Annotated in this window: 121 protein-coding genes and 1 tRNA gene (2 of these 122 running past the window's edge); 33 read left to right on the top strand and 89 right to left on the bottom strand. The window is 56.7% G+C overall.

Going from position 1 to position 111264, the window contains the following annotated elements; all coding sequences use genetic code 11:
* From boxC to B9Z42_RS01710, 6 genes are all read right to left on the bottom strand, one after another.
* Positions 1 to 1396: the 5' portion of a 2,3-epoxybenzoyl-CoA dihydrolase gene (gene boxC / locus B9Z42_RS01685; RefSeq protein ID WP_100131815.1), read on the bottom strand. Its footprint begins 272 nt before the window's first position; only the first 1396 of its 1668 coding nucleotides appear in the window; it begins with the start codon at positions 1394 to 1396; its stop codon lies off the left edge, out of view.
* A gap of 194 nt (positions 1397 to 1590) precedes the next feature.
* Positions 1591 to 2481 (bottom strand): helix-turn-helix transcriptional regulator, encoded by an 891-nt coding sequence (locus B9Z42_RS01690; RefSeq protein WP_100131592.1) that lies wholly within the window; start codon positions 2479 to 2481, stop codon positions 1591 to 1593.
* Positions 2482 to 2563: 82 nt separating this feature from the next.
* Complete coding sequence (locus tag B9Z42_RS01695; RefSeq protein ID WP_100131593.1) at positions 2564 to 2872, bottom strand: BrnA antitoxin family protein; 309 nt, start codon at positions 2870 to 2872, stop codon at positions 2564 to 2566.
* Positions 2856 to 3116 carry a BrnT family toxin gene (locus tag B9Z42_RS01700; RefSeq protein WP_369806816.1) on the bottom strand — a complete coding sequence of 87 codons (261 nt, stop codon included), beginning with the start codon at positions 3114 to 3116 and terminating at the stop codon, positions 2856 to 2858. Before B9Z42_RS01700 ends, B9Z42_RS01695 begins: the two co-directional genes overlap by 17 nt.
* A gap of 167 nt (positions 3117 to 3283) precedes the next feature.
* Positions 3284 to 4375, bottom strand: coding sequence for an iron-sulfur cluster carrier protein ApbC (gene apbC, locus B9Z42_RS01705; RefSeq protein ID WP_100131595.1), 1092 nt, complete (start codon positions 4373 to 4375; stop codon positions 3284 to 3286).
* Between the two features lie 100 nt (positions 4376 to 4475).
* Positions 4476 to 4757: a cupin domain-containing protein gene (locus B9Z42_RS01710; protein ID WP_100131596.1), complete on the bottom strand. Its 282-nt coding sequence runs from the start codon at positions 4755 to 4757 to the stop codon at positions 4476 to 4478.
* Positions 4758 to 4812: 55 nt separating this feature from the next.
* Between B9Z42_RS01710 and metG the strand changes: the two genes are divergently transcribed.
* The 6 genes from metG (at position 4813) to panC (ending at position 11613) form a co-directional block, all read left to right on the top strand.
* A complete protein-coding gene (gene metG / locus B9Z42_RS01715; protein ID WP_100131597.1) occupies positions 4813 to 6885 on the top strand; it encodes a methionine--tRNA ligase in 2073 nt (690 codons plus the stop codon).
* An 88-nt stretch (positions 6886 to 6973) separates the two neighbouring features.
* Positions 6974 to 8632: a SulP family inorganic anion transporter gene (locus B9Z42_RS01720; protein ID WP_233203480.1), complete on the top strand. Its 1659-nt coding sequence runs from the start codon at positions 6974 to 6976 to the stop codon at positions 8630 to 8632.
* A 55-nt stretch (positions 8633 to 8687) separates the two neighbouring features.
* Complete coding sequence (locus B9Z42_RS01725) at positions 8688 to 8891, top strand: DUF3460 family protein (protein WP_100131599.1); 204 nt, start codon at positions 8688 to 8690, stop codon at positions 8889 to 8891.
* 121 nt (positions 8892 to 9012) lie between these two features.
* On the top strand, positions 9013 to 9810 hold the full coding sequence (locus B9Z42_RS01730; protein ID WP_100131816.1) for a ScpA family protein: 798 nt from the start codon (positions 9013 to 9015) through the stop codon (positions 9808 to 9810).
* Positions 9811 to 9850: 40 nt separating this feature from the next.
* Complete coding sequence (gene panB / locus B9Z42_RS01735; RefSeq protein WP_100131600.1) at positions 9851 to 10741, top strand: 3-methyl-2-oxobutanoate hydroxymethyltransferase; 891 nt, start codon at positions 9851 to 9853, stop codon at positions 10739 to 10741.
* Positions 10742 to 10749: 8 nt separating this feature from the next.
* Positions 10750 to 11613 carry a pantoate--beta-alanine ligase gene (panC, locus tag B9Z42_RS01740; protein WP_100131601.1) on the top strand — a complete coding sequence of 288 codons (864 nt, stop codon included), beginning with the start codon at positions 10750 to 10752 and terminating at the stop codon, positions 11611 to 11613.
* Between the two features lie 93 nt (positions 11614 to 11706).
* Here panC and B9Z42_RS01745 read toward each other — a convergent pair whose 3' ends face one another.
* The 11 genes from B9Z42_RS01745 to B9Z42_RS01790 form a co-directional block, all read right to left on the bottom strand.
* The gene (locus tag B9Z42_RS01745) at positions 11707 to 12687 is read right to left on the bottom strand and encodes a tripartite tricarboxylate transporter substrate binding protein (protein ID WP_100131602.1); all 981 of its coding nucleotides are present in this window, start codon (positions 12685 to 12687) and stop codon (positions 11707 to 11709) included.
* A gap of 65 nt (positions 12688 to 12752) precedes the next feature.
* Positions 12753 to 13460 (bottom strand): alpha/beta fold hydrolase, encoded by a 708-nt coding sequence (locus B9Z42_RS01750; RefSeq protein ID WP_143474018.1) that lies wholly within the window; start codon positions 13458 to 13460, stop codon positions 12753 to 12755.
* A 47-nt stretch (positions 13461 to 13507) separates the two neighbouring features.
* Positions 13508 to 13900: a VOC family protein gene (locus tag B9Z42_RS01755; RefSeq protein WP_100131604.1), complete on the bottom strand. Its 393-nt coding sequence runs from the start codon at positions 13898 to 13900 to the stop codon at positions 13508 to 13510.
* Positions 13897 to 14838 carry a hydroxymethylglutaryl-CoA lyase gene (locus B9Z42_RS01760; protein WP_100131605.1) on the bottom strand — a complete coding sequence of 314 codons (942 nt, stop codon included), beginning with the start codon at positions 14836 to 14838 and terminating at the stop codon, positions 13897 to 13899. The genes B9Z42_RS01755 and B9Z42_RS01760 overlap by 4 nt, the downstream gene beginning before the upstream one ends.
* Positions 14835 to 16058, bottom strand: a complete 1224-nt coding sequence (locus tag B9Z42_RS01765; protein WP_100131606.1) for a CaiB/BaiF CoA-transferase family protein — start codon at positions 16056 to 16058, stop codon at positions 14835 to 14837. The genes B9Z42_RS01760 and B9Z42_RS01765 overlap by 4 nt, the downstream gene beginning before the upstream one ends.
* Before the next feature lie 33 nt (positions 16059 to 16091).
* The gene (locus tag B9Z42_RS01770) at positions 16092 to 17039 is read right to left on the bottom strand and encodes a LysR family transcriptional regulator (protein WP_100131607.1); all 948 of its coding nucleotides are present in this window, start codon (positions 17037 to 17039) and stop codon (positions 16092 to 16094) included.
* A 156-nt stretch (positions 17040 to 17195) separates the two neighbouring features.
* Complete coding sequence (locus B9Z42_RS16085) at positions 17196 to 17381, bottom strand: hypothetical protein (RefSeq protein WP_143474019.1); 186 nt, start codon at positions 17379 to 17381, stop codon at positions 17196 to 17198.
* Positions 17382 to 17396: 15 nt separating this feature from the next.
* Positions 17397 to 18452 (bottom strand): NAD(P)H-dependent glycerol-3-phosphate dehydrogenase, encoded by a 1056-nt coding sequence (locus tag B9Z42_RS01775; RefSeq protein WP_100131608.1) that lies wholly within the window; start codon positions 18450 to 18452, stop codon positions 17397 to 17399.
* Positions 18453 to 18472: 20 nt separating this feature from the next.
* Positions 18473 to 18922 (bottom strand): protein-export chaperone SecB, encoded by a 450-nt coding sequence (secB, locus tag B9Z42_RS01780; protein WP_100131609.1) that lies wholly within the window; start codon positions 18920 to 18922, stop codon positions 18473 to 18475.
* A gap of 84 nt (positions 18923 to 19006) precedes the next feature.
* A complete protein-coding gene (gene grxC, locus B9Z42_RS01785; RefSeq protein ID WP_100131610.1) occupies positions 19007 to 19264 on the bottom strand; it encodes a glutaredoxin 3 in 258 nt (85 codons plus the stop codon).
* Between the two features lie 21 nt (positions 19265 to 19285).
* Positions 19286 to 19693 carry a rhodanese-like domain-containing protein gene (locus B9Z42_RS01790; RefSeq protein ID WP_100131611.1) on the bottom strand — a complete coding sequence of 136 codons (408 nt, stop codon included), beginning with the start codon at positions 19691 to 19693 and terminating at the stop codon, positions 19286 to 19288.
* A gap of 91 nt (positions 19694 to 19784) precedes the next feature.
* Here B9Z42_RS01790 and gpmA point away from each other — a divergent pair, with 91 nt between their 5' ends.
* The 3 genes from gpmA to B9Z42_RS01805 all read left to right on the top strand — a co-directional run bounded on the left by gpmA (position 19785) and on the right by B9Z42_RS01805 (position 22839).
* Complete coding sequence (gpmA, locus tag B9Z42_RS01795) at positions 19785 to 20528, top strand: 2,3-diphosphoglycerate-dependent phosphoglycerate mutase (RefSeq protein WP_100131612.1); 744 nt, start codon at positions 19785 to 19787, stop codon at positions 20526 to 20528.
* 79 nt (positions 20529 to 20607) lie between these two features.
* Positions 20608 to 22068, top strand: coding sequence for a S41 family peptidase (locus B9Z42_RS01800; protein WP_100131613.1), 1461 nt, complete (start codon positions 20608 to 20610; stop codon positions 22066 to 22068).
* Positions 22069 to 22086: 18 nt separating this feature from the next.
* Positions 22087 to 22839, top strand: coding sequence for a molybdopterin-synthase adenylyltransferase MoeB (locus B9Z42_RS01805; protein ID WP_100131614.1), 753 nt, complete (start codon positions 22087 to 22089; stop codon positions 22837 to 22839).
* 57 nt (positions 22840 to 22896) lie between these two features.
* Here the strand turns inward: B9Z42_RS01805 and B9Z42_RS01810 are convergent, their stop codons facing one another.
* Complete coding sequence (locus B9Z42_RS01810) at positions 22897 to 23418, bottom strand: thermonuclease family protein (RefSeq protein WP_100131615.1); 522 nt, start codon at positions 23416 to 23418, stop codon at positions 22897 to 22899.
* 87 nt (positions 23419 to 23505) lie between these two features.
* Here B9Z42_RS01810 and B9Z42_RS01815 point away from each other — a divergent pair, with 87 nt between their 5' ends.
* Genes B9Z42_RS01815 through B9Z42_RS01830 form a run of 4 tightly spaced genes read left to right on the top strand, consistent with a single transcriptional unit; the run spans position 23506 to position 28478 of the window.
* Positions 23506 to 24468, top strand: a complete 963-nt coding sequence (locus tag B9Z42_RS01815) for a tripartite tricarboxylate transporter substrate-binding protein (RefSeq protein WP_100131616.1) — start codon at positions 23506 to 23508, stop codon at positions 24466 to 24468.
* Positions 24469 to 24483: 15 nt separating this feature from the next.
* A complete protein-coding gene (locus B9Z42_RS01820; protein WP_100131617.1) occupies positions 24484 to 25461 on the top strand; it encodes a tripartite tricarboxylate transporter substrate binding protein in 978 nt (325 codons plus the stop codon).
* Positions 25458 to 26774, top strand: a complete 1317-nt coding sequence (locus B9Z42_RS01825; RefSeq protein ID WP_100131618.1) for a sulfatase — start codon at positions 25458 to 25460, stop codon at positions 26772 to 26774. The genes B9Z42_RS01820 and B9Z42_RS01825 overlap by 4 nt, the downstream gene beginning before the upstream one ends.
* Positions 26775 to 26795: 21 nt before the next feature.
* Complete coding sequence (locus tag B9Z42_RS01830; RefSeq protein ID WP_100131619.1) at positions 26796 to 28478, top strand: SulP family inorganic anion transporter; 1683 nt, start codon at positions 26796 to 26798, stop codon at positions 28476 to 28478.
* A 35-nt stretch (positions 28479 to 28513) separates the two neighbouring features.
* Here the strand turns inward: B9Z42_RS01830 and B9Z42_RS01835 are convergent, their stop codons facing one another.
* The 5 genes from B9Z42_RS01835 to B9Z42_RS01855 are packed head-to-tail and all read right to left on the bottom strand — an operon-like array spanning position 28514 to position 32493.
* A complete protein-coding gene (locus B9Z42_RS01835) occupies positions 28514 to 29371 on the bottom strand; it encodes a DUF429 domain-containing protein (protein WP_100131620.1) in 858 nt (285 codons plus the stop codon).
* Positions 29372 to 29398: 27 nt separating this feature from the next.
* The gene (locus B9Z42_RS01840; RefSeq protein ID WP_100131621.1) at positions 29399 to 29824 is read right to left on the bottom strand and encodes a BLUF domain-containing protein; all 426 of its coding nucleotides are present in this window, start codon (positions 29822 to 29824) and stop codon (positions 29399 to 29401) included.
* A gap of 11 nt (positions 29825 to 29835) precedes the next feature.
* A complete protein-coding gene (folE, locus tag B9Z42_RS01845; RefSeq protein WP_100131817.1) occupies positions 29836 to 30531 on the bottom strand; it encodes a GTP cyclohydrolase I in 696 nt (231 codons plus the stop codon).
* A gap of 34 nt (positions 30532 to 30565) precedes the next feature.
* The gene (clsB, locus tag B9Z42_RS01850) at positions 30566 to 31759 is read right to left on the bottom strand and encodes a cardiolipin synthase ClsB (protein WP_233203482.1); all 1194 of its coding nucleotides are present in this window, start codon (positions 31757 to 31759) and stop codon (positions 30566 to 30568) included.
* Positions 31756 to 32493 (bottom strand): endonuclease/exonuclease/phosphatase family protein, encoded by a 738-nt coding sequence (locus B9Z42_RS01855; RefSeq protein WP_100131623.1) that lies wholly within the window; start codon positions 32491 to 32493, stop codon positions 31756 to 31758. Before B9Z42_RS01855 ends, clsB begins: the two co-directional genes overlap by 4 nt.
* A 72-nt stretch (positions 32494 to 32565) precedes the next feature.
* Between B9Z42_RS01855 and B9Z42_RS01860 the strand changes: the two genes are divergently transcribed.
* Positions 32566 to 33318, top strand: a complete 753-nt coding sequence (locus B9Z42_RS01860) for a hypothetical protein (protein ID WP_233203483.1) — start codon at positions 32566 to 32568, stop codon at positions 33316 to 33318.
* Positions 33319 to 33379: 61 nt separating this feature from the next.
* On the top strand, positions 33380 to 34564 hold the full coding sequence (locus B9Z42_RS01865; protein WP_100131818.1) for a class I SAM-dependent methyltransferase: 1185 nt from the start codon (positions 33380 to 33382) through the stop codon (positions 34562 to 34564).
* On the opposite strand, the gene B9Z42_RS01870 is transcribed toward B9Z42_RS01865, so the two are convergent.
* The 3 genes from B9Z42_RS01870 to B9Z42_RS01880 all read right to left on the bottom strand — a co-directional run bounded on the left by B9Z42_RS01870 (position 34530) and on the right by B9Z42_RS01880 (position 37172).
* Positions 34530 to 35435 (bottom strand): alpha/beta fold hydrolase, encoded by a 906-nt coding sequence (locus tag B9Z42_RS01870; RefSeq protein WP_158235885.1) that lies wholly within the window; start codon positions 35433 to 35435, stop codon positions 34530 to 34532. The two genes, B9Z42_RS01865 and B9Z42_RS01870, sit on opposite strands and share 35 nt — an antisense overlap.
* 63 nt (positions 35436 to 35498) lie before the next feature.
* Positions 35499 to 35813 carry a cytochrome c gene (locus B9Z42_RS01875; RefSeq protein WP_100131626.1) on the bottom strand — a complete coding sequence of 105 codons (315 nt, stop codon included), beginning with the start codon at positions 35811 to 35813 and terminating at the stop codon, positions 35499 to 35501.
* 81 nt (positions 35814 to 35894) lie between these two features.
* Complete coding sequence (locus tag B9Z42_RS01880; RefSeq protein WP_369806817.1) at positions 35895 to 37172, bottom strand: sorbosone dehydrogenase family protein; 1278 nt, start codon at positions 37170 to 37172, stop codon at positions 35895 to 35897.
* 154 nt (positions 37173 to 37326) lie between these two features.
* Between B9Z42_RS01880 and B9Z42_RS01885 the strand changes: the two genes are divergently transcribed.
* On the top strand, positions 37327 to 37851 hold the full coding sequence (locus tag B9Z42_RS01885) for an ABC transporter ATP-binding protein (protein WP_100131627.1): 525 nt from the start codon (positions 37327 to 37329) through the stop codon (positions 37849 to 37851).
* 38 nt (positions 37852 to 37889) lie between these two features.
* Here the strand turns inward: B9Z42_RS01885 and katG are convergent, their stop codons facing one another.
* From katG to B9Z42_RS01945, 12 genes are all read right to left on the bottom strand, one after another.
* A complete protein-coding gene (katG, locus tag B9Z42_RS01890; RefSeq protein ID WP_100131628.1) occupies positions 37890 to 40064 on the bottom strand; it encodes a catalase/peroxidase HPI in 2175 nt (724 codons plus the stop codon).
* Positions 40065 to 40229: 165 nt separating this feature from the next.
* Positions 40230 to 42041 carry an aspartate--tRNA ligase gene (gene aspS, locus B9Z42_RS01895; RefSeq protein WP_100131629.1) on the bottom strand — a complete coding sequence of 604 codons (1812 nt, stop codon included), beginning with the start codon at positions 42039 to 42041 and terminating at the stop codon, positions 40230 to 40232.
* Positions 42042 to 42043: 2 nt separating this feature from the next.
* Positions 42044 to 42679 (bottom strand): DUF502 domain-containing protein, encoded by a 636-nt coding sequence (locus tag B9Z42_RS01900; RefSeq protein WP_100131630.1) that lies wholly within the window; start codon positions 42677 to 42679, stop codon positions 42044 to 42046.
* 24 nt (positions 42680 to 42703) lie between these two features.
* Positions 42704 to 43063 carry an FmdB family zinc ribbon protein gene (locus B9Z42_RS01905; protein ID WP_100131631.1) on the bottom strand — a complete coding sequence of 120 codons (360 nt, stop codon included), beginning with the start codon at positions 43061 to 43063 and terminating at the stop codon, positions 42704 to 42706.
* A gap of 103 nt (positions 43064 to 43166) precedes the next feature.
* Complete coding sequence (locus B9Z42_RS01910) at positions 43167 to 44612, bottom strand: sodium:solute symporter family protein (RefSeq protein ID WP_100131632.1); 1446 nt, start codon at positions 44610 to 44612, stop codon at positions 43167 to 43169.
* Positions 44613 to 44630: 18 nt separating this feature from the next.
* Positions 44631 to 46199: a ubiquinone biosynthesis regulatory protein kinase UbiB gene (gene ubiB, locus B9Z42_RS01915; RefSeq protein WP_100131633.1), complete on the bottom strand. Its 1569-nt coding sequence runs from the start codon at positions 46197 to 46199 to the stop codon at positions 44631 to 44633.
* Complete coding sequence (locus tag B9Z42_RS01920; RefSeq protein ID WP_100131634.1) at positions 46196 to 46768, bottom strand: hypothetical protein; 573 nt, start codon at positions 46766 to 46768, stop codon at positions 46196 to 46198. Before B9Z42_RS01920 ends, ubiB begins: the two co-directional genes overlap by 4 nt.
* Before the next feature lie 59 nt (positions 46769 to 46827).
* Positions 46828 to 47778 (bottom strand): Tim44 domain-containing protein, encoded by a 951-nt coding sequence (locus B9Z42_RS01925; RefSeq protein ID WP_100131635.1) that lies wholly within the window; start codon positions 47776 to 47778, stop codon positions 46828 to 46830.
* Positions 47779 to 47805: 27 nt separating this feature from the next.
* The gene (gene ubiE / locus B9Z42_RS01930; protein ID WP_100131636.1) at positions 47806 to 48537 is read right to left on the bottom strand and encodes a bifunctional demethylmenaquinone methyltransferase/2-methoxy-6-polyprenyl-1,4-benzoquinol methylase UbiE; all 732 of its coding nucleotides are present in this window, start codon (positions 48535 to 48537) and stop codon (positions 47806 to 47808) included.
* A 16-nt stretch (positions 48538 to 48553) separates the two neighbouring features.
* Positions 48554 to 48973: a gamma-butyrobetaine hydroxylase-like domain-containing protein gene (locus B9Z42_RS01935; protein WP_100131637.1), complete on the bottom strand. Its 420-nt coding sequence runs from the start codon at positions 48971 to 48973 to the stop codon at positions 48554 to 48556.
* 14 nt (positions 48974 to 48987) lie between these two features.
* Positions 48988 to 52860, bottom strand: coding sequence for an FAD/FMN-binding oxidoreductase (locus B9Z42_RS01940; RefSeq protein ID WP_100131638.1), 3873 nt, complete (start codon positions 52858 to 52860; stop codon positions 48988 to 48990).
* A 117-nt stretch (positions 52861 to 52977) separates the two neighbouring features.
* The gene (locus tag B9Z42_RS01945) at positions 52978 to 53223 is read right to left on the bottom strand and encodes a hypothetical protein (RefSeq protein WP_233203484.1); all 246 of its coding nucleotides are present in this window, start codon (positions 53221 to 53223) and stop codon (positions 52978 to 52980) included.
* Between the two features lie 63 nt (positions 53224 to 53286).
* Between B9Z42_RS01945 and hemA the strand changes: the two genes are divergently transcribed.
* The 4 genes from hemA to grxD are packed head-to-tail and all read left to right on the top strand — an operon-like array spanning position 53287 to position 56869.
* Positions 53287 to 54546 (top strand): glutamyl-tRNA reductase, encoded by a 1260-nt coding sequence (gene hemA / locus B9Z42_RS01950; RefSeq protein ID WP_100131640.1) that lies wholly within the window; start codon positions 53287 to 53289, stop codon positions 54544 to 54546.
* Between the two features lie 8 nt (positions 54547 to 54554).
* Entirely contained in the window at positions 54555 to 55661 is a 1107-nt protein-coding gene (gene prfA / locus B9Z42_RS01955) for a peptide chain release factor 1 (RefSeq protein ID WP_100131641.1), read from the top strand.
* Positions 55661 to 56524 (top strand): peptide chain release factor N(5)-glutamine methyltransferase, encoded by an 864-nt coding sequence (gene prmC, locus B9Z42_RS01960; protein ID WP_100131642.1) that lies wholly within the window; start codon positions 55661 to 55663, stop codon positions 56522 to 56524. Before prfA ends, prmC begins: the two co-directional genes overlap by 1 nt.
* Before the next feature lie 27 nt (positions 56525 to 56551).
* Positions 56552 to 56869 carry a Grx4 family monothiol glutaredoxin gene (grxD, locus tag B9Z42_RS01965; protein WP_100131643.1) on the top strand — a complete coding sequence of 106 codons (318 nt, stop codon included), beginning with the start codon at positions 56552 to 56554 and terminating at the stop codon, positions 56867 to 56869.
* A gap of 44 nt (positions 56870 to 56913) precedes the next feature.
* Here the strand turns inward: grxD and B9Z42_RS01970 are convergent, their stop codons facing one another.
* From B9Z42_RS01970 to B9Z42_RS01980, 3 genes are all read right to left on the bottom strand, one after another.
* Positions 56914 to 57345: a hypothetical protein gene (locus B9Z42_RS01970; RefSeq protein ID WP_100131644.1), complete on the bottom strand. Its 432-nt coding sequence runs from the start codon at positions 57343 to 57345 to the stop codon at positions 56914 to 56916.
* Positions 57342 to 58031 carry a lytic transglycosylase domain-containing protein gene (locus B9Z42_RS01975; RefSeq protein WP_233203485.1) on the bottom strand — a complete coding sequence of 230 codons (690 nt, stop codon included), beginning with the start codon at positions 58029 to 58031 and terminating at the stop codon, positions 57342 to 57344. The genes B9Z42_RS01970 and B9Z42_RS01975 overlap by 4 nt, the downstream gene beginning before the upstream one ends.
* Positions 58032 to 58120: 89 nt before the next feature.
* The gene (locus B9Z42_RS01980; protein WP_100131646.1) at positions 58121 to 59866 is read right to left on the bottom strand and encodes a proline--tRNA ligase; all 1746 of its coding nucleotides are present in this window, start codon (positions 59864 to 59866) and stop codon (positions 58121 to 58123) included.
* Positions 59867 to 59971: 105 nt separating this feature from the next.
* Here B9Z42_RS01980 and B9Z42_RS01985 point away from each other — a divergent pair, with 105 nt between their 5' ends.
* A complete protein-coding gene (locus B9Z42_RS01985; protein WP_100131647.1) occupies positions 59972 to 60601 on the top strand; it encodes an RNA pyrophosphohydrolase in 630 nt (209 codons plus the stop codon).
* A 41-nt stretch (positions 60602 to 60642) separates the two neighbouring features.
* On the opposite strand, the gene proB is transcribed toward B9Z42_RS01985, so the two are convergent.
* From proB to rplU, 4 genes are all read right to left on the bottom strand, one after another.
* The gene (gene proB / locus B9Z42_RS01990; protein WP_100131648.1) at positions 60643 to 61782 is read right to left on the bottom strand and encodes a glutamate 5-kinase; all 1140 of its coding nucleotides are present in this window, start codon (positions 61780 to 61782) and stop codon (positions 60643 to 60645) included.
* 23 nt (positions 61783 to 61805) lie between these two features.
* Positions 61806 to 62873, bottom strand: a complete 1068-nt coding sequence (gene cgtA, locus B9Z42_RS01995; RefSeq protein WP_100131649.1) for an Obg family GTPase CgtA — start codon at positions 62871 to 62873, stop codon at positions 61806 to 61808.
* 65 nt (positions 62874 to 62938) lie between these two features.
* A complete protein-coding gene (gene rpmA, locus B9Z42_RS02000) occupies positions 62939 to 63196 on the bottom strand; it encodes a 50S ribosomal protein L27 (RefSeq protein WP_100131650.1) in 258 nt (85 codons plus the stop codon).
* Between the two features lie 12 nt (positions 63197 to 63208).
* Positions 63209 to 63520 carry a 50S ribosomal protein L21 gene (gene rplU / locus B9Z42_RS02005; protein WP_100131651.1) on the bottom strand — a complete coding sequence of 104 codons (312 nt, stop codon included), beginning with the start codon at positions 63518 to 63520 and terminating at the stop codon, positions 63209 to 63211.
* 181 nt (positions 63521 to 63701) lie between these two features.
* Here rplU and B9Z42_RS02010 point away from each other — a divergent pair, with 181 nt between their 5' ends.
* The gene (locus B9Z42_RS02010; RefSeq protein ID WP_100131820.1) at positions 63702 to 64631 is read left to right on the top strand and encodes a polyprenyl synthetase family protein; all 930 of its coding nucleotides are present in this window, start codon (positions 63702 to 63704) and stop codon (positions 64629 to 64631) included.
* Positions 64632 to 64654: 23 nt separating this feature from the next.
* Here B9Z42_RS02010 and B9Z42_RS02015 read toward each other — a convergent pair whose 3' ends face one another.
* Positions 64655 to 65059, bottom strand: coding sequence for a hypothetical protein (locus B9Z42_RS02015; RefSeq protein WP_158235886.1), 405 nt, complete (start codon positions 65057 to 65059; stop codon positions 64655 to 64657).
* 33 nt (positions 65060 to 65092) lie between these two features.
* Positions 65093 to 65485, bottom strand: coding sequence for an H-NS histone family protein (locus B9Z42_RS02020; RefSeq protein WP_100131653.1), 393 nt, complete (start codon positions 65483 to 65485; stop codon positions 65093 to 65095).
* A 229-nt stretch (positions 65486 to 65714) separates the two neighbouring features.
* Here B9Z42_RS02020 and B9Z42_RS02025 point away from each other — a divergent pair, with 229 nt between their 5' ends.
* The 6 genes from B9Z42_RS02025 (at position 65715) to B9Z42_RS02050 (ending at position 70613) form a co-directional block, all read left to right on the top strand.
* Positions 65715 to 66935, top strand: a complete 1221-nt coding sequence (locus B9Z42_RS02025) for a GspE/PulE family protein (protein ID WP_100131654.1) — start codon at positions 65715 to 65717, stop codon at positions 66933 to 66935.
* Entirely contained in the window at positions 66928 to 68136 is a 1209-nt protein-coding gene (locus B9Z42_RS02030; protein ID WP_100131655.1) for a type II secretion system F family protein, read from the top strand. The genes B9Z42_RS02025 and B9Z42_RS02030 overlap by 8 nt, the downstream gene beginning before the upstream one ends.
* Complete coding sequence (locus B9Z42_RS02035) at positions 68133 to 68948, top strand: A24 family peptidase (RefSeq protein ID WP_100131656.1); 816 nt, start codon at positions 68133 to 68135, stop codon at positions 68946 to 68948. The genes B9Z42_RS02030 and B9Z42_RS02035 overlap by 4 nt, the downstream gene beginning before the upstream one ends.
* A gap of 14 nt (positions 68949 to 68962) precedes the next feature.
* Positions 68963 to 69586 (top strand): dephospho-CoA kinase, encoded by a 624-nt coding sequence (coaE, locus tag B9Z42_RS02040; protein ID WP_100131657.1) that lies wholly within the window; start codon positions 68963 to 68965, stop codon positions 69584 to 69586.
* Positions 69587 to 69656: 70 nt separating this feature from the next.
* A complete protein-coding gene (gene zapD / locus B9Z42_RS02045) occupies positions 69657 to 70409 on the top strand; it encodes a cell division protein ZapD (protein WP_100131658.1) in 753 nt (250 codons plus the stop codon).
* A 3-nt stretch (positions 70410 to 70412) separates the two neighbouring features.
* Positions 70413 to 70613, top strand: coding sequence for a DNA gyrase inhibitor YacG (locus B9Z42_RS02050; RefSeq protein WP_100131659.1), 201 nt, complete (start codon positions 70413 to 70415; stop codon positions 70611 to 70613).
* 45 nt (positions 70614 to 70658) lie between these two features.
* Here the strand turns inward: B9Z42_RS02050 and B9Z42_RS02055 are convergent, their stop codons facing one another.
* From B9Z42_RS02055 to secA, 4 genes are read right to left on the bottom strand one after another with little or no spacing between them, the layout of a single operon-like run.
* Positions 70659 to 71108, bottom strand: a complete 450-nt coding sequence (locus B9Z42_RS02055) for an NUDIX domain-containing protein (protein ID WP_100131821.1) — start codon at positions 71106 to 71108, stop codon at positions 70659 to 70661.
* Positions 71109 to 71132: 24 nt separating this feature from the next.
* The gene (locus B9Z42_RS02060) at positions 71133 to 72005 is read right to left on the bottom strand and encodes an ATP-binding protein (RefSeq protein ID WP_100131660.1); all 873 of its coding nucleotides are present in this window, start codon (positions 72003 to 72005) and stop codon (positions 71133 to 71135) included.
* 11 nt (positions 72006 to 72016) lie between these two features.
* Complete coding sequence (gene argJ / locus B9Z42_RS02065; protein ID WP_100131661.1) at positions 72017 to 73258, bottom strand: bifunctional glutamate N-acetyltransferase/amino-acid acetyltransferase ArgJ; 1242 nt, start codon at positions 73256 to 73258, stop codon at positions 72017 to 72019.
* Positions 73259 to 73264: 6 nt separating this feature from the next.
* Positions 73265 to 76009: a preprotein translocase subunit SecA gene (gene secA / locus B9Z42_RS02070; protein ID WP_100131662.1), complete on the bottom strand. Its 2745-nt coding sequence runs from the start codon at positions 76007 to 76009 to the stop codon at positions 73265 to 73267.
* Between the two features lie 110 nt (positions 76010 to 76119).
* Between secA and B9Z42_RS02075 the strand changes: the two genes are divergently transcribed.
* Positions 76120 to 76506: a hypothetical protein gene (locus B9Z42_RS02075; protein WP_233203486.1), complete on the top strand. Its 387-nt coding sequence runs from the start codon at positions 76120 to 76122 to the stop codon at positions 76504 to 76506.
* 54 nt (positions 76507 to 76560) lie between these two features.
* Here the strand turns inward: B9Z42_RS02075 and B9Z42_RS02080 are convergent.
* From B9Z42_RS02080 to petA, 6 genes are all read right to left on the bottom strand, one after another.
* Positions 76561 to 76636, bottom strand: a tRNA-Thr gene (locus tag B9Z42_RS02080).
* Between the two features lie 30 nt (positions 76637 to 76666).
* Positions 76667 to 77149 carry a ClpXP protease specificity-enhancing factor gene (locus tag B9Z42_RS02085; RefSeq protein WP_369806825.1) on the bottom strand — a complete coding sequence of 161 codons (483 nt, stop codon included), beginning with the start codon at positions 77147 to 77149 and terminating at the stop codon, positions 76667 to 76669.
* Between the two features lie 8 nt (positions 77150 to 77157).
* Positions 77158 to 77769 carry a glutathione S-transferase N-terminal domain-containing protein gene (locus B9Z42_RS02090; RefSeq protein WP_100131664.1) on the bottom strand — a complete coding sequence of 204 codons (612 nt, stop codon included), beginning with the start codon at positions 77767 to 77769 and terminating at the stop codon, positions 77158 to 77160.
* A gap of 98 nt (positions 77770 to 77867) precedes the next feature.
* Positions 77868 to 78626, bottom strand: a complete 759-nt coding sequence (locus B9Z42_RS02095; protein ID WP_100131665.1) for a cytochrome c1 — start codon at positions 78624 to 78626, stop codon at positions 77868 to 77870.
* A gap of 22 nt (positions 78627 to 78648) precedes the next feature.
* Positions 78649 to 80058, bottom strand: a complete 1410-nt coding sequence (locus B9Z42_RS02100; protein ID WP_100131666.1) for a cytochrome bc complex cytochrome b subunit — start codon at positions 80056 to 80058, stop codon at positions 78649 to 78651.
* Positions 80059 to 80069: 11 nt separating this feature from the next.
* Entirely contained in the window at positions 80070 to 80669 is a 600-nt protein-coding gene (petA, locus tag B9Z42_RS02105) for a ubiquinol-cytochrome c reductase iron-sulfur subunit (protein WP_100131667.1), read from the bottom strand.
* 149 nt (positions 80670 to 80818) lie between these two features.
* Between petA and mscL the strand changes: the two genes are divergently transcribed.
* On the top strand, positions 80819 to 81241 hold the full coding sequence (gene mscL, locus B9Z42_RS02110) for a large conductance mechanosensitive channel protein MscL (RefSeq protein ID WP_100131668.1): 423 nt from the start codon (positions 80819 to 80821) through the stop codon (positions 81239 to 81241).
* Positions 81242 to 81244: 3 nt separating this feature from the next.
* Here mscL and pdxA read toward each other — a convergent pair whose 3' ends face one another.
* The 32 genes from pdxA to B9Z42_RS02270 all read right to left on the bottom strand — a co-directional run bounded on the left by pdxA (position 81245) and on the right by B9Z42_RS02270 (position 108879).
* Positions 81245 to 82309, bottom strand: a complete 1065-nt coding sequence (gene pdxA, locus B9Z42_RS02115) for a 4-hydroxythreonine-4-phosphate dehydrogenase PdxA (RefSeq protein WP_100131669.1) — start codon at positions 82307 to 82309, stop codon at positions 81245 to 81247.
* Complete coding sequence (locus B9Z42_RS02120; protein WP_100131670.1) at positions 82306 to 83076, bottom strand: Nif3-like dinuclear metal center hexameric protein; 771 nt, start codon at positions 83074 to 83076, stop codon at positions 82306 to 82308. Before B9Z42_RS02120 ends, pdxA begins: the two co-directional genes overlap by 4 nt.
* Positions 83073 to 84215: a trypsin-like peptidase domain-containing protein gene (locus B9Z42_RS02125; RefSeq protein ID WP_100131671.1), complete on the bottom strand. Its 1143-nt coding sequence runs from the start codon at positions 84213 to 84215 to the stop codon at positions 83073 to 83075. Before B9Z42_RS02125 ends, B9Z42_RS02120 begins: the two co-directional genes overlap by 4 nt.
* A gap of 16 nt (positions 84216 to 84231) precedes the next feature.
* Positions 84232 to 85014, bottom strand: a complete 783-nt coding sequence (gene tatC, locus B9Z42_RS02130) for a twin-arginine translocase subunit TatC (protein WP_100131672.1) — start codon at positions 85012 to 85014, stop codon at positions 84232 to 84234.
* Positions 85007 to 85480, bottom strand: coding sequence for a Sec-independent protein translocase protein TatB (gene tatB, locus B9Z42_RS02135; protein WP_100131673.1), 474 nt, complete (start codon positions 85478 to 85480; stop codon positions 85007 to 85009). The genes tatC and tatB overlap by 8 nt, the downstream gene beginning before the upstream one ends.
* Before the next feature lie 19 nt (positions 85481 to 85499).
* Positions 85500 to 85730: a Sec-independent protein translocase subunit TatA gene (gene tatA, locus B9Z42_RS02140; RefSeq protein WP_100131674.1), complete on the bottom strand. Its 231-nt coding sequence runs from the start codon at positions 85728 to 85730 to the stop codon at positions 85500 to 85502.
* Between the two features lie 32 nt (positions 85731 to 85762).
* Complete coding sequence (locus B9Z42_RS02145) at positions 85763 to 86122, bottom strand: histidine triad nucleotide-binding protein (protein WP_100131675.1); 360 nt, start codon at positions 86120 to 86122, stop codon at positions 85763 to 85765.
* Positions 86123 to 86139: 17 nt separating this feature from the next.
* A complete protein-coding gene (locus B9Z42_RS02150; RefSeq protein ID WP_100131676.1) occupies positions 86140 to 86493 on the bottom strand; it encodes a hypothetical protein in 354 nt (117 codons plus the stop codon).
* A 25-nt stretch (positions 86494 to 86518) separates the two neighbouring features.
* A complete protein-coding gene (locus tag B9Z42_RS02155) occupies positions 86519 to 86887 on the bottom strand; it encodes a phosphoribosyl-ATP diphosphatase (RefSeq protein WP_100131677.1) in 369 nt (122 codons plus the stop codon).
* A 19-nt stretch (positions 86888 to 86906) separates the two neighbouring features.
* Positions 86907 to 87308 (bottom strand): phosphoribosyl-AMP cyclohydrolase, encoded by a 402-nt coding sequence (hisI, locus tag B9Z42_RS02160; RefSeq protein ID WP_100131678.1) that lies wholly within the window; start codon positions 87306 to 87308, stop codon positions 86907 to 86909.
* Positions 87305 to 87520 (bottom strand): DUF4287 domain-containing protein, encoded by a 216-nt coding sequence (locus tag B9Z42_RS02165; RefSeq protein WP_100131679.1) that lies wholly within the window; start codon positions 87518 to 87520, stop codon positions 87305 to 87307. The genes hisI and B9Z42_RS02165 overlap by 4 nt, the downstream gene beginning before the upstream one ends.
* Before the next feature lie 21 nt (positions 87521 to 87541).
* Complete coding sequence (gene hisF, locus B9Z42_RS02170; RefSeq protein ID WP_100131680.1) at positions 87542 to 88342, bottom strand: imidazole glycerol phosphate synthase subunit HisF; 801 nt, start codon at positions 88340 to 88342, stop codon at positions 87542 to 87544.
* Positions 88343 to 88360: 18 nt separating this feature from the next.
* A complete protein-coding gene (locus B9Z42_RS02175; RefSeq protein ID WP_233203487.1) occupies positions 88361 to 89251 on the bottom strand; it encodes a D-hexose-6-phosphate mutarotase in 891 nt (296 codons plus the stop codon).
* 44 nt (positions 89252 to 89295) lie between these two features.
* On the bottom strand, positions 89296 to 90036 hold the full coding sequence (gene hisA, locus B9Z42_RS02180; RefSeq protein ID WP_100131682.1) for a 1-(5-phosphoribosyl)-5-[(5-phosphoribosylamino)methylideneamino]imidazole-4-carboxamide isomerase: 741 nt from the start codon (positions 90034 to 90036) through the stop codon (positions 89296 to 89298).
* 15 nt (positions 90037 to 90051) lie between these two features.
* Positions 90052 to 90702 carry an imidazole glycerol phosphate synthase subunit HisH gene (gene hisH, locus B9Z42_RS02185; protein ID WP_100131683.1) on the bottom strand — a complete coding sequence of 217 codons (651 nt, stop codon included), beginning with the start codon at positions 90700 to 90702 and terminating at the stop codon, positions 90052 to 90054.
* Positions 90703 to 90714: 12 nt separating this feature from the next.
* Positions 90715 to 91320 (bottom strand): imidazoleglycerol-phosphate dehydratase HisB, encoded by a 606-nt coding sequence (gene hisB, locus B9Z42_RS02190; protein ID WP_100131684.1) that lies wholly within the window; start codon positions 91318 to 91320, stop codon positions 90715 to 90717.
* Positions 91317 to 92447, bottom strand: a complete 1131-nt coding sequence (hisC, locus tag B9Z42_RS02195; protein WP_100131685.1) for a histidinol-phosphate transaminase — start codon at positions 92445 to 92447, stop codon at positions 91317 to 91319. Before hisC ends, hisB begins: the two co-directional genes overlap by 4 nt.
* On the bottom strand, positions 92444 to 93766 hold the full coding sequence (hisD, locus tag B9Z42_RS02200) for a histidinol dehydrogenase (protein ID WP_100131686.1): 1323 nt from the start codon (positions 93764 to 93766) through the stop codon (positions 92444 to 92446). Before hisD ends, hisC begins: the two co-directional genes overlap by 4 nt.
* A 24-nt stretch (positions 93767 to 93790) precedes the next feature.
* Positions 93791 to 94459 (bottom strand): ATP phosphoribosyltransferase, encoded by a 669-nt coding sequence (gene hisG, locus B9Z42_RS02205; RefSeq protein WP_100131823.1) that lies wholly within the window; start codon positions 94457 to 94459, stop codon positions 93791 to 93793.
* 20 nt (positions 94460 to 94479) lie between these two features.
* On the bottom strand, positions 94480 to 95757 hold the full coding sequence (murA, locus tag B9Z42_RS02210) for a UDP-N-acetylglucosamine 1-carboxyvinyltransferase (protein WP_100131687.1): 1278 nt from the start codon (positions 95755 to 95757) through the stop codon (positions 94480 to 94482).
* A gap of 32 nt (positions 95758 to 95789) precedes the next feature.
* On the bottom strand, positions 95790 to 96053 hold the full coding sequence (locus B9Z42_RS02215) for a BolA family protein (RefSeq protein ID WP_100131688.1): 264 nt from the start codon (positions 96051 to 96053) through the stop codon (positions 95790 to 95792).
* An 11-nt stretch (positions 96054 to 96064) separates the two neighbouring features.
* A complete protein-coding gene (locus tag B9Z42_RS02220; RefSeq protein WP_100131824.1) occupies positions 96065 to 96844 on the bottom strand; it encodes an ABC transporter permease in 780 nt (259 codons plus the stop codon).
* Positions 96844 to 97761, bottom strand: coding sequence for an ABC transporter ATP-binding protein (locus tag B9Z42_RS02225; RefSeq protein ID WP_100131689.1), 918 nt, complete (start codon positions 97759 to 97761; stop codon positions 96844 to 96846). Before B9Z42_RS02225 ends, B9Z42_RS02220 begins: the two co-directional genes overlap by 1 nt.
* An 82-nt stretch (positions 97762 to 97843) precedes the next feature.
* Positions 97844 to 98116 carry a lipid asymmetry maintenance protein MlaB gene (locus B9Z42_RS02230; protein WP_199171956.1) on the bottom strand — a complete coding sequence of 91 codons (273 nt, stop codon included), beginning with the start codon at positions 98114 to 98116 and terminating at the stop codon, positions 97844 to 97846.
* Positions 98117 to 98119: 3 nt separating this feature from the next.
* Positions 98120 to 98770, bottom strand: coding sequence for a phospholipid-binding protein MlaC (locus tag B9Z42_RS02235; RefSeq protein ID WP_100131825.1), 651 nt, complete (start codon positions 98768 to 98770; stop codon positions 98120 to 98122).
* A gap of 67 nt (positions 98771 to 98837) precedes the next feature.
* Positions 98838 to 99590 (bottom strand): VacJ family lipoprotein, encoded by a 753-nt coding sequence (locus B9Z42_RS02240; protein ID WP_233203488.1) that lies wholly within the window; start codon positions 99588 to 99590, stop codon positions 98838 to 98840.
* Positions 99587 to 100066 (bottom strand): outer membrane lipid asymmetry maintenance protein MlaD, encoded by a 480-nt coding sequence (mlaD, locus tag B9Z42_RS02245; RefSeq protein WP_100131692.1) that lies wholly within the window; start codon positions 100064 to 100066, stop codon positions 99587 to 99589. The genes B9Z42_RS02240 and mlaD overlap by 4 nt, the downstream gene beginning before the upstream one ends.
* A gap of 15 nt (positions 100067 to 100081) precedes the next feature.
* Positions 100082 to 100858, bottom strand: coding sequence for a lipid asymmetry maintenance ABC transporter permease subunit MlaE (gene mlaE / locus B9Z42_RS02250; protein ID WP_100131693.1), 777 nt, complete (start codon positions 100856 to 100858; stop codon positions 100082 to 100084).
* Entirely contained in the window at positions 100855 to 101688 is an 834-nt protein-coding gene (locus B9Z42_RS02255) for an ABC transporter ATP-binding protein (RefSeq protein WP_199171957.1), read from the bottom strand. Before B9Z42_RS02255 ends, mlaE begins: the two co-directional genes overlap by 4 nt.
* Positions 101689 to 101773: 85 nt before the next feature.
* The gene (locus tag B9Z42_RS02260; RefSeq protein WP_100131694.1) at positions 101774 to 103255 is read right to left on the bottom strand and encodes a glutamate synthase subunit beta; all 1482 of its coding nucleotides are present in this window, start codon (positions 103253 to 103255) and stop codon (positions 101774 to 101776) included.
* Positions 103256 to 103285: 30 nt separating this feature from the next.
* The gene (locus B9Z42_RS02265; RefSeq protein ID WP_100131695.1) at positions 103286 to 107992 is read right to left on the bottom strand and encodes a glutamate synthase-related protein; all 4707 of its coding nucleotides are present in this window, start codon (positions 107990 to 107992) and stop codon (positions 103286 to 103288) included.
* Between the two features lie 173 nt (positions 107993 to 108165).
* Positions 108166 to 108879 (bottom strand): transposase, encoded by a 714-nt coding sequence (locus tag B9Z42_RS02270; protein WP_100131696.1) that lies wholly within the window; start codon positions 108877 to 108879, stop codon positions 108166 to 108168.
* A 124-nt stretch (positions 108880 to 109003) separates the two neighbouring features.
* Here B9Z42_RS02270 and B9Z42_RS02275 point away from each other — a divergent pair, with 124 nt between their 5' ends.
* The 3 genes in view from B9Z42_RS02275 to B9Z42_RS02285 are tightly spaced (at most 20 nt apart) and all read left to right on the top strand, a layout consistent with a single transcriptional unit that may run on beyond the window.
* A complete protein-coding gene (locus tag B9Z42_RS02275) occupies positions 109004 to 110425 on the top strand; it encodes an acyclic terpene utilization AtuA family protein (RefSeq protein ID WP_100131697.1) in 1422 nt (473 codons plus the stop codon).
* 1 nt (position 110426) lies between these two features.
* Entirely contained in the window at positions 110427 to 110729 is a 303-nt protein-coding gene (locus B9Z42_RS02280) for a hypothetical protein (RefSeq protein WP_100131698.1), read from the top strand.
* Between the two features lie 20 nt (positions 110730 to 110749).
* A protein-coding gene (locus tag B9Z42_RS02285) for a tripartite tricarboxylate transporter substrate binding protein (protein ID WP_100131699.1) crosses the window boundary here: on the top strand, positions 110750 to 111264 show its 5' portion. Its footprint extends 460 nt past the window's final position; 515 of the gene's 975 nt are visible here — the first part of the coding sequence; it begins with the start codon at positions 110750 to 110752; its stop codon lies beyond the right edge, outside the window.

A 111264-nucleotide genomic window follows, 5' to 3' on the forward strand; every position in this document is an offset into this window, starting at 1 on the left:
CCAAAGCCAGCGCTTGGTCGGCGTCCAACATTTGGCCCACAGCTGCACGCACGTTTTCAAGTGCCGTGACTTCTTCGTAAAAGCGACGTTGCAAGCGCGACTGGTGGTTGACCATCGGAAAATGACCGAAGTTGAGTTCGCTCAAAGCCAACTTGGGCGCTGCATCGGGCGCGTCGGGCAATGCCAACATGTAAGCGCGATCGGCAGCAAATGCCAACTCAGCCAAAGTACCGGCGAAGCAAGAACCTTCGTCGATCAAAGCAAACAACGAGCGTGACGACACGTCAATGCGGGCCAAAGTGCGGCGCAGCATGCCCAGTGTTTCGTTGACCAACCAATGCGCTTGGTGCTGGGCCAGCACGGCGTCTGAGTCCAAGGCGAGTTGCACGTCACCTGCGGTGCGCAAAAGCCAGGTGCCGATGTCCGACTCGTTGGTGCGCATGTTCAAAATGGCGTCGTCCAACTCGCGAGCCATTTGCAGCGGGTACCAATTAGCGCCAGCGGCTTCGATGCCTTCCACCGTGGTGGGCACAGCGACTTTGGGCGCGTGGACGGTGATGGTCGCAGTGCGCTTGGTGCGGTCGATGGCGACTTGCACGTACTCGTAAGTCAATGCGTCAGCCGAGACGGTTTTGTTCAAGGGTGTGAGCGTCACGCCTTTGCCAGCGGCAGCGGCGCCTGGGCGCTTGCTGGTGGCGGCATATTTCTGGGCGCGGGCTTGCACGGCTTCGGCAAATTTGGCGGGCTTGGCGATCTCGTCCACCAAACGCCAGTCGACGGCTTTTTGGCCACGCACACCTTCCACGCTGGTGCAGAAAATGTCGGCGTGGTCGTGGCGCACTTTGCGCTTGTCGGTCACGCGGGTCAAACCGCCAGTGCCTGGCAACACACCGAGCAAAGGCACTTCGGGCAGCGACACGCTGGAAGAACGGTCGTCCACCAACACAATGTCGTCGCAGGCCAAGGCCAATTCGTAGCCACCGCCAGCGCAAGCGCCGTTCACAGCAGCCACGAACTTCAGGCCATCGTGGCGGCTGGAGTCTTCAATGCCGTTGCGGGTTTCGTTGGTGAATTTACAGAAATTCACTTTCCAGGCGTGGGTCGAGAGGCCCAACATGAAGATGTTGGCGCCCGAGCAGAAGATGCGGTCTTTCAAGCTGGTGACCACCACGCTTTTGACTTCAGGGTGCTCAAAGCGGATGCGTTGCAGCGCGTCGTACAACTCAATGTCCACGCCCAAATCGTAGGAGTTGAGCTTCAACTTGTAGCCAGGGCGAATGCCGCCGTCTTCGTTGATGTTGAGTTGCAAGGTGGCGATTTCGCCTTCGTACTTGACCGACCAGTGTTTGTACTGGCTGGGGTCAATTTGGTAGTCGACGGTGTTGGCTTGGCTCATGGGAATCTCCAAAGGGGTGGCTTGGCGCTGGTTCATGACATGCGATGATTTCATCGCCGTGATGTGCATCATATTGCATATTCTAAATTTTGCAACTGCATTTTTATGCATGTTAGGGAATATGCCTAGGCCCATCAGCCAATCGTGAACGCACGCCCTCCCGTCATGGGCCTGAAAACCAGCGGAGGTGAAAATTAAAGCGGCAGCTTCAGCGCCTGACGCACTTGGGTGCGCAGCGCCAAAAAGCTGTCGTCCAGCGGCTGGGCGCTGGTGTCGAAGGTGAGGTCGGCTTTGGCGTAAAAGGCCGAGCGGCCTTCCAAAATGCGCTTCAAATCTTCCAGCGCCTCTTTGCTGCCCGCCATGGGGCGCATGTCGCCTTGCGCGGCGACACGGGCCAGATGGTCTTCGGGCGCAGCTTTGAGCCACACGGTAAAGCAATGCGACAGCGTTTCATTGAAGGTGGCCGAGTCTGAGACCAAGCCGCCGGGGGTGGCAATCACCACTTCGGGGTAAATCTGAATCGCCTCTTCCAAAGCGCGGCGCTCGTAACGACGATAAGCGTTGGTGCCGTAGAGGTTGTGAATTTCGCTGATGCTGCAGCCTGCAAACTTCTCGATCTCGCGGCTGAGTTCAATAAACGGGAAGCCCAAATCGTCTGCCAAACGCTGACCCAGCGTGGTTTTACCCGCGCCGCGCAACCCCACCAAGGCAATACGGTTGCTGCGTGCTTGCTCGTCGCCGTGGGTGCCAAACATGTCGCCAAGCTGCTGACGCACGCGGCGCAACTCGCCTTCGTTGCGTTTTTCGAGCAATTCGCGAATCAACAACCACTCGGGCGATGACGTTGTTACATCCCCCAACAGCTCAAAAATCGTGCACTGCAGCGCTTGAGCCACCTGCAACAAGATCAAGATGGACGCGTTGCCGGTGCCCGACTCCAAATTGGCCATATGCCGCTCCGACACCTGCGCCGCCTGCGCCACCGCCTTGCGCGTGAGGCCGCGACGCGCACGCAAGGTGCGCACGCGCTCACCCAAAGTGGTGAGGAACGGATGGCGGGTGAGGTCGTCGTCGGAAAAAGACATGGCTGCACTTTAATGCAAATTCGGAGTGAACTGCAAAATAGTGCATCGCGCATCCGCCCAATGTGAGGCTTTCATTGCGACGTTAAACGTGCTGTTGTTGCCAGCTTCTCAATGCCTCATTGATGCGGGTTTGCCAGCCTGCACCCGTAGCCTTGAAGCTTTCCAACACATCGGTGTCTAAACGTAGCGTGACTTGCGTTTTGGTGCCGCTACCCAATGGTCTGCCTAATGGTCGACCTCGGCGCATCGACGGCTGTGCGTCCAGCCAATCCTGATCGGTCAAAGGCTGCGCGTCGGGATCGCTCCATGCAGCTTTGTTAATCAGCGCGTCCTCGTGTGCAGTAGGTACAAGCAAGACCCGTCCAGAGCGCGTTTTAATTGTTGTCGACATAGATCTTCACCTCCCGTTGATTGGCCTTGCGCAAGCTGATGACGCGGCGTACCTCACCTCGGTCCACAAAGGCAACGAAATACAAGCGTTGACCGTTGGGCACCAACGCACACTGCCTGTCTTCTCCGTAATCACGCCTGACATCCATCCAGACCCAAGACTCCGCCCATTCCAAGGCTTCAGCAAACGACAACGCAACACCGTGCTTTGCCAAATTGGCGACGTCTTTGACGGGATCGAACATCACGTACATCTTTATTGTAGTTACGTTTAATAAAACGCGAACCCCTTTTTAGCTTTTACAGAATGACATCTCGCGGTTTTACAGAAATTGAGGCTGAAAAAAACCCGCAAAAGTTTGCACTTTTGCGGGTGGCTGTTACAGCGCTAAAGCGCGTGAGTGTTGGGCGATCAGGTGTCTTTGGAGATCTTGATGCTCGGGAATTTGCTGGAGAAGTCTTTGGCCTTGGCCGCGATCTTCACCGCCACTTGGCGGGCCACCGCCTTGTAGATGCCGGCCACTTCGCCGTCAGGGTCTGCCACCACGGTGGGTTTGCCGCTGTCAGCTTGCAGGCGAATTTGCATATTCAGCGGCAAGGCCCCCAAATAGTCCATGCCGTCTTTGGCAGCCAATTTCTTGCCGCCGTCCGCGCCAAAAATGTGTTCGATATGGCCACAGTTCGTGCAGACGTGCACGGCCATGTTCTCCACCAAACCGAGGATGGGCACGCCCACCTTCTCGAACATCTTGATGCCCTTTTTGGCGTCCAACAACGCGATGTCTTGTGGCGTGGTGACGATCACCGCGCCCGTCATCGGCACGCGCTGGCTCAGGGTGAGCTGAATGTCACCGGTGCCGGGGGGCATGTCGACGATCAAATAGTCCAAGGCCTTCCAATTGGTTTGGCGCAGCAGCTGCTCCAACGCTTGCGTGGCCATGGGGCCGCGCCAGATCATGGCTTCGTCTTGGTCCACCAAGAAGCCGATGGACATGACTTGCACGCCGTAGTTCTCGAGCGGGTCCATAGTTTGACCGTCGCTGCTCTCGGGGCGGCCTTCGATGCCCATCATCATGGGCTGGCTAGGGCCGTAAATGTCGGCGTCCAGCAAACCCACGCTGGCACCTTCAGCGGCCAAAGCCAGCGCCAAGTTGGCAGCGGTGGTACTTTTGCCCACGCCGCCTTTGCCCGAGGCCACGGCAATGATGTTTTTCACTTGTGGCAACAAGGCCACACCGCGCTGCGCGGCATGCGCCACGATGTTCATGGTGATGTTGGCCGACACGTTGTCCACGCCCGCCACACCTTTGGCTGCAGCGATCAATTCTTTGCGAAAACCTGCAATTTGGCTCTTGGCAGGGTAGCCCAGCACCACGTCAAACGACACATCGCCGCCTTGAATTTGCAGGTTTTTCAAGGCTTTGGTAGTGACAAAGTCTTTGCCAGTGTTGGGATCGATGACCGTCTGCAGGGCGGCGGTCAGGGCTTGTTCGTTCAGGGACATAAATTTCTTAGTTTTAGGGAATCGGAATTGCGGGCAAGTCTAGCGCGGTGCGCTTGGCTGCATAAGGGGGCAGGTCATGCAGAGACGGAACGTACAGAAATCAGGCGTTTTTGCGCGCCACCCAATACGTTGCGCCCTCGGCACCGTAGCGCTCAGCATGGGGCACATCGCGGGCCAGCTCGAAGGTTGAGCCCGGCAACAAATGCTGGGTTTGGCCATCCACAGTCAGCCACATCTCCCCTTGCGTCACCACGGCTTGCACGGCAAACGGGTGGGTGTGGGTGTCCAGCACGGTGTGTGCTGCCCAATCACGGGCCAGCACTTCGTCAAAGCCGGCGGCCATGGCGCTTTGTTTGAATTCGTCAAAGTTAGGGAGGTTCATGGACAAATTTTGCAGGAACTAAAATCCACCCCCTTGTTCAAAGGTCTTGTTCTAAATGTCACAGCGCCAGCTTTTCGTTACCACCGCCCTGCCCTACGCCAACGGCAACTTCCACATCGGCCACATCATGGAGTACATCCAGGCCGACATCTGGGTGCGTTTCCAGCGCATGCAGGGCCACAAGGTCGATTTTGTCGGCGCAGACGACACACACGGCGCGCCCATCATGATTGCCGCCGAGAAGGCAGGCATCACCCCGCAGCAGTTTGTGGCCAACATCGCCGCAGGCCGCAAGCCGTATCTGGATGGCTTTCACATCCAGTTTGACAACTGGCACAGCACCGACGCACCTGAGAACCACGATCTGGCCCGCCAGATTTACCGTGACCTGCGCGACATCCCCGAGTCTGAAGGCGGCTCGCTGATCGAGCGCCGCACGATTGACCAGTTCTTCGACCCCGAGAAGAACATGTTCTTGCCAGACCGCTTCATCAAAGGCGAGTGCCCCAAGTGCCACGCCCACGACCAGTACGGCGACAACTGCGAGGTTTGCGGCGCGGTCTACGCCCCCACCGACCTGATCAACCCCTTCTCAGCCTTGTCGGGTGCCAAGCCTGAGCTGAAAAGCTCGGAGCATTTTTTCTTCAAACTGTCTGACCCACGCTGTGTGGCCTTCTTAGAGAAGTGGACACAAGACGGCAAGCTGCAGCCCGAAGTGGCCAACAAGGTCAAAGAGTGGTTCACCGTGCGCACCAACCCCGATGGCACGACCAGCGAAGGCTTGGGGGACTGGGACATTTCGCGTGACGCGCCTTACTTTGGCATCGAGATTCCAGACGCTCCGGGCAAGTACTTCTATGTGTGGCTCGACGCGCCCGTGGGCTACTTGGCTTCGTTGAAAAACTTGCTCGACAAACGCGGTGAGAACTACGACGCCTACATGGCCAACGACAAGCTGGAGCAATACCACTTCATTGGCAAAGACATCGTCACCTTCCACACGCTGTTCTGGCCCGCCATGCTGCATTTCAGCGGCCGCAAAACACCCAACAACGTGTTTGTGCATGGCTTCCTCACCGTCAACAATGGCGAAAAGATGAGCAAGAGCCGTGGCACGGGCCTCGACCCGCTCAAGTACCTGAGCCTCGGCATGAACCCCGAGTGGCTCCGCTACTACTTGGCCACCAAGCTGAACAACAAAAACGAAGACATCGACTTCAACGCCGAAGACTTCATGCTGCGCGTGAACAGCGATTTGATTGGCAAGTTCGTCAACATCGCATCGCGTGCGGCTGGTTTCTTGACCAAGCGTTTTGAAGGCAAGCTCACACAAAGTTTTGGCGAACAAGGCACTGCGTTGCTGAACGACATTCACGCCGCCAAAGACAGCATCGCCCAAGCCTATGACGCACGCGAGTACGGCAAAGCCGCACGCGAAATCATGTTGCAGGCCGACAAAGTCAACGCGTATGTGGACCAACACAAGCCTTGGGACCTGGCCAAAGACGCCGCCAACAACGAAGCCCTGCACCAAGTGTGCTCGTTGCTCATCAACGCGTTTGCTGAGCTGAGCCGCTACTTGGCCCCTGTGTTGCCTTCATTGGCTCAAGCCGTTGAAAGTTTCACTGGCACCTCCATGCAAAACTGGAACGCCACAGGCAATGTGGCCAGCATTCAACCCTACCAACACCTCATGCAACGCGTCACCCCCGAACAACTCGAAGCCTTGTTTGAACCCCCAGCTGTGGTGGAAGAAAAAGTCACGCCCGGTGGCGAAGAAATCGCCCCCACCATCAGCATCGACGACTTTGCCAAGATCGATTTGCGTATTGCCGAAATCGTCAACTGCGAAGCGGTGGAAGGCTCCACCAAGCTGCTGCGACTCACACTCGATGTGGGCGAAGGCAAAACGCGCAATGTGTTCAGCGGCGTCGCCAGCATGTACAAGCCCGAAGACCTCAAAGGCAAGCTCACGGTGATGGTGGCCAACTTGGCCCCGCGCAAGATGAAGTTTGGCGTGAGTGAAGGCATGGTGCTCGCCGCCAGCCATGCAGACGACAAGACCGATGCGGGCATTTACGTGCTGCACCCATGGCCCGGTGCGAAGCCCGGCATGCGCATCCATTAATTAGGTTCTGACCCCAATTAACTGACCCTCATTAAAACTAAGCGCCACGATGCATCTTCCAGGGGTCTCTTTTTTCCGTCCCAATGGGATGCAGTCGTTGAAGGGCTACACGCGGGAACGTTTGATCCAAGACGTGGGCGCGGGCATCACCGTGGGCGTGGTGGCGTTGCCGCTGGCCATGGCATTTGCCATTGCATCGGGGCTTAAACCTGAGGCAGGTTTGGTCACCGCCATCATTGCGGGCTTTTTGATTTCAGCCTTGGGTGGAAGTCGGGTGCAAATTGGCGGACCTGCGGGGGCGTTCATCGTCATCGTGTACGGCATTTTGGAGCGCTACGGCTTGGCCAACCTGCTGATTGCCACCGCCATGTCGGGGGTCATGTTGTTTGCCATGGGCCTGATGCGCTTGGGCAGCTTGATTCGTTTCATTCCCGTGGCTGTGGTGATTGGTTTCACCAATGGCATTGCAGTGTTGATCATGGTGTCGCAGGTGAAAGACTTTTTGGGGCTTAGTGTCACCGCCATGCCTGCCGACTTCTTTGGCATTTTGCGCACGCTGGTTGCCAACCTTGGCACGCTCAACCTACAGGCTTTTTTGCTGGCTTGTGCTTGCTTGGGCCTGCTGGTCGTTTGGCAGTTTGTGCTGCCCAAGCTGAGCCAACGGCACGCACACGCCAAAAAAATCGGTGTGGTGCCGGGCTCTATCTTGGTGTTGGTACTGGCCTCGCTGGCCAGCCAATGGCTGAATTTGAACGTGGAGACCATCGCCTCGCGCTTTGGCAACATTCCCAACACTTTGCCAGCGTTTGAATGGCCCACCTTTAGCTGGGAAACTGCCAAATTTTTGCTGATGCCCGCGACCACGCTGGCCTTGCTGGGCGCGATTGAGTCGCTGCTGTGCGCCCGCATCGCCGACCAAATGATGGCAGATACCCCTTATGGCGATCGCCACGATGCCAACCAAGAATTGATGGCCCAAGGCATTGCCAACATCGTGACCCCATTTTTTGGTGGCATGCCAGCCACGGGCACCATCGCCCGCACCGTGACCAATGTGAAAAACGGTGGCAATAGCCCGATCGCGGGCATGGTGCACGCCCTCACCTTGCTGGCGGTCATGCTGATCGCCGCGCCTTTAGCGGGCCATGTGCCGCTCGCGGCTTTGTCTGCGATTTTGATGTTCGTCGCGTGGAATATGGGCGAATGGCGCCAATTTGTGCACCTGCGCCAATACCGCATGCCTTACCGCGCCACGCTACTGGCCGTGTTTTTGCTGACGGTGGTGGTCGATTTGACCGCGGCCGTCGAGGTGGGCCTGATCGCGGCGTGCTTGACCTTCATCTACCGCATCTCCAACCTCACACGCGCCGAACCCGTGTCGACCCTCGAACAGCCCGCTTTGGTGGGGCTGGGCGACGCGGTGCACGCCCATCGTTTTCATGGCGCTTTGTTCTTTGGTGCCGTCAAACTGGTGGAGGCCATTGAAGAAAAATTGCCCACCCACGCCTTGGTGCTCGACCTGAATAACCTGATCTACATTGACTCCTCGGGCGTTGATGCCTTGCTGTCGTTGGCACGTACTTGCCATAAAAAACAATTGCGCTTGGTGCTGTGCGGCTTGACCCACCAGCCGCTGGACATCGCCCAACGAAGCGGTTTGCTGAGCGAGGCCTCACATGCCGAGTCGGCAGCTGACTTGGCCCAAGGCATTGCATGGGCTAAGGCCCTGGCACCCCTTCGCGCGTAAGAGCGTGCGCAGCCTCGGTCGTTAAAATCACACGCTTATCTTAGGAAACACCACCATGTCGATCTTTCAACGCGACCACTACACCTCCGAAGCCACGCAGTTCATCGAACAGCTGAAAGCCCAAAAGCCAGGCTTAGAACAAGCGCAACGCGATGGCCGCGCCCTGCTGTGGGACAAAGCCGTGAACCGCGACGTGCAGCAAGACCTGCAAGCCGGTCGCGTGGCGCAAAAGCCTTACGTTTACCAAACGAACGCTTAAATCTTGGCTTTACATCTAGGCATCCAGCCTTGACTTAAGCCCTTGACACCCCTTCAAAGCGCCTTCTGTGAACCCTGCTGACCTCACCCTGCCCAACGCCGAGGCACACACAGCCTCTGCCATGCCTGAGGTGATCGACAACGTGGCCGTGGCCCGCCTGTATGGCGAGCCCCTGTTCGCGATGCCGCAGGATTTGTATATCCCGCCCGATGCGCTGGAAGTGTTCCTCGAAGCCTTCCAAGGCCCGTTGGATTTGCTGCTGTATTTGATCCGCAAGCAAAACTTCAACATCCTCGACATCCCCATGGCCGCGCTCACGCGCCAGTACCTGAGCTATGTGGACGAGATTCGCAGTCGCAACTTAGAGTTGGCCGCCGAATACTTGCTGATGGCCGCCATGCTGATCGAGATCAAATCGCGCATGCTGTTGCCACCCAAAAAAGTGGCCGAGGGCCAAGAGCCCGAAGACCCACGGGCCGAACTGGTGCGCCGCTTGCTGGAATACGAGCAAATGAAGCTGGCCGCCGCCAAACTCAACGAAGTCCCGCAATATGGCCGCGACTATTTGAAGGCGCAGGTGTTCATCGAGCAATCGTTGCAACCGCGCTTTCCCGATGTGCAGGTGGTGGAGTTGCAGCAGGCGTGGGCCGACATTTTGAAGCGCGCCAAACTGATTCAGCACCACAAAATTTCCCGCGAAGAGCTGTCGGTGCGCGAGCACATGAGCATCGTGCTGCGCAAGCTGCAAGGCCAACGCTTTGTCGAGTTTGAAAAACTCTTCGACCCCGCACAGGGCGTGCCCGTGCTGGTGGTCACCTTCATCGCGCTGCTCGAACTGGGCAAAGAAACGCTGATCGAAATCACCCAGGCCGAGGCCTTTGCGCCGATTTACGTGCGCTTGGCCTACACACCCAGCTAACGCCCAACACCTCAACGACTGGCATCTGGCCGCACCCTTCATGAGCAACTCCAGCAACGCCCCCCAAAGTCAAACCGCCTCGCCTTACGGCACCTTGCCACCGGCCTCGCCCGTGTCGGCCCGCAAACCCATCAGCCTGCCGCGCTTGCACGACATGCGTACGCGTGGCGAAAAAATCACCATGCTCACCGCTTACGATGCCACCTTTGCCGCCGTGGCCGATGCCGCGGGCGTGGAGTGCCTGTTGGTGGGCGACTCGCTGGGCATGGTGTGCCAAGGCTTGTCGAGCACGGTGGGCGTCAGCTTGGACACCATGCGCTACCACGTCGAAAGCGTGGCGCGTGGCGTGCAACGCGTGCAAGGCACCACATGGATCATTGGCGACTTGCCTTTTGGCAGCTACCACGAGTCCAAAGAGCAAGCCTTGCGCAGCGCCGGCGTGTTGATGCAAGCGGGCGCGCACATGGTCAAACTCGAAGGCGGCGGCTGGACCACCGACACTGTGCGCTTTTTGGTAGAGCGCGGGATTCCCGTCTGCGCCCATTTGGGCCTGACACCCCAAACCGTGCACGCCTTGGGCGGCTACCGCGTGCAAGGCCGTGGCGACTCGGCCACCCAACTGCGCCAACACGCCTTGGACCTGCAAGATGCAGGCGCATCCATGGTGGTGCTGGAAATGGTGCCCGAAGCCCTATCGACCGCCCTTACCCACGAGCTGCCGCGCTGCCACACCATTGGCATTGGCGCGGGCAACGGCACCGCTGGCCAAGTGCTGGTGATGCACGACATGCTGGGCATCAACCTCGGCAAAAACCCAAAATTTGTACGCAACTTCATGACCGGCAGCCCCAGTGTGCAAGCTGCCATGGCTGCCTACGTCGCTGCCGTGAAAGACGGCAGCTTCCCCGTCAACGCTGAACACGCTTGGTAAACACACACATGCACATCGTCCACACCATTGACGACCTCCGTCGTGCCCTGAAACCCGCCGCGCTGCGCGCCTTTGTGGCCACCATGGGCAACCTGCACCAAGGTCATTTGGACCTGATGCAAATAGCCCGCCAAACGGTAGACGCACGCGCCCCGCAGGGCGGCATGACCGTGGCCAGCATCTTTGTCAACCGCCTGCAATTCGGCCCCAACGAAGACTTCGACACCTACCCCCGCACCTTTGAGCGCGACTGCGAACAACTCGCCGCCAACGGCTGCGACCTGCTGTTTGCCCCTTCAGAAAAAGACCTGTACCCCGAACCCCAAGTGTTCAAGGTGCACCCGCCCGCAGACTTGGCCGACATCTTGGAAGGGGCTTTCCGCCCTGGCTTTTTTGTAGGCGTGAGCACCGTGGTGCACAAACTCTTCAACGTCGTCCAACCCGACATCGCGCTCTTTGGCAAAAAAGACTACCAACAACTCATGGTCATCCGCCGCATGGTGCAGCAAATGGCACTGCCCATTGAGATCATCGGCGGGGAAACGCGCCGTGCCGACGACGGCTTGGCTTTGAGCTCACGCAACGGGTATTTGAGTGCCGACGAACGTGCGGAGGCCGTGCAACTGTCGATGGCTTTGAAGGGCCTGGCTGCGGCGGCCCTTGCGGGCAATGCAGCTGGTGCATTCGATGTGGCGGCAGCCGAAGCCGCTGCGATGGATGCCCTGCGTGCGCGTGGCTGGCAACCTGACTATCTGACGGTGCGCCGTCAACATGATTTATCGCCGCTCTCTGGGCCTTGTGCAGAGCCGTTGGTAGTGCTGGGTGCAGCTAAGCTGGGGAAGACGCGGTTGATTGATAACTTGGAAGTTTGAAATCACCAAGTCGACAAGTAAATCCATGCTGTCAAGCTGACAAATTGAAAAGCCACTAATTTTTTAAATTCATGGCTTTTAAAAACAATTAACTTACTCGACTGATATCTTGGCAAAGCGAATCACACGCCCCCAGTAGTCCAATTCCTTGCGGGTGTAATCGCCCAGCTGTGCTGGATTCATGTGATCCACCAAAGTACCGGCATCTTCTGCTTTTTTCTTGATGTCTGGCATAGCCAGAATTTTCACAATCTCCGCATTGATTTGGTTGACGATTTCTGGTGATGTGCCTGCTGGTGCATAAAGTGCAAACCATGAATCGATGGTGAATTCACTCAATTCAGCTTCTTTGCTGGTGGGCACCTGTGGCAATGAAACAAGTCTGGCATTACTTGTCACAACCAAACCTTTGAGTTTGTCTGCTTTGATATGGTTCACGACCGATGCGGGTGTTGTAAAAAACAAGTCGACTTGACCACCCAATAAATCTTGCACCGCAGGGCCAGCGCCTTTGTAGGGAACATGCTGAATAGAAGTGCCAGTCATTTGCTTAAACAGTTCACCTGCAATGTGTTGAATAGAACCGTTGCCAGAGGATGCATAGTTGAGTTTGTCTGGATAAGCCTTGGCATAGGCAATCAACTCTTTCAAGTTCTTGGCAGGCAAGTCCGCTTTGGTGGCCAACACCTGAGGTGCGCGGGTCAGCATGGCAATCGGTGTGAAATCCTTGATGGGGTCCCAGCCAGATTTTTTAAACAAGTGTGGGTTGCCTACTTGATAGCCACTGTAGGCCAACAGCAAGGTGTAGCCGTCTGGTTTGGCTCTGGCTACCGCTTGGTTGCCAATATTGCCCGCGGCTCCCGCCTTGTTATCAATCACCACAGGCTGTCCCAAGGCGCGGGATAGTGGCTCGGCAATCAAGCGCGCTGTGAAGTCAGTGGAGCCACCAGGCGCGCTAGGAACCACGATCGTGATGGGGCGCTCAGGAAATTTCCCTTGGGCTTGGGCTGCTTGACCAGCGAGTAAAACCATGGCTGCGCATGAAACGCTGATGAACCAATGACGTCGTTGCATAGTTGTCTCCTGTTTGTACATATTCTTTGATGAGTTGAGGCTTAGCTTGCTTTGTGGCTTGACTGTTAGTGATTCGCAGCCAGCCATTGGGTTAACTCTGAGGTCACAGCCTCTGGCTGTTCAATGGTTGAGAGGTGGCCACATGACTCAATCACTTTCAATTTCGCGCCAGGCACGCATGCAGCCATTGCTTCATGGTCAGACAGGGGCGTGACTGGGTCTTGCCTGCCGCACATGACCAGTGTTGGTACACGTACTGTTGCCAAATCCGCATGTGAATCAGGCCTAGCCAGCATGGCTGTTTGCTGATTGAACTGGCCTTTGGCACTGACGCTGCGGGCCATCTCTGACATGAGCTCCTTGAGTGCAGGGTTGCCAACATGAGCAGGCAATAGCCAGCGTGAGGGCAATTCGGGAATCAAGGCCTCAATACCTCCTTGCTTGACCGTTTCAATGTCCTTAACGCGGCCTTGGCGACGTGCAGGGTGATCGGCGACCGCCGTCGTGTCCATAAGCACGAGCCGCTCTAATCGAGGTAGGGCACACCGGATTGCTTCAAAGGCAACATAGCCTCCTAACGACAAACCAATCCACGTAAATCGCTCCGGCATGGCCGACAAAACTTGCTGGGCCATGCCCGCCATGGAATCGTGATCGCGAAATACAAACACACGACAGTCATGCGTTGATTGCAGGGCGGCTATTTGATGCGCGTACAGACGCTCGTCGGTCATGTGCGCACAGGCGAAAGCCAGTGCAGGTTTTGTAGTCATCTCTTTTTCACTTTCTATGAAATGTCTGCTTGTCGTTGCTTCACTCTTCAAGCCAACTCAGATATCTCGATCAAGTTGAAATCTGGATCTCGCACATAGACAGAGCGAATCTTCTGTGTCGCACCAGTTCGCATCACAGGACCTTCAATAATCGGCCAAGGTGCTGACTGCAGTTTTTCTATGACTTGCTCTAGCGGAACTGTTGCGATGAAGCATAAATCGAGCGCGCCAGGCACCGGTAAATGTGCCTTTGGCTCAAATTCAGAGCCTTGAACATGGATGTTGATTTTTTGATGGCCGAACTTAAATGCTCTGCGCTCTACCGGCGGTGTTCCGCCTACAAAGGTTTCGAGTTGCATGCCCAACACACGCGTGTAGAAATCCATGCACGCGGCTTCTCTGGCGGTTGTCAAAACCAAATGGTCTAGATGCTCAATCATGCAAAATCCTTTTTCAAATCATGGATGTAGGCGGGAATAGGATGCAAATCAAACGTGCACCCGCTCTTGGCCACTTGACCTGGCACGGCATGCTGAACAATGCCTGGCAAATGGCGTGCGATGCCCAGTAGTTGCGGCAAGTCGATGCCGGTTTCATATCCCATGGCATCGAGCATGTGGATGGCGTCTTCGCTGCAGATATTGCCGCTGGCACCAGGTGCATAAGGGCACCCCCCTAAGCCGCCCAATGAACCATCGAATCGGTCAATACCAGATCGAACGGCAGCCAACACGTTGGCAAGGCCCATGCCGCGCGTGTTGTGGAAATGCAATGTCAATTGAAGTGAAGGAAATCTTTTTTGCAGGACTTCGCACATTTGGGCCACTTGATCCGGTTGTGCCATGCCTGTGGTGTCGCAAATGGTGAGACCTCTCACACCGAGGTCTGCAAACCTCTGTGACCATTGCAGAACTTCTTCTAGGCTAACGTCGCCTTCCATGGGGCATCCAAAACAAGCTGACAAGGAAACATTGATTGGGACTTGATGCCCAAATTGACGAATAACCTCATTCAGTGCGGCAAAGCTGTTTTCACGCGGCATGCGCAGGTTGGAAAGGTTGTGTGTTTCGGAAGTGGACATGACCAAATTGAATTCATCTGGCTTGACTTCCATAGCGCGCTCTGCACCGCGGACATTGGGAACCAACACGGTGTATTCCACTGAGGGCGCGCGTTGAATCCTACCCATCACCTCTTCAGCATCGCGCAGCATGGGGATGGCCTTGGCAGAAGTGAAAGAGGTCACTTCAATCTTGGCGTATCCACATTGGCTTAAGTCGTCGATCAATTGAATTTTGGTGTCTGTGGGTACAAATTCGGGTTCCATCTGAAACCCATCACGAGTCACCACTTCGTTGAAGTAAATTCTTTGTTTCATGATTTAGCTCCCACAATTCCGCTGGTCTTTAGCTTTTGAATTTGCTCTGAACTCAACCCCATCTCCCTCAAGATGGCGTCAGTGTCCTGCCCTAAATCGGGTGCATTGCGGCGGTGTTGTCCGGGCGTCACCGAGAGTTTGGGTACAACACCTGGGACTTTCAAGTCACTGCCGTCGGCCAAGGTTATTTCTTGCAACATGCCGCGAGCGGCGTAATGCGGATCGTTTGCAATGTCTGCGATGTTGTAAATTTTTCCAGCTGGAACAGACGCGCTTTCCAAGGCTTGAAGAACATCTTCGACGCTTTGATTGACGGTCCAAGACTCAATGGCTTGGTCAAGTTCTTCGACCCTGCTCACACGCCCCGTGTTGTCGGCAAGCATGGGGTCGTTGGCCAAATCGTTTCGGCCAATGAGGGTCATCAAGCGTTTAAAAATGCTGTCGCCATTGCCAGCGATCAGGGCGTAGGCTCCGTCCTTGCAACGGTATGCGTTGGTTGGAGCAATGCCCGGCAAAGCGCTACCAGAAGGGCCGCGTACAGCACCAAAAGCACTGTATTCAGGCAGCAAGCTTTCCATGCAGTTAAACACCGACTCATACAAGGCAACATCAATCACTTGACCTTTGCCGGTGACGTGGCGATGCTGAAGTGCCAACAAAATGCCAATCACGCCGTGCAAGGCTGAAAGCGTGTCTCCAATGCTGACGCCGACACGCACAGGCACACGTCCTGGCTCTGCCGTCAAGTGCCGCAAGCCACCCATGGCCTCACCAATCACGCCAAAGCCTAGTCGATTGCGGTAAGGCCCAGTTTGACCGTATCCGCTGATACGCAAGACAATTAACTTAGGGTTTTGAGCTATGAGATCGTCAGGTGACAATCCCCAACCCTCCATAGTGCCAGGACGGAAGTTCTCAATCAAGACATCGGCTTCATTGGCTAATTGACGAACAATACCTTGGCCCTCAGGCGTCCGAAGATCAAGTGCCAACGAGCGTTTGTTGCGCGATTGAGCTTGCCACCAAACCGACGTGCCGTCTTTGAGCATGCGCCATTTGCGCAGGGGATCGCCACTTTCTGGAGCTTCAAACTTAATGACCTCCGCGCCAAAATCAGCCAATGTTTTAGCTGCAAAAGGGCCAGCAATCAGTTGACCCAATTCAAGGACTTTCAGGCCAGAAAGGGCTGAGACTTGTGAGAAAGACTCTAGTGGTTTCATGTTCCGCAGTTTGCTGCGGATGGGGTGTGAAGTCTATTTCTTCTTCGATGAGGCTGTCTTCGCATTTTGCGAAGGCGAAATTAGAAAATCCCGAAGAGCTTTGACTTCCAAGTCAGCTTCTTTGCGAATGCCCACCATCAATTTTCTGTGGGACCAAGGGTCTTGCAGCGGCCGCCAACTGAGTTGTGAATTTTTGAGAATGGGCAATGCAAATGCTTTGGGTAACAAGGCTATTCCCAAGCCTGATGCCACCATCTGGGTAACCGCATCAAAGCTGTTGACCTGCATTCGCAATTTAAGCCGTTTGCCCAAGGCTGAAGCAGCGCTGATTAGTTGTTGCAACATGGCCGCGCCGGGATTCAAGCTGATCCATTGTTCGTCCAGCGTATCTGCAAACAAGATGGGCTTTTTGCCAGTCAGTCGATGGCCTTTAGGGAAAATCAGGACCAACTCGTCGGCTCGAAAAAAACTGGCCTCTAAACCTTCTGAATTGGTACCTTCCACAAACACACCAATGTCTGCACGCCCCTCGCGCAAGGCTATGACGACCTGCCCAGACACCTGCTCCTCTAAGTCAATTTGCACTTCTGGACACGTTTGAGAGTACTGTGCAATGAGAGGTGGTAAAAATTGGCTAATGGCAGCGGACCCTGCAAACAATTGAATGTGCCTAACTACACCTTGTTGCAAATCATTCACCTCCTTGAAAGCAGCTTCTATTTCTTGCAAAAGGGACAAGCCTCTGCGCATGAAAACTCTGCCGGCAGGTGTCACCTTGAGTCCCCGAGAGTGCCTTTCAAACAGTTGACTGCCAATGGCCGCTTCTAATTCGCGAATACGCCTGCTGGCTGCCGGCAAGACCAGGTGACATTCGCGCGCTGCAAGGGTGAGGTTCTCTGTTTGGGCGCATAACACTGCCAAACGAATCGAGGTGAAGTCAAATCTGGAAAGATTAAGCTTGGTCATTCTTATGCGAGACATGAGTTGTTAAGCAACGCTTTTGAATGCCTCGTTGCTGGCGAATGTGAAAAGTTTATATGCAACGGCTCGGCAGTGGATGCAACTCGAGGTCAAGCGGCTGCCTCGTCTACGGCTGGCATAGCGAACTTGACACTGGAAGCAAGAACTCCCCGACCTTTACTTCTTCAACAACTCGCGCTCTTTGTTGTATTGATCGTAGTCAGGCAAGGCTTTGCTGTCTTGGGCCGTTCCGGCAGATTTCGCACGCTGCGTGGCACGAATGCCTTCATACACCGACTGCTCTGTGAGCACACCACACGCAGTCAACCCCGCACACAAAAGGAACGCAAAAAGCACTCGCATCTGTGGCGCTCGCCTTTACTCGCCCTTAGCCCCACGCCCCATCAACACAGCCACCGCTTGCACAGGCGAAATGTGGCCGTCCAACAAAGCCACAACAGCTTGGGCAATCGGCATGTCCACGCCTAAGGCTTGGGCGCGTTGCACCACGGTGCGGGCGCAGTAAACGCCTTCGGCCACATGGCCGAGTGAGTCGACGGCTTGTTGAAGGGTCATGCCTTGGGCCAAGGCGAGGCCCACTTTGCGGTTGCGGCTGAGGTCGCCGGTGGCGGTGAGCACCAAGTCGCCCAAACCCGACAGACCCATGAAGGTTTCGGCTTTGGCGCCCAGCGCAACGCCCAAACGGGTGATTTCGGCCAAACCTCGGGTGATCAGCGCAGCGCGTGCGTTGAGGCCGAGTTGCAAGCCGTCGCACAAACCGGTGGCAATGGCGAGCACGTTTTTCACCGCGCCGCCCACTTCGACGCCGACGATGTCGTCGTTGGCGTACACGCGCAGGCTGGGGTTGTGAAAGGCTTGCACCATGGCGTCGCGGGCTGCGGCATCGCTGCTGGCTGCCACCAAGGCGGTGGGCATGCCGCGTGCCACTTCTTGGGCAAAGCTGGGGCCGCTCAATGCGCCACCGCGCAACATGGGAGCGACTTGCGCGCGCACTTCGTGGGCCATCAAGCCCACGCCCATGGGCGAGGCATCAGGGCGTAAAGAACTGGCGTGGGAAGCGTCCAAGTGAGCGGCCTTAGGCTGTGCCGCTTCAAAGCCTTTGCATAGCCACGCCACAGGCACTCGGCCCCCCAAAAGGGGCGCAAGCTGCGTCAGCATGCCACGCAGGGCGCTCATGGGCGAGCCCACGACCACCAAGTCTTGCTCAGCCAACCACGGGCCCAAAGCGTCTGAAGAAACCTGCACACCTGCCGTGAACGGCAAGCTGGGCAAGTAGCGCGTGTTCACGCGCTCGGCTTGCATGGCTTGCACTTGCGAGGCATCACGCGCCCACAAGGCCACGTCATGGTGTGCGCCCGCGTTGATGGCCAAGGCCGTGCCCCAGGCACCGGCGCCAAGCACGGCAATCTTCATGGCCTGAACCCGCTTTGAATTTACTGAACCGCAGCGGCAGCTTGTTGCTGCTGTTGTTGCTCGTACATGGCTTGGAAATTGATTTCAGCCAAGTGCACAGGTGGGAAACCCGCGCGTTGGATGATGTCGGCCACGTTACCGCGCAGGTAGGGGTAAATGATTTGTGGGCAAGCGATGCCGATGATGGGACCCATTTGGTCTTCCGGCAAGTTGCGCACTTCAAAAATACCGGCTTGTTTGGCTTCGACCAAGAACACAGTTTTGTCTTGAATTTTGGTGGTCACAGTCGCGGTGACGGTTACTTCGACGATGCCTTCAGCGACTTGTTCCATGCCCACGCCCAACTGGATGTCCACCGAGGGCTGCTCTTGCGCCATCAGGATGGCGGGCGAGTTGGGTTGCTCCAACGACATGTCTTTCAAGTAGACGCGTTGAATTTGAAATACGGGAGTTTGTTGTTCGTCAGACATTGTTTTTTTCCAAGTGCATAAAAAAACCCGCGCCGGCAAAGCACCGAGGCGGGCGACCCATCGGGAAGATGAATTATGTCAGTTTCAGGCTTGCAACAAAGGCAGCAAACCGCCTTGGCTGTCGAGGGCCATCAGATCGTCACAACCGCCCACATGGGTGTCACCGATGAAAATTTGAGGCACGGTGCGGCGGCCCGTAATTTCCATCATGTGAGCCCGCGCTTGAGCGTCGATGTCGATGCGCACCTCTTCAATATGAGCCACGCCTTTGGCGGTCAACAGTTGTTTGGCACGGATGCAATAGGGGCAAACGGCGGTGGTGTACATCTTGACGGCTTGCATGCAGGTCTTTCAAAAGAAATATTAAGCTTTGGTGACAGGTAGGTTAGCTTCTTTCCAAGCATTGAGCCCGCCCTGCAAAGAATGCACCTTCGCGTAACCCAGTTTTTGAGCGACCGCTTGGGCCCGCTTAGAGCGCGAGCCTGCAGCGCACACCAAGATCAAAGGCAGGCTTTTGTTTTTGACCACGCTGGCCAAACGGCCTTCGAGCTGGTCCAAAGGCACGTTCACGGCGCCGTTGATGTGCGAGGCCGCAAATTCTTCGGCACTGCACACGTCAATGACCACGCCTTTTTCACGATTCATGCATTGCACGGCTTCATTGGGGGTGAGTCCGGTAGCGGCGGCGCCTTGCACCACAGGCAACAGCAATAAAAAGCCGCTGCTCAAAGCCACAGCAATCAACATCCAGTTGTCGAGAATAAAGTTCACGGGGAATCCAGTTCAGGGGGTTAGAAAAATTCGTGTCAGCCCTGCATTCTAAAATCACAGCCAACTCTTCACTGACTTTGTTTCAAACACCATGTACAAGCTTGTTTTAATTCGCCACGGCGAATCGACCTGGAACCTTGAAAACCGCTTCACCGGCTGGACCGATGTGGACCTCACCCCCACCGGCATCGCCCAAGCCCAAAACGCGGGCCGCTTGCTCAAAGCGGAAGGTTTTCAGTTCGACGTGGCCTACACCAGCGTTTTGAAACGCGCCATTCGCACCCTGTACCTCGCCTTGGAAGAGATGGACGCCACGTGGCTGCCCGTGGTGAAAAGCTGGCGCCTAAACGAACGCCACTATGGCGGTTTGCAAGGACTGAACAAGGCCGACATGGCCAAACAGTACGGTGACGAACAAGTGCTGATCTGGCGCCGTAGCTACGACACGCCCCCGCCTGTGCTCGAAGCCACCGACCCCCGCAGCGAGCGCAGCGATCCCCGTTACGCCAGACTCGACCCCGCGCAAGTGCCGCTGACCGAGTGTCTGAAAGACACGGTCGACCGCGTCATGCCGTTCTGGAACGAGTCCATGGCCCCTGCCATCAAGGCTGGCAAACGCATCGTGGTGGCCGCGCACGGCAACTCCATCCGCGCGTTGGTGAAGTACCTCGACAACATCGGCGATGACGACATCGTGGGCGTGAACATTCCCAACGGCATCCCGCTGGTATACGAACTGGACGACAACCTCAAGCCAATTCGCCACTATTACTTGGGCGATGCCGATGCCGCCGCCAAAGCTGCTGCCGCAGTGGCCTCACAAGGCAAGGCTTAATCGACCTGTCAACCAACGCGCCGACAAGGCGCGTTGTATATTGGTTTCTTTGAAATTCACGTCAACACTCAGGGGCACCATGGGCCACAAACTCAAGATCGCAGGTTGGATCACCGTCGGCGCACTCACCGGCGCACTGACCACCGTCTCGCTGCAAACCACGGCACGCGCCAACATGGCACCGTTGCCTTTGGAAGAACTGCAGCAACTCGCTGCCGTATTCAGCATGGTCAAGAGTGACTACGTGGAGCCCGTGGACGAGAAAAAACTCATCAGCGACGCCATCACCGGCATGGTCGCGAGCCTTGACCCGCACTCGCAGTACTACGACAAAAAAACCTTCAAAGAATTCCGCGAAGGCACCACCGGTCGTTTTGTGGGCGTGGGCATTGAAATCACCCAGGAAGAAGGCCTCATCAAAGTGGTGTCGCCCATCGAGGGCTCCCCCGCGTTTCGTGCGGGCATGAAGCCGGGCGACTTGATCACCCGAATTGACGACACCGCGGTCAAAGGCCTCTCGCTCAACGAAGCGGTCAAACGCATGCGTGGCGAGCCCGGCACCAAGGTGATGCTGACCATCTTCCGCAAGGACGAAAACCGCACCTTCCCCGTGAACATCGTGCGTGAGGAGATCAAAACTCAGAGCGTTAAAGGCAAGGTGATGGAGCCCGGCTATGGCTGGATTCGTTTGAGCCAGTTCCAAGAACGCTCGGTGGACGATTTCGCCAAAAAGCTGGAAGAAATTTACAAACAAGAACCCAAGCTCAAAGGCTTGGTGCTCGATCTACGCAACGACCCCGGTGGTCTGTTAGATGCAGCGGTTGCCGTGTCCGCCGTGTTCTTGCCTGAGAACGTGGCCGTGGTGTCCACCAACGGTCAATTGGCAGAGAGCAAGTTTGTCTACAAAGCCTCGCCTGAGTTTTACCGTCGCAGCAGCGGCAATGACCCCATTGCCCGCTTGCACCAAGCGACCAAAGGCATTTACCGCACCGTGCCCTTGGTGGTGTTGGTGAACGAAGGCTCGGCCTCGGCCAGCGAGATCGTTGCCGGTGCTCTGCAAGACCACAAACGTGCCACCATCATGGGCAGTCAAACCTTTGGCAAAGGCTCGGTGCAAACCGTGCGTCAACTGGGCCCAGACACGGCGCTGAAAATCACCACCGCGCGTTACTACACGCCCAACGGCCGCAGCATTCAAGCCAAAGGCATCGTGCCTGAAGTCTTGCTGGACGACACCGCCGAGGGCAGTCCGTTCGCCATTTTGCGCATGCGTGAAGCCGACCTAGACAAACACTTAGAAAGCGGCCAAGGCAAAGACACCAAAGACGCTGCCAAAGACAAAGAGAAAGAAAAGGCCCGCGAAGAAGCCATGAAGCGTTTGGAAGAAGAGTCCAAAAAGCCCAACAGCGAGCGTCGCCCGCCTGAGTTTGGCAGTGACAAAGACTTCCAACTCGAGCAAGCCCTGAAGCAACTCAAAGGCCAACCCGTGCTGGCCAGCAAGACGCAAACCGAGCGTACTGCCGAGAAAAAAGACAAATAAGCCACAGGTGGTTTTGCGGTGAATGACGACCAACTGCTGCGCTACTCGCGCCACATCTTGCTCGACGAGGTGGGCATTGAGGGGCAGCAGCAACTCATAGACAGCCATGTGTTGATCGTCGGTGCGGGGGGCTTGGGCTCCCCTGTCGCTTTGTATTTGGCCGCCTCCGGTGTAGGCCACATCACCATCGCCGACCACGACACGGTTGATCTGACCAACTTGCAACGTCAAATTGCCCACAGCACCGACCGCGTTGGCGAAGCCAAGGTGACGTCTGCTGCGAAGGCCATGCACGCCCTCAACCCCGAGGTGCGCATCACCGCACTGGCTCACCAACTCGACGCCACCGAACTCGACCACTTGGTGCCCACCGTGCACGTGGTGGTCGATTGCTGCGACAACTTCACCACCCGCCAAGCCGTCAATGCAGCCTGCGTGAAGCACCAAGTGCCGCTGGTCTCAGGTGCTGCCATCCGCATGGATGGGCAGTTGGCGGTCTATGACGCACGCGACGCGCAATCGCCCTGCTACGCCTGCATCTTCCCGCCTGACACTGCGCCTGAAGAAGTACGCTGCGCCACCATGGGTGTGCTCGCGCCGCTCGTGGGCGTGATTGGCACCATGCAGTCTATGGAGACGGTCAAGCTCATCACCGGCATGGGCTCACGCTTGGTGGGCCGCTTGCAAATGCTGGATGGTCGCGGCATGGAATGGAACGAAATGCGGGTGAAGCGCAACCCCAACTGCCCGGTCTGCGGGCAAAGCCACTGACGCTTCAGCGAAACGCTATGGCTTCACCCAGGCTGTGCATCCCGCACGTCAGCATTCTCATTGGCAAGCACCAAAACGCTTTCTGAACGCCCGAGGCGGCACAGCCCGCCCATCGGCAAACAAGCCCAAGCGCTGACTTTGCGCCTGCATCTGCAGCGCGTCATAAGGCCCAGTGCGGTGCTGGTAACTGGACGACCAAGCATGGCCTTGCGCCACCATCCAGGCCCCCACGTCATGCCCTTGTCGAAAGATATTTGCGAGCAATCGGCCATAGGTGTCGTGGTGACGACCTTGCACCTCTACCCATTGCCCCTGCAGCAGCCCATGCAAGGCCTCACGCGACTGCGGCCCCCAAACTTGACACACCTCGGGCGCATCCAACCCCAGCAAACGTATTTTTTGAGCCTCTCCGCCTTGCAGCGGTTGCACCCACACCGTGTCGCCATCGCTCACATGCGTGACCACGCCGGGCCAGGCCAGCGCAGACGCGCTCACCCAACAGCACACCCAAATGACCAGGCGGCTCAAGGGCAAAGCGCCGACGACGTCGAGGAGCAAGAAGGGGGTGCGTTTTAGCATCAGGGTTTCCGAGGGGTGCCACGGGTTGGTAAAACCAACGTTCTGGCATCTACATTGTGAGGGTTGCCAACCTTGAGCTGACTCACGATGACATTCAAACTTCAACACCTCTGCTTCACGCTGCTAGCCAGCTTGTCATGGCTGCCTGTGGTGCAGGCGCAAGACAAGCCGGCGCTCAAAATTGTGGTCGGTTTTCCGCCGGGTGGCTCCGCGGACACCTTGGCGCGGCTGATGGCGGATGGCATGCGTGACGACTTCAGCACCATCACGGTCGACAACAAACCGGGCGCAGGTGGACGCATTGCCTTGAACTTTGTCAAGGCCGCCAAGCCCGACGGTCAAACCGTGATCGTGCTGCCCAGTGGTCCGATGGTTTTGTTCCCACACGTTTATAAAAAACTGGACTACGACGCGGTGAAAGATTTCACCCCCGTGTCGCAGCTCGCCCGCTTTCAGTTTGGCATCGTCTCTGGCCCCGCCACCAACGTCAAGACCATGGCTGAAATGATCGCCAAATCGCGCACCGACCCCAACAACGCGAGCTATGGCACACCGGGCCTGGGCACCCTGCCCCACTTCATGGGCGTGATGTTCGAACAAGCCGCAGGCATCTCGCTCAACCATGTACCATTTCAAGGGGGCGCGCCTGCCAACAATGCCTTGCTGGGTGGCCACATTGGCTACAAGTTTGACGTGGTGTCGGAAACTGCCGAACTACACCGCAACCAAAAGGTCCGCATCATCGCCGTGACGGGTGCCAAACGTGACCCGCAAGTCCCAGAAATTCCGACCTTGAGAGAGGCCGGCATCCCCATGGAGGCCACCGCCTGGTTTGCCATGTACGGGCCCGCACACCTAAAACTGGAGGTCTTGCAACGCTTGGAGAAATCGGCGATGAAAGCCATGAACGATCCCGCCATGCGTGAACGCATGCTCAAGCTCGGTTACGAGGCCATCGGCTCCAACGGTGCAGACTTGGCTACCGCACAAAAAGCCGATTTAAACAGCTGGGAAAAACCCATCAAAGCCACCGGCGTTTCGCTGGACTAACCCACTTCACACGCCATGAAACACAGACACGCATTCCTACGCACGGCGGCACTCGCCATCGCCTGCATCAGCCCCTTCGCCACAGCTTTGGCGCAAGCGCCGAGCTTTCCAAGCAAGCCCGTTAAATTAATCAACAGCTTTCCACCCGGCGGGCCATCCGATGTTTTGGCACGCGCCCTGGCTGAGGCCATGCAACTCAGCCTCAAACAAACGTTTGTGGTCGAAAACAAACCCGGCGCAGGTGGCAACTTAGGGGCGGACCTGGTGGCCAAAAGCACACCCGATGGCCACACGGTGCTGATTGGCATCGACACCACCTTCACGATCAATCCCGCCATCTACAAAAACATCCCTTACAAACTCACGGACCTCAAGCCCGTGATGGTGATTGCGTCGTCGGGCCTGTTGCTGGGTGTGAACCCCAGCACCGGCATCAAAACCATGAACGACTTGATCGCTCGCGGACGCGGCAAAGGCCTGACCTTCAGTTCAGGCAGCAACGGTAGCCCAGGCCATTTGGCGGCAGAAATTTTGGGCGACGCGGCCAAAGTCAAAGTGATCCATGTGCCCTACAAAGGCAACACCCCAGCAGTCACCGCCGTGGTTGCGGGTGAGGTAGACGGCGGTGTGTTGGCCACACCCGGCATGTTGCCGTTTGTCAAAGCCGACAAGATGAATGCACTTGCTGTGACCAGTCGCAAACGCTCCGCGCTGGCCCCCGACATCCCCACGGTTGCCGAGGTGGGCTTGAAAGAGTTGTCGCTCGAAGTGCTGTACGTCGCGATGGTGCCGGCTGCCACGCCACCCGAGGTGATGACCGTTCTGCAAAAAGCGATGGCAGACGCTTTGGCGCGCCCCGACATCAAAGCACGACTTGAAGCGCAAGACTTGGTGATTGAGGCAGAAACTGGCTCTGCTGCCGCCCAACATTTAGAAAATCTGCGCAACCGCTACGCCCCCATCATCAAATCGACTGGCATGCAAATCGAATGACGCGTCCTAACCTCATCTTCATCGTGGCCGACGACTTGGGCTACGCCGACCTTGGCTGCTACGGAGGCCGCGACGCCGAGTTTGGCCCCGTGTCCCCCGTGCTCGACCAACTCGCCGCCAACGGCATCAAATTCACACAGGGATATTCCAACTCGCCTGTGTGCTCGCCCACCCGCTTTGCCTTGATGACAGCGCGCTACCAATACCGTTTGCGCGGCGCGGCCGAAGAACCGATCAGCAGCAAAAGCCGCGGCAGTGACACCCTCGGCCTGCCACCGGAGCACCCCAGCCTGCCCTCGCTCTTAAAAGCCAGTGGCTACCGCACCGCGCTGATGGGCAAATGGCACTTAGGCTACGCGCCAAATTTTGGCCCGCAGTTATCGGGCTACGACGAATTTTTTGGCCCCATGGCGGGTGGTGTGGACTACTTCACCCACTGCGACTCCAGCGGCGTGCATGACCTGTGGATAGGCAACGAGCTGACCGAAGAGCGCGGCTACCTGACAGACCTCATCACCGAGCGTGCCGTCGATTACGTGCAGCGCATGGCCACCCAAGACGCGCCATTTTTCATGAGCCTGCATTACACGGCCCCTCACTGGCCTTGGGAAACACGCGACGACGAAGCGTTGGCGCAAGAGATCAAAGCCAACATCTTCCACCTGCACGGCGGCAACATCCACACTTATCGCCGCATGATTCACCACATGGACGAAGGCATTGGCAAGTTGGTGAAGACCTTGAAAGATCTGGGCCAACTCGACAACACGCTGATCGTCTTCACCAGCGACAACGGCGGTGAGCGCTTCAGCGACAACTGGCCCTTGGTCGGCGGCAAGATGGACTTGACCGAAGGTGGCATTCGTGTGCCTTGGATCGCGCACTGGCCTGCCACCATTGCGCCCGGCAGCGTGAGCGAACAACACTGCATGACCATGGACTGGTCAGCCACTTTGCTCGATGCCGCAGGCGTTGGTGCCGACCCGGACTACCCGCTGGACGGCGTGTCGTTGCTACCGGTGTTGCAAGAACCCAGCCACCAGTTTGAGCGCCGTATGCACTGGCGCATGAACCACCGTGGCCAGCGTGCCATGCGTGACGGCGACTGGAAATACTTGCGCGTAGACGGCAACGACTACCTGTTCAATGTGGTGAACGATGCGCGCGAACGTGCCAACCTGGGCTTTCACCAGCCCGAGCGATTGCAAGCCATGTGCGCGCAATGGGAAGCCTGGCAGCAAACCATGCCGGCGATTCCCGAAGACGCCACCATCAGCTTGGGCTACGGAATTAAACATATGCCTCAGCGCTGATATACAGCCTTAAGATGCGGCATGACGTTTTTGAAACAGTTTTTTCGTTTACACACTTGGCCAGTCTTAACCCGTGAGCTCGCGCGCACTGAGCTGTTGGCGGGCCTGACCGTGGCACTGGTGATGGTGCCGCAGGCTGTGGCCTACGCGGGCCTAGCCGGCATGCCTTTGGTGACGGGGCTCTACACCTGTTTGTTGCCTGCGTTGTTGGCCCTGCTGTTTGGCAGTGCCAACCGCTTGTCAGTCGGACCTGCTGCCTTGACCTGTGTTCTGATTGCCGCGTCGCTCAACGGCTTGGCCGAACCCGGCTCGCCCGAATGGGTGGCGCTGGCGGTGTGGCTGTCGCTCATGTCGGGTGCCATTCAGTTAGGGCTGGGCTTGGGCGGCTATGGCTGGTTACTCAACCTCATCAGTGCCCCCGTGCTGATGGGCTTCACGCAAGCTGCCGCGCTGCTCATCATGGCCTCTCAAGTGCCCGCACTGCTAGGCGTCAAAAGTTGGCAATGGGACCTCACACTTTGGGTCAATTGGCTGCAAGGCTGGCCAGCGCTTTTTGGCCTGACAAGCTTGGCGCTGTTGCTGTTACTGCGCCGCTTTGCGCCGCGCTGGCCGGGCATCATGCTGGTGGTGGGCTTTGCCTCCTTGCTGGGCTATGTGAGCGACTACAGCCAACACGGCAGCGTGGTGGGCTTGCTACCGGGCGGACTGCCCGCTTTGGTCTGGCCTGAATGGCCGGGCCTGCACGAACTCAATCAACTCTGGGTGCCCGCCATGGTGATTGCCTTGGTGAGCTTTTTAGAAACTGCCTCCAGCGCCCGCATTGAATGCCAACGGGACGGCAAACGCTGGAACGACAACCTCGAACTCGTCGGCCAAGGCTTGGCCAAACTGGCCTCGGGCCTGTGCGGCAGCTTTGCCACCAGCACCTCGTTTTCACGCTCGGCGCTGATGTTGTACGCCGGCGCTCGATCTGGCTGGGCCACCTTATTCAGCATTGGGTGCGTCTTGGTCAGCCTGTTGCTGTTGATGCCTGCGCTGCAATTTGTACCGCGCTCGGTGCTGTCAGCCGCCGTCATCGTGGCAGTGCTCAACCTGTTTCAACCCAAGCACTTTCGGGCGTTGTGGCGCGTTTCTCGCGCTGAGGCCATCACAGCTGGGCTGACCTTTGTCATCACCCTCATCAACGCCCCCGCCATTTACTGGGGCGTGCTGGCAGGCGTGTTGATGACTCTGGCGCACTTTTTGTACCAACGCCTCCATCCCCGCATCATCGAAATTGGCCTGCACGCCGATGGCAGCTTGCGCGATCGCCATCTGTGGAAACTGCCGCCTTTGACCAACCACCTCTATGCCCTGCGCATGGACGCCGAGCTGGACTTTGCCGCGGCCAGCAGCTTGGAGCGCGCCATCGTCGAACACCTCAGCCTGCATCCAGATACCCAACATGTGTGCCTGTTTGCCATCCCCATCAACCGCATCGATGCCACCGGTGTGGAAATGGTCAGCAAACTTGAGGCCATGCTGCGCGAACGCGGCATCAGTTTGCACATCAGTGGCCTAAAGCTACCGGTAGAAACCGTGCTGCGCCGCGCAGGCTGCCTGCAAGCGCATGTGGGGCTGCATATGTACCGGACGGATGCGGAGGCGATTGCACAACTGCGCCAGCTGGAGACGCTGCCTGAAGATATGGGTTGGTGTATTTAAAAAATTCCCTAATCGAAGTGGGAACTCTGAGCCTTTTAAGCCGTCACGATCCAACCTTCTAGCGAATCGCATTCGGGTAGCCCGTATTGCGCATGCCCCGCTTCGTGCTGGGCTTGCGCCCATGCGGCTTGCACCATGCAAAGGACAGCGTCTAAGCAGTCGCCACTCGCGTCATCGACCAAGGTGTCGTGCTGGGCGTGGGTGAGTTTGAGGCGCAGGCCCAAACGGGTTTGGCCCACTTCTAAGGCTTGTAGCAGTTGCTTGCGGGCAATCAATCGCTCGGGCGTTTGCTTGGCTTTGTCGTCGCTTTTGTAGCTGGTGTTGCCGATCAGCTCACGCGCAAGAAGGCCGGGATAGGCTTCCAAGGCAATCCGTACTGACTGTGCGGAGGCAGCCTCCAGCGAAGTAGCGCGGGTCAACACATCAGGCACATGCAAGCGTGGCAACGTCACACCCGCATCTATCAACAGCGGCACCCCCGCATGCAGCATGTAGGCCACAGGCGGGTTGACCCACTTCATGGATGGACTAGAATCTGCAGGCGTGTCTGTAGCGCGATGGGCAAACTTGCCCCCCACGGGTCGCGCATCGCAAAAGGACTTGAAGGTGTCGCGTATCTCAGCGCGGCTGAGTGCGGTGTAGTGCTGCATAAACGCCAGCCAATCGGTGGGCCAGCCTAGCGTTTCAACCAGTTCGCGGGGCAAGCCAAAGGGCAAGTCAAAGCCACCCACCCAAGCTTGCGGAAGTTTCAGCCAATCGGCAAAAGATCCAAGGGTGTCGAACCGCTGCAGACTTTGCAGCTGCACACGGCCAGCATTGGCGTGGCCGAGAGCCACGACGATGGGTTTGCGTTTGGTGGGGCTGCTGCTGAAATCGCAGCCAATGAGATTCATGCCAAATTAATGGGGATCTGACCCCAATTAAGCGCGACCGACGATGGATGCGGTGGCCATCAACTCTTCCAGCAGCGCGAACGACACATTGCCCGACACGCCGTATGGGTCGAGTTCGGGGGTTTCGGAGTACTTCAACACGATAGACGGGTTGAGTTTATCGAGGCGCACATGGCCCATGGTCCAACCGCCAAAGCGGCGTTCGGAAATTTCTTCATAGGCCAAGATCACCACGTCTTTGTGGCGCGGGTCTTTGACGATGTGGGTGTACAGCGCGTTGACCTGGTTGCGGCCACCTTCGATGGCTTGCAAATAAATGCCGCCACCAAAACACAGAACGCCAGTGATGCCGTTGCTGATGTTGTGCTCACGCGAGCTGTTGAGAATAGATTCAGTCTCTTCGGGGGTTTCGGGTTTGACCGAACGGCTGACGTACAACAAACGAATCAACATGGGACTTATCCTTATTTGGGGATCAAAGACAAGAACTCACGGCGCAAGTTGGGGTCTTTCAAGAACGCACCGCGCATGACGGAATTGAGCATCTTGCTGTCCATGTCTTTCACGCCGCGCCATGACATGCAGAAATGGCTGGCTTCCATCACGATGGCCAAGCCATCGGGTTGGGTTTTTTCTTGAATAAGGTCGGCCAACTGCACCACGGCCTCTTCTTGAATTTGTGGACGGCCCATGACCCATTCGGCCAAGCGCGCGTATTTAGACAAGCCAATCACGTTGGTGCGCTCATTGGGCAACACGCCAATCCAAATCTTGCCAATGACGGGGCAAAAGTGGTGGCTGCAAGCGCTGCGCACGGTGATGGGGCCAACGATCATCAGCTCATTGAGATGCTCGGCGTTGGGAAATTCGGTAATGGCCGGTGCTTTGACATAGCGGCCTTTGAAGACCTCTTGCAAATACATCTTGGCCACACGGCGAGCAGTTTCGCCGGTGTTGTGGTCGTGCTCGGTGTCGATCACCAAACTGTCAAGGACGCCTTGCATTTTGGTTTCGACTTCATCAAGCAAGGCCTCCAACTCACCGGGCTGAATAAAGTCAGCGATGTTGTCATTGGAGTGAAATCGCTTGCGGGCGGCGGCAATGCGCTCGCGAATCTTGACAGAAACGGGCGTGCCTTCAAAGTTGTCATTCTCATTCATGGGCTTGATGGTAGCAGTGAACAAATACCCTCATTCAGTAACGTTTGCCTGTCAAAAATACGCCAAAGCGCAACACCCAAGCCGCAAAAACATCTAAGCCACGCTGCAGCCAAGGCCGGTGAAGGTAGTCGTGTGGCTCCACGCGACGGGCGCCTGCATGCATGGCCGCCTCCAAATTCGCCTGCAAATCGCGGGCAAATGCTGGATCGCGCACCACCACATTGGCTTCGCGGGCCAGCAATAGGCTCAAAGGATCGAGGTTGGACGAGCCCACCGTGGCCCAACGGCTGTCAATGACTGCGACTTTGGCGTGCAAGTAACTGGCGTGGTACTCGTAAATTTCCACACCCGCCGACATCAGCTGCCCATACAACTGTCGCGAGGCGCGGTAAGGCAGCAAATACTCGTATTGGCCCTGCAGCAACAAACGCACGCGTACACCGCGCTTGGCTGCCATCACCAAGGCACGGCGTAAACGCAGGCCGGGAAAGAAGTAAGCGCTGGCAACCACCACCTCGTGGTGCGCGGTGCCAATGGCTTTGCGGTAGGTGCGTTCAATCTCGCTGCGGTGGCGAACGTTGTCGCGCAGCACCAATTGCGCACGCCCACGCACAGACGCTTGTCGCAAGGGGTTGGCCAAGCGCAGTGCCTCGAGAGCCCCGGCCAAATCTTGGTGACGCAAATCGCGCACCGCTTCCATGCGTGACCACAGTTGTGTCATGGTGTCTTGCACGTCGTTGACCAACGGACCGCGCATTTGAACGGCGTAGTCCAAGCGCGGGGATGCCATCAAGCCATGCACATGCGGGTCTAAAAAATCATCCAAGATATTGATGCCGCCACAAAAGGCCACTTGCGCATCCACCACGCACAGCTTGCGGTGCAAGCGCCGCCAGCGGCTGGGCACCGTCAGCCCCAACCGGTTCAAAGGCGAAAAAACCCGCCACTGCACCCCCGATTGGGCCAAACGCTGTGACCAATCGGCCGGCCATTGGCCTGTGCCCACGCCGTCCACCACCACGCGCACCACCACACCACGCTGCGCTGCGGCCATCAAAGCTTCGGCCACATCAGCCCCTGCGCCTACCGTGCTGAAAATATAGGTCTCTAACCAAACTTCGTGCTGGGCGGCATCAATGGCCTCAACCAAGGCGGGAAACAAGTCCACGGCTCCGACGAGCAAACGCACAGAGTGTGTAGGGACGGCAGACGCGTGTGATGCGGTCAAGGCTGCTCCCAAGCCAATTCCACCAGCAGCGGCAAATGGTCAGACATGCGGCCCCAAATGCCACCTTTGGGCACTTGCGTGCCAACAATGTGCACGCCACGTGCATAGACATGGTCGAGCTGAACCAATGGCAAACGCGAGGGATAGGTCGGGGCAGGCGTATCAACATTGGTGTGCAAGTCCACCCCCGCCATCATCCGGCTGATGGTGCTGCCCCAATCGTTAAAGTCGCCCGCCACCAGCAAGGGCATATCGGCTGGGACCTCACGCGAGATGTAGTCGTGCAGCTGCTTGATTTGCCGCACGCGACTAGCAGGCAACAGGCCCAGATGCACCACCACCACATGCACCTCGCGCGCTTGCACGCGTAAGGCCACGTGCAACAAACCGCGCTGCTCGAAGCGGTGGTCCGACATGTTTTCGTGACTCTGCGTCAACACCGGCCAACGGCTCAGCAAGGCATTGCCGTGCTCGCCATGACGGGTGATGGCATTCGTGCGGTACACCGAGGTGTAGCCCTCAGGCGCTAAAAAGTCCGCTTGACCCAAGGCGGGCCAATGCGCAAAACGCCGCGCATGGCGGTGGTTGAAAGCGCGTACTTCTTGCAGGCAAATGATGTCTGCATCGAACTGCTCGACCGCATGGCCGAGGTTATGAATTTCCAAACGACGCGCGGGCCCCAAGCCCTGCACGCCTTTGTGAATGTTGTAAGTGGCGACTTTGAAGGTTTGCATTTGGATGCGTCTGAGTGTGCCTCAGACCCGCGCCACACCCATGTCAGAAAAATCTGATACAAACTAGGCATGATGAAAACCAATACTTTCTTACTTATTTCCACCCTTGTGCTGACTTGCTCATCAGCATTGGCCAACGACAACACGGCACCCAGCAATGCCGAGCCCAAAGTGCAATGGGGCATGAGCTTGGGGCTGAACCGCTACACCGAGTCAAAAATGCAGCTTTTGGGCACAGAAATCGGATTGCATGCACGCCTCAGCGGCGTCAACATGCTGCCCAACTGGCAACTGGAAGGCGACGTGCTGCTAGGGCGCCAAAAATACACCAGCAACGGCACAGGCGATTTGAACGGCGTGCTCAACGTCGAAACCCGCTGGCGTGCGTTGGCCCCCGTTTATCGAACAGGGGAAGGCCAAGAAGGCCTCTCCGCAGGCTTGGGCCTACACACCCTGTGGAACGATTTGCGCGGCACCACCACCACCAACCACGCAGGTTACGAGCGACTCGCCACCCAAATTTGGTTGCCTGTGCGCTGGACCAGCGCTGCAGCTTGGGAACTTGAAGGCGGCCTGCTACTGCGCGGCACACACACCTCCCGCTTGTCACAAGCCAATTCAATCAATGCAGACATTCACAACACCCAAAAAAGCGGTGCTTACATGCAAGCCAGCACCAGCTTGAAGTTAGAAGATGGCACCCGCTTGTCACCCTTCGTGCGATTCACCAGTTTGGGCGACTCCAACACCGTCCGATCAGGCAGCCAATTGTGGGTGGAGCCACGCAGCCAACGCTGGCAAATCGGCGCAGTCCTGAATTTCTAAGTGCCTCACGCTTGGGGCGGCCGCATACCTCGCGGCCTAGCGCGCCTCTATGATGCGCGCCATGTCCCAAGCTCCCGAACCTCTCACTGACTTACCCACTTGGCGCGCCGAAAGCGGCGCGCCTGCGCCACGCCGCGTGGTGCGCGCCGACGACACCTTGTCGGCCGATTCGGCCTACCGCTTGGCCTGCGAGGGCACGGGTCTGTTGTGGCAAGGTGACTTTCACAACGCCCGCCAATTGCTGCAAGCCCTCATGCGCCGCGCTGAGCGCAAGCCGCGCAAAGTCAGCAAAACCAGCAAGACCGAAGAAGCAACACCTTCAACGGACGCATCAGCCGCGACCTTGGCAGCCGCCTCTGCCGCCCAAAACTTTCATCTGCACCGCCAAGCCTTGGGCCAACGCGCCCGCACCTTGGGCATGGTGCTGGTGCCCCTCAACGGCGACTACACCATCCCGCTGCGCCGCGCGCCCGATTTACGCCAAGCCTGCACCGAGGCTTGGGGCCCAGCAGCGGGCGAAGCCTGCATGGTGTCGCTGCGTGAGCTATTAGGGCTCGTAGGCGCCCACGAATGGCGTAAGAAGGGCCTTGAGATTCCTGCGCTAGGCGAGCCACCGAACAACCGCATTCACCCGCACTACGGCGTGTTCTCGCCCGTGCGCGGCGAATACCTCGACTTGGTGGCCAGCACGCCCTTGCCCGACAAAACCTTGGCCTTTGACATTGGCGTAGGCACTGGCGTGCTCTCGGCCTTGCTGGCCAAACGCGGGGTGCAGCGCATCGTTGCCACCGACCTCGACCCGCGCGCCCTCACCTGCGCCCGCGAGAACCTGAAACGCTTGCAACGCATCGACAAAGTGGAACTGGTGCAAGCGGACTTGTTCCCCGAGGGCCAAGCGCCCCTGGTGGTGTGCAACCCACCATGGGTGCCCGCCCGACCCAGCTCACCGATTGAGCATGCGGTGTACGACGAAGGCAGCCGCATGTTGCGTGGGTTTTTATCGGGCTTGCGCGAACACTTGAGCCCGCAAGGCGAAGGTTGGCTGATCTTGTCGGATTTAGCGGAGCACTTGGGCCTGCGCTCACGCGAAGAGCTGCTGGGCTGGATCGCCGAGGGTGGCTTGACCGTGCTGGGCCGCCACGATGTGCGTCCGCGTCATGGCAAAGCGGCTGATGTGTCTGACCCGCTGCATGCCGCGCGGGCCAAGGAAGTCACATCCTTGTGGCGCCTTGGTAACGCCGTTTGATCCACGGCCAAAAGCCACGCTCGGTGTCTTCTTGGGCTTGTCGGGCCGCTGTGAAGGCCGCATCGACCGGCGCTTCGCTCAAAGCCTTCAGCACAAACTGACACACCGCCGGCGTGAACGGCGCGGGGTGACCGGCCCCCATCACCTCCAACACCTCACATTGCGCAAAGGCCTGCTGCATCTCACGCACTTGACTGGAAGGACACACACCTGACGCACCACCGTGAATGAGTCGCATGGGCCCATGAAAATTGCGCAACAAGTGCCCAAACTTCATGCCCTTCCAATCCTTTCGGTAAGGCAAATCAAAATGGTCAGGTGACTGCGCCGACACCACAGCCCCCAACGTGACATGGAGCCGAGCAGCCAACACCTCGGGCTTAGGCAAACTGCCCTGCACTTTCATACCGTCGTACAAGCCGTAAATCGACAACCAATGCAAGCTCAGACCGATGTCGTTGAAGAACAGACCATCCACGCGTGGGCCCAATTCATGCGCCAAATACATCGCCAAAATGCCGCCCATGCTGGTGCCCAACACCTCCAAACGCGTCACCACGCCGTCATCGCGCAAAACCACTTGCTTGATGAAATCCAAAGTGTCGGCCAAATACACCGACATGGCGTAGCCCTGATCACCCGGTAACGCGCTCGAATCTCCCCGGCCGCCATATTCCAAGCTGATCACACGCAGCCCGCGCACGCCTTGGGCCGACTGCAACAAAGGATCAAACGAGGCACGGGTTTCTAACAGTCCCGGCAAGCACAGCAGCACGTGCGTGCTGTTGACATCGCCCACCTCGCTGTACGCCAAGTGACGTGGCGTGTGAGGCAGCGGACAAAAGTGGGCGGGGAATTGGGAGATCGTCATACTAGGGTTCATCCTAGTTCATCACAGCCCTTGAGAGAATCAGCCCCTCAAAAAGGGGCTACATCAAGGTAACTCAACCGTCACTTTGATCGCGCTGTACCAAGCGGAGAGTTGCGCAATTTCAGCATCGGTGAGCGGCTTGGAGATGACGCCCATGACCGCGTTTTGTCGCTGACCGCTGCGGTAACTTTTGAGCTGCTCACTCAAGTAAAGGGCTTGCTGGCCTGCCAAATTAGGGGCATTGGGCAAGGTGGCGATGCCATTAGGGCCATGACACAGGGCACAGGCCACATCGGCTTTGGCGCGACCTGCAGCGACATCGTCGGCCAAGCAGCTGAACGCGGTCAGCAGCAATGAAACAAACCATATTTTTTTCATGAAGACCTCTCAAAAAACGGGGCCTCACATGGAGGCCCCGCGGGGTTACGCTACAAGCACAAGGCTTGCATCACGGCAAGATCAATTGCCGGCGTAGCTGATGCGGTAGAGCGCGCCAGCGTAGTCGTCAGACACCAAGATGGAGCCGTCGGGCAAGTTGACGACGTCCACAGGGCGTGCCAGAGCGCGCTTGGTGACTGGGTCCAAGAAACCATCGGCAAACACCTCCGAGGGGCCTGCTGAACCATCGGCTTTGATCGGCACGAAGTTGATCAAGTAACCGGACGGTGTGGTGCGGTTCCATGAGCCATGCGAAGCCACAAACAAACCGCCTTGGTACTTCTTAGGGAAAGCCGTGCCGGTGTAGTGGGTCAAACCCAGTTGTGCTTGATGGGCAGGGAATTCAACTTGCGGGTGAATCGCACCTGCGGGCTCTTTCATGTCCTTGAGGTCAGGCGCTGCAGCAGAGCCTGCCACTTTGAATCGACCATTGAAATAAGGGAAGCCAAAGTGCTCACCCGCCTTGGTGAGTTTGTTCAACTCGCCGGGTGGGATGTCGTCGCCCAAACCGTCCACTTGGTTGTCGGTGGCCCAGATGTCGCCCTTAGGCCCGATCGAGATGCCGGCCGGATTACGCATGCCCTTGGAATAGACCGTGCGACCGGAGCCGTCCAGACCGTTGAAGCGCAAAACGCCACCAATGCCCAATTGCTCGTACAAGTCGACCTTGTCTTTCGGCTGCACGTTGTAGGGCTGACCCATGGTCACGTAAATTTTGCCGTCGTTGGCCACTTTGCAAACCCGACCGGTGTGGTTGAAGGACTGCTCTTCAACGGGAATCAGTTTGCCTTCAGGGACAACCATGTCCACCGCCACATCTGGACCTTCATAGAAGTATTCGGCCGCTGGGAAATGCATGATGCGGTTGGATTCCGCAACCACCAGGAAACCGTCTTTGGTGAAGCAAACGCCGTTGGGGTTGCTGAACTTGATGGAAGGCGCAAAGGCTTTGACTTCGGTCGCAGCATCGCCGTTGTTGCGGTTGGTCACAGCCCAGACCGTGGTCTTGCGCGTGCCGACAAAAAGCATGTTGGTGGAAGGTGCAACAGCCATGTAGCGTGCATCGGGCACCACGGCGTACAGGTCAATCTTGAAGCCGTCTGGCAGCTTGACTTTCTTCAGGTTGGCACGAATGGCATCCGCGTTCTTGCCTTCTTGGGGCACCGTCGGAATGACCATATTGGTGGCCGTATTGCCCATGCGTTGAAGCGTCGACAGGTTTTTGTCTTGGGCGGTGGCAGAGGTGGTGGCCAGCGCTGACACAGCCAGAGCGAGCGCGGAGAGTTTGATCAAGTTCACAAGTCACCTTTAATCGGTTGAAGGGAATATTCCCTGCATGCATCGTAAGAATGAGTAAGGTAATCTTTCATCTAGAAAACCCTTACTCACCTGCCGAATCAGACACGCATGTGACAAAAAGAACTAACTCGGCACCACCGCTAACATCTTGGACATGATGCTCCCACACACCCACAACACAGAGAATGACCATCCGGTTCTCACCCTCAATCCGGGCGTGACTGCCGTGGTCGGCGACGAAGGTCAAGGCAAAACTCACTTGTTACACCAATTGGCCGCAGCTTACCAAGGACAGGTGTTTTGGTGCGATTTGAAACTACCTGATCGAGACAAGGACACAGCCCAAGCGTGTTGGGATGCGTGGCAAAAAAGCTTCCCTCATTTCGACGCTACCTTGCTGCAAGAACTGATAGACGCCCTGAGTCTGCGCGAGCACACGCACAAACAACTCTTCATGTTGTCCACCGGCAGCCGGCGCAAAGTGGCTCTTGCAGGCGCACTGGCCTCGGGTGCCACGGTGACCTTGCTGGACCAACCGTTTGTGTCACTCGACGCGGTGTCCATCCAAGCCGTTCAGGACTTTTTACAAGACATGAGCACACACCCCACACGGGCTTGGGTGGTGGCGGATTACACGGTCCCCGCAGGCGTGGATTTGGCGTTGTGGGTGCAGCTTTGAGCTAAGCGGAGTATTTTTGCAATGTCAACCGGCTCGTTTTAGCAACGATCTGCGTTCATCACCTTGGTCCAAGCCGCCACAAAGTCACGGGCCAACTTTTCACGGTTGTCGTCTTGGGCATAGACCTCGGCGTAGGCGCGCAGCACCGAGTTGGAACCAAATACCAAATCCGCCCGTGTGGCGCTCCACTTCATTTGGCCTGTTTTGCGGTGGCACAGGTCATACGCGTTGCGGCCAGTCGGCTTCCATTCATACGCCATGTCGGTGAGGTGAACGAAGAAATCATTACTGAGCACACCCACACGGTCGGTGAATACGCCGTGTTGTGAGCCTGCGTGGTTGACACCCAACACACGCATGCCGCCCACCAAGACCGTCATTTCAGGGGCGGTGAGGCCCATGAGCTGCGCACGGTCTAACAGCAGCTCTTCGGGGCTGCCCAAGTGGGTGCTTTGAATCCAGTTGCGAAAACCATCATGCACGGGTTCGAGCACAGCAAACGACTCGGCATCGGTCATGGCCTCGGTGGCGTCGCCTCGGCCGGGTTGGAAGGGCATGGGGATGTCAAAGCCTGCTGCGCTGACGGCTTGCGCCACGCCCACATTACCCGCCAACACAATCACGTCGGCCACGCTGGCACCGGTGTGCGCGGCAATGCCTTCCAGCACCTTGAGCACTTTGGCTAAGCGCTGGGGTTCGTTGCCTGCCCAGTCTTTTTGCGGGGCTAAGCGAATGCGCGCACCGTTGGCACCGCCGCGTTTGTCAGAGTGGCGGAAGGTGCGCGCGCTGTCCCACGCGGTGGCCACCAACTCACTCACGCTCAAACCGCTGGCTGCGATTTTGGTGTTGACCTCGGCCTCGTCGTAGTCGGTGTTGCCCGCCGGCACGGGGTCTTGCCAGATCAGGTCTTCTGGCGGCACTTCGGGGCCGATGTAGCGGGCCTTGGGGCCCAAGTCTCGGTGTGTCAGCTTGAACCATGCGCGGGCAAACACTTGGTCAAAGTCATCGGGGTCTTTGGCAAAACGCTCCAAGATCACGCGGTACGCAGGGTCCAGCTTCAGGGCAATGTCGGCATCGGTCATCATGGGTTGCACGCGGATGGATGGGTCTTCCACATCCACCGGTTTCTCTTCTTCCAAGATGCTGACGGGTGCCCACTGCCAGGCGCCAGCTGGGCTCTTGGTGAGTTGCCAGTCGTGGTTGAGCAGCATGCGGAAATAGCCGTGGTCCCAGCGGGTGGGGTGCGTGGTCCATGCACCTTCGAGGCCGCTCGACACGGTATCGCGGCCCAAGGCGCGGGTGGTGTGGTTGATCCAGCCCAAGCCTTGCTCGGCCACCTCGGCGGCTTCGGGCACAGGCCCCAAATTGAGTGCGCGGCCGTTGCCGTGCGCTTTGCCTACGGTGTGGCCGCCTGCGGTGAGGGCCACGGTTTCTTCGTCGTTCATGGCCATGCGCTTGAAGGTCAGGCGCACATCGTGTGCCGTCTTCAACGGGTCAGGCTGGCCGTTGACGCCTTCGGGGTTCACGTAAATCAAACCCATTTGCACAGCGGCCAAAGGATTTTCGAGCGACTCGCGGCTGTCGCTGTCATAGCGTGTAGCGCCCAGCCACTCTTTTTCAGCGCCCCAGTTGATGTCTTGCTCGGGGTGCCAAATGTCTTCACGGCCAAAGGCGAAACCAAAGGTCTTGAGGCCCATCGATTCGTAGGCGACGTTGCCCGCGAGCACGATGAGGTCGGCCCAGCTGAGCCGGTTGCCGTATTTTTTCTTGATGGGCCACAGCAGGCGACGGGCTTTGTCGAGGTTGACGTTGTCGGGCCACGAGTTGAGCGGCGCAAAACGTTGGTTGCCGGTGCCTGCTCCGCCACGGCCATCGGCAATGCGGTAAGACCCGGCTGAGTGCCAAGCCATGCGAATCATCAAACCGCCGTAGTGGCCCCAGTCAGCGGGCCACCAATATTGGCTATCGGTCATGAGCGCGGTGAGGTCTTGCTTGAGCGCAGGCACATCGAGCTTTTTGACTTCTTCGCGGTAGTCAAAGCCCGCATCCATCGGGTTGGTCTTGGCGTCGTGCTGGTGCAAGATGTCCAAGTTCAACGCGTTGGGCCACCAAGCCATGGGGGTGTTGGCCACTTGGGTGTTGGCACCGTGCATGACAGGGCATTGCCCTGAAATTTGGGCTGGGGCTTGGGCTAGTTTTTGCGTGTTGCTCATGTCCCTGATCCTTCGTGGCAATGCCGAATAAAAGGTCAGTGTAGGAACAAGCATCACGCCGTGGACAATATTTGCCCAAGAATGCAAATTGAGTTTTTTGCGTACGGCAGCACACAGACAAACGCCACCCGAGGGTGGCGTTTGGCGTGAAAGTGTCAGTGCTGTTTAGGCTTTTGCAGCATCCAAATTGCGCAAACGAATGTGCAATTCGCGCAACTGTTTTTCGTCCACAGGGCTCGGTGCTTGCGTGAGCAAACACTGCGCGCGTTGTGTCTTGGGGAAAGCAATCACGTCACGGATCGACTCTGCACCGGTCATCAAGGTCACGATGCGGTCCAAACCGAAGGCCAAGCCGCCGTGTGGTGGCGCACCGTATTGCAACGCGTCGAGCAAGAAGCCGAACTTGAGTTGGGCTTCTTCGGGCGTGATCTTCAAAGCGTCAAACACTTTTTGTTGCACGTCAGCGCGGTGAATACGCACCGAGCCTCCGCCCATTTCCCAGCCGTTCAACACCATGTCGTAGCCCTTGGAGATGCACTTCTCGGGCGCAGTGACCATCCAGTCTTCGTGGCCGTCTTTGGGCGCGGTGAAGGGGTGGTGCACAGCGGTGTAACGCTGGCTTTCGTCGTCGAACTCGAACATCGGGAAGTCAACCACCCACATCGGCGCCCAACGGCTTTCGAACAAACCATTCTTCTTGCCAAACTCGCTGTGGCCAATCTTGATGCGCAAGGCTCCGATGGCGTCGTTCACGATCTTGGCTTTGTCTGCGCCGAAGAAAATCAGGTCGCCATCTTGAGCGCCTGTGCGCTCGAGCACCGCAGCCAAAGCTGCGTCGTGGATGTTTTTCACGATGGGTGATTGCAAGCCGTCACGGCCCTTAGCCAACTCGTTCACGCGGATGTAGGCCAAGCCCTTCGCACCGTAGATCTTGACGAACTCGGTGTAAGCGTCGATCTCGCCACGGCTGATGCCGCCGCCTTCAACCGAACCGTTGGGCACGCGCAGGGCCACCACGCGGCCGCCCTTCATGTTGGCAGCGCCTGAGAACACTTTGAAGTCCACATCGCCCATGACGTCGGTCAGTTCGGTGAACTGCAATTTCACGCGCAGGTCGGGCTTGTCAGAGCCGTAGATGTGCATGGCGTCTTGGTAGGTCATGACCGGGAACTCGCCCAAGTCAACGCCAATGGTTTTCTGGAACACGCGTTTGATCATGCCTTGGAACATGTCGCGGATTTCTTCCTCGCTCAAGAACGAGGTTTCAATATCAATCTGGGTGAATTCAGGTTGACGGTCTGCGCGCAAGTCTTCGTCGCGGAAGCACTTGGTGATTTGGTAATAACGGTCATAGCCCGCCACCATCAACAACTGCTTGAACAACTGAGGTGACTGTGGCAACGCAAAGAAGTGGCCGTCGTGCACACGGCTTGGCACGAGGTAATCGCGCGCGCCTTCGGGCGTACTCTTGGTGAGCATCGGTGTTTCGATATCCACAAAGCCGTTTTCGTCCAAGTACTTGCGCACTTCCATCGACACTTTGTAGCGCAGCATCAGGTTGTTTTGCATGTACGGGCGACGCAAGTCGAGCACGCGGTGTGTGAGACGCGTGGTCTCCGACAAGTTGTCGTCATCAATTTGGAAGGGAGGCGTGACCGACTCGTTCAACACGATCAGCTCATGGCACAGCACTTCAATCTTGCCGCTCTTCAAGCCTTCGTTGGTCGTGCCGTCAGGACGGGCACGCACCAAGCCTTTGACTTGGATACAAAACTCATTGCGCACATTCTCAGCCACGTTGAACATGTCAGCGCGGTCTGGGTCGCACACCACTTGCACGTAGCCTTCGCGGTCACGCAGGTCAATGAAGATCACGCCGCCATGGTCACGGCGACGGTTAACCCAGCCGCACAGGCTCACGGTTTCGCCAATCAGGGCTTCGGTCACCAGACCGCAATAGTGGGAACGCATTGCCATTTTTATTTTCTCTTTCCGTTGAGTGCTGGGGCGCTAGGAGATACGGCGCCCATGGAGATGACGTACGTCAGCGCTTCATCGACGCTCAAATCGAGCTCGATGACATCGCTGCGCGGCACCAGCAAGAAAAATCCGCTGGTGGGGTTGGGGGTGGTAGGCACGTAAACGCTCAGATGTTCACCATTTAATTTGCTAGCGACTTCACCCACAGGCGTGCCTGTTTGAAATGCGATGGTCCACATGCCTGCGTGTGGGTATTGCACCAATAAAGCTTGGCGAAACGCGTTGCCGTTACTGGAAAACAAGGTGTCAGACACCTTCTTCACGCTGGCGTAAATCGACTTAACGATGGGAATGTTGGTGAACAACTTGTCCCACTGACGTACCAGCCATTTACCCAAAACGTTGGAGGCTAATGCACCCGTGACCAACAGGACCAGCAACACCAAGATCACACCCAAGCCGGTCATATTGCGCATGCTCGTCACGGTGTCTTGCGACACCAAAGGACGAAACTTGGAGAGGGTGTCGATGAAGATGCCGTCCATGATGCCCACCAGCCAGGTCAGCACCCAGACGGTGATGGCCAAAGGCGTCCAGACCAAGAGGCCTGCGAGCAGGTATTTTTTAATCGGCATGAAAGACCTAATGGTTTTGAAAAATCAGTGACAAGCGCAGCCTGTGGCACAGCCACCCGAAGCGGCAGACGTGGCGGGGGTGCTAGAAGCGGTGTCGGTGCTGCTGCTTGAACTGCTGCTGGCAGCTGTGCTGTCACTGGCTGTGGCTGTGGCTGCGTCAGCCTTACCTGTTGCAGCGGCTGGGGCTGAGGTACCGCCAGAGCCGCCTTTGAAGTCGGTGGCGTACCAACCCGAGCCTTTGAGCTGGAAACCAGCGGCGGTGAGTTGTTTGGAAAACGTGGACTTGCCGCAAGCTGGGCAATCGGTCAACGGATCGTCGGCCATTTTTTGCAAGACGTCCTTGGCATGGCCGCAGGACCCGCATTTGTAGGCATAAATGGGCATGGCTAGGAGGATTCGGTAAAACCGCTAATTATAGGCACCTACCCATGTAAAAGGCTGGGCGCGGCGCTCGGGCGAGCGGGCGGGTCGTTCGCCTCTCACTCGGTCAAACTATGCCCGCTAATTTGTGATGGCCGCTGTGTGTATTACGAATGGCTTGTGGCCCCAAAGAGCCCAACACCATGCCTGCCAAACTGGCCAACACGCCAGCCAATTGAGCCGGAAACTCCTCGCCAACAGGGGTGGCCATGACACCGCCCCAGGTCAACAAACCCAGCGCAATCGCACAAATAGCACCCTGCGTGGTGGCCCTTCTCCAGTACAAGCCAAACGTTAGCGGTACAAATACGCCCACCAAGGTGACTTGGTAAGCGCCCGACACCATTTCATAAATGGAGGTGCCTTGCATGCGAATGGCATAGCCCAGCACAAACAGGCTGAACACCAGCACAGTGACACGCATGGCTTTGAGCTCTTGTTGGTCACTTTGGTGCGGACGAAATTGACGCCAAATGTTCTCTGTGAACGTCACGCTGGGTGCCAGCAGGGTGGCCGAGGCGCACGACTTGATGGCCGACAACAGAGCGCCAAAGAACAGCACCTGCATGACAAATGGCATCTGGGTCATCACCAGCGTGGGCAGCACTTTTTGCGGATCGTCAGCGATGAGCGCCGCTGCTTGCTCGGGCATGATGATCATGGCGCTGACCACCAAAAACATGGGCACAAACGCAAACAAAATATAGCAAACGCCACCAATCACAGGCCCATGCGTGGCGGCCTTGATGCTGTTGGCCGACATGACGCGCTGAAACACATCTTGCTGGGGGATTGAACCCAACATGATGGTGATGGCCGAGGCAAAGAAAAACAAAATGTCTTTCAGATGGGGCTCAGGCCAAAACTTGAACATGTCTTGGCTAATGGCCAGCGCCACCACTTTGTCAGCCCCACCCGCTTGGTCTGCCGCAAACACCGCCAAAACAGACAACCCCACCACCAAGATGATCATCTGAATGAAGTCGGTAACAGCCACCGACCACATCCCGCCAAACAGGGTGTAGGCCAAGATGGACACCACACCAATGACCATGCCCATCTCCATGCTGACAACCCCATCCGACAAGAGATTGAAGACCAGGCCCAAGGCCGTGACTTGCGCCGACACCCAACCGAGGTAGCTAACCATGATGATCAGCGAGCATGCCACTTCGACGGTACGGCCATAGCGCTCGCGAAAATAATCGCTGATGGTGAGCAACGTCATGCGGTAAAGCTTGGCCGCGAAGAACAGCCCCACAAAAATGAGGCAAAAACCTGCACCAAATGGATCTTCCACCACGCCGTGCAAACCGCTGTTCACAAACTTGGCGGGTATGCCCAACACCGTCTCAGAGCCAAACCAAGTGGCAAAGGTGGTGGTGACGATCATGGCCATGGGCAGATGCCGGCCTGCAATGGCGAAGTCCGCCGAGTTTTGAACGCGTTTGGCCGCCATTAACCCAATGGCAATGGTGACCAGCAAATAGACGATGACGAGTGTGAGCAGCACGGGTCAACTCTCCAAAAATCAATGAAACGTGTGAGAACCTAAAAACACCTGCGCCACGACCAAGCCGACCAAAAAGCCTGCGCCCACCCACAACAGGCGATGCAACATGCGGTTGGTGCGGCGTTGCTCGTCGATGAGCAGTTGCAACTGGGCATGGCTGTCGTTTTGACGGTGCTTTAAAAAGTCGTGCACCAAACGCGGTAACTCAGGCAAAAGCTTGGCGTAACGTGGGGCTTCGGCCAGCAATTGTTTCCACAGTTTTTTGGGGCCCACTTGGTCAAGCATCCAAGTTTCCAAAAACGGTTTGGCCGTGCTCCACAAGTCCAAATCGGGATCGAGCTCTCGGCCCAGACCCTCGATGTTGAGCAAGGTTTTTTGCAACAACACCAGTTGTGGTTGTATCTCGACATTGAATCGGCGCGAGGTTTGGAACAAACGCATGAGCACCAGTCCCAAAGAAATTTCTTTCAACGGGCGGTCAAAGTAAGGCTCACACACGGCGCGAATGGCAGACTCCAATTCATCCACACGGGTGTCAGAGGGTACCCAACCCGACTCGATGTGCAGCTCGGCCACGCGTTTGTAATCACGACGGAAAAAGGCCGTGAAGTTTTGCGCCAAATACTCTTTGTCGGTCTCCGTGAGGGTACCCACAATGCCAAAGTCTAGCGAGATGTAACGGCCAAAAGTGGCGGGATCGAGGCTAACTTGGATGTTGCCGGGGTGCATGTCGGCGTGGAAGAAACCATCGCGAAACACTTGGGTAAAAAAGATGGTCACGCCATCACGCGCGAGTTTAGGAATATCCACACCCGCAGCACGCAATCGGTCGACTTGGCTGATAGGCACGCCCTTCATGCGCTCCATCACGATAACGTCGCTGTGGCAGAAGTCCCAAATCATTTCGGGAATCAACACCAGGTTGAGGCCTTCCATGTTGCGACGCAGCTGCGCGGCATTCGCAGCTTCGCGCACAAAGTCAAGTTCGTCGTGCAGGTACTTGTCAAACTCGGCCACGACTTCGCGGGGCTTCAAGCGCTTGCCATCCGCAGATAGACGATCCACCCAACCCGCCATCATGCGCATGAGGCTCAGGTCTTTGTCGATCACGGTCAACATGCCGGGACGAAGGACCTTGACAGCGACTTCGCGTGTCACGCCGTGGCGGTCTCGAATGACAGCAAAGTGCACCTGCGCGATGGATGCGCTAGCCACAGGCTGGTGGGTGAAGTCGACAAACACCTCGTTCAAAGGGCGGCCAAACGCACGCTCAATGATGGTGACGGCAGCGTCAGACGGGAAAGGGGGCACACGGTCTTGAAGGTGCGCCAATTCGTCGGCAATGTCAGGGGGCAGCAAATCACGGCGCGTGGACAAGACTTGTCCAAACTTCACAAAAATGGGGCCCAAGTGCTCCAACGCTTCACGCAAACGTTGACCACGAGGGGCCGACAAATCGCGCCCAATCGACACGATGCGCGCCAGCAAACGCAAACCCGGTTTTTGGAAGCTAGTGAGCACCAACTCATCTAAGCCGTAGCGCAAGGCGATGAGAACAATGTAGATGCCGCGCAACAAGCGTGTCATGTCGAAGCCTTCATCGTCATGCGCTGTTGCACAAAGCTGCGCAAGGCCTCAACCACCCGAAGACCGTTTTGCATCACGGTGTGGGCGGGTGCATCGCCAATCAAACGGGCCAAATCTTCTTCAGCATCCCAGCGCACATGGTCGATGAGCCAATTGACTTCTGCAGCCAACTGCACATCGCCCTCTATGCGAATGGGCGGCTTATCGCCTTGCAAGACGGTTTGAGCTAAGACAACCGGGGAAGGCTCGCTCACACGCAACACCAAGTCGGCCACAGCCGAGCCTGGATGCGAGGACACGATCTCGAGCAAACCGGCGGGTGTGAAGCGACATTGAAACACATGATCGCGCCAGCACACCTGAACTTGGCGGCCTTTTTGGCGCTGCAAGCGATCGCGCGCCGCGGGCTCTTGCATCAACACATGGTTCAAAAACAAAACCACGCGTTGCTGCACTTCAGCCACCACCCAAGCGGGCGGCGTGAACGAGGACGCAAGATGAGGAGGGAGTTTGGCGCGCAGCGCATCCGCTGCGTCGGCCAACCAAGAAAAAGGGGACTGTGTTGCCATAGTCCCCAATTATTCCTTGTTTGGACGCATCTCTCGAAGCGTCCTGATTTTCAGCAGGTTTATTGCAGGGCTTGCACGCCTGCCACCAACCAACCCAAGCTACCGTCTTTGGGCTTGGTCATGTTCCAAACTTCGCGGAAGGGAGTAGGTCCAGCTGCGGCATCTTCACGAATCAAGCCCGAGAATTCAATGCTGGCCATGTAAGACGTGCCAACTTCTTCGATGCCCAACATCTGCGCGTCCAGCATCACCACTTCGGTGTGATTGACTTGACCGCTGGCCGTTGCCTCGCGCTCAGCCAATTGCGCTTTGATTTCTTCCAACATCGTGTCCGTCATCATGACGCGCAGAGCAGGAATGTCGGAATGATCCCAAGCCTGTTGCAAGGCGATGAAGTTTTGCTTGGCAGCGTTCACAAAACCTAAGGTGTCAAAACCAGCTGGAATGCCCCAAGTCTGATTGCTGCCTAAGGCGGCGCCAATCATCGAGCCACCAGCCGCAGGGGTGAAGTTGGTGTGTGTGTCGACCGGACGGGCTGATGAGTCATTGCCTACGTTGTTAGGGTTGTACTGGGGCAAAGAGCTGGGGTTGGTTGGCGCACCGGCGCCTTCAAAAGCGAAGGGGCTGTTGTTAGACGCCGAGTTCTGTTGGCGACGGCGCATGACCATACCAATCACAAGCATCACGCCCAAGGCGATCAAGGCAAACATCAGAATTTGACCAAACTCTGCACCAAAGCCCAAGGAATGCGCCAACCAAGCCAAACCTAAGCCAGCGGCCAAGCCGCCGAGCATGCCGCCCATACCCCAAGATTTTTTAGGCTGAGCGGCGGCAGGCGCAGCATTCTGCGCCGGTGTGGCTGCGGGGGCAGGCTTGGCAGCATCACGCTGCGTCACGTTGCTGGACTGCTGGCCCGTGGACTTGCCACCGCCCAAGCGCTTGGAGGCTTCGGCGTGCATGGTGCCAAACGCCATAGCAATCGCAAAAATAGCTGTCAAAAGTTTTTTCATTTCTTCATCTCCTGTTGTCTCAATGTTTCAGCACTTGATTCCAACATGAAGCGCGACCACACCGGCGCTCATGTTGTGAAAGTCCACATGACCAAAGCCACTTTGTTTCATAAGGGCTTTCAGCTCTTCTTGGCCAGGATGCATGCGAATGGACTCGGCCAAGTAGCGGTAGCTGGCGTCGTCCCCTGCAATCATTTGGCCCAACTTGGGCAGGATATTGAACGAATACCAGTCGTAGGCCTTCTCCAACGGCTTGGCCACTTTGGAGAATTCGAGCACCAACAACTTGCCGTTGGGCTTGAGGACACGGCACATTTCTTTGAGGGCTGCATCTTTGTGGGTCATATTGCGTAAGCCAAAAGCCACACTGACCACATCAAAGTGGTTGTCGGGAAATGGCAATTTTTCGGCATCACACACCAAGGTGGGCAACACAAAACCGTGGTCGAGCAAGCGATCGCGGCCGGTGCTCAGCATGGCTTCGTTGATGTCGGTGTGCACCACGCGGCCGGTTTTACCGACCTTTTTGGCAAACGCCATCGCCAAATCGCCCGTGCCGCCTGCGATGTCGAGCACTTGCGAGCCCTCGCGCAAGTCGGCCACCATGACGGTGTAACGCTTCCAGAGGCGGTGCAAGCCGGCGGACATGAGGTCGTTCATGACGTCGTATTTGGACGCGACCGAGTCAAACACGCCACGGACATGCTTGGCTTTTTCTGTTTCGTCGACGGTTTTGAAACCGAAATGGGTGCTGCTCATAATTTTATTAATTTTATCAATGTGCGTGAGTGCTGCAACCTGCGCCGCCCTTTTCGGGCATAGGCGCATCACGGCTGGTGCCCGCTTCGCTCAAGCGGCGCTCATAGTCAGCCCAAAGCTGGTCTTGCTCGGAACCCAAGAAATACAGGTATTCCCAAGTGAACAAGCCGCTGTCATGGCCGTCAGTGAACGTGGGCTTGATGGCGTAGTTGCCCACAGGCTCCAAACCTTCTAGCCCCACCTCACGCTTGCCGGTTTGCAACACTTCTTGACCTGGGCCGTGACCCTGCACTTCGGCGGAAGGGCTGTAGATGCGCATCAGCTCCAACGGGATGCGAAACGTCACGCCGTCTGAAAAGCTGATTTCAAGCGCACGCGAAGCGCCGTGCACGGTGATATCTTGCGGGGTGGGGGTATGTTTTTCGAGGCCTGCCATGGCTGTCTTTCTGGTTAAACCAACACGCGCTCAATGCCGCCGGCATTGGCTTGGGCCACGTACTCGGGCATCCACTGCTCGCCCAAGATCTTGCGCGCCATTTCGACCACGATGTAGTCGGCTTCGAGCAAACCGTTTTGCAAATCATCGCCATAACGGGTCAGGCCTTGCAAGCAGCTGGGGCAGCTGGTGAGAATCTTCATGTCACCTTTGGCTTGACCGGTCATGGCACGCAAGGCGACTTCGTCTTTTTGCAACTCGGCTTCTTTGCGGAAACGCACTTGGGTCGAAATGTCAGGACGTGTCACACCCAAAGTGCCCGACTCGCCGCAGCAACGGTCGCTCTTGACCACTTGATCGCCGACCAAGGCTTTGACCGTTTTCATCGGGTCTTGCTGCTTCATAGGGCTGTGGCAAGGGTCGTGGAACAAATAGCCTGCTTGTTGCTCGGCGTTGAGCTTGATGTCTTTTTCGAGCAAAAACTCGTGGATGTCGACGATGCGGCAACCCGGGAAGATCTTGTCGAACTCGTAGCCTTGCAACTGGTCAAAGCACGTGCCGCAGCTGACCACCACGGTTTTGATATCGAGGTAGTTCAGCGTGTTGGCCACGCGGTGGAACAGCACCCGGTTGTCAGTGATGATCTTGTCGGCCTTGTCAAACTGACCTGAGCCTTTTTGCGGGTAACCGCAGCACAGGTAACCCGGTGGCAACACCGTTTGCACGCCCGCGTGCCAGAGCATCGCTTGCGTGGCGAGGCCCACTTGGCTGAACAAGCGCTCCGAACCGCAGCCGGGGAAGTAAAACACCGCTTCGGTCTCTGAGGTCGTAGCCTGCGGGTTGCGAATGATCGGGACGTAATCTTTGTCTTCAATGTCCAACAAGGCGCGCGCGGTTTTCTTGGGCAAGTTACCGGGCATCTTTTTGTTGATGAAGTGAATCACCTGCTCCTTGATAGGCGCGGGACCCAAAGTGGCAGGCGGCGCTTTGGTTTGCTTGCGCGCCATCACGCCCAGCACGTCGTGTGCCACGCGTTGTAATTTCATGCCCACATCGACCATCGCGCTGCGCGCGAATTTGATGGTTTCTGGGTTGGTGGCGTTGAGCATGAACATCGCCGCGGCATTGCCGGGGCGGAAGCTTTTTTGGCCCATCTTGCGCAACAAGTTGCGCATGTTCATCGACACGTCGCCGAAGTCGATATTGACCGGGCAAGGCGTCAAACACTTGTGGCAGACCGTGCAGTGGTCGGCCACGTCTTCAAACTCTTGCCAGTGCTTGATGGACACGCCACGGCGGGTTTGTTCTTCGTACAAGAACGCTTCCACCAACAATGACGTCGCCAAAATTTTGTTCCGTGGGCTGTACAGCAAGTTGGCGCGTGGTACATGGGTGGAGCACACAGGCTTGCACTTGCCGCAACGCAAACAGTCTTTCATGCTGCCCGCGATGGCACCAATGTCGGACTGCTGCATGATGAGCGACTCGTGGCCCATCAAGCCAAAACTGGGCGTGTAGGCTTGACTCAAATCGGCGTGACGCAGACTGACATCTGCGTCCGCATGGCGCAGCAATTTGCCTTTGTTGAAACGACCTTCGGGGTCGACACGGGCTTTGTAGTCGGCAAAGGGCTTCAACTCGGCGTCGGTCATGAACTCCAGCTTGGTGATGCCAATGCCGTGCTCGCCAGAAATCACGCCGTCCAAGGAACGGGCCAGCACCATGATGCGGGCCACCGCTTCGTGGGCGGTTTGCAGCATGGCGTAGTCGTCGCTGTTGACCGGAATGTTGGTGTGCACATTGCCGTCACCGGCGTGCATGTGCAGCGCCACCCACACGCGGCCTTTGAGCACGCGTTTGTGAATGGCATTGCACTCCTCCAAGATGGGCAAGAACTGGGCGCCCGTGAAGATGTTTTGCAACACCGCACGAATTTGCGTTTTCCAGCTCGCACGCAAGGTGTGGTCTTGCAACTGCGGGAACAAACCGTCGCAGTCACGCAACCAGCCTTGCCACAGGCTACGAACGTCGTCGATCAAGGCGCGGGCTTGCTGCACACGGGCTTCCATCAACTCAGGCGTGGGAATGTCCGCTGCCTCGTCCGACTTGCCCAACGGCAAGTTGCCTTTGGCAAAAAACTCGTCCAAAGCCTCGCACAAGGCGATCTTATTGCGCAAGCTCAGCTCGATGTTGATGCGCTCAATGCCATCGGTGTACTCGGCCATACGTGGCAATGGGATGACCACGTCTTCGTTGACCTTAAAGGCATTGGTGTGGCGGCTGATGGCTGCTGTGCGTTTGCGGTCCAGCCAAAACTTTTTACGCGCTTCAGGGCTGACTGCCACAAAACACTCACCGCTGCGCGAGTTGGCCATGCGGGCCACTTCGGAGGTGACGCGAGCCACGTCGTCGGCGTTGTCACCCGCAATGTCGCCAATCAGCAGCATTTTGGGCAAGCCGCCGCGCTTGCTCTTGGTGGCGTAACCCACGGCGCGCAAGTAGCGATCGTCCAAATGTTCCAAGCCAGCCAGCAAGACACCGCTGCGCTTTTGCTCGGCAAACATGAAGTCTTTGATCTCCACGATGCTGGGCACGGCGTCTTTGGCGTTGCCAAAAAACTCCATACACACCGTGCGGGTGTGCTGGGGCATGCGGTGCACGATCCAGCGAGCGCTGGTGATCAGGCCGTCACAGCCTTCTTTTTGAATGCCAGGCAGACCGCTCAAAAACTTGTCAGTCACGTCTTTGCCCAAGCCTTCTTTGCGGAAGGTTTTGCCGGGAATGTCGAGGCGTTCTTCGCGGATGGGCGTCTTGCCATCGGCTTGGAAATAGTTCAGCACAAAGCTGGCCATCTCGGCATCGTGAATCTTGCCAAGGTTGTGCTGCACGCGAGTGACTTCCAGCCACTGCGCGTCCGGCGTCACCATGCGCCAGCTGGCCAAATTGTCGAGCGCTGTGCCCCACAACACGGCTTTCTTGCCGCCCGCGTTCATGGCAATGTTGCCGCCTATACACGAGGCTTCGGCCGACGTGGGGTCGACCGCAAACACAAAACCACCGCGCTCTGCGGCGTCGGCCACGCGTTGCGTGACCACACCGGCTTCGGTCCAAATGGTGGGTACGGGCTGGTCAAGGCCCGGCAAGTTGCGCATCTCCACCTCGGTCATGGCTTCGAGCTTTTCGGTGTTGATCACCGCGCTGCGCCATGTCAGGGGAATGGCACCACCGGTGTACCCCGTACCGCCGCCGCGCGGCACGATGGTCAGGCCCAAATCGATACAGCCCTTGACCATGCCGGCCATTTCGGCCTCGCTGTCAGGTGTCAACACCACAAAGGGGTATTCCACGCGCCAGTCGGTGGCGTCGGTCACATGCGACACGCGCGACAGTCCGTCGAACTTGATGTTGTCGCTGGCGGTGAGCTTTTTTAACAGGCGTGTGGTCTTTTTGCGCAAGTCGGCAATGGTGTCGAACTGCGCGTTGAATTCTTCAATCGCACGGCTGGCCGCCTGCAACAACTGGCCCACCAAGGCATCGCGCTCGGCATCGTCTTGTGGTGTGCGGCGTCGGGCCACTTCACCCAAACGGTGGTGCAAAGCCTCGACCAATTGGTGGCGACGCTTGGGCGTGTCCAACAAATCGTCTTGCAAATACGGGTTGCGCTGCACCACCCAAATATCGCCCAACACCTCGTACAACATACGGGCAGAGCGCCCAGTTTGACGCTCTTGACGCAGACGCAAGAGCAACTCCCAAGCCTCCACACCGAGCAAACGGATCACGATTTCGCGATCTGAGAACGAGGTGTAGTTGTAGGGAATTTCGCGCAGCCGAGGGCTTTCAGGGGCCGTGGCGAGCAAATGGTTGAGCGAGGTGGGAGCGTTCATAGATCAGGGGGCGCGTAAACGGCGCTGTGGGTTCGCTTATTGGGAGTGAATGGTACTGCAGGGTATGCCCCTGAGGCTGACCGGTCCCTGAGAGTACTTACCCACCAAGTGGATGCTTCAGCGTCGCCAACCTTGGCTCATCAGCCATTGGGAGGTCGCGCAGACCAACACCAAAGCGCCGTAGGTGGCCATCTTGCCGTCAGCACCCCACAACCACAAACCGCCCAGCAAAGTAACCGTGCCCATCAAACCACCCCAAAACGTCTGTTTCAGCACGCTCCAACGGGAGGCTGGCAGCCAGCCACGCAGCGCAAACCGGGCCAACAAGGCGCACAACAAAGCCATCCACCAGGCGGGAGCCATGAAGTTAAAAGTGTGAATGACGTGTTCTAAAGGGCCCATGCGCGTAAATTTTATAATCTGGGGATGGCAGTCTGGGCTTTGGGCCTCAATCACAACACAGCTCCGCTCGATTTGCGGGGAAAATTTGCGTTCGCCCTCGAACAAATGGCACCCACATTGAGCGCTTTGCGACTCAGTCATACCCAAGGCAGCGAGGTGGCCATTTTGTCTACCTGCAACCGCACCGAAATTTATGGCGCGGGCGACACCAGCCAACTTCAACAAACCTTGGCCTGGTTGGCTCAATCGGGGGGCGTGTCGCCCGATGCGCTGCACGGCCACACCTACGCCCTGCAAGACGACCAAGCCGCCCGACACGCCTTTCGCGTTGCCAGCGGCCTCGACTCCATGGTGCTGGGCGAGCCCCAAATCTTGGGTCAAATGAAAGACGCGGTGCGCGCTGCCTCTGAAGCCGGGGCCTTGGGCACCACCCTTAATCAACTGTTTCAGCGTTCTTTCGCGGTGGCCAAAGAAGTACGCAGCTCCACCGAAATTGGCGCGCACTCCATCAGCATGGCCGCCGCTGCCGTGCGTTTGGCCAGCCAGCTGTTTGAAGATTTGGCTCAAACAAAAGTGTTATTTGTGGGCGCCGGTGAAATGATTGAGCTTTGTGCCACCCATTTCGCCGCCAAAACGCCCAAAACCATCGCCATTGCCAACCGTACCCTAGAACGTGGCGAAAGACTTGCTGCCCAATTTGGCGGCGAAGTGATGCGTTTGGGCGACTTGCCCGACCGCCTGCACGAATTTGATGTGGTGGTGAGTTGCACCGCCAGCACCCTGCCCCTGATTGGCTTGGGTGCCGTCGAGCGTGCCCTGAAGCAGCGTAAACATCGCCCCATGTTCATGGTCGACTTGGCCGTACCCAGAGACATTGAGCCTGAAGTGAAGTCTCTCGAGGACGTTTACCTCTACACCGTGGACGATTTGTCGGTGGTGGTGCAAACCGGCCAAGCCAACCGCCAAGCCGCGGTAGCGCAAGCTGAAGTCATCATTGACGCGGGTGTACAAAGCTTTACCCATTGGCTGGATCAGCGCAGCAACGTGCCGCTGATTCAGCAACTCAACAGCCAAGCTGACGAATGGCGTCAAGCCGAACTCGCCCGTGCACGCAAACAACTGGCCAAAGGCGACGACGTGGAGGCGGTGCTCGAAACCCTGTCACGCGGCCTGACCCAAAAAATGTTGCACGGCGCCATGGCTGAGTTGCACGCGGGTGACGCCGCTGCCCGCGAGAATGCCCGCCACGCGATTGAGCACTTCTTTTTGCGCGGCAACCGCTAGGCTCGCCCATGAAAGACTTTTTACGCGCCCAACTGGCGCGCTACACGCAACGCTTGGCCGAGCTCGATTTCTTGCTGTCTCGCGAAGACATCATGAAGGACATGACGCAGTTTTTGGCCCTGTCACGCGAACACACCGACGTGGCCGCGACCGCCAGCCGTTTCACCCGCTACCAACAGCGCGAAGCCGACCTGCAAGCCGCACAGCAGATGCTGCAAGACGTGGGCAACGATGACGAGATGCGCGCCATGGCGGACGAAGAAATCGCCAGCGCCCAAAGCGAGTTAACGCAGCTAGAAGCCGAATTGCAGCGCATGCTGCTGCCCAAAGACCCCGACGATGCGCGTCCCGCGTTCATTGAAATTCGTGCAGGCACCGGCGGCGACGAGTCAGCCCTGTTTGCCGCCGATCTGCTGCGCATGTACATGCGCTACGCCGAGCGACAAGGCTGGCGCACCGAAATCGTCAGCGAATCGCAAAGCGAACTGGGGGGCTACAAAGAAGTGGTGGTGCGCATGGACGGCGGCTCAAGCGGTGATGGCGTGTATGGCTGGCTCAAGTTTGAGTCGGGTGGCCATCGCGTGCAGCGCGTGCCCGCCACCGAAACCCAAGGCCGCATCCACACCAGCGCGTGCACGGTGGCGGTACTGCCCGAGCCGGACGAGGCCGAAGCCATCAAAATCAACCCGTCCGATTTGCGCATCGACACCTACCGCGCCAGCGGTGCGGGCGGCCAGCACATCAACAAAACCGACTCTGCCGTGCGCATCACCCACTTGCCCACGGGCATCGTGGCCGAATGCCAAGATGGTCGCAGCCAGCACAGCAACAAGGCGCAAGCGCTGAAAGTGCTGACCGCTCGTATTCAAGAAAAAGACCGCTCCGAGCGGGCCGCCAAAGACGCGGCCATGCGCAAAGGCTTGATTGGCAGTGGCGACCGCTCGGACCGCATTCGCACCTACAACTTTCCGCAAGGACGTTGGAGCGACCACCGCATCAACCTGACGCTGTACAAGCTCAACTTCATCATGGAAGGTGATTTGAGCGATGCGCTGCAGGCCTTGCGCCATGCGCATGAAGCCGAGCAGTTGGCAGCCCTAGAAGTTGGTCATTGATGAGCGAGCACGCGCTCACCATCCAGCAAGCCCTCACGGCGGCGCAAGCTTTGGGCCTGCCGCGCCTTGACGCCCAAGTGCTGCTGCTGCATGCCTTGGGCCGCGAACCGCATGACCGAGCGTGGCTGCTGGCCCACAGCGACGATGTACTACCCCCAGCCGTGCAAGCCGTTTGGCACACCTTTGTGCAGCGGCGACTGGGCACCGAGCCCGTGGCCTACATCACCGGTCACAAAGAGTTTTTCGGCCTGCGCTTGCACGTCGACGCCCGCGTGCTAGACCCGCGTGCCGACACAGAAACCTTGGTGGAATGGGCCTTGTCTTGTCTCGCCGATACACCTGCCCCCTCTGTGGTGGATCTGGGCACGGGCAGCGGTGCCATTGCCTTGGCACTCAAGCACACGCGCCCGGATGCCCAATTGAGCGCCGTCGACGCCAGCGCTGACGCCGTGGCCGTAGCCCAGGCCAACGCGCAACGCTTGGGTCTGGCGATGACGTTTCACCATGGTTCTTGGCTCGCGCCCTTTGAACGGCCCAACGCTAACCACCCCGTTTTGTTCGATGCCATCGTCTCCAACCCACCTTATGTTGCTAGCGACGATGCCCATTTGACCGGCTTGAAACACGAACCCCTGTCCGCCTTGGCCTCGGGTCACGACGGGCTAGACGACATCCGTCTGATCGTGCGTCAAGCGAGCCAACACCTCAAACCTGGCGGCTGGCTGCTGCTGGAACACGGCTATGACCAAGCCCATGCCGTGCAGACGTTGCTGGGCAACCAAGGCTTTGAAGCGGTACAAAGCCGCCCTGACATCGCGGGCATCCTGCGTTGCTCTGGCGGACAATGGCCAACAGTGAAATAATTAACTTTTGATTTGGAGAGTGACTTCATGAGCGATACACAACAACGCATTGATGAACTGGTGAAGAGCAACGAGGTGGTGCTGTTCATGAAAGGCAGTGCAAGCTTCCCCATGTGCGGATTTTCTGGCCGCGCCATTCAGATCTTGAAAGCGTGCGGCGTAGACGCCAAAGGCATCAAGACCGTGAACGTGCTGGACGATGCTGAAATCCGTCAAGGCATCAAGGAATACAGCAACTGGCCCACCATCCCTCAGCTCTACATCAAGGGCGAGTTCATTGGCGGCTCAGACATCATGATGGAAATGTATGAGTCCGGCGAGTTGACCCAAGTGATCAACGGCTAAGCCCTCGCGCTTTCATGCCCAGCCCGCTTCAGAGCGGGCTTTTTTTATGGCGGCGTTGTGACCATAGGCCCAACGACAGGCACTGGGGACGTTGCTGGCGTGGTGGGTTTGCATTCGACATTGCCGTAACGCTGTATGCACATGCTTTGCGCACAGGCACTGATCAAGCTTTTGCGGGGCTCTTCGTTGCGGTCTACGATGACGGGCTCCATGGTCGAGATGGGGCGCATGTAAGTGATAGGCGTGCACACGGTCTGTTTGACATTGGCCGCATTTTGAACTGCCACACAGCTCAGTTGCCCAGTGGCCACCTGCACCCAGCGTTGACGCATTTCAAACGTTTGAACTTTGTCCTCTGGGTATTGACTGAACGCCCCTGGAGAACATGTTTGATACGCAGCCTTGTACTCAGGCGTGGCACAACCGCCCAGCACCAAAAGGCACACACACAAAAAGGGGAAAAAGTAAGTTTTCATGACCACCCCATTTTGGCGGAGATGACGGCGTTGGGATAGTCCATGCGCCCCCGGCTGCCGTTGTAACGGCCTAAGGCCAAGGCCAAATTTCCATTTTCAAGGTCGAGGTAGTGGCGCAAGATCACGCAGCCAAAGCGCAAATTGGTCTGCGCTTGAAACAGCACCGACGCGTCATCTTGCGCCAAGACGCGTGTCCAAAATGGCATGACCTGCATGAAGCCACGTGCACCAGCGCTGCTGATCGCGAACTTGCGGAAACCGCTTTCGACTTGAATCAAGCCCAAGACCAAGGCGGGCTCTAACCCTGCGCGCTGGCTTTCGTACCAGACGGTTTGCAAAAACTCACGCCGCAAAGGTGCGCTCGCTAACTCATGTGCCAAGACATCGGGTGCGCCATTGGGGCTGTTGGGGGCTGCAGCAACGCCCAAGTTAGCCGGTGTGGGGCTGGCTTTGCGGCGTTGCAATTGTTTGTCTAAACGCACCTCGGTCTGCATCAACCACTGCTGAAACGCTTGCGCCGCTTTGGCATCGGCATGCACCAAAGTCGGCGGACCGGATTGATGCACGGCCGCACTGAGTGCGGTGCGCACGGAGTCGATCAAGGGCTCTTCGCGTTGGTTGCCGGCGTGGGTCGCAGGTACGCACAAAACACACAGAAAAAATGCAGAGGTCGTTAGTCGCAGCACGCGGCAAAAAAGACTGCATGGTGTTCGCACCAGGTGCTCAACCCCCGCCCTGCCAGTGAGGCACAAACGGGAGTGAGCACACGGCGGCATCACAAACCGAGCTTGGCTTTCACATGCGCCAACACGTCGGCCACGGCCACTTTGGTGGACTCGGCGTCACGGCGGTGTTGGTACTCGACCACACCATCCTTCAAGCCTTTGTCACCAATGGTCACGCGGTGGGGCACGCCAATCAGCTCCCAATCGGCAAACATGGCGCCGGGGCGCTCGCCACGGTCATCCAAGATGACGTCCACGCCCAAGGCCAACAGCTCTTTGTAGAGCGTGAAGGCCGCGGTTTTAACGTCTTCGCTACGGTCCATGTTGACGGGGCAAATCACCACGGTGAATGGCGCAATGGCGTCGGGCCAGATCATGCCGCGCTCGTCGTGGTTTTGCTCAATGGCAGCCGCAGGCAGGCGGGTCACGCCGATGCCGTAGCAACCCATTTCCATGAATTGCGGTTTGCCGTTCACGTCTAAGAAGGTGGCGTTCATGGCTTGGCTGTACTTGGTACCGAGGTAGAACACATGGCCCACTTCGATGCCGCGCTCAATGGCGAGCATGCCTTGGCCGTCTGGCGAAGCGTCGCCTGCCACCACGTTGCGGATGTCAGCCACCAAATCGGGTTCGGCCACGTCGCGTCCAAAATTGACGCCGATCATATGGAAGTCGACCTCGTTAGCGCCGCAAATCCAGTCAGCCATCACAGCCACATCACGGTCTGCCACGATCTTCAATGGCTGCTTCAAGTTGACGGGGCCGAGGTAGCCGGGCTTGCAACCGAAGTGGTCGTCAATCTCACCAGTGGTGGCAAAGCGGAAGCCGCCTTCGAAGCCAGGTAACTTGCCCACTTTGACTTCGTTCATGTCGTGGTCACCGCGCAAGAGCAAAAGCCACACGTGTGACTTGATGACTTCACCTTTTTCGTTGAGGGTGTCAGTGGCCAGCACCAATGACTTGACGGTGGTGTTCAAAGGCACGTTCAGCAAGGCAGCTACGTCTTCGCAGGTGCTCTTGCCTGGCGTTGCGGTTTTGCTCAGGGCCTGCGTGGCTGAACCGCGCGTTTGCGCAGGCGCCAAAGCCTCGGCCTTTTCCATGTTGGCGGCGTAGTTGCTGGTGGGGCAATAGACGATGGCGTCTTCGCCGGTGGCGGCAATCACTTGGAACTCTTCGCTCAAGTCGCCACCAATGGCGCCACTGTCTGCGGCCACGGCACGGTAGGTCAAACCGAAGCGGTCAAAAATCTTGCGGTACGCATCGGCCATGACTTGGTAGCTCTGCTTGGCTGAGACTTGATCACGGTCGAAGCTGTACGCGTCTTTCATGATGAATTCGCGACCGCGCATCAAACCAAAACGTGGACGACGCTCGTCGCGGAATTTGGTTTGAATTTGGTAGAAATTTTTAGGCAACTGCTTGTAGCTGCGAATTTCTTGGCGAGCAATGTCGGTCACCACCTCTTCGCTGGTGGGTTGCACCACAAAGTCACGGCCGTGGCGGTCTTTGATGCGCAGCAGCTCGGGGCCCATTTTGTCGAAGCGACCGGTTTCTTGCCACAGCTCAGCGGGCTGCACCACGGGCATGGTCAGCTCAATCGCGCCTGCTTTGTTCATCTCTTCGCGCACGATGGCTTCGACCTTGCGAATGACGCGCAAGCCCATGGGCATGTAGTTGTAAATGCCAGCGCCGAGCTTTTTGATCAAGCCCGCGCGCATCATCAATTTATGGCTGACCACTTCGGCATCAGCGGGGGCGTCTTTGAGGGTAGAGATGAGAAACTGGGAGGCTTTCATGCGGGTAATCGAATCGTCAATTTAGAGGGGAATTAAGGCGAATTCTGAGTGAAGTGCTGCAGCTCTGTGCATAATCAACTCAGTTTAAAAATTTGAGGTTTGATTATGCTTGACCGAGAAGGGTTCAGACCCAATGTCGGCATCATCTTGCTCAACCAGAGAAATCAGGTTTTTTGGGGCAAGCGCATTCGAACCCACAGCTGGCAGTTCCCGCAAGGTGGCATTGACCGAGGCGAAACGCCCGAGCAGGCCATGATCCGCGAATTGCACGAAGAAGTGGGGCTCAAACAAGAGCATGTGCGCATTGTTGCCCGTACCCGTGATTGGTTGCGCTATGAGGTGCCAGACCGGTTCATCCGCCGTGATGCACGCGGTTTTTATAAAGGCCAAAAGCAAATTTGGTTTTTGCTTCAGTTGATGGCGCCCGATCATCATTTGAATTTGCGTGCCACCGATCACCCAGAGTTTGATGCTTGGCGTTGGAACGATTATTGGGTGCCACTCGACGTGGTGGTGGAGTTCAAACGAGGTGTGTATGAAATGGCGCTGACCGAGCTTTCGCGCTTTTTGCCACGTCAAGACCATCGCCCACGCTTCCAGCGCAGTGGCAACCCACACCCACAAGACATGATGGTGATGTCCAAGCAATTTGGGATGTCGGGTCACATGGAGTTGCCGCCAGGCGCGACGTTTGATCCTGATCCGCAATCTGCGCTTCGCCCAGAAGAGAGTTAGAGACACCCAAGGTGGGTGGCTTGCCAACCCACGCCGTTTGGTCAAGACAGCTTGGTGAGCACCAAGTTGTCGCGGTGGACCATTTCGGCCTCGGCCACGTAGCCTAGCAACGACTCCACATCACTCGAGGGCTTACGACACAACAAGCGCGCTTCGGCGCTGGCGTAATTGGCCAGGCCACGCGCAACTTCTTGGCCCAGACCATCAAGGATGGCGATCACATCACCCCGAGAAAAATCTCCGGTGACGGCCGTCATGCCAATGGGCAGCAAACTTTTACCTTCATGACGCAGCTTTGCAACGGCCCCGTCGTCCACAGTGATAGCGCCACGCAGCTGAAGGTGATCGGCCATCCATTGCTTGCGGGCTTGCTGCTTTTGAGTCGGCGCAATGAGCAATGTGCCAATGGACTCACCTTGCGTCAGTCGTAACAAGGCATCGGGCTCGCGACCCCAAGCGATCACTGTCGAGGCGCCCGAACCTGCGGCACGTTTAGCGGCCAAAATTTTGGTGAGCATGCCACCTCGGCCAATGCTCGAACCTGCACCACCGGCCATATCTTCGAGCGCTGGATCACCGGCCTTTGCTTCGTGAACAAACGTGGCAGCGGGGTCACGGCGCGGGTCAGCGGTGAACAAGCCTTTTTGATCCGTGAGGATGATCAAGGCATCGGCCTCGACCAAGTTGGCTACCAACGCACCCAAGGTGTCGTTGTCGCCAAACTTGATTTCGTCGTTCACCACGGTGTCGTTTTCATTGATGACCGGCAACACGCCATGGGCCAACAAGGTCAACAAGGTGGAACGGGCGTTCAAGTAACGCTCACGGTCAGCCAAGTCAGCGTGGGTTAACAGCACTTGTGCAGAACCCAAACCGTTTTCACGCAACTTGGTTTCGTACATTTGAGCCAAACCCATTTGACCGACGGCGGCGGCGGCTTGTAACTCGTGCAGTTCTTTGGGGCGCGTGGTCCAACCCAGACGCTTCATGCCTTCGGCAATCGCCCCACTGGAGACCATGATGAGTTCGCGGCCATCACGCACCAGCGCGCTGAGTTGACGACACCATTCACCGATGGCCTGCTCGTCTAAACCACGACCTTCATTGGTCACCAAACTAGAACCGACTTTGACCACGATACGACGCGCATCGCGCAACACGGTGGAATGAAGTTCTGTCATGTTGAAACGTTGATGTTGGAACGTTAAGGCGTGGGTTCAGCAAAGCGCGGGTCGATGTACTCAGGCGGCTGCTCGGCCACCTGCTGCGCTTTGATGTGCTTGTAGATTTCTTTGATCAAAGGCTCACAACCCTCACGCGTCAACGCGGAGATTTCAAACACGGGGCCTTTGTATTTGAAGCGCTTGACGAAGTCGGCCACCAAGGCGGCGCGCTGTTCAGCAGGCACCATGTCGAGCTTGTTCAAGACCAACCAACGGGGTTTGTCGTACAAAGCTTTGTCATATTTCTTAAGCTCGGCCACGATGGCTTTGGCTTGTGCCACGGGATCCACATCGTCGTCAAAAGGCGCGACATCCACGATCTGCAACAGCAAACGGGTGCGTTGCAAATGGCGCAAAAACTGGTGGCCCAAGCCCGCGCCATCAGAGGCACCTTCAATCAAACCGGGCACATCAGCGACCACAAAGCTTTGCTCCGGGCCCACGCGCACCACACCCAAATTGGGGTGCAAAGTCGTGAATGGGTAATCGGCAATTTTGGGGCGCGCGTTAGAAATGGCCGAAATCAAGGTGGACTTACCGGCATTGGGCATGCCCAACAAACCGACGTCAGCCAAAACTTTCAGCTCCAACTTGAGTTCACGCTTTTCACCGGGCCAGCCTGGCGTTTTTTGACGCGGCGCACGGTTGATGGCGCTCTTGAAACGCATGTTGCCAAAGCCACCGTCACCGCCTTTGGCGATGGTGATGACCTCACCTGGCGTGAGCAACTCAAACAACACGTCGCCGGTTTCAGCGTCGGTGATGATGGTGCCCACCGGCATTTTCAAAATAATGTCGTCTCCGGCCGCTCCGAACATGTCAGAGCCCAAGCCATGCTGCCCGCGCTTGGCCTCGTGGCGGCGCGAGAAGCGGAAGTCGACCAAGGTGTTCAGGTTGACGTCGGCAATGGCAAACACATGCCCGCCTCGCCCGCCGTCCCCACCATTGGGACCTCCAAATTCTTTGTACTTCTCATGGCGGAACGAGACGCAGCCGTTCCCCCCATCGCCAGCGGCAATGTCGATATAGGCTTCGTCAACGAATTTCATGGATGTAGTCTTAAAAGAGTAAAGCCCCGACGAATCGGGGCTTTGCAACACTCAGCTTAATTCAATTAAGCAGGTGTCACGTTGACCATGTGCTTGTTCAAAGCGCCTTTAACGCCGAACGAGACGTGGCCGTCAACCAATGCGAACAAAGTGTGGTCCTTGCCCACGCCGACGTTAACGCCGGGGTGAAACTTGGTACCACGTTGGCGCACGATGATGGCGCCAGCGGAGATCAACTCACCGCCGAAAGCTTTCACACCGAGCATTTTGGGCTTGGAATCGCGCCCGTTTCGCGTAGAGCCGCCGCCTTTTTTCTGTGCCATGTCAAATGCTCCTTAGCCGTTGATGGAAGCAATCTGCAGTTCAGTGAACTGCTGACGATGCCCTTGGCGTTTTTGGTAATGCTTACGACGACGCATTTTGAAAATGCGCACTTTGTCGTGCTTGCCATGAGACAAAACCGTCACTGTGACAGTTGCGCCGGACACCAAGGGTGTGCCGATCTTCAATTCAGCGCCGTTGCCGACTGCCAAAACTTGATCGATCACAATCTCTTGGCCTACGTCCGCAGCAATCTGTTCTACTTTAATTTTTTCACCAGCAGCAACACGATACTGTTTGCCACCGGTTTTTATGACCGCGTACATGTGAGACCTCTAGATAAGAATCTATTTGGATATCTGCGAACGAATTTCCGCAGAGCCCGAAATTGTAGCAGTTCCATAGGTCTTTGCTGACTCTCTATAATTTGCCAGCATTTCAACAGTTGAGTACACCCCCGTTTTGACCTCTGCATCCTCCACCGCCTTGCCTCTGATTGCTGCCGATATGGCAGAAGTGGACCGCGTCATCGCGCAACGCCTGGACTCGGGCGTACCTCTGGTGAGCACTGTTTCTCAGTACATCATCTCCGCAGGGGGCAAACGCATTAGGCCAGCCTTGGTGCTGCTGATGTCTGGCGCACTGGGGTACCAAGATGAACAACGTCACAACTTGGCTGCGATCGTGGAATTTATCCATACCGCCACGCTGTTGCACGACGATGTGGTGGACGAGTCCACCTTACGCCGTGGTCGCGCTACCGCCAACGAATCGTTTGGCAACCCAGCCAGCGTGTTAGTGGGTGATTTTTTGTACTCGCGCGCCTTCCAAATGATGGTCAACACAGGCGAAATGCGTGTCATGGAAGTGCTGGCAGACGCCACCAATGTGATTGCCGAAGGCGAGGTCTTGCAACTGATGAACATGCATGACGCCTCGTTGGATGAAGCCGGTTATTTGCGGGTGATTCGCTCAAAAACAGCCAAATTGTTTGAAGCCAGCACCCGCTTAGCAGCCATCATGGCGCGCAGCACGCAAGCCGTGGAGTCGGCATGCGCCGAATACGGCCAAGCCCTCGGCACCGCATTTCAAGTGATTGACGATGTGCTTGATTACGACGGCGACGCGCAAGAGCTCGGTAAAAATTTAGGGGACGATTTGCGTGAGGGGAAAAACACCCTTCCCCTGATTTTCGCCATGCAACGCGCGTCCGAACCCGAACGCCTTCTCATTCAACGTGCCGTCGAAAACGGCGAGATGGAAGCACTGCATGACATTGTTCGCATCGTGCGCAACACAGGTGCTTTGGAAGCTACACGCCACGCAGCCGGCTTAGAAGCTGAACGGGCCATTGCGGCGTTGCACGTTTTGGCGCCCAGCCCCTACCGTGACGCACTGCATGCTTTGGCAGCGCAGCTCTTAGACCGTCGCAGTTAAGCCCTGGTCAACCAGCGTGCGCTTTATTCGCGCACCAGCCGACACGGTGCTTTGATACCTTTTTCTGCGCGCTTTTCTTCACAATATTTCATTGCACGTCGCTCGCCCTCAGCGGACATCTTGATGTGAATCGAGCAGCGAAATATCATTTTTTCGCCATCTGAATGACTGTCAAACGCAGCAGCACAGTGGCTCATCGGCGTCATTTCTGGCTTTTGCTCTTTCCATACCGCGCGCAAGGGTTCTGGTAATTCACTCACTGCCACCGAAGGGTAGCCTGAGGCACTCACGCGCAACCCCATCAGCGCAAAAAGAATAAAACCGAAAATAAATATTGTTTTTTTCATTTGGAGTTTGTTTTGTTGAAAAATTATTTTATGGTGATCATCCGCTGATAGAACGTCAACCTCAATACAAAAAGCCCGCATTCAGCGGGCTTTTGACGTCTAGCAATACAAACTTTAAACCGCAACCGACTCCGTCGCAATCAAGGCGGTATCCAAAGTGCCCGCTGTTTTCAAAGCTTGCACCCATGTAGGTGACACGCCACGGCCTGTCCAAGTTTGCTCTGGATTGGCAGGGTTACGGTATTTAGGGGCAACTTTCTTGCCTGCCAGTGCGCCTTTTTTCGCCGCCTTTGGGGCTTTTGCAGTTTTGGCGGCCTTAGCGGGCTTGCCTTCAGCAAGCGCTTTGGCAATGTCTGCAGCCGTCAAACCAGCGTCCTTGGCCAATTGCACGATTTGCGACAAAACTTTATCGTGCGACTTGCTCAACAAGGCTTGTTCTTTTTTAGCCAATAAATCACGTTGTTTACGTATCGTAGCAAGTTGATTTGCAACTGAGGTGCGTGCCATCTATGTATTCCTAGTAGGTTAATTGAAAATTGAATGATATATCAATTTCTATTCGATAAATTCAAAGTTGAATACAAATTCCAAGGATTCTGCATACTCAGCTCTCTAATTACTTAGCAAGATTAATATGAAAAGACCCATGTCACAGCCATTTATTTTGTAATACCGACTCCCACGGCAAGTGCAGTCCGCACCAAACAATCCAGTGCTACGACACGAAGGACGCCACATGCAACCGTCATTTTCAGGGGCAAACACATCCACCGAACGCTCTGTCATTCAGCCCTTAGATCAGATACTGAAACAAGCGGTGATACAGGGCGCATCCGATATTCATTTTGAAACCGGCGAAACTGAATTTCGAGCGCGCTATCGCATTGATGGAATTTTGCACACAGCCGCTACACCTGCCCTGCAACTACGCGACGCCATGATTTCGCGCCTCAAAGTTTTAGCACGGATGGATATTGCCGAAAAACGAGTGCCGCAAGACGGACGCATTCAATACCCTTATCAAGGTCGCCTCATTGATTTGCGGGTGAGCTCATTACCGACCTTACATGGCGAAAAAATGGTGGTGCGTTTGCTCAATATCAACCGCGAGCGTCCAAGCCTTGAGGCGCTAGGCTATGAATCTGATGACCAAGCTAAACTGTTGACCGCCATCGCACAGCCCCACGGCATGGTACTTATGACGGGCCCCACGGGTTCAGGCAAGACCTTATCGCTTTACAGCTGCCTCGAATTACTGAACCGATCCGAGGTGAATATCTACACCGTTGAAGACCCGTCTGAAATTCAATTACTCGGCGTGAATCAGGTCAATATCAACGAACGCGCGGGAGTCACCTTTGCCAGCACTTTGCGGGCTTTATTACGGCAAGACCCAGACATCATCATGGTGGGTGAAATACGTGATGTGGAAACAGCTTCGATCGCCATTCAGGCCGCTCAAACCGGGCATTTGGTTTTATCAACCTTGCACACCAACGACGCGCCCAGCACCTTGGCGCGTTTGCGGCACATGGGCATTGAAGCGTTCAATGTCGCAGCCAGTCTGATTTTGGTCGTGGCCCAGCGTCTCGTGCGCCGCTTGTGCCCTGTCTGCAAACATCCAGCCTCGACCTCACAGACAGCCGCATGGCTCGGACAACTCAGCGCCCAAGATCAAATAGCCATCGGGCTGGCGTCACGCCCTACACCCAGTCTTTACCAAGCCGTAGGTTGCGACGCCTGCCATCAAGGCTACAAGGGACGCGTTGGCATTTACCAAGTCATGCCCATCAGTGACGCGCTTCAAACCTTGATCTTGCAAAATGCCAGCTCACAAGACCTCGGCACACAAGCCGGACGAGATGGCGTTCGAACGCTGCGCCAAGCGGGCTGGCTCAAAGCCCTACAGGGCATCACTTCGGTACAAGAAGTGATGACACTGACGCACCATGGCTGAGCCTATGTTTCTGTGGCGCGGCATTGATCGCCAGGGTCAGCAAATGCAAGGCGAGATGCAAGCGCCCACATCAGCGGCAGTGAAAGACGCCTTAAAAGCCCAACGTATTCGCGCCACAAGGGTCAGCCGCAAACTCTCGTTGCCCTTGTGGCTGCAACGCAACGCCACGGTCAGTGGTCCGGATGTCACACGGCTCACCCGGCAACTGGCCACCTTGCTGCAATCGGGCGTGCCCTTGCTGCAAGCCTTTGACATCATGAGGCGTGGCATTCGTCACACCGCCCTCCAGCAGATGGTGCAAGACATTCGCCAGCAAGTCGAAGGCGGTCAGGCCCTGCACCAAACTTTGCAACGTCACGCCGTTTTTGACGATTTATTTTGCAATTTGGTCGCAGCAGGCGAAATGGCAGGCATGCTCGACACGCTGCTCGATCGCATCGCCCACCACCGCGAAAAAGCCGAAGCACTGCGCAGCAGCTTGCGCTCTGCGCTGATTTACCCAACAGCCGTTTTGATGATTGCTCTGATCGTGATGGCGTTGTTACTTTCTTTTGTCGTCCCTGCCTTTGAGGGAATTTTTCAGTCTTTCAATGCCGAATTGCCTGCCCTCACCCGCTTCGTGATCGGCTTAAGTTCAACTTGGCAACAGCACGGCTGGACGGGCTTGCTGTTGGCTCTGTTGACGACATGGGTGACGCAACAATGGGCTAAACGCAGCAAAGCGCTGCAATGGCGGCTGCACGGCTGGGTGCTGCAGTTGCCCATCGCCGGATCGCTGACGCACCAGGCCTGCATGGCACGCTGGACACGCACCTTGGCTACCTTGTTTGCTGCAGGCATCACGTTGACCGATGCGTTAGATGCCGTCAAGGGGGTGACGGGCAATCTGCGTTACCAAGCAGCCACAGAGTCCATGCACGCGCAGCTCATGCAGGGTCGCTCGTTGGCGCAAGCGCTTGAAAATGCAGAGGGCTTGTTCTCACCCATGGTGGTGCAAATGTGTGCCATCGGAGAAGAATCCGGCGCCTTAGACCACATGCTCGATAAAACGGCCGAACACTACGAACGCGAAGTTGCCGCGACCGTGGCGAAACTGTCCACCTTGATGGAGCCGTTCATCATGGTGGTGCTAGGCTTGCTGATTGGCGGCTTGGTGGTCGCCCTCTATTTGCCAATTTTTCAACTGGGACAAGTGGTATGAGTTTGTATCTGTGGACGGCCTTTGGCATCGGCCTGATCTTGGGCAGCTTTGTGAACGTGCTGGTTCACCGCCTGCCGCGCATGGTCATGGCAAGCTTCGAGCCAACTCATGACGACGCGCCTCGTTTTGACCTGTGGCTGCCCGCTTCGCACTGCCCTCACTGCCACGCGCCCTTGCAGATCAAGCACCTGTTTCCTGTGCTGAGCTTTGTTTGGCTCAAAGGCCGCTGCGGATTTTGCAAACACCCGATTGGGTGGCAATACCCAGCCGTCGAGTTAATCACGGGTTTGATTTGGGTCGCTTGCGGATGGCACTGGGGCATCACCAGCGCCGCACTCTGTTGGGCGCTTTTTGGCACCAGCTTGTTGGCGCTCTCGCTCATCGATTGGCAAACCACCCTGTTGCCCGATGCCTTGACGCAACCCTTGCTCTGGCTAGGCCTCATCGCCAGCGCTGCGCAATGGGTTACGTTGCCACTGACACAAGCGGTGTGGGGCGCCGTGTGGGGCTATGGTGCTTTGTGGAGCGTTGCCACGGTCTTTGAGCGGATCACCGGCAAGCAAGGCATGGGTGGCGGCGATTTCAAATTGCTCGCGGCCTTGGGTGCATGGTTGGGCCCTTTTGCTTTAATTCCGTTGGTCATCCTTGCCAGCGCCACAGGGGCCATTGTTGGCCTGAGCTTGCAAAGGCTGCACCGCTTACCCGCCAACGGTTATGTGCCGTTTGGGCCGTTCCTCGCCGCAGCTGGGGCTTTTTTGGCTTGGCAAGATACGGTGCAATTCATGCAAAGTTTGGGCTGGCCCACCTTTTGAATAGACTTTACGCCATGCAAACCTCCTCCACACCTTTTCGCTTAGGCCTCACTGGCGGCATTGGCAGCGGCAAAAGTACCGTCGGCCAAATGCTCGTGGACGCAGGCGCCGCCTTGATTGATGCAGACGCCATCTCCCGCAGCGTGACCGCGCCGGGTGGCTCAGCCCTGAGCGCCATTGCTCAAGCTTTTGGCCTCGACTTCATCACCACAGAGGGCGCGTTAGACCGAGATCGCATGCGCACGCTGGTGTTTTCAGATGCTTCCGCCAAGCAGCGCCTGGAAGCCATCATTCACCCTCTGGTTTCATTGGCCACAAAGGCGCAAGCACAAGCGGCGACAACTGCGGGCCATAAGCTGCTGGTGTTCGACGTGCCCTTGTTGGTCGAATCTGGGCGTTGGCGTGCGCAATTGGATGGCGTGTTGGTGGTTGACTGCGAAACTGACACACAAATTAAGCGGGTCATGGCGCGCAATGGGTTGAGCCAGGGGGCAGTTGAAGGCATCATCCACGCCCAAGCCACGCGCTCGCAACGCGTGCAAGCTGCCGACTGGGTCATCTTCAACGACGCGCTGTCGCTAGACGACCTGCGTGCACACGTTCACCAAATCATGCGTGATTTGTCATGCAAAGTTTGACGCGCTGACAGCTCTCAGCGGTTATGATCATTAGCAAAATCTATCTCTATCAATTTTTGCGTTTTTCTGCGTGATCCTTTACGAACATCCCTTCAACGAACGAGTGCGCACTTACCTGCGTCTGGAACACCTGTTTCAGCGATTTGAAGAACTCGTCACGCGCGATCACGCCGTTGACAACCACTTTGCGCTCACCACCTTGTTTGAGTTGGTGGATGCAGGCGGCAGGACTGACCTGAAGACGGACATACTCAAAGACCTCGAGCGCCACAAGCAACAGTTCAATGCGTGGCGCGGGAATCCGTCTGTCTCTGAATCCGCCTTAGAGATTTTGCTTGGACAGTTGGAGCAATGCTTTGAGGGGCTCAATGGTGCGGTCGGCAAAATCGGTCAAACCATCACTGACAACGAATGGCTGGCGGCTTTGCGCAACCGCGTCACGATTCCTGGCGGCACCTGTTGTTTTGATTTACCGGCCTACCACGCTTGGCAGCAACTCAGCCCCGACGTGCGCCGACGTGACATCTTGCGCTGGGCACAAGCGTTTCAACCCATGCAAGCTTCGGTCAATTTGTTGCTTTCTTTGATGCGCGACACAGGCGCCGCTCAGAAAATCATGGCGATGGGCGGTCAATACCAACAATCACTGGCACAGGGCAAGTTTCAGCTGATGCGTGTGGCAATTGATCCCGCCTTGGGTTTCATTCCAGAAATCAGCGGCAACCGTTTGATGATCTGGGTGCGCATGATGCGCCAAGACGGTGAAGGTCGCCTGCAAGCCAGCACTGACGACGTCGCATTTGAAATGGCTTTGTGCGCCTAAACCATGAGCGATTTTGAGGTTCGCATCGTTGTTTGCCCGCAATGTGGCGGCCCTAGCCGTTACGAGCCTGCCAACTTGTTTCGCCCCTTTTGCAGTGAACGCTGCCGCAACAACGACTTAGGCGCTTGGGCCAACGAAGAGCATCGCTTGCCCGATCAAACGCCGCAAGACGACGCTGATTTTGAAAACACCCCCTTGCAGTAACCCGCTGCAACAATGGACAGGTCTCTACCCAAAAGCTTACCCAGCTTAAACCGCGTGCGTGGCGCCTTCAAACCCACGTTCTTGCGCAAACCACTGCAAAACCGGCAAAGTCCCTGGCAACACAGGCGTCATTTCGACAGGTAGTTGCTGCCACGCAAATTGCTGCGCTTCACGCATGTGCAACACACCCGACCATTGCGTGACTTTGCAAAAGTTCAATTGCACCAGCGCGTGCGGATAGTCAATGCGCTCGATCTTCCATGGCTGGCAATCTTGAATGGTGATGCCGATTTCCTCTTGCAACTCGCGGCGCAGGGCTTGCTCAACCGTTTCGCCGGCTTCGAGTTTCCCACCTGGAAACTCCCAATAGCCAGCGTAAGCTTTGCCTTCGGGGCGACTGGTGAGCAAAAAAGCATGATCTGCACGCACAAGAACACCCACCGCCACCTGCACCAAAGTTCGGTCAGCGGAACGAGGCTGGTCGGCATCGACCATACGCACGGCGGTGTCAGCCACAGCTTAAGACGCGTGCTTGCCCGCGTAATCGCGTGCAAACTGGAAAGCCACACGACCGCTGCGAGAGCCCCGCTCCAACGCCCAAATCAGCGCTTCAGGCTTGGCCGCCTCGATGGCCTCGCGTGTCACGCCCAGCGATGACATCCATTGCGCAGCGATGGTGAGGTACTCGTCCTGGCTGAACGGGTAAAAACTAACCCACAAACCAAAACGTTCGGACAGAGAAATTTTTTCCTCCACCCCTTCACCCGGGTGCACTTCACCATCGTCGGTGTGGGTGTAGGTGAGGTTTTCCTTCATGTACTCAGGGAGCAGATGACGGCGGTTGCTGGTGGCGTAAATCAGCACGTTCGGCGTGGCAGCGGCAATCGAGCCATCCAAGATGGACTTGAGGGCTTTGTAGCCAGGCTCACCATCCTCAAAACTCAAATCATCACAGAAGATCATGAACTTTTCAGGCCGCGAAGACACCACGTCGATGATGTCGGGCAAGTCAGTCAGATCGTCTTTGTCGACTTCGATCAAGCGCAAGCCTTGTGGCGCGTATTCATTCAAACAGGCTTTGATCAACGACGATTTGCCGGTGCCGCGTGCGCCCGTCAGCAGCACGTTGTTGGCAGGCAAGCCTTTGACGAACTGCTCGGTGTTGCGCTGGATTTTTTCTTTTTGTCCGTCGATCTCTTGCAAGTCTGCCAAGCTAAGTTGCGCCACATGGCGCACCGGCTCCAAGCCGCCATGGCCGCTTGTGCGCTTGCGGTAACGAAACGCAACGCTGGCTACCCAGTCGGGTGCCGACATGGGTTGGGGTAGCACAGACTCAATGCGCGCCATCAGCGCTTCGGCGCGCTGCACCAAGCGCTCTAAAGGGTTTTGCATGGAATCAGTCATTAGCTTCTGTAGTCGGCGTTGATGGTCACGTAATCGTGGCTGAGGTCACAGGTCCAAACGGTGTCGCTGGCTGTTCCGCGACCCAAGACCACACGCACCGTGATTTCAGATTGCTTCATCACACGCTGGCCGTCTTCTTCGCGGTAATCCGGATGGCGACCGCCCTGCACGGCGACATGAACATCGTCCAAATACAAGTCGATACCCGTTTGGTCTAAATCCGCAATGCCGGCGTAGCCGACAGCCGCCAAGATGCGGCCCAAGTTGGGGTCGCTGGCAAAAAAGGCCGTTTTCACCAAGGGTGAATGGGCGATGGCATACGCCACTTGACGACACTCCGCACTGTCGCGACCACCCTCGACGTGAATGGTGATGAATTTAGTCGCGCCTTCGCCATCGCGAACAATGGCTTGCGCCAGTTGGCGTGCCACTTGGAACATGGCTTGCAGCAAAGCTTGGCCGTCGACACTGCTCAAGCTGGTGATGGTCGGGTGCGCCGCTTTGTGCGTGGCGATGACCACAAAAGAATCGTTGGTCGAGGTGTCGCCATCCACGGTCACGCGGTTGAAGGAGCCCTCGGCCAAAGCCAGCGAGAGTTCTTTCATCAAACCAGGTGCCACGCAAGCGTCGGTCGCCACATAGCCCAACATGGTGGCCATGTTCGGTCGAATCATGCCAGCGCCCTTGCTAATGCCGGTGATGCTCACTGTTGCACCCGCGATTTGCACTTGCGTGCTGGCCGCTTTGGGCACCGTGTCTGTCGTCATGATGCCTTCAGCAGCATCGGCCCACTGCTGAGCACTTGACGTTTCTCCAGCCGCAGCAATGGCCGCTGGCAATCCCGCGATGATGCGGTCGTGCGGCAATGGCTCCATGATGACGCCGGTTGAAAAAGGCAGCACTTGCTCGGGTGCAATGGCCAAACTTTTCGCCAAAGCAACGCAAGTTTCACGGGCCCGTTTTAAGCCGTCTTCACCGGTGCCTGCATTGGCATTACCGGTGTTGACCACCATGGCACGGATGCCTTGGCCTGCCTCTAAATGCGCACGACAAATTTGCACAGGCGCAGCACAAAAACGGTTTTGTGTGAACACACCGCTGACCGAAGCGCCTTCATCGATCAAGACAACCGTCAAATCTTTTCGGTCAGCTTTGCGAATGCCGGCTTGCGTCACACCAATGCGCACGCCGGGAATGGCATGCAAATCGGCAACTTGGGGGGGAATTAGGTTGACTGGCATCTTTGTTCAGGCCAATTTGCCGTGGCAATGCTTGTATTTCTTGCCGCTGCCACAAGGGCAAGGCTCGTTACGCCCAACAGGCGGGACCTCTGCGGCAACCGTGGTCGCATCCACCGTCACTTCAGCGTCACCCAACTCGTTGGGTGCCGTGTAAGTCACGTTGTGCAGTGTTTCTGCACGGTTTTCCAGTTCAGTGGCCGCTTGCTCGATTTGTTCGTTCGACTCAATCTTGACCGTCATCAACACGCGGGTAACTTCGACCTTGACCATGTCTAACAACTGACCAAACAACTCAAATGCTTCGCGCTTGTATTCTTGTTTGGGCTGCTTTTGTGCATAGCCACGCAGATGGATACCTTGGCGCAAATAGTCCAGTGCGGCCAAGTGTTCGCGCCAATGGCTGTCGATGTTTTGCAACAACACCACACGCATGAAGGGGGTGAATTGCTCAAGACCAATTCGCTCCAGCTTGGCTTGGAAGGCGGCATGGGCGGCCTCTACCACTTGCGTGAGAATTTCCTCATCGGTGATGGCCGATGCTTTCTCAATGGTGCTTTGCAACGGTAAATCGAGCAACCACTCTTGCAGCAAGGCGCGCTGCAGGCCGACGATGTCCCACTGCTCTTCCACCGATTCTTCGGGCACATACTGACGCACCAACTCGCTGAAGGTGCCTTCACGCAGACCTGCGATTTGAGCCGTCAAATCAGAGGCATCCAAAATGTCATTGCGTTGCTGATAAATCACACGACGTTGGTCGTTGGACACATCGTCGTATTCCAGCAATTGTTTGCGCACGTCAAAGTTACGCGCCTCGACTTTGCGTTGCGCACTCTCAATGCTGCGTGTGACGATGCCCGCCTCAATGGCCTCGCCCTCTGGCATTTTCAAGCGGTCCATGATGGCTTTGACGCGGTCACCGGCAAAGATGCGCATCAACGAATCATCGAGACTCAAATAAAAACGTGATGACCCGGGATCACCCTGACGACCGGAACGGCCACGCAACTGGTTATCGATTCGACGCGACTCATGACGCTCTGTCGCGATGATGCGCAGACCGCCCAAAGACTTCACCGCCTCGTGGTCTTTGGTCCACTGCACGCGCAAGGCATCGATCTGTTGCTGTTTGGCTGCAGCGTCCAATGCCTCATTGGCTTCAACTTCCGCAATGGCTTTTTCGACGTTACCACCCAACACAATGTCGGTCCCACGGCCCGCCATATTGGTGGCAATAGTGATCATCTTGGCACGACCGGCTTGGGCCACGATGTCCGCTTCGCGGGCGTGTTGCTTGGCATTCAAGACTTGATGCGGCAACTTGGCTTTTTCGAGCATGTCGGCAATCAGCTCAGAATTTTCAATCGAGGTGGTGCCCACCAATACGGGCTGACCGCGTCCATAACACTCACGAATGTCATCAATGGCGGCTTTGTATTTTTCAGCCGTGGTTTTATACACACGGTCCAACTGGTCATCGCGACGACTGATTCGGTTGGGTGGAATCACCACGGTTTCAAGACCGTAAATTTCCTGAAACTCGTAGGCCTCGGTATCGGCCGTACCGGTCATACCGCCCAACTTTTGATAGAGACGGAAATAGTTCTGGAACGTGATGGAAGCCAGTGTTTGGTTTTCAGCTTGAATCTGAACGCCCTCTTTGGCCTCCACGGCTTGGTGCAAGCCATCGCTCCAACGGCGACCTGACATCAAGCGGCCAGTGAATTCATCAACGATGGTGATCTCACCGTCTTGGCACACGTAGTGTTGATCTCGGTGGTATAGATGGTTGGCGCGCAACGAGGCATACAAGTGGTGCATCAAGCTGATGTTGGCTGGGTCGTACAACGACGCCCCTTCCGCCAACAAACCATGCGCGACCAAAATGCGTTCAGCGTTTTCATGCCCTTGTTCTGTCATGAAAACTTGGTGAGATTTTTCGTCCACCGTGAAGTCACCGGGCGTGATGATGCCCTCGCCGGTTCGAATGTCTTCTTCACCCACTTGACGGGTTAAGAACGGCACCACTTTGTTGATGGCGATGTACAGCTCGGTGTGATCTTCGGCTTGGCCACTGATGATCAAAGGCGTGCGCGCTTCATCAATCAGGATGGAATCCACCTCATCGACGATGGCAAAGTTCAGTTTGCGTTGCACACGGTCTTGCGGCTCATAGACCATGTTGTCGCGCAAATAGTCAAAGCCATATTCGTTGTTGGTGCCGTAGGTGATGTCAGCACGGTACGCTGCTTGCTTTTCTTCGCGTGGCATTTGAGGCAAGTTAATGCCCACGGACAACCCTAAATAGTTGTAGAGCCGTGCCATCCACTTGGCATCGCGACTGGCCAAGTAATCGTTCACCGTCACCACATGCACACCTTGATCGCCCAAGGCATTCAAGTAGACAGGCAGTGTTGCCGTGAGTGTTTTGCCCTCACCCGTGCGCATCTCTGCCACCTTGCCTTGATGAAGGGCTATACCACCCACCATCTGCACATCGAAGTGGCGCATTTTCATCACGCGTTTAGAAGCTTCGCGGACCACGGCATAAGCCTCGGGCAGCAGCGCATCCAGCGTTTCGCCTTGTTGCACACGCTTTCTAAATTCGTCTGTTTTAGCGCGCAAAGCTTCTTCACTGAGCTTCTCTAACGAAGGCTCTAATGCATTGATTTGCGAGACCGTTTTGCGAAATTGCTTCAACAGGCGCTCATTGCGGCTGCCAAAAATTTGAGTCAGAAAATTAAGAGGCATGCGAGCACTGCGACAGACCCCTCTGTACTGAGCAAGGGCGACGCAAAATCCTTTTAAGAGGCTTTGTAGAAGTTGCAGATTTTAACCGTCACGCGCATCCATAATTGCTTATGGCTACTCGTTCTACTCCGCATCCTGACACGCTGGCGGCCTACCGCGCTTTGGGCTACAACAGCGCGCCCAAAGCCAAGGTACTGATTCGCGGCAGATCCCGTACTTTAGATCAGGTGCTGAGCAACGCACCAGGCCTATCGCAACTGACTGCGATGACCCAAGACACACAAGCAAGGCTTCGCGCCATTTCACCCTTGCTGCCCGCTTCGTTGCGTGCACTTGTTCAATCGGGCGGGGTGGACGGCGACGCTTGGTGCTTGTTGGTGCCTAACAGCGCTGTCGCCGCCAAACTGCGTCAAACCGTGCCGGCACTGTGCGCTCACCTCAGAACCAAGGGGTGGAACGTGAATGACATTCGCATCAAAGTCAGATCAAACGCTTAAACAAAAAACCAAAAGAAAAAGCCTGTTGCACTTGCGTACAACAGGCTTTTATTTTGGTGCCGCTTGTCGGAATCGAACTGACGACCTACCGCTTACAAGGCGGGTGCTCTACCAACTGAGCTAAAGCGGCATGGACATTATTCTAACCGATTTCGAATGCTTATTTCACACGTGTCAGTGTGGGTCGCGGTGGCGTTGTGGGTGGCATTGGCGCATCGCCCCCTTCTTGCTGTGACGCCCCAATACGCGAGGAGTCGACGGAAGTAAGTGAGGGCCTGGCAGAGACCACTGGCAACTTAGAAGTGACATCAGTGGCGCGCAAATTTGACGTTGGAAACGCCATGCCCTGTCCGTTTTCTCTGGCGTAAATGGCTTGCACGCGGTGAATGGGCACCATGATTTCGCGTGGCTTGCCTGCAAAACGTGCTTTGAATTCAATGAACTCATTGCCAAGCGTCATGCCGCTTGTAGCGTCATAACTCACGTTCAACACAATTTCACCGTTCTTCACATATTCCATCGGCACCTGTACCGTCTCATCGACCAAGACTGTCACGTAAGGGGTGTAGCCGTTGTCGGTGCACCACTCGTGCAGAGCACGCAAGAGGTACGGTCGTGTCGATGTGGCGTCAGGTGCGTTCAACATAGGAATTACTTGCGCATGACCTTTTCAGAAGGCGTCAACGCCTCGATGTAGGCAGGGCGCGAAAAAATGCGTTCTGCATACTTCAGCAATGGCGCAGCATTTTTCGACAAGTCAATGCCGTAGTGGTCCAAGCGCCACAACAAAGGCGCGATGGCCACATCGAGCATGGAGAAGTTGTCACCCAACATGTACTTGTTTTTCAAGAACACAGGTGCCAACTGAGTCAAACGATCACGGATGTGAGCACGCGCTTTTTCGAGGGTTTTGTCGTTGGGCTTGGCACCGCGTGCTTCCAACAAGGTCACATTGGTGAACAACTCTTTTTCGAAGTTCAGCAAGAACAAACGCACGCGGGCACGGTCCACAGGATCGCCGGGCATGAGTTGAGGATGTGGGAAGCGCTCATCGATGTACTCATTGATGATGTTCGACTCATACAAGATCAGATCCCGTTCGACCAGGATAGGCACCTGACCGTAGGGATTCATCACATTGATGTCTTCGGGTTTGTTGTAAAGATCAACATCGCGAATCTCAAAGTCCATGCCTTTTTCAAACAGGACAAAACGGCAACGATGAGAATAGGGACACGTGGTTCCCGAATAAAGCACCATCATGATGGGCGGCTCCTAAAAATCAAAAAGAGTGACAGGCTAACCTGTCACTCCGTGAGGTGACAACGGGCAATCACGGCCCACTGTCGCATTGGCTTGAATTACTTGATGTCTTTCCAGAAGGAAGCATTCAAACGCCAAGCAATGAACGTGAAACACAACAAGAACATCAACACCCAAACACCAATACGAACACGGGTATTTTGGGCTGGCTCAGCCATCCATTGCAAATAACCCACCAGATCGCCAATGGCTTGGTCATACTGAAGTGGTGTCATCGTACCTGGCGATACTTGTTCCCATCCCTTGAAAACTTGCACTTCATGACCATGCTCTAGAGCCGTGTCGTAAATTGGGCGACGCACACCTTGCATCTCCCACAACACATGGGGCATGCCCACGTTAGGGAAAGCCAAGTTGTTCCAGCCAGTCGCTTTGGTTTCATCGCGGTAGAACGTGCGCATGTAGGTGTAGAGGTAATCTGCACCTGTGCCACCATGGCCAGCGCGTGAACGCGCAATCACGGTCAGGTCAGGTGGATTACCACCAAACCAATCTTTGGCTTGCTTTGGATCAATGTTGGCTTTCATGGTTTCGCCAACTTTTTCAGTCGTGAACAACAAGTTGTCTTTGATTTGCTGCTCTGTCAAACCGATGTCTTTCAAACGGTTGAAACGCATGAATGCGGCGGAGTGACAGTTCAAGCAGTGGTTCACAAAGAGCTTGGCACCATTTTGCAAGGCTGCCAGATCGTTGGTTTTATTGGGCGCTTTGTCCCAAGCAATGCTATCGCCGCCAGATGCTTGTGCACCGGCGACCACACCGAGGGCCAATGCCAAGCTGAGAATAATTTTTTTCATGGTTTTATGTTCTCCGTGAATCTCAGTGGGCAGCGAATGTCACGCGGTCAGGCACGGGTTTGGTTTGACCCAAACGGCTCCACCAAGGCATCAACAAGAAGAAGCCAAAGTAGAACAAGGTACCCACTTGCGACACACGCTCGCCGATGGCTGATGGGGGTTGAACACCCAAGTAAGCCAACACCACAAAGTTGATGACGAACACGCCGTACATGTACTTGTGCCAATCAGGACGATAGCGGATCGATTTGACCGCGCAGTTGTCCAACCAAGGCAAGAAGAACAAGATGACGACAGCGCCACCCATGACAACCACACCCCAGAATTTCGCATCAATGGAGAGCATCATCGCGGTTACAGCCACGGCACCAGCAACAATGCCCGCTTTGAACATCGGAGATAGCTTAGCGCGAGTAGCACCCAAGTAAGCACCGGCCAAAACGCAAGCGATCAAGGCATACATCATCTCACTGGTGATCGCACGCAACATCGAATAGAAGGGCGTGAAATACCAGACCGGTGCAATGTGCAACGGTGTCTTCAATGGATCAGCTGGGATGAAGTTGTTGTATTCGAGGAAGTAACCACCGAATTCAGGCGCGAAGAAAATGATCGCGGTGAACACTAACAAGAAACCGCTCACGCCCAAGATGTCGTGCACGGTGTAGTAGGGGTGGAAAGGAATACCGTCCAAAGGATGACCATTCGCGTCTTTCGGTGCGTTAGGGCCTTTGATTTCCACGCCGTCTGGGTTGTTTGAACCGACTTCGTGCAACGCAATGATGTGTGCGACCACCAAGCCCAACAGGACCAATGGCACAGCAATCACGTGGAAGCTGAAGAAACGGTTCAGGGTAGCGTCGCCCACCACGTAGTCACCACGAATCAGCAACGCCAAGTCGGGACCAACGAATGGCACGGCTGCGAACAAGTTCACAATCACTTGAGCGCCCCAATAAGACATTTGGCCCCAGGGCAGCAAGTAACCCATGAACGCTTCGGCCATCAAGCACAAGAAAATCGCACAGCCGAACACCCACACCAATTCACGCGGCTTGCGGTAGGAACCGTAAATCAAGCCTCGGTACATGTGCATGTAAACCACCACAAAAAACGCAGAAGCGCCTGTGGAGTGCATGTAGCGAATCAGCCAACCCCATGGCACATCACGCATGATGTATTCCACTGAACCAAACGCCAAAGCGGCATCCGGCTTGTAGTGCATGACCAAGAAAATACCGGTCACGATTTGGATCACAAGCACCAGGAGCGCCAACGAGCCAAAAAAGTAGAAGAAGTTGAAGTTCTTGGGTGCGTAGTACTCAGAGAGATGCTCTTTGTACATTTTGGAAGCTGGGAAACGGTTATCGACCCAGTTCAACAGTTTGGCGCCAGCACTGGCGTCTGCAGAAATTTCTTTGAATTCAGCCATGGTGTGTCCTATCAGGCTTTCTTGTCTTCACCGATCAACAACTTCGTGTCGGAGAGGTACATGTGAGGCGGAATTTCGAGGTTATCTGGCGCTGGCTTGTTCTTGAACACGCGGCCTGCGATGTCGAAAGTGGAGCCGTGGCAAGGGCACAAAAACCCACCATTCCAGTCGTCGGGCAGCGAAGGCTGTGCGCCGGTTTGGAACTTGTCTGACGGGGAGCAACCCAAATGCGTACAAATGCCCACGGTCACAAAGACTTCAGGCTTGATCGAACGCGCTTGATTGCGCGCATAAACGGGCGTCAACTCGTCCGCTTTGCGCTCAGACTTGGGGTCTGCCAGCTGAGATTCAGTTTTGTTCAACGACTCGAGCTGCTCAGGGGTGCGTTTGACCACCCAAACAGGCTTACCGCGCCATTCGACTGTGATCTTTTCACCGGGCTTCATGGCCGAAATGTCAACCTCGACGGCAGCGCCAGCCGCTTTGGCTCGCTCTGAGGGTTGAAACGTACTTACGAACGGGACAGCAACTGCTGCGCCGCCCATTGCACCTGCGCATGTCGAGGCAATAAGCCACGTGCGTTTGCTGGTGTCTACTGGGGTGTCACTCATGGAATTCCTCAAGCAATTGTCACTGGTTGGGTTAGCCACACATTGTAGCTGACCGTTTCTTGCCCAATGCTTTCAGATTATTCAACCCTGATTTCCACTATTCGTTGTTAAAATTTTAGATACTTTATATTTAACAAAAGGTTGACGATATGTTGCGTGAATTCAAAGAATTTGCTGTCAAAGGCAATGTGATGGACTTGGCTGTAGGTGTGATCATCGGCGCGGCCTTCGGAAAAATTGTTGAATCGGCGGTCAACGACCTGATCATGCCGCTGATCTCTGCGGTGATCGGAAAGATTGATTTCTCCAACTTTTTCATCGCCTTGGCCGCTGTGCCAGAAGGAACAGCCACCACACTGGAGGCCATGAAAAAGGCAGGCGTGCCCGTATTTGCTTATGGCAACTTCATCACGGTTGGCGTGAACTTCTTGATCTTGGCCTTCATCATTTTCTTGATGATCAAGCAAGTCAATCGCATCAAAGGCGAAGCTGAAGCAGCGCCCGCACCAGCCCCGGTGACAAGTGAAGAAGTTTTGTTGCTGCGCGACATCCGCGACAGCCTCAAAAAATAAATATCAAACCGCCAGCTTGCGCGCCATGGCCAGCGCGGCCAAGAAACTGGCGGGGCTGGCCTTGCCCGTGCCAGCCAAGTCAAAAGCCGTACCGTGGTCTGGACTGGTTCGCACCAAGGGTAAACCCAAGGTCACATTCACACCCTCGTCAACGCCCAAGTACTTCACCGGGATCAGGCCTTGGTCGTGGTACATCGCAATCACCACATCGAATTCGCCCCGCTTGTCTGCCGTATTTCTGGCCCGCATGAAAACCGTATCAGGCGCAAACGGTCCGCTCACCCACAAGCCCTCGGCACGCGCTTGTTGCAAGGCCGGAATGATGATGTCGAGCTCTTCGCGCCCCAACAACCCACCCTCACCTGCATGCGGATTCAAACCCGCCACGCCCATGTGCGGCGCTTGACCCGTGGCACGTAACTGAGCTTGGTGTGTGATGCGTAAGGTCTGCAACACATTCTCGATCGTCACCGCCTCAATAGCATCCCGCAAAGACACATGGATGCTGACCAACACGGTGCGCAGCTCGTCATTGGCCAGCATCATGCGCACCGGCATGTCCGACACCGCCACCCCCGCGTGCATCGCTGCACACGCTTGCAGAAGTTCGGTATGCCCCGGATAGGGCACACCCGCAGCGGCCAAAGCCTCTTTGTGCAACGGCGCTGTAACGACGGCCGACACCTCATTGCGCAAAGCTGCATGGGCAGCCCAAGTCACCGCGTCTGCTGCCCATTGACCTGCGACACCACTGACATGGCCCCATGCGGGCAAATGTGCTGCAGAACTATCGAAAGGCACTTGCAAAACAGGCACCGTAAAAGCTGGCAAATCACTGGGCAAATCTTGTATTTGCGACACCGGCAGCAAAGTCAACCGCGGATGACCTGGGTGCGCATCGTGCAACACCTGAATGGCGCGTTGCATCGCAAGCACTTGGCCCACCACCAAACAACCCCTCGTTTGCGCTGCAGCTTCGCGAAAAGATTTGGCAATGATTTCAGGGCCAATGCCCGCCACATCGCCCATAGTCAGCGCGATGGGTTTGAAAGCGTCAGACATGCTCATGCGGGGTTATCAATGTCGATGAACGCATGCGTCAGCCCCAGCTGCTGGGCCACTTGCGCGGCCACAGCGGGTGCACCGTAGCGCTCCGTGGCATGGTGACCGCAGGCCAAAAAGGCAACCCCCGTCTCGCGGGCAATGTGCGCCTGAGGCTCTGAAATTTCACCCGTGATGAACGCGTCGGCACCTGCGGCAATGGCCGCCTCGAAATAGCCTTGCGCCCCACCTGTGCACCAAGCAACACGCCGAATCGCTCGACCATCGCCTGCCACCAGCACTGGCGATCGCGCCAACGCCAGATTGACTTTCAGCGCCAATGCCTCTGCGCTCTCAAACACTTGGTCTGGCGCACACTCCGCCAACCAACCCAAATTTTGTTCGCCAAACGCAGGCGAGCCAGCCAACCCAAGACGCAGCCCCAGTTGCGCGTTGTTGCCCCAAGTTAGATGCGCATCCAGCGGTAAATGGTAGGCCAGCACATTGATGTCGTGGGCGAGTAACAACTTCAAGCGTTGCTTCATCCACCCCGTCACGCGCCCATCCTGGCCACGCCAGAACAAACCGTGATGCACAAAGATCGCATCTGCGTCCGCAGCAATGGCTGCTTCGATGAAAGCCAAGCTGGCTGTCACACCCGACACCACATGCCCAATCTCAGCACGCCCCTCGACTTGCAAGCCATTGGGACCGTAGTCTTTGAAGCGCTCAGGCAACAACAACGCGTTGCAAGCGCTTAATAATTCTTGACGCGTGACGCGTGTGGCATTCATGGGGCAGGCGGTTTGGTTTTTGGGCGTTGCGATGGGGTGACCTCTAGGGTCAGCAACTGGCTGCGTCGCTTCACCCCCAGTTTGACAGGCTCACCCGGCTTGAGCGCGGCAATCGCGGTCAACAAAGCACCAACGTTGCGCACCTCTTGGCCGGCCACACTGAGCAACGCATCACCAGGCTTTAGACCTGCTTTGGCAGCGGGCGCGTTTTGCAGCACGCCAATGATGACCACACCCTCGGTCTGCTTCAAACCAAAGGTGTCCGCGAGTTCGGGGGTCAATTCCGTAGGCTCGACCCCCACCCAACCGCGGGTGACTTGACCATCGCGCACGATGCCTTCCAAAACTTGGCGCACCGTCGACACAGGAATGGCAAAACCAATGCCCATGTTGCCGCCCGATCGGGAGTAAATGGCGGTGTTGATGCCCAACAAACTGCCATTCACATCCACCAACGCGCCACCCGAATTACCTGGGTTAATGGCGGCATCGGTTTGAATGAAGTTTTCAAACGTGTTGATGCCCAACTGGTTGCGCCCCAGCGCAGACACGATGCCACCGGTCACCGTTTGCCCAACGCCAAACGGGTTGCCAATGGCCAAGACCTTGTCGCCTACTTGCAGCGTGTCGGAATTACCCAAAGCAATCACAGGCAAACGGTCTAAGGTAATTCGTAAAACCGCTAAGTCGGTATCTGGGTCTGTGCCTATCACCTTGGCAATCGCACGGCGGCTATCGCTCAAGGTCACTTCAATCTCTTGCGCCCCCTCCACCACATGGTTGTTGGTCAAGATGTAGCCCTCTGGGCTCACGATCACACCACTGCCCAAGCCTTGCTGCGAACTGTCGTCTTCACGATCACCATAAAAATAGCGAAACCAAGGGTCATTGGCTTGCGGGTTGGCCGACTTAGCCTGCGTCGTCGCAATGCTGACCACCGCGGGAGAAGCCCGCTTGGCAGCCGGGCTCAAACTCCCCGGCATCACCGCTCCCGGAATACCCGGTGCAGCTTCGAGCAGTGTCACACCGGCTACCAAGTGGCCGCGGTTCAACCAATCGGGCTTCAAGGTCGCCACCACAAACCAAATGGCTACCAATACGGTCACGACTTGTGAGAACAACAACCAGTGGCGCTTCATAACGGGCTGTTTTGAGTTACGACGAGCCCGAAGTTTCGTCTGGTGCTTGCGTATGCTTGATGAACAAACGCGCCGCCCAAATACCCACCTCGTACAAGATGCACATGGGAATGGCCAGCGCCAGTTGCGACACCACATCGGGCGGCGTCACGATGGCCGCAATGATGAAGGCCAGCACGATGAAATAAGAGCGGAACTCTTTGAGCTTTTCGATGGTCACAATGTTCATGCGTGCTAAGACCACCACCACGATCGGCACTTCAAACGCCATGCCAAAGGCAATGAACATGCTGATGACAAAACTCAAATACGCTTCAATGTCAGGTGCAGCCGTGATGCTTTTGGGTGCAAAGCTCTGGATGAACTTGAACACCTGTCCGAACACAAAGAAGTAACAAAACGCCACACCCACCAAAAACAACAGCGTACTGGACACCACCAAAGGCATGACCAATTTCTTTTCATGGGCATACAGCCCAGGCGCAATGAACGCCCAGACTTGGTACAACACCACAGGCAGCGCCAGCAAAAAGGCCGTCATCAGCATGATCTTGAGGGGCACCAAGAATGGCGAAATCACCGATGTCGCAATCAACGTCGCGCCTGTTGGGAGCTGTGCCACCAAGGGCGCCGCCAGTAAGTCATATAACTCTGCAGGACCCGGATAAATGGCCAGCGCCGCGCAAGCCACCATCACCGCAATCGTGGCTTTGACCAAGCGGTCACGCAACTCAATCAAGTGCTGCACAAAGGGCTGCTCGGTGCCAGCCAATTCGTCTTTGGGGGTGGTGTCAGACATGTTCAGAACGCTTCACAGGGCGGAAACGCGCCACGCGGGCGGCACCAGATTGCGCCTTGGTGCGCACACCTTGACGGGCTTTGTACCAATGCGGCGTTGAACCGCGCTTGAGACGCCATTTTTTGCCTGGGTTTTCATACGAAGGGGGCGGGGGGGCCAAAGGCTCGTAAGGCTCAGACGACAAACCGGCCGTGGTTTCGGCCCAGTCTTTTTCAAAGTCGCTAGTAGCGGTGTGGACCGATTGCTCCACATCGCGCGCAGCGGACTCCATCGTCTCTTTCATCTTCTTGAGCTCATCGAGCTCCATCGAGCGATTGACCTCGGCCTTCACATCAGCCACATACCGCTTGGCTTTGCCAAGCATCGTGCCAACGGTACGGGCGACGCCGGGCAAACGCTCTGGCCCAATGACCACCAGCGCTACCGCACTCACCAACGCAATTTTAGAAAAATCAAGATCAAACAAAGCGAACGATCAACAGCAATTAAGACTTGTTCTTGACTTCAACGTCAATGGTGGTTTTGTCAGCCGACACAGCGGCAGCAGGGGCTGCTGGCTTGTCTTCGGCAGGCGCGCTGCCGTCTTTCATGCCGTCTTTGAAGCCTTTCACAGCGCCGCCCAAATCGCCGCCGAGATTGCGCAGCTTCTTCGTGCCGAACACCATGATGACGATGACCAACACGATCAGCCAGTGCCAAATTGAAAACGAACCCATGTGTAACTCCTAAGTGATGGTGTGAATTCTAATCAGCCGCGCAGCCAAGGTCGTGGACCACCCATGACATGCCAGTGCATATGGTGGACTTCTTGGCCCCCTTCGGCGCCTGTGTTCGTCACAAGGCGAAAGCCCCCTTCTGGGTAAGGTCTTGCGCCCTCTTGCAACGCCAGCTTAGGCGCCAGCAACATCATGCGGCCCAACAAGCCTTCGTGCTCCGATGTGGCGTGCGCCATCGAGGGAATATGCAGTTTAGGAATGATCAAAAAGTGCACAGGCGCCCAAGGATTGATGTCGTGAAATGCGAATATTTCGTCATCTTCATAGACTTTGCGTGACGGAATGTGGCCTGCGATGATTTTGCAAAAAATACAATTTGAGTCGGCGGTCATAGAAAGGTCATGAGAAATTAAACATCCATCGGTTGCTGCTTGTTCAATCGAACCCAGCCCAACACGATGCGGTACAGAAACCAAACAGAAATCACGGCCCAAGCCAACCAGCCGGGCAAGATGAAAAAGAACCACAGCGGAGATGTGACCAAATACAGCACAGCTGCCCAAATCACCGTGTGAATGCGGTAGCTGAAATGCGAAGCCTCCCAGCCGTCGCCCGCATCGCCTCGTTTGACCAAGTCCAGAATCAAAGCCACCACCAGCAACACAGGCCCCGCCTGCGCACCGGGAATGATGGCACTCACCGCCACAATCAAATGCAGCACGTAACTGATGAGGCTGACCGTGTGTGTGGCGTCTTCTTGCATCGTCGATGCGTCTGAACCGTCGGGTTTAGTCACCCGTCAACTCGCGGTGCTGCGCTTTGCGCAACGCTTTTTCTTCTAAGCCGCTCAGACCTTCACGACGGGCCAACTCATTGACCACATCGGCAGGCGTCAAACCGTAGTGCGCCAGCGCGATCATGCTGTGAAACCACAGGTCCGCCACTTCGTACACCAGCTTGGCAGGGTCGCCGCCGTGATCCACATCTTTGGCAGCCATCACAGTTTCGGTGGCTTCTTCGCCGATCTTCTTCAAAAAGGCGTCAGGTCCTTTGTGCAGCAAGCGCGAAACATAGCTTTTTTCGGGATCGCCACCGTTGGCGGGCTTGCGGCTTTCAATCACGTCGGCCAGACGTTGCAGGGTATCGATAGCGCTCATGTCAGTGGCTTCTCAAACGTCATTTGTAAATGGATTCAGGGTCTTTGAGCACAGGCTCGCAAGCCTGCCACTCTGTACCCTCTGAGCTTTGGTTCAAGCGTTGGTAAAAGCAACTGTGGCGGCCAGTATGGCAGGCAATGCCCGGCTCATGGCCCTCTTGCGTCACCTTGAGCAACACCACGTCGTTGTCGCAGTCAATGCGCATGTCGTGCACCGTTTGCACGTGGCCCGACTCCTCGCCCTTGAACCACAGCTTGTTGCGAGAGCGGCTGAAATACACAGCGCGCTTGAGCTCAGCCGTTTTTTGCAGCGCCTCGCGGTTCATCCACGCAAACATAAGCACATCGCCGCTGTCTTTTTCTTGGGCGATCACGGGCACCAGCCCCTTGTCGTCCCATTTGATGTTGTCTAGCCAGTTCATTTTTTATCCTTTGCCAGCACATGCGCAACGATGGCGTTGGCATGACCGTGACCCATTGCATGCTCTGACTTTAACCACGCCACCATTTCCATGTGTTTCATGCCTTTAAGCGCGCCCACAATCGCTAACCAATCGCTGATTGGTTGCCCATACTTTTTCTCGATCGCAGGAAAGTAGGACGCAGGGCCTTTGATTTTTTCTTCTGTGGACATGGTGATTTATGAGGTCGAGCGTTACAAACGCACAGGAATCCCACGCTCCCGCATCCGCTCTTTCGCCTGCTGCACGGTGTACTCACCGTAGTGGAAGATGCTCGCAGCCAGCACGGCGTCAGCGCCACCTTGTTGCACGCCGTCGGCCAAGTGGTCTAGGTTGCCCACGCCGCCCGACGCAATCACGGGCACGGGCACGATGTCGGACACTGCGCGTGTCAATGCCAAGTCAAAGCCGCTTTTTGTGCCGTCGCGGTCCATGCTGGTGAGCAAAATTTCGCCTGCGCCGTAGTCGGCCATTTGCTTGGCCCACGCCACGGCATCTAGGCCGACGTTTTTTCGGCCACCGTGGCTGAACACATCCCAACCGGGGCCGACGGGCAAACCGTTGGCACCCGCGCGTTGCTCGTCTTCTGCGGTGCGGCGTTTGGCGTCGATGGCCACCACGATGCACTGTGCGCCGTATTTGGCCGAGGCATCGCGAATAACTTGTGGGTTGGCAATAGCTGCTGAATTGAAGCTCACTTTGTCAGCGCCTGCATTGAGCATGCGGCGCACGTCGTCGACGGTGCGCACACCACCGCCCACGGTAAGGGGGATAAACACTTGGCTGGCCACGGCTTCGATGATGTGAAGAATCACATCGCGCGCGTCGCTGGTGGCGGTGATGTCCAAGAAGGTGAGTTCGTCAGCACCTTGGTCGTTGTAGCGTGCCGCGATTTCCACAGGGTCGCCTGCATCGCGCAGCTCGACAAAGTTGACGCCTTTGACCACGCGGCCGCCGGTCACGTCGAGGCAAGGAATGATGCGCTTAGCAAGCATAGAGGTCCAAAGAGTTCTTCAAGAAACGGTCAAACGCTGCCAGCCAACCCATTGGCCACCAGCGGGAATCGAGATGGGTTCAAACACTTGAGCCGCTTCCACGCACAGCATGCGCGCAAATCCTTGGGCTGGCATGTCAGCCAGTGCGGCGCATTTGCCCTCGCCCGGGTTCCACACAACCGACTCGGCCCATGAAGGGCTTTGTTCAATTTGCAAAGTGGCCGTGCCGTCTTGCAGGTGCAAGGGCTGGATCGTTGCGCCTTCACCACGCGAATACACGCGGTCGAACTCGCCATCAAAGTAAAGCACGTCGTCAGCCACGCCATGCACATCCACCGTCGAGTCCCACTCAGCGCTGCCGCCCAAGCCACGCAGCTCAGTCAGGTCGATATCGTCCACCGCGAGGTAGGTGTGCAAGGCACCGATGAAGTGCAAATCGTTTTGCAGCTCAGTGTTGTTGACGGTCAAGGTGATGGTCAACTGACCGGGTGCAAGGGCCACACGCAGCTGAGCCACAAAAGCTTGCGGCCAAATAGCCAAGGTGGCAGTGTTGGTTTGGAGCGTGAAGACCATGTGCGAGCCTTCATGACCGACCGCAGCTTCATTCTCTTGTTCGGCTTCGCCGATTTGTGCCACCTCTTCGACATGCCACAGCATGTTGCGCGCAAAGCCATGCTTGGGCAACTTGCCGCGTTGGTTGAACTGGGGAAAGCACACCGGTACGCCGCCACGAATGGCCGATTGGCCATCCCACAGGTTGTTGGGGCTTAAAAACAAACGCTCGCGGCCTTGGCTCACCCACGACAACACATGCGCGCCTTGCAGGGCCACCAGCACGGTGTCGCCGCAAGGCAGGGTCAAGCGCTGACAAGCCAGACCCTGAAAAACTTCGGAAGTCAACATAGACATGGCGGGGGTTTTAGGCGCAGGCCGCGCTACCCGCAGCCATGCATTCAGCCATTGAGCTCGTCGGCGCGGGCTTGGGCTTGGGCGAAGTCCAAGTCGCCGCTGTAGATGGCGCGACCACAAATCACGCCCTCGACGCCCTCGCCTTCCACGGCGCATAACTGTTCGATGTCGGCCATGTTGGACAAGCCGCCGGACGCGATGATGGGAATGGTCACCGCTTGTGCGAGTTTGACGGTGGCTTCGATGTTGATGCCACTGAGCATGCCGTCGCGACCGATGTCGGTGTAGATGATGGACTCAACGCCATAGTCTTCAAACTTCTTGCCCAAATCAGCCACTTCATGGCCGGTCAGTTTGCTCCAACCGTCGGTGGCGACTTTGCCGTCTTTGGCATCGAGGCCAACGATGATGTGGCCGCCAAAAGCAGCGCAAGCGTCTTTCAAGAAGCCGGGGTTTTTGACCGCTGCTGTGCCAATGATGACGTAGCGCAAGCCCGCATCGATGTATTTTTCAATCGTGTCAAGGTCGCGAATGCCACCGCCCAACTGCACCGGAATGTCGTGGCCCACGGCTTTCAGAATGGCCTTGATCGCCGACTTATTTTGTGGCGTGCCAGCGAAGGCACCATTCAAGTCCACCAAGTGCAGACGACGTGCGCCTTTGGCCACCCAGTTGAGTGCCATTTGCGCAGGGTCTTCCCCGAAGGTGGTGGATTGGTCCATGTCGCCTTGTTTGAGGCGCACGCAATGGCCGTCTTTGAGGTCAATCGCAGGAATTAAATACATGATGACAAGTTAAGTTCAAGGGTTCCAATGCAGGAAATTACGAAACAGGGCCAAGCCATGTGCCGCGCTTTTTTCTGGGTGAAATTGTGTCGCAAAAAGATTGTCACGGGCCACGGCACATGTAAAAAGGCTGCCGTAGTCGGTTTGTGCCGCGCTGTGTGCTGAGTTTTTAGGGCAGGCGTAAAAGCTGTGCACGAAGTAGAAGAAGCTGGCATCCGGAATGCCTTGCCACAGCGCATGCGGCTGGGTTTGCATCACTTGGTTCCAGCCCATTTGCGGCACCTTAAAGCGGCTGCCATCAGCTTGCGTGCGGCCTGCCAAATCAAACTTCACCACCTCGCCGGGGATGAGCCCTAGGCCGGGGGTGTCGCCTTCGGCGCTGTGGTCGAGCATCATTTGCATGCCCACGCACACACCAAACAACGGCTTTTTGTTGGCTGCGTCCAACACGGCATCAAGCAAACCAGACTCGCGCAACTCGCGCATGCAGTCAGGCATGGCGCCTTGGCCGGGCAAGACCACGCGATGCGCGTCACGCACCACTTGTGGGTCAGAGGTGACGATCACCTCGGCATGGTCCACTTCGGAAGCGGCATGCATGACCGCTTGCGCCACAGAGCGCAAGTTGCCCATGCCGTAATCAACGACGGCGACTTTGTTATTCATACGCGCGAGGGATCACAAGCTTCCCTTGGTGGATGGAATCATGCCGGCAGAGCGAGGGTCCAGCTCCAGCCCCGAGCGCAAAGCACGGGCGAAGGCTTTGAACACAGTCTCAGCTTGGTGGTGCGCGTTTTCGCCGCGCAGGTTGTCGATGTGCAGGGTGACGAAGGCGTGGTTCACAAAGCCTTGGAAAAACTCATAGGCCAACTGGCTGTCGAACTCGCCAATCATGCCGCTCTTGAACGGCACGTGCATGATCAAACCTGGACGCCCCGAAAAGTCCACCACCACGCGGCTGAGCGCTTCGTCGAGCGGCACATAAGCGTGACCATAACGACGGATTCCCTTTTTGTCGCCCACGGCCTTGGTAAAAGCTTGGCCCAAGGTAATGCCCACGTCTTCCACGGTGTGGTGGCCGTCGATGTGCAAGTCACCCACGGCGTGGATGTCCAAATCGATCAAGCCATGACGCGCGATTTGATCCAACATGTGGTCAAAGAAACCAATGCCGGTGGAGAGCTTGGATTGGCCCGTGCCGTCGAGGTTGATCTTGACAGTGATTTGGGTCTCGGCCGTGTTGCGGCTGACTTCGGCTGTGCGTGCTGTTGTTTGAGTTGTCATGTCGTGACTTTCGCTGAAGTGAGAGCGGCTTGCAAGGCCGCCAAAAGTTGCGTGTTTTCCTCAGGCGTGCCGATGGTCAAACGCAAGCAATTGGCCAGCAATGGGTGCATTTTAGAAACGTTCTTCACCAAGACTTTGTGGGCCTTGAGCACCTCAAAAGCACGGGCGGCAGCGTCCGCTTCACCTTCAAAGCGCAGCACCATCATGTTGGCTTCGCTGGCATAAGGCGTCACACCCGCCATCTGCTGCAAGGCTTTGAACAAAGCCTCGCGCTCGGAGCGAATGACAGCGGCTTGCTGCGCAAACACCTCGGTATGCTCGAGCGCAAACAAAGCGCATTCGGCGTTGAGCACACTCACGTTGTACGGTGGGCGCAGTTTGTCGATCTCGTTGATCAGCGCCACTGGGGCCATCATGTAGCCCAAGCGAATACCGGCCAAACCAAACTTCGACAAAGTGCGCATCAAGAGCACGTTGGCGTTGGCCGCTGGGTGTTGGCGAATTTCATCGAGCCAACTTTTGCTGGAGAACGGCTGATACGCCTCGTCCATCACCACCAAACCGCCGTAGGCGCTGACCTGCGTGATGAGGCGTCGGATGGTATCGGCGTCCCACAAATTGGCGGTGGGGTTGTTGGGGTAGGCAATGTAGACAATGGCGGGCTCATGCTCAGCGATAGCCGCAGACATGGCTGCTTCGTCCAACTCAAAGTCAGCCTGTAAGGGCACAGCAATGTAAGGCAGCCCTTGCAACTTAGCGCTCATGCCGTACATCACAAAGCCGGGTTCTGGGGCCAGCACTTTGGCACCCGGCTGTGTGCAGGCCATGGACAACAAAGCGATGAGCTCGTCCGAGCCGTTGCCCAACATCAAGCCCAAACCTGCAGGCAAATCGACGTAACGCGACAGCGCGTTTTTCAGATCATCAATGCGTGCGCCGGGATAACGGTTGACGGCCACCGCCCCCAAACGGGCGCCCAACTTGGCCTGCAATTCGGGCGAGAGAGTGAATGGGTTTTCCATCGCGTCGAGCTTGACCATGCCCACCGAGTGCTGTACCGCATAGGCGTGCATGGCCTGGACATCGGGGCGAATGAAACGCAAGGCCTTGTTCGTTTGATTACTCATATCGGTCCGTCTTTCTTCAAGCGAAACTCCGCCGCCATGGCGTGGGCTTGCAAGCCTTCGCCATAGGCCAACACCGCGGCAATCTTGCCCAGCGTTTGTGCGCCCAGCTCGCTCACCTCAATCAAGCTGCTGCGCTTTTGAAAGTCATACACACCCAAGGGCGAGCTGAAACGCGCCGTGCCGCTGGTGGGCAACACATGGTTGGGACCAGCGCAGTAGTCGCCCAAGCTTTCGCTGGTGAACGCACCCAAAAAGATGGCGCCGGCGTGCTTGAGCAGCGGCTCCCACTTGTGTGGCTCGTTACTCGACACCTCTAAGTGTTCCGGCGCAATACGGTTGCTGATGGCGCAAGCCTCTTCCATGCTGCGGGTGTGGATGAGCACACCGCGGCCGTTGAGCGATTTTTCAATGATGTCTTTGCGCGGCATTTGCGGCAGCAAACGCTCGATCTCGGCTTGCACACGGTCGATGTATGCGGCATCGGGACAGAGCAACACGCTTTGCGCCAACTCGTCGTGCTCGGCTTGGCTGAACAAATCCATCGCCACCCAATCGGCCGGTGTAGAGCCATCGGCCAACACCAAGATTTCGCTGGGGCCTGCAATCATGTCGATGCCCACTGTGCCAAACACGCGGCGCTTGGCAGCGGCCACATAGGCGTTGCCAGGGCCGGTAATTTTGTCCACCGCTGGCACCGTGGCAGTGCCATAGGCCAACGCAGCCACAGCCTGCGCGCCACCGATGGTGAAGGCGCGGCTCACGCCGGCCACATACGCAGCGGCGAGCACCAATGGGTTTTTCTCGCCCTTGGGCGTAGGCACCACCATGATGATGTCTTCCACACCCGCAACGTGCGCAGGAATAGCGTTCATCAACACGCTGGAGGGATAAGCGGCTTTGCCACCGGGCACGTAGATGCCCACACGGTCGAGCGGCGTGACTTTTTGACCCAGCAACGTGCCATCGGCATCGCGGTAGGTCCAGCTTTCACCACTGGCTTTCTTTTGCGCCTCGTGGTAGCTGCGCACGCGTGCAGCGGCAGCTTGCAAGGCGTCGCGCTGCTCGGCGGGCAAGGCATCAAACGCGGCTTTGAGTTCGGTTTGCGTCAACTCCAACGCGGCCATGGTGTCAGCCTTCAGGCCGTCAAAGCGCTCGGTGTACTCCAGCACGGCAGCATCGCCACGCTTTTGCACATCAGCCAAGATGTCTGCCACACGTTGCTCAATGGCTGCGTCGGTGTCGGCAGACCAATGCAAGCGCGCTTTGAAATCAGCTTCAAAGGTGGGGCTGGTGGTCGAGAGACGAAGCGGTTTGGCCATCTTGTGTACGTGTGTGGTGAGAGGTTATTTGCCAGCCGACAGAGCGGCAGAAAAGGCATCGATGAGGCGGCGAATGTCGGCCTGCTTCATCTTCAAAGCGGCTTGGTTGACCACCAAACGAGAGCTGATGTCCATGATGCGTTCGACTTCCACCAAGTGGTTGGCCTTGAGCGTGTTGCCGGTCGACACCAAGTCCACGATGGCATCGGCCAAGCCGGTGAGTGGGGCCAATTCCATGGAGCCATAGAGCTTGACCAAATCGACGTGCACGCCTTTGGTGGCGAAGAAGTCGCGTGCGATGGTGGTGTACTTGGTCGCCACTTTCAAACGTGCGCCTTGTTTGACCATCGCTGCATAGTCAAAGTCGGAACGCACAGCCACGCTCATGCGGCATTTGGCAATTTGCAAATCGAGCGGCTGGTACAGACCAGTGGTAGCAACACCACCTGCCACGCCACCGCCATGTTCGATCAGCGTGTCAAGACCCGTCACACCCAAATCAGCACCGCCGTATTGCACATACGTGGGCACATCCGACGCACGCACCAAGACCACGCGCACATGAGCGAGGTTGGTGGGCAAGATGAGCTTGCGAGATTTTTCTGGGTCTTCCAGCACCTCAATGCCTGCGGCCTTGAGCAGCGGCATGGTTTCATCAAAAATGCGGCCTTTGGAGAGCGCCAAGGTCAGCATGGTATTTTTTTCGTTACCGTTCATTTCACTCTTTCGATATCAGCACCAATAGCGCGCAACTTGGCTTCCATCTTGTCGTAGCCACGGTCCAAGTGGTAAATGCGGTCCACCAAGGTTTCGCCATCGGCCACCAAACCCGCAATCACCAAAGATGCCGAGGCGCGCAAGTCGGTGGCCATGACGGTGGCGCCCGAGAGTTTTTGCACGCCTTCAAGCACCGCCACTTTGCCGTCGATTTGAATGTGTGCGCCCAAGCGCACCAACTCGTTGACGTGCATGAAGCGGTTTTCAAAAATCGTTTCCGTCACCTTCGATGCGCCCTTGGCAATCGCGTTCAACACCATGAACTGCGCTTGCATGTCGGTGGGGAACCCTGGGTATTCGGTGGTACGGAAGTTTTGTGCCTTAAGGTGTTCAAACGCAGGCGCAGTGCCTTGAATGCGAATGCCGTCTTCGTTGGCTGTGACCACAGCACCTGCATCGCGCAGCTTGTCGATCACCGCGTCCAAATGGTCGGCGCGGGCGTGACGCAAAAACACATCACCCCCCGTCGCGGCCACCGCGCACAAGAACGTGCCAGCTTCAATGCGGTCAGCCACCACCTTGTGCGTGCAACCGTGCAAGCGCTCGACGCCTTGAATGTGGATGCGGCTGCTGCCATGGCCTTCAATCTTCGCACCCATGGCAATGAGCATTTCGGCCAAGTCTGGAATCTCAGGCTCTTGCGCAGCGTTTTCGAGCACGGTTTCGCCATCGGCCAATGCCGCAGCCATGAGGAAGTTTTCGGTGCCGGTAACCGTGACCATGTCGGTGGCAATGCGTGCACCTTTGAGGCGTGTGCGACCGCCACCCAACTTGGCCAACATGTAGCCGTGCTCCACGTCAATCTGGGCACCCATGGCTTGCAAGCCTTTCAAGTGCTGATCGACGGGGCGAGAACCAATGGCACAACCCCCGGGCAACGACACCTTAGCGTGGCCAAAGCGGGCCAGCAAAGGCCCAAGCGCCAGCACCGAAGCACGCATGGTTTTCACCAACTCGTAAGGAGCTTCGGGGTTGTTCAAACCACCGGCGTCTAAGCTGACTGTGCCATCGTCTGCACGCTCGGCCGTCACACCCATGTTGCGGATGAGCTTGAGCATGGTGGCCACGTCTTGCAACTGCGGCACGTTGTGCAGCGTCACTGGCTGGTCGGTCAACAAGGCCGCGCACAGTTCGGGCAAGGCCGCATTTTTAGCGCCCGAAATCAGCACTTCACCGCTCAATGAACGGCCGCCGCGAATTAAAAGTTTGTCCATAAATTAGTTTTCAAGCGCAAGCCACACAGGGCTCAGTGCGCGGTGTCAGAGGCTTGGCTGCCCAAAGCCAACCATTCGGCAGGCGAGTAGGTTTTCATCGACAAAGCATGCACCTCATCGGTTTTCATTTTGTCACCCAAGGTGGCATAGACGCGTTGGTGGCGTTGAATCAGGCGCTTACCCTCAAACTCAGGCGAGACCAAGGTGGCGTACCAATGGCGGCCATCGCCCTCGACTTGCAGGTGCTCGCAGGGCAAGCCTGCGGCGATCAATGCTTGTAATTCTTGTGCTGTCATGCGAGCTTTCTTTATCCGCGAATTTTGTAACCCGTGCGCAGCAAATGCAGCGCCACCACGGACACACCACACAGACACACGCCCACCACGCCCAAGCTCAACCAAGGCGACACATCGCTTTGGCCAAAGAAGCCGTAACGGAAGCCGTCGATCATGTAGAAAAACGGGTTGAGGTGGCTCACGCTTTGCCAGAAGCTGGGCAGTGAATGGATGGAATAAAACACGCCGCTCAAAAACGTCATCGGCATGATGATGAAGTTTTGGAAGGCGGCCATTTGGTCAAACTTGTCGGCCCACAAACCCGCAATTAAGCCAAGGGTTCCCAGCAAGAAGGCCCCGGCCACCGCAAAAACAATCACCCACAAGGGCTGTGCAGGGAGCAAAGAAAAGCTCAACACCGACGACTGCCACACAAACAGCACACCCGCCAGCAACACGCCCAAGCCGACCAACAAGCCACGCACCATGGCTGACAGCGCGTAAGCGAAAAACCAGTTCCAGTGCGACAAGGGTGTGAGCAACAAAAACACCAAGTTACCCATGATCTTGCTTTGCACCATGGACGAGGAACTGTTGGCAAACGCGTTTTGCAACACGCTCATCATCACCAGTCCCGGAATCAAAAAGGCGGTGTAGCTGACGCCGGCGTACACCTGCACATGCGACTCCAACACATGGCCAAAAATCATCAAATACATGACGGCTGTCAGCACAGGCGCCGCTACCGTTTGGAAACCCACCTTCCAAAAGCGCAATACCTCTTTGTAAAAAAGAGCCCTCCAACCGGTCATCATGCGCTTGCCTCTTCGTGTTGGTGCATCACGTCGAGGAAGACATCTTCCAAGTCTGCTTTGCGAATTTCGACATCTTCGGCCTTCAAGCCAGCTTGTCGTACGGCGGCCAAATACAGCTCAATCTCTGCCGCATCGTTGGCAGGAAATTGAACAATGCGCCCGGTCACCCGTGCTTTGGTCGCTAACTCAGGCGGCAACTCAGCATCCAACTTGAAGCGCAAGACGTTGCTCGACGCAGCTTTCAACAGCTCGGTCGTGCTGTCCAAAGCCACGACCTTGCCGTTCTTGAGCATGGCGATGCGGTTGCAAAGCGCCTCTGCCTCTTCCAAATAGTGCGTGGTCAGCAAAACGGTGCTGCCTTCGCGGTTAAGTTTGGCGATGAATTGCCAAAGGGTTTGACGCAACTCAACATCCACGCCGGCCGTAGGCTCGTCGAGCACGATGACCGGAGGTTTGTGCACCAAGGCTTGCGCCACCAACATGCGGCGTTTCATGCCGCCCGACAGTTGACGCATGTTGTGGTGGGCTTTGTCGGCCAGGCCGAGGCTGTGCAAAAGTTCGTCAATCCAAGCGTCGTTGTGTTTGACGCCGAAGTAGCCCGATTGAAATTTCAACGCCTCACGCACGTTGAAAAACGGATCGAACACCAACTCCTGCGGCACCACGCCCAGCAAACGCCGCGCTTGCGCCGATTGTTTGGCCACATCCACGCCCTGAACCAAGATGGCGCCAGAGGTGGCCTTGGCCAAACCGGCCAAGATGCTGATGAGCGTTGTCTTGCCCGCACCGTTGGGGCCTAAAAGGCCAAAAAACTCACCCTGCGCGATGTCAAAGCTCACCCCATCCAAGGCCTGAAAAGGTCCACGGGCAGTGGGGAACGTCTTGGATACGGATTGAAAAGAAATAGCGGACATAAGTAGCCTTTGATTTTAAGGCCTTGCCAATGCCCTCAGTGGTTAGCGCCACGAATGACCGCAGAGGCGGCACACCCAGCAGTTAAGCGACTAACTCCGTAACGCCGTAAACCTTCGCCAAAGCTTGGGCACGCTCTGGAAGTCCCGTCATACGAAAGACGCCACCCAGCCCCAGCACGGCACGCCGACACGCCAAGACCACGGCCAATGCCGACGAATCGAATTGCTGCAGCGCCGACGCGTCCAACACAGCTTCGCGGCCTTGAGTAACTTGCGCGCAGAGGGCGGCCACCAAGCCATCGGAGACCGACTGGGCTTGGGCTTGCATGACCAGGGCAGGTAAACAGATTGACATGGTTTATTTCGGCACCACGCGGGCATTGGCCTTGTTGCGCTCAACCAAGCTGGCGATCAAGCCATCGACGCCCTTGGCATTGATCTCTTGCGCAAACTGACTGCGGTAGTTTTCGACCAACCACACACCCATCACATTGAGGTTGTAAATGCGCCAGCCAGAGGGGGCATCCGCCGACTTTTCAACGCGGTAGTCGAGTTGCAGTGGGTCACCTTTACCGTGTACCTCTGTGCGCACAATCACTTCAACGTCGTCAGCCGCTGCGCGCAAGGGTTTCACCACAATGGTTTGGTTGTTGATTTGGCTCACCGCGCCCGCATAGGTGCGCACCAACAAAGCTTTGAACTCTTCTTGCAAGCGCTTTTGCTGATCAGGGGTGGCTTGACGCCAGCCTGGGCCAACCGCCGAGGAGGTCATGCGCTGGAAATTGACATGCGGCATGACGCGTTGGTCCACCAACACACCGATCTTGGTCACATCGCCCGACAGAATGGTCTTATCGGCTTTCACGATGTCCAGCAACTCGGTGGTCAAACGTTTGATAAAAACGTCGGGGGCCTCGGGCGCCGCAAGGGCCACGCCCGAAGTCAAGCCAAAGGTCGCAGCCAACAGGCCGGACGACAACGCGCGCACGAGAGCGCGACGGGTGTTCAAAGAAAGATTCAAGCAATTCATAGTCATCAAATTCGAAGCTTCGAGGTATCTCTAACGCGGCACAGCCTCATCGGGCTGACGGGGGAGACTGTTGGCTCAAGTCGGGCGTGTCTTCATCAGGCGGATTGCCATCATGAATGAGCGAGCGACGGCGTTGCAAATAGGCGTCGCGCAAGAACGCGTACTTGTCGATGGATGCTTCATCCAGCATGTTGCCAGCGGCCAAGTAACCGGCGCGCTTGTCCACAATGCGCAAACCTTGGGCGCCAGTACGAATTTTGGCGTCGTCTAAATTGCTGATGGGATCGAAAGAATAGTCCACAGGCAAACCGACGGTGTCACGCACGGTCGAAGGTCCTAAAAGTGGCAAAACCACATAAGGACCACTGCCGACGCCCCAGAACCCCAAGGTCTGGCCGAAGTCCTCGGGATAGCGCTCCAACTTAATGGCAGTCGCGACGTCAAAAATGCCATAAATGCCAAACGTTGTGTTCACCACAACGCGCATGAAAGACGAAGCCGTCTGACGCCCTTTCAATTGCAAACCATTGTTCACCGTGGACGAGATGTCGGACAGGTTGTTGAACACATTGCGCACACCCGTTTGAACCAAGTCAGGCGTGTAATCGCGGTAGCCCGTGGCCACCGGTTTCAAGACGTTGTCATCCAACGTGTCGTTGAAGCGCGAAATACTGCGGTTCATCGGCTCTAAAGGATCTTTGGGGTTGGCGTTTGGGCCTGTCGCACAACCGGTTGCCAATGCGGTCAAAGCCACCACAAACGCAAGCTTCATGCTGCGCAAAAGTTCGACTGCGTTCATTTGGCACCTTCTTTCGGTGCGGGCTCCGCCGCTTTGCTGAACAAGAATTGGCTGATCAAGTTTTCCAACACCACCGCGGATTGTGTGGTGGCAATTCGGTCACCATTGGCCAAGTTTTGTGCCTCAGCACCGGCCTCAATGCCGATGTATTGCTCGCCCAGCAAACCGCTGGTCAAGATTTTGAGGTTGCTGTCCTTGGGGAACTGGAACTGGCTTTGCAGGTTCATGTTGACCGTGGCTTGGAAAGTCTTGTCATCGAAGGTGACCGACTCAACACGGCCCACCACCACGCCGGCACTTTTGACCGCCGCTTGACGCTTTAAGCCGCCAATGTTGTCAAAGCGTGCGCTGACTTTGTACGTGGACTGAAAATTCAGACTCAACAAGTTGGCCGACTTCAAGGCCAAAAACAAAATAGCTGCTGCGCCCAGCAGCACAAACAAACCCACCCACACATCATTTTTGGAGCGTTGCATTGCGTTCCTTCTTTCTCAAATACTGAACATCAGGGCTGTGAGGACAAAGTCCAAACCCAACACGGCCAACGAGGCCACCACCACCGTGCGGGTGGTCGCACGCGACACGCCTTCGGGCGTGGGCTGCGCTTCATAACCTTGCAGCAAGGCCACAAACGTGACCGTGACACCAAACACCACGCTTTTGATGACGCCGTTGCCCACGTCTTTCCAAACGTCAACGCCGCCTTGCATCTGGCTCCAAAATGAGCCTGCATCGACGCCAATCATCAACACGGCCACCACCCAGCCCCCCAAAATACCTACCGCGCTGAACACGGCGGAGAGCAAAGGCAACGCGATGATGCCGCCCCAAAAACGAGGCCCCAAGATGCGTTGCACGGGGTCGACAGCCATCAAGTCCATCGCGCTGAGTTGCTCACCGGCTTTCATCAAACCGATTTCGGCAGTCAGGGACGTGCCCGCACGCCCCGCAAACAACAAAGCACTCACCACGGGCCCGAGTTCACGCACCAAACTCAACGCCACCAACAAGCCCAAAGCCTCAGATGAACCGTAACGTTGCAAGGTGTAGTAGCCCTGTAAGCTGAGCACAAACCCAACAAACAAGCCAGAGACCCCAATGATGGCCAACGAGTAATTACCCAAAAAATGCACCTGATCGCGCACCAGCCCAAAGCGGCGCATGTTGCTGCCGAACAAGGACACCAAACGAATGAATAAGCGGGTTGCTTGGCCCAAATCCGCCAGGTAACAACGAATTACAAACCCTAAATTGGCGACGAATTTCATGCCTTGCCTTCCACGCCAAAGTCTTGCGCCACCGACGGACCTGGGTAGTGAAAGCGCACAGGGCCATCGGGCGCTGCGCTGACAAACTGCTTCACCAACGGATCGGTGCTGTGGCGCACTTCATCGGGCGTACCTTGCGCGGCAATCTTGCCGTTGGCCAGCACGATCACTTGGTCGGCGATGTGGAAGGTTTCGTCCAAATCGTGCGACACGATCACGCTGGTCAAACCCAGTGTGTCGTTGAGTTGGCGAATCAAACGGGCAGCGGTGCCGAGAGAAATGGGGTCCAAACCCGCAAAGGGCTCGTCATACATCACCAATTGCGGATCGAGGGCCATGGCGCGGGCCAAAGCCACGCGTCGTGCCATTCCGCCTGACACCTGGCTGGGCATCAAGTCTCGGGCGCCACGCAAGCCCACAGCTTCGAGCTTCATCAACACGATGTCGCGAACCATGGATTCGCTCAAGTCGGTGTGCTCGCGCAAAGGGAAAGCCACGTTGTCAAACACACTCAAGTCGGTGAACAACGCACCAAACTGAAACAACATCCCCATGCGTCGGCGCACGGCATACAAACCCGCTTGATCGAGTGAGGCGATTTCTTGGCCGTCAAAGGTCAAACTACCGGACTGGGCGCGGTATTGCCCGCCGATCAGGCGCAGCACAGTGGTCTTGCCTCCGCCCGATGCGCCCATCAAGGCCGTGACTTTGCCGCGGGGCACCGTCAAGCTGATGCCATCCAAGATGACACGCTCGCCATAGCCAAAGCGGATGTCGCGCAGTTCGACCAAGGCGTCAGGGTTTGTATTTAAGGAAGAAGTGATAGTCATAGAAACAAAAGCTGACCTATTGATAAAACAGGCCAGCCCTTGCTATTTTAGAACCAAGCCGTTTCAGGCTTGTAAAGATGAGAAATTAACGCGGCAAGTTGCTCGCGCCCATCAAGAACTCGTCCACCGAACGCGCTGCTTGACGGCCTTCGCGAATGGCCCACACCACCAACGATTGACCACGGCGGATGTCGCCTGCGGCAAACACTTTGGGCACGTTGGTGGCGTAGCCACCGGTGAACTCGGTCGTTGCCTTGGCGTTGCCGCGTGCGTCTTTCTCGACGCCGAAGCCTTCCAAAATGGTGGCCACAGGGTTGACGAAGCCCATCGCCAGCAACACGAGGTCGGCTTTGATGATTTCTTCGCTGCCCGCAACTTCGACCATCTTGCCGTCTTTCCATTCCACACGAACGGTCTTGACGCCAGTGACTTTGCCGTTTTCACCGATGAACTCTTTGGTCGAAATAGCGAATTCGCGCTTGAGCAACCCTTTTTCAGCGCTCTCGTCGTGGCTAGAGCTGGTGCGCAGCTTCAGCGGCCAGTAAGGCCACACCATGGGCTTGTCCTCGTGCTCGGGCGGCATAGGCATCACCTCGAACTGAACCACGCCCGTAGCCCCGTGGCGTGTGCTGGTGCCCACGCAGTCAGAGCCGGTGTCGCCACCGCCGATGACCACCACATGTTTGCCGTCAGCGCGCAATTGGTCTTTGACCTTGTCGCCGCCGTTGACCTTGTTTTGTTGGGGCAAAAACTCCATCGCGAAGTGAATGCCTGCCAAGTCACGGCCAGGGGCCGGCAAGTCGCGAGACTGCTCAGAGCCACCGGTCAACAACACGGCGTCAAAGTCTTTTTGCAACTGTGCGGGGCTGATGGTCTCAACCGCCCAGTTGGTGACCTTGGAGCCCTTAGGCAACTCGCCCACCATCACGTTGGTGCGGATGGTCACACCCTCAGCAGCCAGCTGCTTGGCGCGACGGTCGATGTGTGACTTTTCCATTTTGAAATCGGGAATGCCGTAGCGCAGCAAACCACCGATGCGGTCGTTCTTTTCGAACAAAGTCACATCATGGCCCACACGTGCCAACTGCTGGGCAGCGGCCATGCCGGCAGGGCCAGAACCCACGACCGCCACTTTTTTGCCCGTCTTGTGCTTGGCAGGCTGAGCGACCACCCAACCTTCATTCCACGCTTTGTCGATGATGGCGTGCTCGATCGACTTGATGCCCACCGCATCCCCATTGACGTTCACCACACAAGCGGCTTCGCAAGGTGCGGGGCAAATGCGGCCCGTGAACTCAGGGAAGTTGTTGGTGCTGTGCAGCACGTCAATCGCGTTTTTCCAATCGTCTTGGTACACCAATTCGTTGAAGTCCGGAATGATGTTGTTGACAGGACAGCCGTTGTTACAAAACGGTGTGCCGCAGTCCATGCAACGCGCCGCTTGTTGTTTGGCTTGGCCATCGTCCAAAGCGATGACGAACTCGTCGTAGTTTTTCAGACGTTCTTTGACAGGCTTGTAGCCCTCTTCCAAACGCTCAATTTCCATGAAGCCAGTGACTTTTCCCATGATTTCTAATCCTTATGCTTTGGCGTTGGGTTAAGCGGCGACAGGCTTTTGAGCCTTGGCTGCAGCGTCGGCTTTTTTGCCGTTGATCTCGCCCAATGCGCGCTTGTATTCGTTGGGGAACACTTTGACGAACTTGGCGCGTGCGGTGTCCCAGTTGTCCAACAAGTCGCGGGCGCGCTTGGAGCCCGTCCAACGGTGGTGGTCTTCGAGCAACTTCTTGAGTTGTGCTTCGTCGGTTTGGTCGCGGTGCCAAATGGCGCGTGGCAAGGTGTCTTCTTGCTGCGCGGCGGTCAACACTTTTTCCATGGAAACCATGGCGGTGTTGCACTTTTTGTCGAACTGGCCGTCTTCGTCGTACACGTACGCCACACCGCCGCTCATGCCCGCTGCGAAGTTGCGGCCGGTTTTACCCAACACCGCGACTGTGCCGCCCGTCATGTATTCGCAACCGTGGTCGCCTGTGCCTTCGACCACGGCGGTCGCGCCAGACAAACGCACCGCAAAACGCTCGCCGGCCACGCCAGAGAAGAACGCCTCGCCGCGTGTCGCACCAATCATCACGGTGTTACCCACGATGATGTTGTTTACCGCGTCGCCACGGAAGTCGAGGCTTGGTCGCACCACCACGCGACCACCGGAGAGGCCTTTGCCGGTGTAGTCGTTGGCGTCGCCAATGAGGTACAGCGTGATGCCGTTGCACAAGAACGCGCCGAACGATTGACCGCCCGTGCCTTCTAACTGAATACGGATGCTGTCATCGGGCAAACCTTCAGGGTGCACCTTGGTCACAGCGCCAGACAACATCGCACCGACGGAGCGGTTGACGTTGCGGGCCACTTCCATGAACTGCACCTTCTCGCCGCGCTCGATGGCGGGCTTGGATTTCTCGATGAGTTTTTGGTCCAGTGCTTTTTCCAAGCCGTGGTCTTGCTGGGCCACATGGAACTTAGGCACATCGTTGCCCACTTGAGGCACGGCCAACAAACGACCGAAGTCAAGGCCAGACGCTTTCCAGTGCTCAATGCCTTGACGCATGTCGAGCAAATCAGCACGACCGATCAAATCATCAAATTTACGGATGCCCAACTGCGCCATGATTTGACGCACTTCTTCTGCAATGAAGAAGAAGTAGTTGACGACGTGCTCAGGCTTGCCTGTGAACTTCTTGCGCAACTCAGGGTCTTGTGTGGCCACACCCACAGGGCAAGTGTTCAAGTGACACTTGCGCATCATGACGCAACCTTCAACCACCAGAGGTGCGGTGGCGAAGCCAAACTCGTCAGCGCCCAACAAAGCGCCCACAGCCACGTCGCGGCCGGTCTTCATTTGGCCGTCAGCTTGCACACGGATACGACCGCGCAAACCGTTCAACACCAAGGTTTGTTGGGTTTCGGCCAAGCCGATTTCCCAAGGCGAACCGCAATGCTTGATGGACGACCAAGGCGAAGCGCCTGTACCACCGTCATGGCCCGCGATCACCACGTGATCGGCCTTGCACTTGGCCACGCCGGCGGCAATGGTGCCCACGCCAATTTCAGACACCAGCTTCACGCTGATGTCGGCGTGTGGGGCGACGTTCTTCAAATCGTGAATCAGCTGTGCCAAGTCTTCGATCGAATAGATGTCGTGGTGTGGCGGGGGCGAAATCAAGCCCACGCCTGGCACGCTGTAGCGCAACTTGCCGATGTACTCAGACACTTTCGCGCCGGGCAACTGACCACCTTCGCCGGGCTTGGCGCCTTGGGCCATCTTGATCTGAATTTGGTCAGAGGACGACAGGTATTCAGCCGTCACACCAAAGCGGCCCGAAGCCACTTGCTTGATGCGTGAACGCAGGCTGTCACCCGCCAGCAAAGGCATATCCACTTCGACCACATCGTCGCCAATGATGGTTTTGAGTGTGTCGCCCTGCTTGATCGGGATGCCTTTGAGTTCGTTGCGGTAACGCGCAGGGTCTTCACCCCCCTCGCCCGTGTTGGACTTGCCGCCAATGCGGTTCATCGCGACGGCCAAAGTGGCGTGTGCTTCTGTAGAAATAGAACCCAACGACATCGCACCCGTGGCGAAACGTTTGACGATTTCAGTCGCTGGCTCTACCTCATCGACCGAGATGGCTTTGGCGGGGTCAATCTTGAACTCGAACAAACCGCGCAAGGTCAGGTGACGCTTGTTTTGGTCGTTGACGATTTGTGCGTACTCTTTGTACGTGTTGAAGTTGTTCGAACGTGTGCTGTGCTGCAACTTGGCAATCGCATCAGGCGTCCACATGTGCTCTTCACCGCGGGCGCGCCAAGCGTATTCGCCGCCGGTCTCTAACCTGTTGGCCAGCACGGGGTCTTCGCCAAAAGCGGCCATGTGCATGCGGATGCCTTCTTCGGCCATTTCAAAAATGCCGATGCCTTCCACGCGGCTAGGCGTGCCGGTGAAGTACTTTTGCACGGTCTCGGTGTTGATGCCAATGGCTTCAAACAATTGGGCGCCGCAGTAAGACATGTAAGTCGACACGCCCATCTTGGACATGATCTTCGACAGGCCTTTGCCGATGGCTTTGATGTAGTTGTAGACGGCTTTTTCAGTGGACAAATCCGCGGGCAAATCTTTGTGCAAATTAGCCAGCGTTTCGAGCGCGAGGTAGGGATGCACGGCTTCTGCGCCGTAACCTGCCAACACAGCGAAGTGATGCACTTCACGGGCACTGCCTGTCTCCACCACCAAACCAGCGGTGGTGCGCAAGCCTTCACGCACCAAATGCTGGTGAATGGCCGACAAAGCCAACACAGCAGGAATCGCAACCTGGGTGGCGCTCACAGCGCGGTCACTGATGATGAGGATGTTGTGACCGCCTTTGATGGCGTCCACAGCTTCGGCGCACAGCGACGCCAACTTGGCTTCCACGCCGTCGTGGCCCCACGCCAAGGGGTACGTCATGTCGAGCGTGGCGCTCTTAAACTTGCCGTGTGTGTAGAGCTCGATGTCACGCAACTTGGCCATGTCTGCAAAATTCAGCACGGGCTGGCTGACTTCCAAACGCATGGGTGGGTTGACTTGGTTGATGTCCAGCAAGTTGGGCTTGGGGCCCACGAACGACACCAACGACATGACGATGGCTTCACGGATCGGGTCGATCGGTGGGTTGGTCACCTGCGCAAACAACTGCTTGAAGTAGTTGTACAGCGGCTTGTTTTTACCAGACAACACAGCCAAGGGGCTGTCGTTGCCCATCGAGCCAATGCCCTCTTCGCCATTGATAGCCATAGGCGCCATCAAGAACTTGATGTCTTCTTGGCTGTAGCCGAAGGCTTGTTGACGGTCGAGCAACGACACGTCACTGGCTTGCGCGGTTTCACCTTCGTGGGCTTTGACGTCGTCGAGCTTGACGCGGACGTTTTCGATCCACTGTTTGTAAGGCTTGGTGTTGGTCAGACCCGCTTTGAGTTCGTCGTCATCGATCATGCGACCTTGTTCGAGGTCGATCAAGAACATCTTGCCGGGCTGCAGACGCCACTTGCGAACGATCTTGCTCTCTGGTACTGGCAACACGCCAGACTCAGAACCCATGATGACCATGTCGTCGTCGGTGATGCAGTAGCGTGAAGGACGCAAACCGTTGCGGTCCAGCGTGGCGCCAATTTGGCGACCGTCGGTGAACACGATGGAAGCTGGGCCATCCCATGGCTCCAACATCGCCGCGTGGTATTCGTAGAAGGCCTTGCGGCGCTCGTCCATGGTGCTGTGGTTTTCCCATGGCTCTGGGATCATCATCATCACGGCTTGGCTGATGGGGTAACCCGCCATCGTCATCAATTCGAGACAGTTGTCGAAGGTGGCGGTGTCGGATTGGTCAGCAAAACTGATGGGATAGAGCTTTTTCAGGTCGTCGCCCAACACGGGGGAAGACATCACGCCTTCGCGGGCCTTCATCCAGTTGTAGTTTCCTTTGACGGTGTTGATTTCACCGTTGTGCGCCACATAGCGGTAAGGGTGAGCCAATGGCCACTCTGGGAAAGTGTTGGTCGAAAACCGTTGGTGCACCAAACCGAGTGCGGACACGCAGCGCTCGTCGGTCAAGTCGCGGTAATAAGTACCCACTTGGTCGGCAAGCAACAAGCCTTTGTAGATGATGGTTCGGCTAGACATGCTCGGCACGTAATACTCTTTGCCGTGCTTCAAATTCAAGTGCTGAATCGCGGCGCTGGCTGTCTTGCGGATGACGTACAGCTTGCGCTCAAGCGCGTCTTGGACGATCACGTCATTGCCGCGACCGATGAAGATTTGACGAATCACTGGCTCTTTTTCGCGCACGCGCGGCGACATGGGCATGTCGAGGTTGACCGGCACATCGCGCCAACCCAAGAGCACCTGGCCTTCGGCTTTGACAGCGCGTTCTAGCTCTTGCTCACATGCCAAGCGCGACGCGCTTTCTTTGGGCAAGAACACCATGCCCACGCCGTACTCGCCCATGGGGGGCAGGTTGACGCCTTGTTTGGCCATCTCTTCGCGGTACAGCGCATCAGGCAATTGAATCAAGATACCGGCGCCGTCGCCCATGAGTGCGTCAGCACCCACAGCGCCACGGTGGTCGAGGTTTTCCAAAATTTTGAGCGCTTGACCCACGATGGCGTGGCTCTTTTTACCCTTGATGTGAGCGACAAAGCCCACGCCACAGGCGTCGTGTTCATTGGATGGGTCGTACAAACCCTGGAGTTGCATGTGTGCTTTGTCGGCAGCCGTGGTCATGGCGCATTCCTCAAAAATCAGCGGGACTGGAAGCATACTGCACTGCAGCAACTGTGCCAAGAAAATTAATTGGGGTCAGATCCCAATTAATTGCACCCAATTTGCAAATCTTAATTAATTGGGGACAGATCAAAAATCTTGACATGGACTTGCGATTAACTCAACAAAATAGATCAGGCCGCCGGATCTTGCTCACCTGGACGGGGCGCAAAAGGTCTACCCGCCTTGCCTTTGCTCAAGCGCCGCTGCGTGAGCGGCTGCAAACCCGTCACAAAGGACGCATCACCCAACGCCCAACCACTGAGCGTGGCGTCGGTCAATGCACCTTGTTGGTCCGCACTGATGCCCGCGTGCACCAATTCGGCGTAGGCTGCTTCCCGCGCAAACGGGGTGTTACCCAACGCCCAATACAAAGCATGCGACGTGATGAGACGGTCGGTTCGCCTCCCCGTGTAATGCGCGTAACTCGACCAACGGTAATCTTCAGGCTGTGCCACCATGTGAGCACGCACAGGATTGAGGTCGATGTAGGCCATGCACGCCAACAAATAACGGTCGGACTGAATCAGCGTGGAACGGTAGCGCCCTTCCCACAAGGTGCCCGTCCGGCCATGCACTTTGTTGAACACCTGCACATAACTTCGGCCCACGGCCTGCATCATCTTGGGCAAAGCTTGGTCTTTTTGCGGCGTGAGCAACAGGTGCAAATGGTTGCTCATCAGCACGTAAGCATGGACGTCCACAGCTTGCGCGCGTGCATGCTCAAACAACACATCGAGCATGCGCTGGAAGTCTGCAGGGGCACGAAAAATGTCTTGCCGGTTGTTGCCACGCAAGATGACGTGGTGTGGGTAGCCGGTGACGGTGAGACGGGGTTGACGAGCCATGCCTTGCACCTCTTGAAAGTTTGAATGCCTGTGACAGGACCAGTTTAATTGGGATCTGACCCCAATTAACAAGCCAAACTCGCACGTGACATGCGCAGCTGCCGGCCTCACGTAAGCTCAGCGCATGGACCACACAACACTTCGCATAGGCGCTGGGGCGGGTTACGCGGGCGACCGCATCCCGCCCGCCGTCGAACTGGCCGAGAAAGGCCAGTTGGACTATTTGGTGTTCGAGTGCTTGGCCGAGCGCACGATCGCCTTGGCGCAACTCGAACGCAGCCAACGCCCCGAAGCGGGTTTTGATGCTTTGCTCACGGCACGCATGCGGGCGGTGCTGCCGGCTTGCATCCGTCAAGGTACCCGCATCATCAGCAATATGGGCGCGGCCAACCCGATGCAAGCGGGCTACGCGGTGCTGGCTGTGGCGCACGAGTTGGGATTGCCACACGTCAAAGTAGCCGTGGTGCTGGGCGACGATGTGCTGACCACGCTTTGCGCAGATGGCTTGTCGCTGCCGGTGCTCGAGTCCAACCAAAGATTGGCCGACCTGCAACCCCAACTGATTTCGGCCAACGCCTATTTAGGCGCCGAGGCTCTGCTGCCCGCTTTACAAACCGATGCGCACGTCATCATCACGGGGCGTGTGGCCGATCCAGCGCTTTTTTTGGCACCCTTGATGCACCACTTTGGCTGGACACACGACGACTGGGCGCGCTTGGGCAAAGGGGTTTTGGTCGGGCATTTGCTGGAATGCGCAGCGCAAATCACCGGTGGCTACTTTGCAGACCCCGGTTACAAAGACGTGCCGAACATGGCGCAATTAGGTTTTCCGTTGGCCGAAGTGAGCGCTTCAGGCGATGCCGTCATCACCAAAGTGGCCGACTCGGGCGGCTGCGTCACGGTGGCCACCTGCACCGAACAGCTGCTGTACGAGATCGAAAACCCTGAACGCTATCTGCAGCCTGATGTGGTGGCCGATTTTTCTCAGGTTCAACTCACGCAAATGGGCCCAGACCGCGTGCAGATCACGGGCGGAAATGGCCACCCGCGCACCGACACGCTGAAGGTGACGCTGGGCTACCGCGACGGCTTCATCGGCGAAGGCCAAATGAGCTACGCCGGACTGGGCGCACAAGCACGCGGCCAACTGGCATTGGACTTGGTACGTGAACGGTTGGCGCAAGCGGGATACGCCCAGTTTGACAGCCGCTACGACCTGATTGGCGTGAACGCCATATTCAGTGGCGGCTCGCAGAACACCACAGAACCTAAAGCGCCACACTTGGCGACAAAAGTTAGCGCTTATCGAATCACGGAGCCCAACAACGCGACCACCGAAGTTCGTGCCCGCGTCACCCTGCGCGTGCCCACCTTGCAACACGCCCAGCATGTGGCGCACGAAGTCGAAGCGCTGTATCTCAATGGCCCAGCGGGAGGCGGTGGCGCCACGCGCTCGGTGCGCGAAGTCATCGCGGCTGCCGCCGTGCTCATGCCGCGCAGCGCCGTTCACACCACCACCGTGCTGCTCAACGCAGAAGGGCACTGACATGCTGCTGCGCGACATCGCCCACACCCGCACCGGCGACAAAGGCAACAGGTCCACCTTGTCGGTCATCGCCTACGATAAAAAAGACTTTGCCTGGCTCGAACAACACCTCACCCCCGAGCGCATGCAAGCGTATTACGCCGGCATCGTCCACGGCCCTGTCGAACGCTACGCGCTGCCGCAACTGGGTGCGCTCAACTTTGTCATGCACAACGCTTTAGGCGGCGGCGTAACCCGCTCATTGGCACTCGACGCCCACGGGAAATGCCTGAGTGCGCACCTACTCAGCCTTGTGATCGAATAGGCCCACTTTTTGGAGACACCATGAAAAACATCCGTATCGTCGGCCTGCTGGCCGCCTTGCTTGGCCTAGGCCTTGTCACCTCAACGGCCCAAGCGCAGGCCTACCCCAACAAGCCCATCAAAGCCATCGTGCCCTTTGCCGCGGGCAGCGCCACCGACCAAATTGGCCGCGCGTTTGCTCAAAAGATGTCGGAGATCCTCGGCCAACCCATCGTGGTCGACAACAAAGCGGGCGTGAACGGCATGCTGGGCGCTGACGCCGTTGCCAAGTCCGCCCCCGACGGCTACACCCTCCTCATCGGCACCAACAGCACCAACGCCGCGTTGAAGAGCCTGATGAAGAAGCTGCCCTACGACCAAGACACCGCCTTTGCACCCGTCGGCTACTTGGGCTCGGTTCCCTTGATCGTCGCCGTCAACAACGACGTGCCCGCCAAAAACCTGAAAGAGTTGGTCGACTTGGCCAAAGCCAAACCCACCCACGTCACCTTTGCCAGCGCCAGCACCTCGCAGCTGGTGTCCACCGAAGTGCTGGC

The organism is Limnohabitans sp. B9-3 (assembly GCF_002778325.1).
Lineage (GTDB): Bacteria > Pseudomonadota > Gammaproteobacteria > Burkholderiales > Burkholderiaceae_C > Limnohabitans > Limnohabitans kasalickyi.

Coding starts and splice junctions, on each gene's coding strand:
- B9Z42_RS02255 (WP_199171957.1), bottom strand. CDS start 101,688: ATGACTATCACTTCTTCCTTAAATACAAACCCTGACGCCTTGGTCGAA.
- B9Z42_RS01800 (WP_100131613.1), top strand. CDS start 20,608: ATGGGCCACAAACTCAAGATCGCAGGTTGGATCACCGTCGGCGCACTC.
- petA (WP_100131667.1), bottom strand. CDS start 80,669: ATGAGTGACACCCCAGTAGACACCAGCAAACGCACGTGGCTTATTGCC.
- katG (WP_100131628.1), bottom strand. CDS start 40,064: ATGAGCAACACGCAAAAACTAGCCCAAGCCCCAGCCCAAATTTCAGGG.
- B9Z42_RS01835 (WP_100131620.1), bottom strand. CDS start 29,371: ATGAATCTCATTGGCTGCGATTTCAGCAGCAGCCCCACCAAACGCAAA.
- B9Z42_RS02215 (WP_100131688.1), bottom strand. CDS start 96,053: ATGACAGCACAAGAATTACAAGCATTGATCGCCGCAGGCTTGCCCTGC.
- B9Z42_RS01940 (WP_100131638.1), bottom strand. CDS start 52,860: ATGAACGCTCCCACCTCGCTCAACCATTTGCTCGCCACGGCCCCTGAA.
- argJ (WP_100131661.1), bottom strand. CDS start 73,258: ATGCCAGTCAACCTAATTCCCCCCCAAGTTGCCGATTTGCATGCCATT.
- B9Z42_RS01710 (WP_100131596.1), bottom strand. CDS start 4,757: ATGAACCTCCCTAACTTTGACGAATTCAAACAAAGCGCCATGGCCGCC.
- metG (WP_100131597.1), top strand. CDS start 4,813: ATGTCACAGCGCCAGCTTTTCGTTACCACCGCCCTGCCCTACGCCAAC.
- B9Z42_RS01935 (WP_100131637.1), bottom strand. CDS start 48,973: ATGGCAGGCCTCGAAAAACATACCCCCACCCCGCAAGATATCACCGTG.
- B9Z42_RS02230 (WP_199171956.1), bottom strand. CDS start 98,116: ATGTCAATCTGTTTACCTGCCCTGGTCATGCAAGCCCAAGCCCAGTCG.
- hemA (WP_100131640.1), top strand. CDS start 53,287: ATGGCAGTCTGGGCTTTGGGCCTCAATCACAACACAGCTCCGCTCGAT.
- B9Z42_RS02260 (WP_100131694.1), bottom strand. CDS start 103,255: ATGGGAAAAGTCACTGGCTTCATGGAAATTGAGCGTTTGGAAGAGGGC.
- hisG (WP_100131823.1), bottom strand. CDS start 94,459: ATGCTGACCTTGGCGCTCTCCAAAGGCCGCATTTTTGATGAAACCATG.
- tatC (WP_100131672.1), bottom strand. CDS start 85,014: ATGTCTGACACCACCCCCAAAGACGAATTGGCTGGCACCGAGCAGCCC.
- B9Z42_RS02060 (WP_100131660.1), bottom strand. CDS start 72,005: ATGCAAAACCCTTTAGAGCGCTTGGTGCAGCGCGCCGAAGCGCTGATG.
- hisB (WP_100131684.1), bottom strand. CDS start 91,320: ATGACAACTCAAACAACAGCACGCACAGCCGAAGTCAGCCGCAACACG.
- B9Z42_RS01860 (WP_233203483.1), top strand. CDS start 32,566: ATGAAAACCAATACTTTCTTACTTATTTCCACCCTTGTGCTGACTTGC.
- B9Z42_RS01905 (WP_100131631.1), bottom strand. CDS start 43,063: ATGCCCATTTATGCCTACAAATGCGGGTCCTGCGGCCATGCCAAGGAC.
- mlaD (WP_100131692.1), bottom strand. CDS start 100,066: ATGCAACGCTCCAAAAATGATGTGTGGGTGGGTTTGTTTGTGCTGCTG.
- hisH (WP_100131683.1), bottom strand. CDS start 90,702: ATGAATAACAAAGTCGCCGTCGTTGATTACGGCATGGGCAACTTGCGC.
- gpmA (WP_100131612.1), top strand. CDS start 19,785: ATGTACAAGCTTGTTTTAATTCGCCACGGCGAATCGACCTGGAACCTT.
- hisC (WP_100131685.1), bottom strand. CDS start 92,447: ATGAGTAATCAAACGAACAAGGCCTTGCGTTTCATTCGCCCCGATGTC.
- B9Z42_RS01920 (WP_100131634.1), bottom strand. CDS start 46,768: ATGGCAACACAGTCCCCTTTTTCTTGGTTGGCCGACGCAGCGGATGCG.
- B9Z42_RS02220 (WP_100131824.1), bottom strand. CDS start 96,844: ATGACCGGTTGGAGGGCTCTTTTTTACAAAGAGGTATTGCGCTTTTGG.
- prfA (WP_100131641.1), top strand. CDS start 54,555: ATGAAAGACTTTTTACGCGCCCAACTGGCGCGCTACACGCAACGCTTG.
- B9Z42_RS01810 (WP_100131615.1), bottom strand. CDS start 23,418: ATGCTAAAACGCACCCCCTTCTTGCTCCTCGACGTCGTCGGCGCTTTG.
- B9Z42_RS02090 (WP_100131664.1), bottom strand. CDS start 77,769: ATGATGGTGCTTTATTCGGGAACCACGTGTCCCTATTCTCATCGTTGC.
- B9Z42_RS02050 (WP_100131659.1), top strand. CDS start 70,413: ATGAGCGATTTTGAGGTTCGCATCGTTGTTTGCCCGCAATGTGGCGGC.
- B9Z42_RS02165 (WP_100131679.1), bottom strand. CDS start 87,520: ATGTCCACAGAAGAAAAAATCAAAGGCCCTGCGTCCTACTTTCCTGCG.
- cgtA (WP_100131649.1), bottom strand. CDS start 62,873: ATGAAATTCGTTGACGAAGCCTATATCGACATTGCCGCTGGCGATGGG.
- secA (WP_100131662.1), bottom strand. CDS start 76,009: ATGCCTCTTAATTTTCTGACTCAAATTTTTGGCAGCCGCAATGAGCGC.
- B9Z42_RS02275 (WP_100131697.1), top strand. CDS start 109,004: ATGGACCACACAACACTTCGCATAGGCGCTGGGGCGGGTTACGCGGGC.
- B9Z42_RS02265 (WP_100131695.1), bottom strand. CDS start 107,992: ATGACCACGGCTGCCGACAAAGCACACATGCAACTCCAGGGTTTGTAC.
- B9Z42_RS01885 (WP_100131627.1), top strand. CDS start 37,327: ATGATGCTCCCACACACCCACAACACAGAGAATGACCATCCGGTTCTC.
- B9Z42_RS02240 (WP_233203488.1), bottom strand. CDS start 99,590: ATGAACGCAGTCGAACTTTTGCGCAGCATGAAGCTTGCGTTTGTGGTG.
- B9Z42_RS01970 (WP_100131644.1), bottom strand. CDS start 57,345: ATGAAAACTTACTTTTTCCCCTTTTTGTGTGTGTGCCTTTTGGTGCTG.
- B9Z42_RS16085 (WP_143474019.1), bottom strand. CDS start 17,381: ATGCGAGTGCTTTTTGCGTTCCTTTTGTGTGCGGGGTTGACTGCGTGT.
- mlaE (WP_100131693.1), bottom strand. CDS start 100,858: ATGAAATTCGTCGCCAATTTAGGGTTTGTAATTCGTTGTTACCTGGCG.
- B9Z42_RS02025 (WP_100131654.1), top strand. CDS start 65,715: ATGCAACCGTCATTTTCAGGGGCAAACACATCCACCGAACGCTCTGTC.
- B9Z42_RS02175 (WP_233203487.1), bottom strand. CDS start 89,251: ATGTCTATGTTGACTTCCGAAGTTTTTCAGGGTCTGGCTTGTCAGCGC.
- B9Z42_RS02100 (WP_100131666.1), bottom strand. CDS start 80,058: ATGGCTGAATTCAAAGAAATTTCTGCAGACGCCAGTGCTGGCGCCAAA.
- B9Z42_RS02270 (WP_100131696.1), bottom strand. CDS start 108,879: ATGGCTCGTCAACCCCGTCTCACCGTCACCGGCTACCCACACCACGTC.
- apbC (WP_100131595.1), bottom strand. CDS start 4,375: ATGTCCCTGAACGAACAAGCCCTGACCGCCGCCCTGCAGACGGTCATC.
- B9Z42_RS02010 (WP_100131820.1), top strand. CDS start 63,702: ATGGCAGAAGTGGACCGCGTCATCGCGCAACGCCTGGACTCGGGCGTA.
- B9Z42_RS01770 (WP_100131607.1), bottom strand. CDS start 17,039: ATGTCTCGCATAAGAATGACCAAGCTTAATCTTTCCAGATTTGACTTC.
- B9Z42_RS01820 (WP_100131617.1), top strand. CDS start 24,484: ATGAAACACAGACACGCATTCCTACGCACGGCGGCACTCGCCATCGCC.
- B9Z42_RS01945 (WP_233203484.1), bottom strand. CDS start 53,223: ATGGCTCCCGCCTGGTGGATGGCTTTGTTGTGCGCCTTGTTGGCCCGG.
- B9Z42_RS01695 (WP_100131593.1), bottom strand. CDS start 2,872: ATGTCGACAACAATTAAAACGCGCTCTGGACGGGTCTTGCTTGTACCT.
- B9Z42_RS02020 (WP_100131653.1), bottom strand. CDS start 65,485: ATGGCACGCACCTCAGTTGCAAATCAACTTGCTACGATACGTAAACAA.
- B9Z42_RS01825 (WP_100131618.1), top strand. CDS start 25,458: ATGACGCGTCCTAACCTCATCTTCATCGTGGCCGACGACTTGGGCTAC.
- B9Z42_RS01720 (WP_233203480.1), top strand. CDS start 6,974: ATGCAGTCGTTGAAGGGCTACACGCGGGAACGTTTGATCCAAGACGTG.
- B9Z42_RS02055 (WP_100131821.1), bottom strand. CDS start 71,108: ATGGTCGATGCCGACCAGCCTCGTTCCGCTGACCGAACTTTGGTGCAG.
- B9Z42_RS02125 (WP_100131671.1), bottom strand. CDS start 84,215: ATGAAGCGCCACTGGTTGTTGTTCTCACAAGTCGTGACCGTATTGGTA.
- prmC (WP_100131642.1), top strand. CDS start 55,661: ATGAGCGAGCACGCGCTCACCATCCAGCAAGCCCTCACGGCGGCGCAA.
- coaE (WP_100131657.1), top strand. CDS start 68,963: ATGCAAACCTCCTCCACACCTTTTCGCTTAGGCCTCACTGGCGGCATT.
- B9Z42_RS01745 (WP_100131602.1), bottom strand. CDS start 12,687: ATGCAACGACGTCATTGGTTCATCAGCGTTTCATGCGCAGCCATGGTT.
- B9Z42_RS01690 (WP_100131592.1), bottom strand. CDS start 2,481: ATGTCTTTTTCCGACGACGACCTCACCCGCCATCCGTTCCTCACCACT.
- rplU (WP_100131651.1), bottom strand. CDS start 63,520: ATGTACGCGGTCATAAAAACCGGTGGCAAACAGTATCGTGTTGCTGCT.
- B9Z42_RS01870 (WP_158235885.1), bottom strand. CDS start 35,435: ATGACGATCTCCCAATTCCCCGCCCACTTTTGTCCGCTGCCTCACACG.
- grxC (WP_100131610.1), bottom strand. CDS start 19,264: ATGCAAGCCGTCAAGATGTACACCACCGCCGTTTGCCCCTATTGCATC.
- ubiE (WP_100131636.1), bottom strand. CDS start 48,537: ATGAGCAGCACCCATTTCGGTTTCAAAACCGTCGACGAAACAGAAAAA.
- B9Z42_RS02120 (WP_100131670.1), bottom strand. CDS start 83,076: ATGAATGCCACACGCGTCACGCGTCAAGAATTATTAAGCGCTTGCAAC.
- B9Z42_RS01925 (WP_100131635.1), bottom strand. CDS start 47,778: ATGAAAAAACTTTTGACAGCTATTTTTGCGATTGCTATGGCGTTTGGC.
- hisF (WP_100131680.1), bottom strand. CDS start 88,342: ATGCTTGCTAAGCGCATCATTCCTTGCCTCGACGTGACCGGCGGCCGC.
- mscL (WP_100131668.1), top strand. CDS start 80,819: ATGTTGCGTGAATTCAAAGAATTTGCTGTCAAAGGCAATGTGATGGAC.
- B9Z42_RS01765 (WP_100131606.1), bottom strand. CDS start 16,058: ATGAAACCACTAGAGTCTTTCTCACAAGTCTCAGCCCTTTCTGGCCTG.
- B9Z42_RS01985 (WP_100131647.1), top strand. CDS start 59,972: ATGCTTGACCGAGAAGGGTTCAGACCCAATGTCGGCATCATCTTGCTC.
- folE (WP_100131817.1), bottom strand. CDS start 30,531: ATGAATGAGAATGACAACTTTGAAGGCACGCCCGTTTCTGTCAAGATT.
- B9Z42_RS01900 (WP_100131630.1), bottom strand. CDS start 42,679: ATGCCGATTAAAAAATACCTGCTCGCAGGCCTCTTGGTCTGGACGCCT.
- tatA (WP_100131674.1), bottom strand. CDS start 85,730: ATGGGTTCGTTTTCAATTTGGCACTGGCTGATCGTGTTGGTCATCGTC.
- B9Z42_RS01775 (WP_100131608.1), bottom strand. CDS start 18,452: ATGAAGATTGCCGTGCTTGGCGCCGGTGCCTGGGGCACGGCCTTGGCC.
- B9Z42_RS01700 (WP_369806816.1), bottom strand. CDS start 3,116: ATGTTCGATCCCGTCAAAGACGTCGCCAATTTGGCAAAGCACGGTGTT.
- B9Z42_RS01750 (WP_143474018.1), bottom strand. CDS start 13,460: ATGACTACAAAACCTGCACTGGCTTTCGCCTGTGCGCACATGACCGAC.
- B9Z42_RS01980 (WP_100131646.1), bottom strand. CDS start 59,866: ATGAAAGCCTCCCAGTTTCTCATCTCTACCCTCAAAGACGCCCCCGCT.
- B9Z42_RS01725 (WP_100131599.1), top strand. CDS start 8,688: ATGTCGATCTTTCAACGCGACCACTACACCTCCGAAGCCACGCAGTTC.
- B9Z42_RS01855 (WP_100131623.1), bottom strand. CDS start 32,493: ATGCAAACCTTCAAAGTCGCCACTTACAACATTCACAAAGGCGTGCAG.
- B9Z42_RS02155 (WP_100131677.1), bottom strand. CDS start 86,887: ATGAGCGCTATCGATACCCTGCAACGTCTGGCCGACGTGATTGAAAGC.
- B9Z42_RS02145 (WP_100131675.1), bottom strand. CDS start 86,122: ATGACCGCCGACTCAAATTGTATTTTTTGCAAAATCATCGCAGGCCAC.
- panB (WP_100131600.1), top strand. CDS start 9,851: ATGAGCAACTCCAGCAACGCCCCCCAAAGTCAAACCGCCTCGCCTTAC.
- B9Z42_RS02015 (WP_158235886.1), bottom strand. CDS start 65,059: ATGCGGGCTTTTTGTATTGAGGTTGACGTTCTATCAGCGGATGATCAC.
- secB (WP_100131609.1), bottom strand. CDS start 18,922: ATGTCTGACGAACAACAAACTCCCGTATTTCAAATTCAACGCGTCTAC.
- B9Z42_RS02075 (WP_233203486.1), top strand. CDS start 76,120: ATGGCTACTCGTTCTACTCCGCATCCTGACACGCTGGCGGCCTACCGC.
- B9Z42_RS01865 (WP_100131818.1), top strand. CDS start 33,380: ATGTCCCAAGCTCCCGAACCTCTCACTGACTTACCCACTTGGCGCGCC.
- B9Z42_RS02150 (WP_100131676.1), bottom strand. CDS start 86,493: ATGCAAGAAGACGCCACACACACGGTCAGCCTCATCAGTTACGTGCTG.
- proB (WP_100131648.1), bottom strand. CDS start 61,782: ATGACAGAACTTCATTCCACCGTGTTGCGCGATGCGCGTCGTATCGTG.
- grxD (WP_100131643.1), top strand. CDS start 56,552: ATGAGCGATACACAACAACGCATTGATGAACTGGTGAAGAGCAACGAG.
- B9Z42_RS01760 (WP_100131605.1), bottom strand. CDS start 14,838: ATGAAACAAAGAATTTACTTCAACGAAGTGGTGACTCGTGATGGGTTT.
- hisD (WP_100131686.1), bottom strand. CDS start 93,766: ATGGCCAAACCGCTTCGTCTCTCGACCACCAGCCCCACCTTTGAAGCT.
- rpmA (WP_100131650.1), bottom strand. CDS start 63,196: ATGGCACAGAAAAAAGGCGGCGGCTCTACGCGAAACGGGCGCGATTCC.
- murA (WP_100131687.1), bottom strand. CDS start 95,757: ATGGACAAACTTTTAATTCGCGGCGGCCGTTCATTGAGCGGTGAAGTG.
- B9Z42_RS01815 (WP_100131616.1), top strand. CDS start 23,506: ATGACATTCAAACTTCAACACCTCTGCTTCACGCTGCTAGCCAGCTTG.
- panC (WP_100131601.1), top strand. CDS start 10,750: ATGCACATCGTCCACACCATTGACGACCTCCGTCGTGCCCTGAAACCC.
- hisA (WP_100131682.1), bottom strand. CDS start 90,036: ATGTATTTAATTCCTGCGATTGACCTCAAAGACGGCCATTGCGTGCGC.
- B9Z42_RS01730 (WP_100131816.1), top strand. CDS start 9,013: ATGCCTGAGGTGATCGACAACGTGGCCGTGGCCCGCCTGTATGGCGAG.
- B9Z42_RS02030 (WP_100131655.1), top strand. CDS start 66,928: ATGGCTGAGCCTATGTTTCTGTGGCGCGGCATTGATCGCCAGGGTCAG.
- ubiB (WP_100131633.1), bottom strand. CDS start 46,199: ATGACACGCTTGTTGCGCGGCATCTACATTGTTCTCATCGCCTTGCGC.
- pdxA (WP_100131669.1), bottom strand. CDS start 82,309: ATGAGCATGTCTGACGCTTTCAAACCCATCGCGCTGACTATGGGCGAT.
- B9Z42_RS01755 (WP_100131604.1), bottom strand. CDS start 13,900: ATGATTGAGCATCTAGACCATTTGGTTTTGACAACCGCCAGAGAAGCC.
- B9Z42_RS01840 (WP_100131621.1), bottom strand. CDS start 29,824: ATGTTGATTCGTTTGTTGTACGTCAGCCGTTCGGTCAAACCCGAAACC.
- B9Z42_RS02280 (WP_100131698.1), top strand. CDS start 110,427: ATGCTGCTGCGCGACATCGCCCACACCCGCACCGGCGACAAAGGCAAC.
- B9Z42_RS01830 (WP_100131619.1), top strand. CDS start 26,796: ATGACGTTTTTGAAACAGTTTTTTCGTTTACACACTTGGCCAGTCTTA.
- B9Z42_RS02225 (WP_100131689.1), bottom strand. CDS start 97,761: ATGTCCGCTATTTCTTTTCAATCCGTATCCAAGACGTTCCCCACTGCC.
- B9Z42_RS02035 (WP_100131656.1), top strand. CDS start 68,133: ATGAGTTTGTATCTGTGGACGGCCTTTGGCATCGGCCTGATCTTGGGC.
- B9Z42_RS02095 (WP_100131665.1), bottom strand. CDS start 78,626: ATGAAAAAAATTATTCTCAGCTTGGCATTGGCCCTCGGTGTGGTCGCC.
- aspS (WP_100131629.1), bottom strand. CDS start 42,041: ATGGCAATGCGTTCCCACTATTGCGGTCTGGTGACCGAAGCCCTGATT.
- B9Z42_RS01875 (WP_100131626.1), bottom strand. CDS start 35,813: ATGAAAAAAATATGGTTTGTTTCATTGCTGCTGACCGCGTTCAGCTGC.
- hisI (WP_100131678.1), bottom strand. CDS start 87,308: ATGAACTGGCTAGACAACATCAAATGGGACGACAAGGGGCTGGTGCCC.